General features: G+C 71.8%; 107 protein-coding genes and 1 pseudogene (1 of these 108 running past the window's edge). 69 read left to right on the forward strand and 39 right to left on the reverse strand.

The features are described 5' to 3' along the window. Positions 1 to 156 precede the first annotated feature (156 nt). The gene (gene dcm, locus ACE3QY_RS17350) at positions 157 to 1,599 is read left to right on the forward strand and encodes a DNA (cytosine-5-)-methyltransferase (protein ID WP_374457299.1); all 1,443 of its coding nucleotides are present in this window, start codon (positions 157 to 159) and stop codon (positions 1,597 to 1,599) included. Between the two features lie 19 nt (positions 1,600 to 1,618). Here dcm and ACE3QY_RS17355 read toward each other — a convergent pair whose 3' ends face one another. Continuing rightward, positions 1,619 to 2,404: an HNH endonuclease gene (locus ACE3QY_RS17355; RefSeq protein ID WP_374457300.1), complete on the reverse strand. Its 786-nt coding sequence runs from the start codon at positions 2,402 to 2,404 to the stop codon at positions 1,619 to 1,621. A gap of 198 nt (positions 2,405 to 2,602) precedes the next feature. Between ACE3QY_RS17355 and ACE3QY_RS17360 the strand changes: the two genes are divergently transcribed. Further along, positions 2,603 to 4,054: a hypothetical protein gene (locus ACE3QY_RS17360; RefSeq protein ID WP_374457301.1), complete on the forward strand. Its 1,452-nt coding sequence runs from the start codon at positions 2,603 to 2,605 to the stop codon at positions 4,052 to 4,054. On the opposite strand, the gene ACE3QY_RS17365 is transcribed toward ACE3QY_RS17360, so the two are convergent. Beyond that, positions 4,015 to 4,461, reverse strand: a complete 447-nt coding sequence (locus ACE3QY_RS17365) for a very short patch repair endonuclease (protein ID WP_374457302.1) — start codon at positions 4,459 to 4,461, stop codon at positions 4,015 to 4,017. The genes ACE3QY_RS17360 and ACE3QY_RS17365 overlap by 40 nt on opposite strands. A gap of 72 nt (positions 4,462 to 4,533) precedes the next feature. Between ACE3QY_RS17365 and ACE3QY_RS17370 the strand changes: the two genes are divergently transcribed. From ACE3QY_RS17370 to ACE3QY_RS17390, 5 genes are all read left to right on the forward strand, one after another. Continuing rightward, entirely contained in the window at positions 4,534 to 6,036 is a 1,503-nt protein-coding gene (locus ACE3QY_RS17370) for an ATP-binding protein (RefSeq protein WP_374457303.1), read from the forward strand. Beyond that, positions 6,033 to 7,910 carry a hypothetical protein gene (locus ACE3QY_RS17375; RefSeq protein ID WP_374457304.1) on the forward strand — a complete coding sequence of 626 codons (1,878 nt, stop codon included), beginning with the start codon at positions 6,033 to 6,035 and terminating at the stop codon, positions 7,908 to 7,910. The genes ACE3QY_RS17370 and ACE3QY_RS17375 overlap by 4 nt, the downstream gene beginning before the upstream one ends. Beyond that, complete coding sequence (locus ACE3QY_RS17380; RefSeq protein WP_374457305.1) at positions 7,907 to 8,821, forward strand: hypothetical protein; 915 nt, start codon at positions 7,907 to 7,909, stop codon at positions 8,819 to 8,821. Before ACE3QY_RS17375 ends, ACE3QY_RS17380 begins: the two co-directional genes overlap by 4 nt. Beyond that, positions 8,818 to 14,085 carry a DEAD/DEAH box helicase gene (locus tag ACE3QY_RS17385; RefSeq protein ID WP_374457306.1) on the forward strand — a complete coding sequence of 1,756 codons (5,268 nt, stop codon included), beginning with the start codon at positions 8,818 to 8,820 and terminating at the stop codon, positions 14,083 to 14,085. Before ACE3QY_RS17380 ends, ACE3QY_RS17385 begins: the two co-directional genes overlap by 4 nt. Positions 14,086 to 14,154: 69 nt before the next feature. After that, complete coding sequence (locus tag ACE3QY_RS17390) at positions 14,155 to 14,997, forward strand: DUF3883 domain-containing protein (protein WP_374457307.1); 843 nt, start codon at positions 14,155 to 14,157, stop codon at positions 14,995 to 14,997. Positions 14,998 to 15,426: 429 nt separating this feature from the next. Here the strand turns inward: ACE3QY_RS17390 and ACE3QY_RS17395 are convergent, their stop codons facing one another. Beyond that, complete coding sequence (locus ACE3QY_RS17395) at positions 15,427 to 16,110, reverse strand: endonuclease/exonuclease/phosphatase family protein (protein ID WP_374457308.1); 684 nt, start codon at positions 16,108 to 16,110, stop codon at positions 15,427 to 15,429. 72 nt (positions 16,111 to 16,182) lie between these two features. On the opposite strand from ACE3QY_RS17395, the gene ACE3QY_RS17400 reads away from it, so the two are divergent. Next, on the forward strand, positions 16,183 to 16,971 hold the full coding sequence (locus tag ACE3QY_RS17400; protein WP_374457309.1) for a nuclease-related domain-containing protein: 789 nt from the start codon (positions 16,183 to 16,185) through the stop codon (positions 16,969 to 16,971). 8 nt (positions 16,972 to 16,979) lie between these two features. Here ACE3QY_RS17400 and ACE3QY_RS17405 read toward each other — a convergent pair whose 3' ends face one another. Continuing rightward, positions 16,980 to 19,787, reverse strand: a complete 2,808-nt coding sequence (locus tag ACE3QY_RS17405; protein ID WP_374457310.1) for a DEAD/DEAH box helicase family protein — start codon at positions 19,785 to 19,787, stop codon at positions 16,980 to 16,982. A gap of 423 nt (positions 19,788 to 20,210) precedes the next feature. Between ACE3QY_RS17405 and ACE3QY_RS17410 the strand changes: the two genes are divergently transcribed. From ACE3QY_RS17410 to ACE3QY_RS17420, 3 genes are read left to right on the forward strand one after another with little or no spacing between them, the layout of a single operon-like run. Next, entirely contained in the window at positions 20,211 to 21,251 is a 1,041-nt protein-coding gene (locus ACE3QY_RS17410) for a hypothetical protein (protein WP_374457311.1), read from the forward strand. A gap of 17 nt (positions 21,252 to 21,268) precedes the next feature. After that, the gene (locus ACE3QY_RS17415) at positions 21,269 to 21,505 is read left to right on the forward strand and encodes a hypothetical protein (protein WP_374457312.1); all 237 of its coding nucleotides are present in this window, start codon (positions 21,269 to 21,271) and stop codon (positions 21,503 to 21,505) included. Beyond that, positions 21,502 to 21,879: a PIN domain nuclease gene (locus tag ACE3QY_RS17420; RefSeq protein WP_374457313.1), complete on the forward strand. Its 378-nt coding sequence runs from the start codon at positions 21,502 to 21,504 to the stop codon at positions 21,877 to 21,879. Before ACE3QY_RS17415 ends, ACE3QY_RS17420 begins: the two co-directional genes overlap by 4 nt. Before the next feature lie 64 nt (positions 21,880 to 21,943). Here the strand turns inward: ACE3QY_RS17420 and ACE3QY_RS17425 are convergent, their stop codons facing one another. From ACE3QY_RS17425 to ACE3QY_RS17440, 4 genes are read right to left on the reverse strand one after another with little or no spacing between them, the layout of a single operon-like run. Next, the gene (locus ACE3QY_RS17425) at positions 21,944 to 23,263 is read right to left on the reverse strand and encodes a plasmid pRiA4b ORF-3 family protein (RefSeq protein ID WP_374457314.1); all 1,320 of its coding nucleotides are present in this window, start codon (positions 23,261 to 23,263) and stop codon (positions 21,944 to 21,946) included. 51 nt (positions 23,264 to 23,314) lie between these two features. Next, the gene (locus tag ACE3QY_RS17430; protein WP_374457315.1) at positions 23,315 to 23,815 is read right to left on the reverse strand and encodes a hypothetical protein; all 501 of its coding nucleotides are present in this window, start codon (positions 23,813 to 23,815) and stop codon (positions 23,315 to 23,317) included. A gap of 39 nt (positions 23,816 to 23,854) precedes the next feature. After that, positions 23,855 to 24,397: a Uma2 family endonuclease gene (locus ACE3QY_RS17435; RefSeq protein WP_374457316.1), complete on the reverse strand. Its 543-nt coding sequence runs from the start codon at positions 24,395 to 24,397 to the stop codon at positions 23,855 to 23,857. A gap of 25 nt (positions 24,398 to 24,422) precedes the next feature. Then, entirely contained in the window at positions 24,423 to 24,890 is a 468-nt protein-coding gene (locus tag ACE3QY_RS17440) for a hypothetical protein (protein ID WP_374457317.1), read from the reverse strand. A 128-nt stretch (positions 24,891 to 25,018) separates the two neighbouring features. On the opposite strand from ACE3QY_RS17440, the gene ACE3QY_RS17445 reads away from it, so the two are divergent. Continuing rightward, positions 25,019 to 25,609 (forward strand): hypothetical protein, encoded by a 591-nt coding sequence (locus ACE3QY_RS17445; protein WP_374457318.1) that lies wholly within the window; start codon positions 25,019 to 25,021, stop codon positions 25,607 to 25,609. Between the two features lie 31 nt (positions 25,610 to 25,640). Next, complete coding sequence (locus ACE3QY_RS17450) at positions 25,641 to 26,936, forward strand: DUF2786 domain-containing protein (RefSeq protein WP_374457319.1); 1,296 nt, start codon at positions 25,641 to 25,643, stop codon at positions 26,934 to 26,936. Here ACE3QY_RS17450 and ACE3QY_RS17455 read toward each other — a convergent pair. Continuing rightward, the gene (locus ACE3QY_RS17455; protein WP_374457320.1) at positions 26,906 to 27,085 is read right to left on the reverse strand and encodes a hypothetical protein; all 180 of its coding nucleotides are present in this window, start codon (positions 27,083 to 27,085) and stop codon (positions 26,906 to 26,908) included. The two genes, ACE3QY_RS17450 and ACE3QY_RS17455, sit on opposite strands and share 31 nt — an antisense overlap. A 232-nt stretch (positions 27,086 to 27,317) precedes the next feature. On the opposite strand from ACE3QY_RS17455, the gene ACE3QY_RS17460 reads away from it, so the two are divergent. The 5 genes from ACE3QY_RS17460 to ACE3QY_RS17480 all read left to right on the forward strand — a co-directional run bounded on the left by ACE3QY_RS17460 (position 27,318) and on the right by ACE3QY_RS17480 (position 33,350). Next, a complete protein-coding gene (locus tag ACE3QY_RS17460) occupies positions 27,318 to 28,295 on the forward strand; it encodes an SPFH domain-containing protein (RefSeq protein ID WP_374457321.1) in 978 nt (325 codons plus the stop codon). 2 nt (positions 28,296 to 28,297) lie between these two features. After that, complete coding sequence (locus ACE3QY_RS17465) at positions 28,298 to 28,537, forward strand: hypothetical protein (RefSeq protein ID WP_374457322.1); 240 nt, start codon at positions 28,298 to 28,300, stop codon at positions 28,535 to 28,537. Between the two features lie 130 nt (positions 28,538 to 28,667). Beyond that, on the forward strand, positions 28,668 to 30,527 hold the full coding sequence (locus ACE3QY_RS17470; RefSeq protein WP_374457323.1) for a BTAD domain-containing putative transcriptional regulator: 1,860 nt from the start codon (positions 28,668 to 28,670) through the stop codon (positions 30,525 to 30,527). 4 nt (positions 30,528 to 30,531) lie between these two features. After that, positions 30,532 to 31,896 (forward strand): FAD-binding oxidoreductase, encoded by a 1,365-nt coding sequence (locus ACE3QY_RS17475; protein ID WP_374457324.1) that lies wholly within the window; start codon positions 30,532 to 30,534, stop codon positions 31,894 to 31,896. Positions 31,897 to 31,985: 89 nt separating this feature from the next. Continuing rightward, positions 31,986 to 33,350: an FAD-binding oxidoreductase gene (locus ACE3QY_RS17480; protein ID WP_374457325.1), complete on the forward strand. Its 1,365-nt coding sequence runs from the start codon at positions 31,986 to 31,988 to the stop codon at positions 33,348 to 33,350. A gap of 93 nt (positions 33,351 to 33,443) precedes the next feature. Here ACE3QY_RS17480 and ACE3QY_RS17485 read toward each other — a convergent pair whose 3' ends face one another. Further along, on the reverse strand, positions 33,444 to 34,073 hold the full coding sequence (locus ACE3QY_RS17485) for a nucleoside/nucleotide kinase family protein (protein WP_374457326.1): 630 nt from the start codon (positions 34,071 to 34,073) through the stop codon (positions 33,444 to 33,446). A 94-nt stretch (positions 34,074 to 34,167) separates the two neighbouring features. Between ACE3QY_RS17485 and ACE3QY_RS17490 the strand changes: the two genes are divergently transcribed. From ACE3QY_RS17490 to ACE3QY_RS17520, 7 genes are all read left to right on the forward strand, one after another. Further along, the gene (locus ACE3QY_RS17490; RefSeq protein WP_374457327.1) at positions 34,168 to 34,356 is read left to right on the forward strand and encodes a DUF1918 domain-containing protein; all 189 of its coding nucleotides are present in this window, start codon (positions 34,168 to 34,170) and stop codon (positions 34,354 to 34,356) included. A 176-nt stretch (positions 34,357 to 34,532) separates the two neighbouring features. Beyond that, positions 34,533 to 35,471: an ABC transporter ATP-binding protein gene (locus tag ACE3QY_RS17495; protein WP_374457328.1), complete on the forward strand. Its 939-nt coding sequence runs from the start codon at positions 34,533 to 34,535 to the stop codon at positions 35,469 to 35,471. 1 nt (position 35,472) lies between these two features. Then, positions 35,473 to 36,648, forward strand: a complete 1,176-nt coding sequence (locus ACE3QY_RS17500; protein ID WP_374457329.1) for an ABC transporter permease — start codon at positions 35,473 to 35,475, stop codon at positions 36,646 to 36,648. Then, positions 36,645 to 37,802, forward strand: a complete 1,158-nt coding sequence (locus tag ACE3QY_RS17505) for an ABC transporter permease (protein ID WP_374457330.1) — start codon at positions 36,645 to 36,647, stop codon at positions 37,800 to 37,802. The genes ACE3QY_RS17500 and ACE3QY_RS17505 overlap by 4 nt, the downstream gene beginning before the upstream one ends. Before the next feature lie 56 nt (positions 37,803 to 37,858). Next, positions 37,859 to 38,098: a hypothetical protein gene (locus ACE3QY_RS17510; protein ID WP_374457331.1), complete on the forward strand. Its 240-nt coding sequence runs from the start codon at positions 37,859 to 37,861 to the stop codon at positions 38,096 to 38,098. 4 nt (positions 38,099 to 38,102) lie between these two features. After that, the gene (locus ACE3QY_RS17515; protein WP_374457332.1) at positions 38,103 to 38,600 is read left to right on the forward strand and encodes a DUF664 domain-containing protein; all 498 of its coding nucleotides are present in this window, start codon (positions 38,103 to 38,105) and stop codon (positions 38,598 to 38,600) included. Positions 38,601 to 38,691: 91 nt separating this feature from the next. After that, positions 38,692 to 39,261, forward strand: coding sequence for a PepSY domain-containing protein (locus tag ACE3QY_RS17520; RefSeq protein WP_374457333.1), 570 nt, complete (start codon positions 38,692 to 38,694; stop codon positions 39,259 to 39,261). A 6-nt stretch (positions 39,262 to 39,267) separates the two neighbouring features. On the opposite strand, the gene ACE3QY_RS17525 is transcribed toward ACE3QY_RS17520, so the two are convergent. Together ACE3QY_RS17525 and ACE3QY_RS17530 are read right to left on the reverse strand one after the other, a co-directional pair. After that, positions 39,268 to 39,636: a hypothetical protein gene (locus ACE3QY_RS17525; RefSeq protein ID WP_374457334.1), complete on the reverse strand. Its 369-nt coding sequence runs from the start codon at positions 39,634 to 39,636 to the stop codon at positions 39,268 to 39,270. Positions 39,637 to 39,694: 58 nt separating this feature from the next. Further along, positions 39,695 to 41,929, reverse strand: coding sequence for a hypothetical protein (locus ACE3QY_RS17530; RefSeq protein ID WP_374457335.1), 2,235 nt, complete (start codon positions 41,927 to 41,929; stop codon positions 39,695 to 39,697). An 83-nt stretch (positions 41,930 to 42,012) separates the two neighbouring features. Here ACE3QY_RS17530 and ACE3QY_RS17535 point away from each other — a divergent pair, with 83 nt between their 5' ends. The 7 genes from ACE3QY_RS17535 to ACE3QY_RS17565 all read left to right on the forward strand — a co-directional run bounded on the left by ACE3QY_RS17535 (position 42,013) and on the right by ACE3QY_RS17565 (position 47,944). Next, positions 42,013 to 42,741 (forward strand): MOSC domain-containing protein, encoded by a 729-nt coding sequence (locus ACE3QY_RS17535; RefSeq protein WP_374457336.1) that lies wholly within the window; start codon positions 42,013 to 42,015, stop codon positions 42,739 to 42,741. Positions 42,742 to 42,753: 12 nt separating this feature from the next. Beyond that, positions 42,754 to 42,996, forward strand: coding sequence for a hypothetical protein (locus ACE3QY_RS17540; protein ID WP_374457337.1), 243 nt, complete (start codon positions 42,754 to 42,756; stop codon positions 42,994 to 42,996). A gap of 159 nt (positions 42,997 to 43,155) precedes the next feature. Next, positions 43,156 to 44,379 carry a hypothetical protein gene (locus ACE3QY_RS17545; RefSeq protein WP_374457338.1) on the forward strand — a complete coding sequence of 408 codons (1,224 nt, stop codon included), beginning with the start codon at positions 43,156 to 43,158 and terminating at the stop codon, positions 44,377 to 44,379. Between the two features lie 46 nt (positions 44,380 to 44,425). Further along, a complete protein-coding gene (locus ACE3QY_RS17550; protein WP_374457339.1) occupies positions 44,426 to 46,075 on the forward strand; it encodes an NERD domain-containing protein in 1,650 nt (549 codons plus the stop codon). A 128-nt stretch (positions 46,076 to 46,203) separates the two neighbouring features. Beyond that, positions 46,204 to 46,719: a SigE family RNA polymerase sigma factor gene (locus tag ACE3QY_RS17555; protein ID WP_374457340.1), complete on the forward strand. Its 516-nt coding sequence runs from the start codon at positions 46,204 to 46,206 to the stop codon at positions 46,717 to 46,719. Beyond that, positions 46,716 to 47,660 carry a hypothetical protein gene (locus ACE3QY_RS17560; RefSeq protein WP_374457341.1) on the forward strand — a complete coding sequence of 315 codons (945 nt, stop codon included), beginning with the start codon at positions 46,716 to 46,718 and terminating at the stop codon, positions 47,658 to 47,660. Before ACE3QY_RS17555 ends, ACE3QY_RS17560 begins: the two co-directional genes overlap by 4 nt. 62 nt (positions 47,661 to 47,722) lie before the next feature. Then, positions 47,723 to 47,944: a hypothetical protein gene (locus ACE3QY_RS17565; protein ID WP_374457342.1), complete on the forward strand. Its 222-nt coding sequence runs from the start codon at positions 47,723 to 47,725 to the stop codon at positions 47,942 to 47,944. Positions 47,945 to 47,949: 5 nt separating this feature from the next. Here the strand turns inward: ACE3QY_RS17565 and ACE3QY_RS17570 are convergent, their stop codons facing one another. After that, on the reverse strand, positions 47,950 to 48,339 hold the full coding sequence (locus ACE3QY_RS17570) for a DUF2237 family protein (protein WP_374457343.1): 390 nt from the start codon (positions 48,337 to 48,339) through the stop codon (positions 47,950 to 47,952). Between the two features lie 17 nt (positions 48,340 to 48,356). Beyond that, entirely contained in the window at positions 48,357 to 49,286 is a 930-nt protein-coding gene (locus ACE3QY_RS17575) for an acyl-ACP desaturase (RefSeq protein ID WP_374457344.1), read from the reverse strand. Positions 49,287 to 49,480: 194 nt separating this feature from the next. Between ACE3QY_RS17575 and ACE3QY_RS17580 the strand changes: the two genes are divergently transcribed. The 4 genes from ACE3QY_RS17580 (at position 49,481) to ACE3QY_RS17595 (ending at position 53,411) form a co-directional block, all read left to right on the forward strand. Beyond that, complete coding sequence (locus tag ACE3QY_RS17580; protein WP_374457345.1) at positions 49,481 to 51,082, forward strand: beta-1,3-glucanase family protein; 1,602 nt, start codon at positions 49,481 to 49,483, stop codon at positions 51,080 to 51,082. A gap of 66 nt (positions 51,083 to 51,148) precedes the next feature. Further along, on the forward strand, positions 51,149 to 52,276 hold the full coding sequence (locus tag ACE3QY_RS17585) for a serine hydrolase domain-containing protein (RefSeq protein WP_374457346.1): 1,128 nt from the start codon (positions 51,149 to 51,151) through the stop codon (positions 52,274 to 52,276). 40 nt (positions 52,277 to 52,316) lie between these two features. Further along, the gene (locus tag ACE3QY_RS17590) at positions 52,317 to 52,790 is read left to right on the forward strand and encodes a hypothetical protein (RefSeq protein WP_374457347.1); all 474 of its coding nucleotides are present in this window, start codon (positions 52,317 to 52,319) and stop codon (positions 52,788 to 52,790) included. A 51-nt stretch (positions 52,791 to 52,841) separates the two neighbouring features. Continuing rightward, positions 52,842 to 53,411, forward strand: a complete 570-nt coding sequence (locus ACE3QY_RS17595; RefSeq protein ID WP_374457348.1) for a Dps family protein — start codon at positions 52,842 to 52,844, stop codon at positions 53,409 to 53,411. A 7-nt stretch (positions 53,412 to 53,418) separates the two neighbouring features. Here the strand turns inward: ACE3QY_RS17595 and ACE3QY_RS17600 are convergent, their stop codons facing one another. Genes ACE3QY_RS17600 through ACE3QY_RS17615 form a run of 4 tightly spaced genes read right to left on the reverse strand, consistent with a single transcriptional unit; the run spans position 53,419 to position 55,644 of the window. After that, positions 53,419 to 53,739, reverse strand: coding sequence for a hypothetical protein (locus ACE3QY_RS17600; protein ID WP_374457349.1), 321 nt, complete (start codon positions 53,737 to 53,739; stop codon positions 53,419 to 53,421). Beyond that, positions 53,736 to 55,034 carry a hypothetical protein gene (locus tag ACE3QY_RS17605; RefSeq protein WP_374457350.1) on the reverse strand — a complete coding sequence of 433 codons (1,299 nt, stop codon included), beginning with the start codon at positions 55,032 to 55,034 and terminating at the stop codon, positions 53,736 to 53,738. Before ACE3QY_RS17605 ends, ACE3QY_RS17600 begins: the two co-directional genes overlap by 4 nt. Beyond that, positions 55,031 to 55,330, reverse strand: coding sequence for a WXG100 family type VII secretion target (locus ACE3QY_RS17610; protein WP_374457351.1), 300 nt, complete (start codon positions 55,328 to 55,330; stop codon positions 55,031 to 55,033). The genes ACE3QY_RS17605 and ACE3QY_RS17610 overlap by 4 nt, the downstream gene beginning before the upstream one ends. Continuing rightward, positions 55,327 to 55,644, reverse strand: a complete 318-nt coding sequence (locus ACE3QY_RS17615) for a hypothetical protein (RefSeq protein WP_374457352.1) — start codon at positions 55,642 to 55,644, stop codon at positions 55,327 to 55,329. The genes ACE3QY_RS17610 and ACE3QY_RS17615 overlap by 4 nt, the downstream gene beginning before the upstream one ends. Positions 55,645 to 55,738: 94 nt before the next feature. Here ACE3QY_RS17615 and ACE3QY_RS17620 point away from each other — a divergent pair, with 94 nt between their 5' ends. After that, on the forward strand, positions 55,739 to 56,158 hold the full coding sequence (locus ACE3QY_RS17620) for a hypothetical protein (protein WP_374457353.1): 420 nt from the start codon (positions 55,739 to 55,741) through the stop codon (positions 56,156 to 56,158). 24 nt (positions 56,159 to 56,182) lie between these two features. On the opposite strand, the gene ACE3QY_RS17625 is transcribed toward ACE3QY_RS17620, so the two are convergent. The 3 genes from ACE3QY_RS17625 to ACE3QY_RS17635 all read right to left on the reverse strand — a co-directional run bounded on the left by ACE3QY_RS17625 (position 56,183) and on the right by ACE3QY_RS17635 (position 59,031). Further along, positions 56,183 to 56,836 carry a TetR/AcrR family transcriptional regulator gene (locus ACE3QY_RS17625; protein WP_374457354.1) on the reverse strand — a complete coding sequence of 218 codons (654 nt, stop codon included), beginning with the start codon at positions 56,834 to 56,836 and terminating at the stop codon, positions 56,183 to 56,185. Between the two features lie 103 nt (positions 56,837 to 56,939). Beyond that, on the reverse strand, positions 56,940 to 57,428 hold the full coding sequence (locus tag ACE3QY_RS17630) for a TspO/MBR family protein (protein ID WP_374457355.1): 489 nt from the start codon (positions 57,426 to 57,428) through the stop codon (positions 56,940 to 56,942). 34 nt (positions 57,429 to 57,462) lie between these two features. Continuing rightward, on the reverse strand, positions 57,463 to 59,031 hold the full coding sequence (locus ACE3QY_RS17635) for an FAD-dependent oxidoreductase (protein ID WP_374457356.1): 1,569 nt from the start codon (positions 59,029 to 59,031) through the stop codon (positions 57,463 to 57,465). 67 nt (positions 59,032 to 59,098) lie between these two features. Between ACE3QY_RS17635 and ACE3QY_RS17640 the strand changes: the two genes are divergently transcribed. Genes ACE3QY_RS17640 through ACE3QY_RS17650 form a run of 3 tightly spaced genes read left to right on the forward strand, consistent with a single transcriptional unit; the run spans position 59,099 to position 61,402 of the window. Next, a complete protein-coding gene (locus tag ACE3QY_RS17640) occupies positions 59,099 to 59,659 on the forward strand; it encodes a helix-turn-helix domain-containing protein (protein WP_374457357.1) in 561 nt (186 codons plus the stop codon). 41 nt (positions 59,660 to 59,700) lie between these two features. Further along, on the forward strand, positions 59,701 to 59,913 hold the full coding sequence (locus ACE3QY_RS17645; RefSeq protein ID WP_374457358.1) for a DUF2945 domain-containing protein: 213 nt from the start codon (positions 59,701 to 59,703) through the stop codon (positions 59,911 to 59,913). A 16-nt stretch (positions 59,914 to 59,929) separates the two neighbouring features. Then, positions 59,930 to 61,402, forward strand: coding sequence for a cryptochrome/photolyase family protein (locus ACE3QY_RS17650; protein ID WP_374457359.1), 1,473 nt, complete (start codon positions 59,930 to 59,932; stop codon positions 61,400 to 61,402). A 102-nt stretch (positions 61,403 to 61,504) separates the two neighbouring features. On the opposite strand, the gene ACE3QY_RS17655 is transcribed toward ACE3QY_RS17650, so the two are convergent. Then, positions 61,505 to 62,692: an endonuclease gene (locus ACE3QY_RS17655; protein WP_374457360.1), complete on the reverse strand. Its 1,188-nt coding sequence runs from the start codon at positions 62,690 to 62,692 to the stop codon at positions 61,505 to 61,507. Between the two features lie 312 nt (positions 62,693 to 63,004). Here ACE3QY_RS17655 and ACE3QY_RS17660 point away from each other — a divergent pair, with 312 nt between their 5' ends. From ACE3QY_RS17660 to ACE3QY_RS17680, 5 genes are read left to right on the forward strand one after another with little or no spacing between them, the layout of a single operon-like run. Then, entirely contained in the window at positions 63,005 to 66,304 is a 3,300-nt protein-coding gene (locus ACE3QY_RS17660) for an ATP-binding protein (RefSeq protein ID WP_374457361.1), read from the forward strand. Continuing rightward, on the forward strand, positions 66,301 to 66,738 hold the full coding sequence (locus ACE3QY_RS17665; RefSeq protein WP_374457362.1) for a roadblock/LC7 domain-containing protein: 438 nt from the start codon (positions 66,301 to 66,303) through the stop codon (positions 66,736 to 66,738). Before ACE3QY_RS17660 ends, ACE3QY_RS17665 begins: the two co-directional genes overlap by 4 nt. A 13-nt stretch (positions 66,739 to 66,751) precedes the next feature. Next, positions 66,752 to 67,120, forward strand: coding sequence for a DUF742 domain-containing protein (locus ACE3QY_RS17670; protein WP_374457363.1), 369 nt, complete (start codon positions 66,752 to 66,754; stop codon positions 67,118 to 67,120). Continuing rightward, on the forward strand, positions 67,101 to 67,697 hold the full coding sequence (locus ACE3QY_RS17675; protein ID WP_056906137.1) for an ATP/GTP-binding protein: 597 nt from the start codon (positions 67,101 to 67,103) through the stop codon (positions 67,695 to 67,697). The genes ACE3QY_RS17670 and ACE3QY_RS17675 overlap by 20 nt, the downstream gene beginning before the upstream one ends. A gap of 3 nt (positions 67,698 to 67,700) precedes the next feature. After that, on the forward strand, positions 67,701 to 68,516 hold the full coding sequence (locus tag ACE3QY_RS17680) for an ABC transporter substrate-binding protein (protein ID WP_374457364.1): 816 nt from the start codon (positions 67,701 to 67,703) through the stop codon (positions 68,514 to 68,516). A 57-nt stretch (positions 68,517 to 68,573) separates the two neighbouring features. On the opposite strand, the gene ACE3QY_RS17685 is transcribed toward ACE3QY_RS17680, so the two are convergent. Both ACE3QY_RS17685 and ACE3QY_RS17690 read right to left on the reverse strand, forming a co-directional pair. Beyond that, on the reverse strand, positions 68,574 to 69,737 hold the full coding sequence (locus tag ACE3QY_RS17685) for a calcium:proton antiporter (RefSeq protein ID WP_374457365.1): 1,164 nt from the start codon (positions 69,735 to 69,737) through the stop codon (positions 68,574 to 68,576). Positions 69,738 to 69,773: 36 nt separating this feature from the next. Then, complete coding sequence (locus ACE3QY_RS17690; RefSeq protein WP_374457366.1) at positions 69,774 to 70,796, reverse strand: GTP pyrophosphokinase family protein; 1,023 nt, start codon at positions 70,794 to 70,796, stop codon at positions 69,774 to 69,776. A gap of 100 nt (positions 70,797 to 70,896) precedes the next feature. Between ACE3QY_RS17690 and ACE3QY_RS17695 the strand changes: the two genes are divergently transcribed. Beyond that, a complete protein-coding gene (locus ACE3QY_RS17695) occupies positions 70,897 to 71,499 on the forward strand; it encodes a hypothetical protein (RefSeq protein WP_374457367.1) in 603 nt (200 codons plus the stop codon). A 22-nt stretch (positions 71,500 to 71,521) separates the two neighbouring features. Here ACE3QY_RS17695 and ACE3QY_RS17700 read toward each other — a convergent pair whose 3' ends face one another. Beyond that, on the reverse strand, positions 71,522 to 72,937 hold the full coding sequence (locus tag ACE3QY_RS17700; protein WP_374457368.1) for a phosphodiester glycosidase family protein: 1,416 nt from the start codon (positions 72,935 to 72,937) through the stop codon (positions 71,522 to 71,524). A gap of 80 nt (positions 72,938 to 73,017) precedes the next feature. Between ACE3QY_RS17700 and ACE3QY_RS17705 the strand changes: the two genes are divergently transcribed. Continuing rightward, positions 73,018 to 74,208, forward strand: coding sequence for a site-specific DNA-methyltransferase (locus ACE3QY_RS17705; RefSeq protein ID WP_374457369.1), 1,191 nt, complete (start codon positions 73,018 to 73,020; stop codon positions 74,206 to 74,208). Positions 74,209 to 74,351: 143 nt separating this feature from the next. On the opposite strand, the gene ACE3QY_RS17710 is transcribed toward ACE3QY_RS17705, so the two are convergent. Both ACE3QY_RS17710 and ACE3QY_RS17715 read right to left on the reverse strand, forming a co-directional pair. Beyond that, positions 74,352 to 75,752: a wax ester/triacylglycerol synthase family O-acyltransferase gene (locus ACE3QY_RS17710; protein ID WP_374457370.1), complete on the reverse strand. Its 1,401-nt coding sequence runs from the start codon at positions 75,750 to 75,752 to the stop codon at positions 74,352 to 74,354. Between the two features lie 92 nt (positions 75,753 to 75,844). Beyond that, positions 75,845 to 76,978: a glutamate--cysteine ligase gene (locus ACE3QY_RS17715; protein ID WP_374457371.1), complete on the reverse strand. Its 1,134-nt coding sequence runs from the start codon at positions 76,976 to 76,978 to the stop codon at positions 75,845 to 75,847. A gap of 77 nt (positions 76,979 to 77,055) precedes the next feature. On the opposite strand from ACE3QY_RS17715, the gene ACE3QY_RS17720 reads away from it, so the two are divergent. Beyond that, entirely contained in the window at positions 77,056 to 78,492 is a 1,437-nt protein-coding gene (locus ACE3QY_RS17720; RefSeq protein WP_374457372.1) for a threonine/serine exporter ThrE family protein, read from the forward strand. Here the strand turns inward: ACE3QY_RS17720 and ACE3QY_RS17725 are convergent. The 6 genes from ACE3QY_RS17725 to ACE3QY_RS17750 form a co-directional block, all read right to left on the reverse strand. After that, a complete protein-coding gene (locus tag ACE3QY_RS17725) occupies positions 78,470 to 79,036 on the reverse strand; it encodes a DUF402 domain-containing protein (RefSeq protein ID WP_374457373.1) in 567 nt (188 codons plus the stop codon). The two genes, ACE3QY_RS17720 and ACE3QY_RS17725, sit on opposite strands and share 23 nt — an antisense overlap. Positions 79,037 to 79,156: 120 nt before the next feature. Further along, positions 79,157 to 79,987, reverse strand: coding sequence for an SDR family NAD(P)-dependent oxidoreductase (locus tag ACE3QY_RS17730; RefSeq protein WP_374457374.1), 831 nt, complete (start codon positions 79,985 to 79,987; stop codon positions 79,157 to 79,159). 21 nt (positions 79,988 to 80,008) lie between these two features. Next, positions 80,009 to 81,421 (reverse strand): sensor histidine kinase, encoded by a 1,413-nt coding sequence (locus ACE3QY_RS17735; protein WP_374457375.1) that lies wholly within the window; start codon positions 81,419 to 81,421, stop codon positions 80,009 to 80,011. Next, positions 81,418 to 82,134, reverse strand: a complete 717-nt coding sequence (locus ACE3QY_RS17740) for a response regulator transcription factor (RefSeq protein ID WP_374457376.1) — start codon at positions 82,132 to 82,134, stop codon at positions 81,418 to 81,420. The genes ACE3QY_RS17735 and ACE3QY_RS17740 overlap by 4 nt, the downstream gene beginning before the upstream one ends. A 49-nt stretch (positions 82,135 to 82,183) precedes the next feature. Then, entirely contained in the window at positions 82,184 to 83,356 is a 1,173-nt protein-coding gene (locus ACE3QY_RS17745) for an RNA polymerase sigma factor (RefSeq protein WP_374457377.1), read from the reverse strand. Positions 83,357 to 83,363: 7 nt separating this feature from the next. Beyond that, a complete protein-coding gene (locus tag ACE3QY_RS17750) occupies positions 83,364 to 83,771 on the reverse strand; it encodes a YciI family protein (protein ID WP_374457378.1) in 408 nt (135 codons plus the stop codon). Positions 83,772 to 83,936: 165 nt separating this feature from the next. Here ACE3QY_RS17750 and ACE3QY_RS17755 point away from each other — a divergent pair, with 165 nt between their 5' ends. The 8 genes from ACE3QY_RS17755 (at position 83,937) to ACE3QY_RS17790 (ending at position 93,120) form a co-directional block, all read left to right on the forward strand. After that, positions 83,937 to 84,410 (forward strand): hypothetical protein, encoded by a 474-nt coding sequence (locus ACE3QY_RS17755; RefSeq protein WP_374457379.1) that lies wholly within the window; start codon positions 83,937 to 83,939, stop codon positions 84,408 to 84,410. Positions 84,411 to 84,560: 150 nt separating this feature from the next. Further along, positions 84,561 to 88,535 (forward strand): ATP-dependent RNA helicase HrpA, encoded by a 3,975-nt coding sequence (gene hrpA / locus ACE3QY_RS17760; RefSeq protein ID WP_374457380.1) that lies wholly within the window; start codon positions 84,561 to 84,563, stop codon positions 88,533 to 88,535. Between the two features lie 81 nt (positions 88,536 to 88,616). Continuing rightward, positions 88,617 to 89,075, forward strand: a complete 459-nt coding sequence (locus tag ACE3QY_RS17765) for an NYN domain-containing protein (protein ID WP_374457381.1) — start codon at positions 88,617 to 88,619, stop codon at positions 89,073 to 89,075. A 65-nt stretch (positions 89,076 to 89,140) separates the two neighbouring features. Then, positions 89,141 to 90,130, forward strand: coding sequence for an RNA polymerase subunit sigma-70 (locus ACE3QY_RS17770; RefSeq protein WP_374457382.1), 990 nt, complete (start codon positions 89,141 to 89,143; stop codon positions 90,128 to 90,130). Continuing rightward, on the forward strand, positions 90,123 to 90,575 hold the full coding sequence (locus tag ACE3QY_RS17775; protein WP_374457383.1) for a DUF6069 family protein: 453 nt from the start codon (positions 90,123 to 90,125) through the stop codon (positions 90,573 to 90,575). Before ACE3QY_RS17770 ends, ACE3QY_RS17775 begins: the two co-directional genes overlap by 8 nt. Positions 90,576 to 90,584: 9 nt before the next feature. Then, a complete protein-coding gene (locus tag ACE3QY_RS17780) occupies positions 90,585 to 91,181 on the forward strand; it encodes a hypothetical protein (protein WP_374457384.1) in 597 nt (198 codons plus the stop codon). A gap of 145 nt (positions 91,182 to 91,326) precedes the next feature. After that, a complete protein-coding gene (locus ACE3QY_RS17785) occupies positions 91,327 to 91,701 on the forward strand; it encodes a type II toxin-antitoxin system PemK/MazF family toxin (protein WP_374457385.1) in 375 nt (124 codons plus the stop codon). 9 nt (positions 91,702 to 91,710) lie between these two features. Continuing rightward, positions 91,711 to 93,120, forward strand: coding sequence for an ABC transporter substrate-binding protein (locus ACE3QY_RS17790; protein WP_374457386.1), 1,410 nt, complete (start codon positions 91,711 to 91,713; stop codon positions 93,118 to 93,120). A 4-nt stretch (positions 93,121 to 93,124) separates the two neighbouring features. On the opposite strand, the gene ACE3QY_RS17795 is transcribed toward ACE3QY_RS17790, so the two are convergent. Together ACE3QY_RS17795 and ACE3QY_RS17800 are read right to left on the reverse strand one after the other, a co-directional pair. Continuing rightward, a complete protein-coding gene (locus ACE3QY_RS17795; RefSeq protein ID WP_374457387.1) occupies positions 93,125 to 94,396 on the reverse strand; it encodes an HRDC domain-containing protein in 1,272 nt (423 codons plus the stop codon). A 3-nt stretch (positions 94,397 to 94,399) separates the two neighbouring features. After that, positions 94,400 to 95,020 (reverse strand): DUF3000 domain-containing protein, encoded by a 621-nt coding sequence (locus ACE3QY_RS17800; RefSeq protein ID WP_374457388.1) that lies wholly within the window; start codon positions 95,018 to 95,020, stop codon positions 94,400 to 94,402. Positions 95,021 to 95,091: 71 nt separating this feature from the next. Here ACE3QY_RS17800 and hemE point away from each other — a divergent pair, with 71 nt between their 5' ends. Beyond that, positions 95,092 to 96,138, forward strand: coding sequence for a uroporphyrinogen decarboxylase (gene hemE / locus ACE3QY_RS17805; RefSeq protein ID WP_374457389.1), 1,047 nt, complete (start codon positions 95,092 to 95,094; stop codon positions 96,136 to 96,138). Here hemE and ACE3QY_RS17810 read toward each other — a convergent pair. Then, positions 96,104 to 97,099: a LysR family transcriptional regulator gene (locus ACE3QY_RS17810; protein ID WP_374457390.1), complete on the reverse strand. Its 996-nt coding sequence runs from the start codon at positions 97,097 to 97,099 to the stop codon at positions 96,104 to 96,106. The two genes, hemE and ACE3QY_RS17810, sit on opposite strands and share 35 nt — an antisense overlap. Before the next feature lie 151 nt (positions 97,100 to 97,250). Between ACE3QY_RS17810 and ACE3QY_RS17815 the strand changes: the two genes are divergently transcribed. The 7 genes and pseudogenes from ACE3QY_RS17815 to ACE3QY_RS17845 all read left to right on the forward strand — a co-directional run bounded on the left by ACE3QY_RS17815 (position 97,251) and on the right by ACE3QY_RS17845 (position 104,843). Further along, complete coding sequence (locus tag ACE3QY_RS17815; RefSeq protein WP_374457391.1) at positions 97,251 to 98,612, forward strand: acyl-CoA dehydrogenase family protein; 1,362 nt, start codon at positions 97,251 to 97,253, stop codon at positions 98,610 to 98,612. A gap of 235 nt (positions 98,613 to 98,847) precedes the next feature. Continuing rightward, positions 98,848 to 99,960 (forward strand): dimethylsulfone monooxygenase SfnG, encoded by a 1,113-nt coding sequence (sfnG, locus tag ACE3QY_RS17820; protein ID WP_374457392.1) that lies wholly within the window; start codon positions 98,848 to 98,850, stop codon positions 99,958 to 99,960. After that, on the forward strand, positions 99,957 to 101,183 hold the full coding sequence (locus ACE3QY_RS17825; protein ID WP_374457393.1) for an SfnB family sulfur acquisition oxidoreductase: 1,227 nt from the start codon (positions 99,957 to 99,959) through the stop codon (positions 101,181 to 101,183). Before sfnG ends, ACE3QY_RS17825 begins: the two co-directional genes overlap by 4 nt. Positions 101,184 to 101,259: 76 nt before the next feature. Further along, positions 101,260 to 102,402: an LLM class flavin-dependent oxidoreductase gene (locus ACE3QY_RS17830; RefSeq protein WP_374457394.1), complete on the forward strand. Its 1,143-nt coding sequence runs from the start codon at positions 101,260 to 101,262 to the stop codon at positions 102,400 to 102,402. Next, a complete protein-coding gene (locus ACE3QY_RS17835) occupies positions 102,399 to 102,905 on the forward strand; it encodes an NADPH-dependent FMN reductase (RefSeq protein ID WP_374457395.1) in 507 nt (168 codons plus the stop codon). The genes ACE3QY_RS17830 and ACE3QY_RS17835 overlap by 4 nt, the downstream gene beginning before the upstream one ends. Next, the gene (locus ACE3QY_RS17840) at positions 102,902 to 103,510 is read left to right on the forward strand and encodes a flavin reductase family protein (RefSeq protein WP_374457396.1); all 609 of its coding nucleotides are present in this window, start codon (positions 102,902 to 102,904) and stop codon (positions 103,508 to 103,510) included. The genes ACE3QY_RS17835 and ACE3QY_RS17840 overlap by 4 nt, the downstream gene beginning before the upstream one ends. Beyond that, positions 103,507 to 104,843, forward strand: a pseudogene (locus tag ACE3QY_RS17845) (MFS transporter). The gene ACE3QY_RS17840 and the pseudogene ACE3QY_RS17845 overlap by 4 nt, the downstream one beginning before the upstream one ends. Positions 104,844 to 105,055: 212 nt before the next feature. Here the strand turns inward: ACE3QY_RS17845 and ACE3QY_RS17850 are convergent. Both ACE3QY_RS17850 and ACE3QY_RS17855 read right to left on the reverse strand, forming a co-directional pair. After that, complete coding sequence (locus ACE3QY_RS17850) at positions 105,056 to 106,009, reverse strand: DUF4349 domain-containing protein (protein WP_374457397.1); 954 nt, start codon at positions 106,007 to 106,009, stop codon at positions 105,056 to 105,058. A gap of 68 nt (positions 106,010 to 106,077) precedes the next feature. Further along, complete coding sequence (locus ACE3QY_RS17855) at positions 106,078 to 106,992, reverse strand: NYN domain-containing protein (RefSeq protein ID WP_374457398.1); 915 nt, start codon at positions 106,990 to 106,992, stop codon at positions 106,078 to 106,080. Between the two features lie 23 nt (positions 106,993 to 107,015). On the opposite strand from ACE3QY_RS17855, the gene hemG reads away from it, so the two are divergent. From hemG to ACE3QY_RS17880, 5 genes are all read left to right on the forward strand, one after another. Then, on the forward strand, positions 107,016 to 108,371 hold the full coding sequence (gene hemG, locus ACE3QY_RS17860) for a protoporphyrinogen oxidase (protein WP_374457399.1): 1,356 nt from the start codon (positions 107,016 to 107,018) through the stop codon (positions 108,369 to 108,371). A 4-nt stretch (positions 108,372 to 108,375) separates the two neighbouring features. After that, positions 108,376 to 109,071, forward strand: a complete 696-nt coding sequence (hemQ, locus tag ACE3QY_RS17865; protein WP_374457400.1) for a hydrogen peroxide-dependent heme synthase — start codon at positions 108,376 to 108,378, stop codon at positions 109,069 to 109,071. 90 nt (positions 109,072 to 109,161) lie between these two features. Further along, on the forward strand, positions 109,162 to 109,650 hold the full coding sequence (locus ACE3QY_RS17870) for a cysteine dioxygenase family protein (RefSeq protein WP_374457401.1): 489 nt from the start codon (positions 109,162 to 109,164) through the stop codon (positions 109,648 to 109,650). Continuing rightward, positions 109,647 to 110,060: a rhodanese-like domain-containing protein gene (locus ACE3QY_RS17875; protein ID WP_374457402.1), complete on the forward strand. Its 414-nt coding sequence runs from the start codon at positions 109,647 to 109,649 to the stop codon at positions 110,058 to 110,060. The genes ACE3QY_RS17870 and ACE3QY_RS17875 overlap by 4 nt, the downstream gene beginning before the upstream one ends. 38 nt (positions 110,061 to 110,098) lie before the next feature. Beyond that, on the forward strand, positions 110,099 to 110,950 hold the full coding sequence (locus ACE3QY_RS17880; RefSeq protein ID WP_374457403.1) for a hypothetical protein: 852 nt from the start codon (positions 110,099 to 110,101) through the stop codon (positions 110,948 to 110,950). Positions 110,951 to 111,046: 96 nt separating this feature from the next. Here the strand turns inward: ACE3QY_RS17880 and ACE3QY_RS17885 are convergent, their stop codons facing one another. Then, positions 111,047 to 111,755, reverse strand: partial view of an FAD-binding oxidoreductase gene (locus ACE3QY_RS17885; protein ID WP_374457404.1) — the 3' portion only. The gene runs 677 nt beyond the window's last position; the window shows 709 of its 1,386 coding nt (coding positions 678-1,386); the start codon falls outside the window, past its right edge — the gene reads right to left on this strand; its stop codon occupies positions 111,047 to 111,049.

Here is a 111,755-nt window from a genome sequence, read left to right on the forward strand (position 1 = left end):
GGGGGGGGTGGGGGGGGGGGGGGGGGGGCCCCCCCCGGGGGCGGCGGGGGCGGGCCGTCGCCGGGCGGGGGCCCCCCCCCCTGGGCGCCCCCCCCTCGACCACAACACGCCGACCACCTCAGCCGCGTTGTCGTACGAGAGACCTAGGCTTCGAACATGAGCTCGACACCCACGTTCACCTTCAGCGACCTGTTCGCCGGCATCGGCGGCTTCCACGCCGCGCTGCACGCCGCCGGTGGGACCTGGGCGTTCGCGAGCGAGATCGACCCCGATGCCGCCGCGGTGTACGACCACAACTGGCTGCGGCCACTCCGCGAGTCGGGCGCGCCGCTCCCGCCCGGTGTGAAGTCGTTCGGCGTGAGCGGCGACATCGTGGCGCTTACAGATCCTGAGGTACGCGTCCCGCACGCTGACGTGCTGGCCGCCGGCTTTCCGTGCCAACCGTTCTCCAAGAGCGGCTTTCAGCGCGGGATGGACGAGACCCGGGGCACGCTTTTCTGGAACATCGCGAAGATCCTCGAGGACCCGGAGCGACGCCCGTCAGTGGTGTTGCTCGAGAACGTGCGCAACCTTGCCGGCCCGCGCCACCGAGACACGACGTTCAAGACGATCGTTCGCACGCTCCGCGAGCTTGGTTACCGGACCGCGAGCGAGCCGGCAGTCTTCTCGCCGCACCTGCTGCCACGTCGGCTGGGTGGTCGGCCTCAAGTCCGGGAGCGGGTGTTCATCCTGGCGCACTACGTCGGCGTCGAGGCCGCCCAGGATCCTGCCAACTTCGACGAACCCATCGTCTCGCCCAAGTTGCTTGACCTCGACTGGCGCAAGGACCAGTGGGACCTCGAGCGCGACCTACCTCTCCAGGCCCCTGACGAGGTGCTTAAGAAGTACGAGCTCGACGGTGCCGAGGTCAAGATGATTCAGACCTGGGACCGGATCCTGACCCTAGTGGCAGATCGTCTTGGACCGGACGAGCGGCTACCTGGCTTCCCGATCTGGGCCGATGAGTGGCGTTCCCTTGAGGCGGCCAGCGACATGATCGACGTCGCGGCGGTCAAGGGCACGCCGTTCCCGGCGTGGAAGAAGAACTTCCTGCTCAAGAACGCCGAGTTCTACGACCGGCACCGCGAGGTGCTCGACAAGTTCCGCATGGAACTGGACGCCTTCCCGGCATCTCGGCGCAAGTTCGAGTGGCAGGCGGGTCCGCACCGTCCTCTCGCCGAGACGATCATGCACTTCCGCCCGTCAGGCATCCGCGCCAAGCGCCCGGACTACGTGCCCGCTTTGGTTGCCATCACTCAGACATCGATCCTGGGCGACCGCCGCCGCCTCACGCCGCGGGAGACTGCTCGCCTCCAGGGGCTCCCCGACTCGTTTGAGTTCCTCAGGACAGTGGACGGTATCGAGGAGCCTGTCGCGCAGAAGGACGCAGCGTCCTACAAGCAGATGGGCAACGGCGTGAACGTCGGTGCTGCCTACTACGTGTTCCGCGAGTACGTCCTGACGCACCGCGAGGAGATCGAGGCGTCTGCGCCGCACGTGGTTGCCGCTGTGACCTCTAGTCCGTCAAACCCCGATGACCGGCTCAGACCAAGTGACTGACGCCAGGTCTCGATAGGCTCTACATCCCAGCAGCCCTTCGGTGGTCATCGAGCGAACCGGTGTCCGGTCGATCGCCGTGATCGGGAGGCAGGCGAAAGCGCACACCGTGGATCGCCTGCCCAGCCTCGGAACTCCGAATGCTCTCGTGTGCCAGGACGCTCCATGTCGCCGTGTCGATCGCGATCAGGCGAAGGTCGAACAAGGTGTGGAGATCCGCCCGGAGGAGGAGTCCGTTCGAGGCCGTCATGCGTCCTCCAAGGGCGTGCGACACGATGTGGGCGGCCTCGAGGGTCTCCGGTATGTCCGCTCCAGAGATGGCGCACTTCCCGGAGTAGGCAGCAAGTAGGCGGCGTCGGAACGCGGGCTGACCCATCCGAAGGCGGACCTGTTGGTACACGAGGGGCGGAGGAGGAAGAGGCCCTTCAGCCGCGTGTGTCAAAGCGTCCGCGGCCATTGAGAGCTGTTCTTGAGAGCCCAGGTAGCCCGACGCGTGGAGAGCGATCCACAAGTCTCCGAACGCCTCCTTGCGAACATTGCCTCCAGCCTGCATCCCATCGACGGCGGAGCTGTGACGCTTCTGATTCCAGGTTCCGCCCGCAGCTTCAAGAATGGCCTTCATGGCGCGAATTCGCTCACGTGGATACGTGACACCGAAGAAGTCGCACATCGCGTGGAACCAGGCAACGTCGGTCGTGTCACCGGTCGAGATCCACGGGCCGCCTCGCCCTTGCACAGCAGGCAAGCCGAGCGCGTTGGTGATGTAAACCGGCCATTCCGACTTCTTCAAGGAAGGCGTGCTGCTCATGCTTCTCCTAGGCGAGGAATGGGATGCAGGTACCGGCGTTGAGGTCGGCCACGGTACGAAGCTGCAAGCAGATCCGTGGCACCTCTTGAATACCCGTGGTCCGTCAAGGGCGAAAACCGTCCCCTTCCTGGTCCCGCGGCTGCATTCGGCCTGACCGTTTCGCACCCCGGGCGCAGCTGCCGATGCTGTAGTAGGCGCGTGCCGTTCCAGCAGAGTGACCGACAGTTCTTCATCCCGGCGGGGACCACGAATGAGGCGATCGCCCGGATCTTCGGGTTGACCGGCGCCCGCTACCAGTCCCGCGGCGAGAAGCGCGCGCTAGTCGCTCTGCGCGATGCCCTCGCACTGGACGTCGACGTGGTCCGGACCAACGTGGTGATGGCGGAGCAGATCGCGCACAAGCTGGATGTCGCGTGGGCACCCGAGCTCCACACCGTCCGTAACAAGGTCACCCTCGATGGCCTGAACGTCCTCCTTGAGGGTGCGACGGAAGCATTCCAGGCGGGCGATCTCCAGAGGCTGAACCTTCAGGTCCCCCTGAACCTGGCGGGACCAGGGTGGGGGGCCTTCCAGCCGGCCGTTTCGAAGATCGAAGCGGTCACGCGAATCGCTCGCCTCACAGGGTCACCAGAGGAATGGCTCGGGCCAGGCAGCAAGGAGCACAAGTCGGTACTCATCAACCTGGCCGATCGCTTGCTGCCCACCGCTCAGCTGGACCGGTCGAGCAAGACACGGCTCGGGCGCGACATCGCAGCCGAGCTGGGCGTCCCCTGGGCCGATACCTGCTACTCCACCGGCGAGACCATCTCGCTCGAGGGTCTCAACACGATCCTCGCCGGCGCGGAGCGCAGGCTCGGACGGCTCGGTACGTCTGCTGCCGACCTCCTCGCGACGCCAGCGGCCGAGGGCGCTGCGCTCGCGGCGGCGTTGCTCGACGGCTGGAAGGCCGAAGCTTGGGACGGACGGACGTGCGTCGAGTGGCTTGCAGCAAGTGGAGCCAGAGGGGCGAACGACAACGAGTGGCAGGGCTTCTACTTCGAGGCTCGCGGACGTGAGGTCTTGTCGGCAGCCTTCCCGCCATCCGTGCACCCACCGCGGACGCGGTACGGCAACACCGTGTTCGACTACTCGCTGAACCATGTGTGGGACCTCAAGGCGCACACGGCCAGGCAGCTCGATGGGTCAGGGGCGGTCATCAAGCGCAGCGGAGCGTCGATGCTGAACGACGAGAGCGCAGTTCGACAGTGCGTCGCTGAGCAGGGACTCGGGTTCCTCGTGATGTCAGGTGACGCGCTGATGGATGACGACGGCGCGTTCGTGACCTGGCACCGGGAGTTCAAGGCGCGGCGAGGAAAGAAGGTGGCCCCGTCGAACAGCGGGCGGTCGAGGATGAGAAAGCGAGGCTTCGTCCCACTCTCGATCGAGGCTTTCTGGATCGGCAGCACGCACGCACTCGATGCAGCTGTGGCGGGTGGGAGCCTGGCCGTACGCGCGTCTGGCCGCCAGCCTCCCGCTGAGGTTGGAGGGTCCGGAGCGAGCAGGGCTGACAAGTTCCACATGAGCTTGTCGGAAGCGCGCCTCGACCTCGCGGTGTCGCGCCACGAGTGGGTCTACAAGGAGAGGCCGAGGTCAGCGACCCTCGCTCGATAGGCCTCTTCGACTAGGTCAGCAGCTGGTGCAGCCGAGACGTGCTCCCAGATCCGAAGGACGTCCCAGCCGGCCACGGCGAGCTGTCTGTTGGTGTCGGCGTCGCGCGCTTGGTTGCGTTCGATCTTCCACCGCCACCACTCGCTGTTGGCGCGTGGCTGCACGTGGTGCTCGGGGCAGCCGTGCCAGAAGCAGCCGTCGACGTAGACCGCGAGCCGCACCCGCGTAAAGGCGATGTCGATCGTCCGGCGGTTGTTGCCAGGCACCTTGATCTGGACCCGGTAGCGCATGCCCCGTCGGTGCATCTCGCGGCGCAGGTCGAGCTCGGGCTGGGTGTCACGCCTGGCCAGAGTCGACATCTTCTGGCTGAGTGCAGCGCCCGGAGGGTAGCGGCGTGGTTCGTCGTTCACAGCACCTGTCTAGTCCGTTCTCGAGACGGATGTCGGTGGTCAATGGAACCCTGACGCCAGAAGGGGGAACAAGTGCAGCACATCGACATCTCGCCGCCGATCAACGTCTACGCGACCTTCGGCCGGCTGAACTACACGCCGTGGCACGCGATCGCTGAGTTCGTGGACAACTCGACCCAGAGCTACTTCGCGGCCCGCGAGGCCGTGGGTGTGGACACCTTCCCTGAGCTGCGTGTCCACATCCGGCACCAGGGCGGGAGTCTCACCGTCCGCGATAACGCGGCTGGCATGCGAGCCGAGGACCTGGCGCGAGCACTCCGTCTGAGCACTCCGCCAGCGGACACGTCAGGACGCAGCGAGTTCGGCATGGGGCTGAAGACGGCCGCGTGCTGGTTCGGCAAGCTCTGGACGATCTCGACGACTCAGGCCGGCGAGCGGTGGCGCCACACGGTGGTGTTCGACGTCGACGCCATCGCAGACGGTGCCAGCAACACGATCGAGATGCTCCGAGAGCCCGCTCTTGAGGAGGAGCACGGCACGGTGCTGACCATCGAGCGGCTCGCGCGACCGATCGCCGGCCGCCAGGTCGACAAGACGAAGAGGCTTCTCGCCGGCATCTACCGACACGACCTGGGCCGCGGGGACGTCGTCATCACGTGGAATGGCGAATCTCTGCGCCACGAACCACCGCAGCTCATGCAGTGGGAGGTCGACGGTGTCGTGCTCGACTGCCGGGTGCCGATCGACCTCGAGGTGGAGGACCCTCACACCGGAGAGGACCACCGCGTGACCGGCTGGGTCGGCTCGCTGGCCAAGATGAGCGAGCAGGAGGCGGGGTTCGCCCTCTTCCGGCGGGGTCGGATGATCATCGGTGGTCCGGGCCACAACTGGCGGGTCAAGGACGTCGTCGGCAGTCTCAACAGCCACAGTGGGAAGCGGTTGGTCGGGGAGCTCCACATGGACGACTTCCCGGTTAACTTCACCAAGGACGGGTTCGCTTGGGACGGCGGACTTCACGACCAGCTGATCGACGCAATGAGCCAAGCGGTGGAGGAAGTTCGCCGCTTCGCGGACAACGCCAGGGTTAGCAAGGCTCAGATCGAGCCGCAGGACTTCGTGAGAGCGGTCGACGAAGTCCAGAAGGGTCTCGATCACCCGACTTATCGCGACGCCGTCAGCGGCGCCCAGACGCACAGCCAGCACGAGGTGCTGCCGATAGATGTCGGCGACTCTGCGCCGGTCCGGCGTCGCGAGGTCCCCCAAGAGCTCAAGGTCCCCCTGGGAGAGGACTACCTGAGGGCTCGGCTGGAGCTCGTCGACGGCGGTCCGCAGCAGTCCTGGCTCAGCGTGGCCGAGGACGAGGACGACCGGTTCGCCTTCGTGGTGAGCCTCAACACGGGGAACCGCTTCGTCTCCAAGCACTTGGACGACGAGACCGAGCGGACCTTGGTCGCCAAGTTCGCCCTAGCGGTCGCGTGTGCCGAGGCGCAGGCCCGCGCCGTCTTCGGCGACGAGGTCCCGCCTGACGAGCTCAGGGAGTTCCTCAACCTGACCTTGGACCACAGCGCGACGTGAACCCGCACTACGAGCGATGGAATCGGGCGCTCAGCGACCGTTTCCTCCAAGGGCGAGGCAACGAGCCGCTCTACCTGTATGTCGACGATGCCGTCCTCCAGGAGGTCGCGGGGGAGGCTGGCGCCGACTCCGGCGAGGCGGTCGACGATTTCGTCGCGGCTGTGAAGTCGACCCTGGACGACGACCAACCCTTCGCGCCATGGGAGCGACGCAGTCGTGTGCTGTCGTCGTCGGAGACGCCCACACACCTGGCCGTCCTGTGCTTCCTCGTCCTTGTCGCGGTCGAGCGGGAGGAGACGCACTTCAGCTACTACCCGGGCCTGAACCGTGCGCTGGGTCGTCCCGCTGATGGCGGAGCTCCCCCTGGATTCCACAAGCACGTGGACCTCCTGTTCACGCGGTTCAACGAGTGGCTGGAGCGGTCTGGGCACGGCTCCCCTACCGCTGCACCGACGCCGAGCTTCCCTCATGTCTCGTGGCCCCTGTCGCAGGCCGTGGTCCGCCCCGCTGACCGTGCACTGCTCGTGCGACTCTTCGCAGCGCTGGGCCTCGAGCCGCGGCAGGGCCGATCGGCCGAGTCGCTGGCCAAGACCGTGCTCCCTCGTCTCTGGACGCAGGCGGAGAGTGGCAGCAGGACGCGACTGCTCGACCTGGCGCAGCAGCATCGTGACATCTTCGAGAGCACGGTCCTCCAACTCTACTTGTCATGGGACGGCTCGCTGCGGGCGCAGTCTGGTCCCAAGTTTTCGAACGTCCGGCTCTGCCACGAGGAGACTTCAGGCGACTGGTGGTTCCTCGGCCCTGCGGTGCCGGGGACCGATGGTCACCGGTGGACGGTCGGGTCTGCCAGCGGGATGGTCCGGGCGATCAAGGGGTTCGAGGCAACACCATCCGACCTCTGGACGCTCGTCGGCAGCGGCACTGTGGGCGCGGTCGACGACGGCCCGACGCTGCGCAGCCCAGCACGCGACGTGCGTTGGTTGAGCACCGACATGAGGGCAGGTGGCTGGGCCGAGGTCGGCCAGCGCGATCATCAGGCTGACCAGCTCGCGATAGCCGAGCGGCCGGCCGCAGGAAGCCTCAGCGCCGTTCCTGGAGTCGAGTCGCGAGGCACAGCTCCCTCGGGAGCCTCGATCTTCTTCGTCGGCCGCGGGGTCGCGGTCGACGAGCCTGACGGAAGGTCGGGCCCCCTGAGACCCTCTCTGCGCGGTGGTCTGCGACTGCGCGCGGCGACCAGCTCCTTCTTGCTGAGCGAGTACGGTGCGCCAGAGATTCTCGGATGTCCAGGGGAGCGGGCGAACGTCGGCTACATCGAGCACCGCGTGGTCGAGGGCACGGTCTCGATCGACGGTCCTTCGCTCGGTCAGGGCGACCATGAGGTGCGCTGCGACGGTGGTGCTGTTCGTTTCCGTCTGGTCGACCGCCTCCTCGCCCCCGGCACACACCCTGCGGATCCGCCTTGGTACGACGATCTGCCGCCCAGCCCGCGCATCGAGGTCCCCCACCGCGCAGGAGGACCTGTGTGGGTCGTGGGCCCGGACGGGGCGCTGCAGGAGAGGGGCGTCGCCGAAGTGCGGTGGCTCCAGGACCTGGGCCTCGACGCCACCGCGGTCGACGTGACAGGCATGGTCGGCTCGACGCAGTTCACCCCTCTCTTCGTCGTGAGCTCGCCCACGCCGAGCAGGGTATGGGTGACGCCCGTGCCGCAGCGGCTGCGGCGTCCGAACCTGGGCGCCGAGCGTCGGTCCTACGACCGCTTGCGAGCCCGAAGCCTCGTGTCACGTCTCCTGACCGATGTCGGTCCCCCGGAGATCCAAGGCGATCGCGAGTGGAAGAAGGTCCTTGCTGCCGTGATGCGGGAGGTCCATCGATGAACGCCTACGACGACTTGCTGCTCTGGGCATCGGAGGTCGGATCAGGAGACATCTCGTCCTTGCAAGGGGCGGCCGCCTGGGTTGCCCCGTCACGCACACCGCGAGACGTGATCGACGACCTCGTGGCCCTCGGCCACGTGGACGTCAGCTCCGGGCGCTGGGCCGTCACTCGCACGGCGCTGACCCGTCTGTCTAACGGGGGTGGCAACGCGGTCGTGGTCGGCGCGCGCCCCCGCTGGGTCGTCGAGGCAGTTGACGGCCTCGACACGTCCGACGACCCCGTTCTCGTCAGTCTCAGCGACCACCTGATCGAGAACCTCCTCCTCGAGCAGGAGGGGCCGTCGACCTGGTACTTCTCGCTCAGCCACGACGGGCCGTGGGATGCTCTCGACCGGATCGGCATGCGCCGCGTGGACGACTTGTCGGGCCGCCTCCTGAGCCACCTGAGGTCAGCGAACCTGGGCGACTTCAGGTCGGTCCGTCCCGGCGAGACCGTCGCCAGGTTCATCGCAAGCGCGGACGGCTCCAGCGATTCGGCTTGGGAGCCGACTCGCTTCGACCGTGAGCCCGGTGGTTACGTCTACCTCCAGAACAACCAGCGCATCCATGCGCGCCGCACGACCGACGGCTGGCTGGTGATGGACCGGCGTGCCGTTGAGTGGCTCGAGTTGGGGCCGGAGCGCCCACTGCTCTGGTCTGCTCCCCGGGAGACGTCGCTCTACGTGCACGGGGGTTGGCGCCTGCCCTCTTCTGTCGAGCGCGTCCTCGTGCTGCGCACGGGCCGCCTGAGCACCGTGTCCCACCTGCCCGGCGCCGAAGGTGGCGCCGAAGTCCGCCGCTACATCAACATCCCGCACGCGGTGGCCGAGAGTGTCGCCGCCCTGCTCGACAAGGAGCTGAAGTACGCGTGAGCCCTGATCACAGCCGTCGTACGTCCTCGCCTGGCGGTCTTCGCGAAGCCCTGGCTGAGACCTACCGCACGTACTACGACACCGCCTTCGACCTTCGAGACGCGGACCTGCGGCAGCGTCGAGCGGACCTGATGGGGGCTCGCGGTGGCATCTCGCAGGAACCCCTGGTCGAGCTGCTTCCTGAGTACGTGCCGAGCGAACGGACGCTCGCCCAGGTCTGCGAGGGAGTGGGCCTGCCCGAACTCGAGCCCTTGCTGTCGACCGGCCTTCTCGCTGGGATCGAGCATCCGTACGCCCACCAGGCTGAGGCGCTGGAGGCGCACAGGCGGGGGCGCAACGTGGTCGTGACGTCCGGCACGGGCTCAGGCAAGACCGAGTCCTTCCTCATGCCGATCCTCGCCGGGCTGGTTGAGGAGTCGCGTACGTGGCCGGCGGCTGGATCCACCCGCAAATCTACGCAGTGGTTCGAGCGTCCCGACGCGCCTTTCGAGCCGCAGCGGACCGACCTCGAGGTGAGGCGGCCAGGCATCAGGGCGCTCGTCCTCTACCCGATGAACGCCTTGGTCGACGACCAGCTCGTGCGGCTCCGGCGTGCGCTCGACACGCCCGGCGCCCGGGACTGGTTCGGCGAGCATCGCCCGGGCCACCGGTTCTGGTTCGGTCGCTACACCAGCCTGACGCCGGTGAGCGGCCCGCGCCCCAACGGCAAGGGTGGCAAGACCGCCGAGCTTCGTCGTCATCTCGACCTGTTGTCTCGTCGGCACCGCAGGTTGGAGAGCCTCGTCGCTTCCGGCGAGGTGCGGGAGCAGGACGCGTACTTCCTGCCGTCCGTCACCGGCAGCGAGATGCGCTCGAGGTGGGACATGCAGCTCGCGCCCCCTGACCTCCTGATCACCAACTACAGCATGCTGAACGTCGCGCTGATGCGGGCGGACGAAGCGCCTATGTTCGAGGCGACGCGACGATGGTTGGAGTGCGACCCGTCGAACGTTTTCACGCTCGTCGTCGACGAGCTTCACCTCTACCGCGGAACTGCCGGCTCGGAGGTCGCCTACCTCGTCCGTCGACTTCGACACCGCCTTGGCCTCGACAGGCGACCAGAGCAGTTCAGGGTCGTCTCGACCACAGCTTCGATCGACTGGGACCGCGACCGCGACCGACGGTTCGTCTCTGGCTTCTTCGACAAGCCGGCGGACGATTTCACGGCTGTGACCGGGCACAGGGTTGAGCTGCCGGACTCGATGCTCCCCGCCGCCGCTGGGCAGCTGCTGCGTGCCGGCGAGGCCCCCGCGGCCCCCTACGAGGTGCGCGCTGCCGTCGAGACCCCGTTCCGTGAGGCTGGCTGGCGACCCTTGCGGCTCTCTGCCGCAGCCGCCGCACTTTTCCCGGATTCGCACGACCCGTCCTCGGACTTCGATGCCCTGGTGGAGTGGGCCGGCGCGCAGGAGCCGGCTCCTTTCAGGATGCGTGCTCACCTGCTCTTCAAGAACGTGCTGGGCTTCTGGGTGTGCAGCTCGTCCACCTGTGCAGAGGGTTCTGGCGGACTTGGCAAGATGTTCGACCAACCGCAGTTCGTCTGTGATTGCGGTGCTCGCGTGCTCGAGCTGCTCTACTGCGAGCACTGCGGCGAGGCATTCATCGGTGGTTATGCATCGACGGGAGTCTCCGGTCCGGACGCCTATCTGGTGAGCACGTCTGCCAACCTCGAGGAGCTGCCGGACGCCCCGGAGGAGCGGCGCGCTGGCTCGTCCTACCGCCTGATCTGGCCGCGGCCAGACCGCCAGCCCCTCGACGTTGCGTGGACGCGTGGCAAGCGCCAGTACATGTATGAGTGGCTGCCGGTGCGGTACGACCCATTGACCGGGCGAGCCACCGGTCGAGGTGAGCCCACGGCGTGGATGCTGGACGTCAAAGAGAAAGGGGAGGGAACGGGCGAGCGTGTCCCTGCGTTGCCGGACAACTGCCCCGCGTGCGGTCACGACTCACGGCGGGATCGCGACCTCGACTTCGAGGACTCGGGCTGGACCAACGTCGTCGTGCGCACGATGGGCACCGGTTACGAGCGGGTCACACAGGTCCTGGTCGCATCGCTCCACCGTCAGTTGTCGACCTCCTCGGTGGTGTTCTCCGATAGCAGGCAAGACGCGGCTCGCGTCAACGCCGGTCTGGAGCTCTCGCACTACCTCGACACGGTTCGTCAGCTCGTCGTGAGCGCAGCTACTGAGCGGGACCCGTTGCCAATGGTGCTCGCTCACTTCCGTGGCGAGGACGAGTCGCAGGAGGCAGCCGCTGCCGCTGCCATGGTCCAGCGCGATGCGCGCCCAGCTGCGATGCGGATCGCCCTCGGGATGGGCCAGCCAGGTGACGACCAGGTCCTGCGCGAGGCCCTGCCCTTGACCGGCCTCGTCAGCCTGCAGCAGGTCGCCGCCCGGGTGGAGCCAGAGCTGCTGCGCCTCGGGATCAACCCCGGTGGGATCGCGGTGGATGCCCAGACCAGCCGGAAGCACGAACGGTGGACCGAGATCTGGTCGTGGGACAACGACCCGCCGAGGTCCCGCCCGGACCACGAGCTGACCCCCTCGCTCCGCGAGCTTCGGCAGGAGATCAACAGACTCCTGGTCGACCAGGTGAAGCAGGTCGCTTTCGCTGGTCAGGGACGCGATCTCGAGAGCATCGGGGTTGCACGAGCAACAATCCCGGCGCTCCCACGCGACCTGGCCGGACTGGACGAGACGGTCTTCACCGAGATCCGCGACTCGTGCGTCAGGATCCTCGGGCAGCTTCGTCGTTTCACTGATGGCGACATGCGGTCGGGAGAGGATCTTCCTCCGGCGGTCGTGCGATACGTGAGGTCAGCCGCCGCGGCCTCCGCGCCCACGATCGATGCAGACAAGGTGATCGCCATGGTGAAGGAGGCCCTCGATCTCTCCGTCACCAACGGGCACCGCGTCGACCCACGCCGCGTGAGCCTGACCCCGACAGATGGCCGCACGTGGCAGTGCGAGCGATGTCGCAGGAGGCACGCGCATCGCAGCGGCGCCACCTGCACGAGCTGCAGTGGCGACCTGGTCGAGGTCAGCGGTGACGACGAGTCAGCCGACTTCTACGCCCTGCTCTCACACGAGCCGGAGATGCGACTTCATGGAGAGGAGCTGACCGGGCAGACCGATCGCTCGGAGGCACAGCGCAGGCAGGCCGCGTTCCAGCAGGTGTTCCTCGATGAGGACCAGGTGCCGGTCGCCGACGGCATCGACGTCCTCAGCGTCACCACCACCATGGAGGCCGGCGTCGACATCGGCGCCCTCAAGGCGGTGGTGCTGGCCAACATGCCGCCGCAGAGGTTCAACTACCAGCAGCGGGTGGGCAGGGCCGGGCGACGCCGAGACCACCTGGCTGTAGCACTCACGGTCTCGCGGAGCACGCGCAGCCACGACTCCCACTACTACGCGCACCCGGAGAAGATCACGGGTGACCCGCCCCCGCCGCCCTACCTCGAGCTCGAGAGCGACGACCTCGCCCTGCGTGCGCTCAACGCGGAGGTGCTCCGGCTAGCGTTCCTGCGTGTCGCGTCCAGCCACGGCGACTTCCGAGGTGGTCGCAACGTTCACGGACCGTTCGGCCGCTGTGAGGCGCTGCCGTCCGTCGCGATGACTCTGCGGGCGTCCCTTCGTGACCTCCGGGACGTTGCTCTTGCGACCGCGCAGTCCCTGGTGGGAGTGGGAGACCGCGCGAATGCGCTCGCGGACCGGTGCCAGGACGAGCTGTTCGATCAGGTGATGACTACAGCAGGGTCGACGCTGGGACACGAGGACCTCGGTCAGCGTCTCGCCGAGCACGGGGTGATGCCGATGTTTGGCTTTCCGACGCGCGAGCGAAAGCTCCACACGTCGTCGGGTTGGAGGCGGGACGCGCGTGAACCGTTGTCGCGCGACATGGACATCGCCATCTCGGAGTTCGCACCGGGGTCGGAGCTCGTCAAGGACAAGGCGCAGCACGTCGTCGTGGGGTTGGTGGACTACGACAGCCGAGGCAACACCGTGCCCAACCCCGAGGGGCCACTGGCGCGTGCCGCGATGTGTTCGTCGTGCGCGGCCGCACACCTGGACTCCTTCGGGGACTCGTGCAGCGTTTGCGGCGCCTCGGGTGACGACTTCCGGGCGATGGATGTCGCCCAACCGCTGGGCTTCCGGACCTCCTACTGGCCAAGGGACTACAACGGCCGCCGCGGTTACCGGAGCTTTGCGACTCGTCCGCGTCTGGCGGTGACTCCCGGTCTTCAGTGGCAGTCCCTGGGCAACGTCCAGTTCGCGGGCGGCAAGGCGACGCTCGTGAGCGTCAACGACAACCGCGGCCGCGGGTTCCGGTTCGCTGACTACGGCAAGTCCGCGCCGTACTCCTTCGGGGAGGGTCTCATCAGCCTCGACCTGGTGGAAAACGTCGGCGTCGCAGCGCGCGCTGGCATGAGCAAGTTGAGGGAGCTGCAGCCCCACCGCGAGCTCACGGTGAGCTTTGGATCAATCAGGACCACGGACGTCCTTCGTCTCTCCGCGGGGGAGCTTCCTGATGGAGTGCAGGCAGACGTGGTCAAGAGTCTGGCGGCGAGATCTGCATGGGTGAGCCTGGCGTTCCTCCTTCGGAACTCTGCCGCGCGCTTGCTGGACGTGGGCGTGGACGAGCTCGTCACCGAGATCTCTCCGCGCCAGCTCGACGGCAGCGTGGTCGGCGAGGTCTTTCTGGCTGACCGGCTCGAGAACGGGGCGGGGTACGCGACGTGGCTGACGCGCCACTTGGACGAGCTGCTGGCAGCGGCCACCGCGGAAACCGAACGCCACCGAGAGCATGCTGCTTCTGGGTGCGACGGCAGCTGCTACGACTGCCTTCGCGACTACTCGAACTCCGCGTACCACCCGCTTCTGGACTGGTACCTCGCGAGTGAGGCGCTCAACCTGCTCACTGGCAAGGACCTGTCGCTCGACGCGGATCCGTGGTCCGCGGCTGTGCGGTCGTACGGGAACGCCTTCGGATGGAACACCGTGAGCGAGGTTTCGGGTGCGCGGCTTCTCATGAGCAACCGCGACGGCAAGGCGATGGTTGTCGCGCACCCGCTTCTAGCTGCAGACCCGCTAGCCACTCCGGTGCGTCAGGTGCTCGTCGGTGCCGGCGTCGACTCGGCATGTCTGACGTCAGGGTACGAGATCGCACGACGTCCGGGCCTCGTCGAGAGTCGCGCGAGGTCAGGTCGTTTGCCGACAGCCGGCGTCTGATCAATCGGTAGCCGCGACCTCTTCGACTGATCGTCCTCGTCACGCACGAACGTGCGGCAAGATTTAACCGTGAGTACGGGGGACTGGTCCGACGAAGAGGTCGAGGCAACCGTCGATGTCTACTTCCAGATGCTGACGCTCGAGCTCGCCGGTGAGCCTTACGTGAAGGCTGAGTTCCATCGCGAGGTGGCGAAGTCTGTCGATCGCTCCATGGGCGCGATCTCCAAGAAGTTCAGCAACGTCTCAGCTGCACTAGATGACCTGAATGCTCTGTGGATCCCGGGCTTCAAACCGTTGGCCAATGCGCAGCAGCGGCTGAGAGATGTCGTGCGTGACCGGTTCGAACGTGACGCCGAGCTTCGCGCATTCATGCTGCAAGCGGTAACTGACCAGGACATCGTGGTTTCAGAGATAGGCGTCGAGATCGAACCGCCGGACGTCGACTTGTCAATGGACGCACGGCGCTCTGCTCGCGCCACGCGACTGGACTATGCGGCGATCGAAGCGGCCAACCGCGCGCTGGGGAAGGCCGGTGAGGATTCAGTCGTGGCGACCGAGCGAGGTCGGCTCACCCAGGGAGGTCGGAGTGATCTGGCGGCTCGAGTCAGGCACGTCTCGGTGGAAGTCGGCGATGGCCTTGGATACGACATCCAATCCTTTGTCGGGCTCACCGAAGAGCCTGCGTACATCGAGGTCAAGACCACCAAGTATGCAAAGGAACTGCCGTTCTTTGTCTCTGCGAACGAGGTAGCGGTCTCGAACGACCTCGGTCCCAGCTACCAGCTGTGGCGCGTGTTTCGCTATGGCCGCTCAGGCGCAGGGTTCTATGCAATCAGCGGCCCGTTGGAGCGAAACGCCCAGTTGAGGCCGGCCACTTTCCTCGGGGTGCCGAGATCGGCAATCAACGATTGACGCCTCCGACAGCGATGGGCTGCGACGAGTCTCGAGTATGACTTTCCGTCACGCCGGACTCGTGCTTCCTGTGGTGAGGTAATTCGTGCACGCCATCTCGAGAGCCGCTGCACCGGCAGCTCGCTGCTCTCCACGACGTGGTGTCCGACGGCGACCTCCGGTGGTCCGAGTGGCGGCCGAGTCGGCTCGACCATCCGGTGATGTCGGGAGGCGGCTCGCGGCCCGCACGAGTGACGACGGCAAGCCACGTGCGCTCGACCACCGGTTCGCCAGCCTCGAGGACATGGAGGAGGTTCGGGTAGAGCTGTCGGCCGCGCTTGCTGAGTCTGGCAGCCACGCGCGTGCGTGGGTGTGGAAAGCCGCATCCAGCCGTGGAAGCGCACTCACTGCAAGTGGCGCGGAGATCGGCTACGAGCTCCGGTTCTCGCGCTACACGCCCAAGGCCTGAGGCGGCAGGCCAGTCCCCGCAGACAGCTCCACGACGTAGGCGTCGTGGTCGGAGAGGCGCTTGCCGTCGCGCTCAGCCGGCAGACGTGTGGCCGACGTCGACCAGCCGCGAGGGACTGCGATGTGGTCGATGCTCAGCAGACCGTCGATCCTGTGTGGCAGTTGCGTGGTCGGTACCTCGAGCCTGAGCTCCTCGAGAGCCGTCAGGATCGCGCGCCGACCGCCCTGCGAGCCGGCGTACTCCTTTCCGGTCAGGGCGTGGTTCCAGTCGCCGCCCCACACGAGGGACCTGGCGGGTCGGAGGCCAAGAAGAAGGTCGTCCACTGCGTTCGCGGTCCTTTCGGCATGGCGCTCGCCGACCCAAGGGAACAGCGAGCCGCAAGCCCTCCACGGCAGGATCGAGCTGACGTACGTGGTGGCGCCGATCCGCGCTCGGGCGCTGGCGGGATGCGGGTCGGGGCTCGACGACATGGGCAGCCGGCTGGCGATGGCGGCCCAGCGGCGACGAGGTGCCATGCGCGCCTGGGTCATGTGAAGGGCGTAGCCGGGCAGGCTGGTCCTCTCGTTGACCTCGGTCAGCAGCCAGACGTCGCAGTCGGCATCGAGCATGAGCGACCGGTGCTCGTCCGACCAGCGTCCAGCGAGGTTCCAGGTTCCGATGCGCACCGGCGCATCATGGCGGATTCGCCTGCGCGGGGCGGTGTCTTTACCTAGGGTCGTGCGCCGGGGGTGGTCGACATGACTGCGGGCGAGTCCGCGTACGACGTTGCCAGGCGGCAGCGGGAGAAGGCCGAGCGGCTGCAGAAGTCGGCTGCGCTGTGGGAGCAGGGCGCCGAGGGTGAGGTCGCGGTGGCGCGAGCACTCGAGGCGCTTCCCGAGGGCTGGGTGGCTCTTCACGACCTCGCGTGGCCGGGCCGCCAGCGCGCGAACCTCGACCACGTGGTCGTCGGCCCCGGAGGCGTCTTCATCGTCGATGCGAAGAACTGGACGGGGCGCATCGAGGTGCGCGACCAAGTGCTGCTGCAGAACGGCAGGCCGCGCGAGCAGGCAGTGACTTCGGTGGTCGAAGCGGATATTGCCCTGCAGAAGGTTCTCCCAGGGGCGATCCCGTGCCGAAGCGTCCTGTGCTTCGTCGGCGAGCAGCCCCTCACAGACACGTCCTGGAACGTGCTCATCTGCTCGACGCAGAACCTCACTGACGTGCTGACGTCGCAGCCAGCCGTGCTCGGTCCGGACGACGTACGTGCGTGCGTGGACGCCGTTCGTGCCGGCACCGCCCGTCGCTCGGAGACACCGGTTCCACAGGCAGTGAGTCGTAGGTCCAAGAAGCGCCGTCGCGCTCTGGTTGAGCTGCTGGTTGGTCTCGCCGCGGTCGCGGTCTTTCTCGGTGGGTACAAGACGGTCGCGAACTGGATGGGCGAACAGCTCTCCGACGTGGTCGTGACCAACACGCCCGACAAGCCGACGCCGACCAAGGACGGGAAGCAGAACAAGCAACGCAAGGAGCGACAGGACAAGCAGCGCTAGGTGCAGCGTCAGGACCAAGTACGCCGCATAACCGTGGTGGCGGCGAACGGGTCTTCGCCTGAGACGGCAGCGACGACACCGGCGCCTTCCGGCTTCGCGGCTGCCAGCAGCCGACCCTCGCCGACCCAGGTGCGCCAGGCGGCGAGGTAGTGGCCGGCGAGGGTGGCGTTGCGGCCGAGAACCGTGGGGACCGGATGCCAGACCTCGCCCGTCGCACGGGCCGCGCGCAGCGCAGCACGCGCGCCCCGGCGCGTACGGATCGGTCTGTCGGGCAGCGACGCGGCGGTGTAGCGGGAGACGACGTAGCGCGGGGCACCGACCGGGCCGATCGCCTCGTCGAGCGCGGTCGCGAAGACCTCGGCGTCGGCCTCGGTGCCCACGAGGCGGAAGCGGTACTCGCCGCCCGGGTGCACATCGATGGCCAGCGCGGGAGAGCCGACCGAGGTCAGCCCGGCAGCGAGGAGCCCGTCCGCAACAGCAGCAGCCACTGCCTCCAGCGGCGGCGTGCCGGAGGTGAGCGCGACCTGTGCGCGGACCCACGAAGTGAGGACCGACGTGTGGTCGCGACCCGTGACCACCGCCTGGCCGAGGGTCGCCAGCGCGCCGAGGCCGCCGGCGGCCAGGAGCGCCCAGGGCCCCGCGACAGTCGCGGCGGCGGAGGCGCCGGCCGTGCCTGCGGCCAGCGCCACCGGCGTACGCCAGCTCGTGTCCGGAAGCGGGACAGAAGTGATCAGGCCCTCCGGTCCCAACCGCCAGGTCGGCGCAGCGGGGACGACGGTCACGACCTTCTCGACCGGCACGAGGGTGGGAGACGCAGCTCGGACGCGCAGCGAGGCGAGGGTGACGTCGTCGTACGGCTCGCCGACCTGCCACGCCTCGCGGATCGCGTCGCGGTCGGCGGCGGTGACGAGCATCCGGGCGTTGAGCGCGTCGAATGAGGCGACCGGGGGAGGGGCGAAGGGGGAGAAGGAGGCGTCGATGTGCGCGACGCCGTCGACGATGTCGCCGTCGGCGTCGATGCCGTGGAAGCCCTGGTGCTTGCGCACCAGCCGCACCCAGTCGTTGTCGCCCTTGGGGTGCGCCTCGGAGACGCACACGACCGTCCAGTTGGTGGCGACCTTGTCGGGCCAGCTCGGGTCGGTCCGCAGCGCCCGTCCGCGTGTCTGGACGACGGCCGTCAGCGTGGTCGCCGTGGTGAGGTCGATGAGGGTGGAGACGCTGCGGGCGTTCCAGCCCTCGCCGAGCAGGCCGCGGGTGCCGACGAGGACCTGCGTGCGGCCGGCCTCGAGGTACGCCGTGACGTGGGCGACCCACGTCCGCGAGGTCCAGCCCGAGGAGCAGGTCGCGACCGACGAGCCGCCCTCGACGCGCAGCCGCGCCGCCAGCTCGGGATCGCGGGAGGCGACGAAGGCGACCAGGTCGTGCAGCGTCGGCTCGGCAGCGGCGACGACGGACCCCGTCACCAGCGTCGGGTGGAGGACGGCGGTGCTCGGGTCGGCCAGCAGCACCTCGAGCGCCGCGAGCGCCGAGCCCGCCTCCGCGTCCTGCACCCCGTCGAGCGTCACCGGCACGGTCGCCGACGCGCGTTCGTGGTCGCACAGCACCAGCACCCGCGCGCGCTCGCCGAGGGCGGCGTGCTCGGAGGCGATGATCTGCGCAGCGGCGCCGGGCTTGGCGTACGACCGGGCGAGCACGCGGTCGACGGTGGAGCGCCCACGACGTACGCCGCGCCGCGTCCACTGGTAGCCGACCGACGGCAGTGCCGCACGCACCGTGGCCAGGACCTCCGCGTCCGCCGGATCGTCGGACTCCGCGACGTGACGCAGGAGCCAGTCGCCGAGCAGGCGGACCCAGTCGTCGGCGGTCGGAGCGTGCCGGTGCTCCTCGCGCAGGCGGGCGCCGGCGGGCAGGGCGAGCAGGCCGGCGTGGTGCATGCGGAGCGCGGCGTCGCACAGCTCGGGCTCGCGCTCGGCGAGCGCCGCCCACGTGACGGTCGCGGGGACGGGCTCGACGAAGCGAGCGGTGAGCCAGGCGTAGAAGCCGACGGTGCCGAAGCCCGGCGTGGTGAGCAGCGTGGTGAGCTCCGTGAACCGGACCGCCTCCGTGGTGAGCCAGTCCTCCTCGGTCGGCGTCGGCGTGGTCAGCCAGACGAGCTCGTCGAACGGCGCGAGGTGTCCCTCCTTCACCACCGCCGGCACCGAGACGCGATAGCGGATCGTCCCGAAGAGACGGTCCACGAGGGCGCGCTGCTCGCCGACGAGGCTCTCGGGCGGGGTCGCGGTGAGCGCCAGGACGTGGGCGCGGTCGACGGCCTCGAGCAGCTCGGCGAGCAGCCGCCCCCACACCTCCAGCAGGTGGTGGCACTCGTCGAGCACCAGCACCAGCCGCGGCTGCGACCGGATCCGCTCGAACAGGGCGACGCCGTTGGGGTGCAGCCGGTCGACGACCGACTGCACCGAGTCGTCGTCGTCCGCGGCCTCGGAGTCGAAGACGGCGAGGGACTGGTACGTCAGGCAGGTCAGGGTGCTGGTCAGCGCCTTGTCGTCGCTCGCGTCGAGGCCCGTCGCCCGCGCCTCGGCGATCCACTGGGACTGGATGGCGGTGTTGGGGGCGAGCACGACGGCGCGGGTGTCGGGGTGCTCCCGGACCTCGGCGGCGACGGCCTCGATCCCGACGCGGGTCTTGCCTGCGCCGGGTGGCAGCACCACCCACGCGCGCGGCTGGGCGTCATCCCGCCACGCGTCCGCAAGGGCCTCGAGCGCCTCGCGCTGGTGGATGCGCAGGGGTGCTACGACGGACGCGTCCGGGTCGGGCACCGTCGCTTCCTCCTGGTCGGCTCGGGGGAGTCACCTGGCGAGCCGCCGTGCGCCGCAGGTGTGTCGGCATGGTGTCACGGCCAGGTGCGTCGATGACGTACGCGTTGCACAGCAGGGGCAGGACCGGCAGCCCCAACTGGTGGACCGGGTGCTCCGCGGGTTCTCCACAGATCGCCACAAAGGTCTGGTTGCGCAACCCAGCGGTGGCGTTGAGTGGCGTACATGCCTCGATCACGCCACCGCCGCAAGGGACGCAACCGACGGACGACCCGGGCTCCGGAGCCGGCCGCCCGGATGAGCCGTAGTCGACGAGACGACGTCCTCGAAGCCAACCTCCCATGGCTGAGGCGGATGCTGGCAGTCGACGCAGCGGAAGCCCAAGGCAACGCCACTCGCGCACTGGAACTCATCGAGGACATGCCCGTGGGCCCGGACGGGCGTCCGTGGTGGCGACCCGAGCGCGTCCGTCGCCTGCGGCAGATCGTCACCCTCGGCGACGACGCACCGGAGTGGGTGTTCCGGCGCTGGGTGGTGGCGCAAGCCGCGCAGGCGAGACTGGGTCGCCCGCGGGAGGCGCGTGACGTCGCCGTCCGCACGCGGGGCGGTGGCAGTACCCTCTGGGGCGTCGACCAGGACGACGCGATGTCGAAGGTCATCGACCACGACTGGGTCTACCGCCAGCTGGTCCTGCACGAGCACGGAGGCCTGGCCGCCTTCGTCGATGGCGCCGCAACCCCCGCGCTGCTCGGCCTCGCGGGCGACATGAGGCCTTGGATCGGCGTCCCCATGGGTGGGTTCGAGTTCATGGCTGAGACGAGCGATCGCATCGTGTGGCGCGACCTCGCGGGCACGCAGACCATCGAGACGCTCAACCTCGGAGGAGCCACCATGCTCGCGATCGGTGAGGCGGTGCTCGGGCGGTTGGTCAGTGCGAGCGACGTGCACCTGTTCGACAGCGCACCGCTGTGCGTCCCGATCGACGTGGCGCGTGACGTCGCGGCGAGCCCGTCCACGTGGGTGGACCTCCTGGGCCAGGCATGCCGCGGCGTGCACGCCGAGATGCTGTCCCTCCTGATCGCGAGGATGCACCACTTCGACCTGCTCTTCGATCTTCCTGCCACGCTCCGCCGCCATCTCATCGAGCCGCCGGATGCCGAGCTGCGATCCGACCAGGTCGGAGTCGGCGGAAACGGAGTGGAGTACGACGTCGCGCTCGTGCTCGCGGCGATGTCCGGGGAGCTGCAGCCGGACGACGTCCAGTGCACGTGCGGTGAGTGCGACGACCCTCGTCCGGTCGGGTCGCTCGTCGCGGCTGCGTTGATGGAGCCGGAGACGCTCGACGCCCTCCCACCGCTCCTCGTGACGTCTGACTCTTCGGCTCTGCGGGCCCTCGAGCAGACGCTGGTGACGCCAGCCGACGTGGTGTGCCGACGGATCCGCGAGGGGTTCGATGTCGCAGCGTGACTGGGTATGATTGCGGTATGACCGCGAAGATCGCCGTGAGCCTGCCCGACCACCTGGTGGCCGAAGCACGCGCGGCTGTCGCGGAGGGGCGGGCCACGTCCGTGTCCGCCTACGTGGCCGAGGCGATGTCGGAGAAGGCGAGGCGTCGCACCCTCGCCGAGGTCCTCGACGAGATGGACGCCGAGCTCGGCGCACCGGGACCCGAGGCTCGGGCCCAAGCCGTCCGAGTGCTCGACGCCCTCGCTCGCGGATGAGCGGGATCAGCCTCGACGCAGGTGCGTTGATCGCCATCGAGCGCGGCGACGCCGACGTACGGGCGCTGCTGCGGGAAGCGGTCGAGCGCCGACTGGAGGTGCACGTGGTGCCTGAGGTCGTGGCCCAGGTGTGGCGGGGTGGCTCACGGCAGGCTCGGCTCGCCGCGGTGCTGTCTGCGCGTGGGGTCGACACGCCCGACTACGACCTGCTCGCCGCTCGCGAGGTGGGGCGGCTGTGCGGCGCCACCGGTCGGTCGGACGTCGTCGACGCGCACGTCGTGTGGCACGCCAGGAGCCGCGGTCATCTGGTGGTGACCTCCGATCCGGACGACCTGGCTGTTCTTGATCCCACGCTTCCGCTCGTACGCGTGTGAAGGTCGGGTTTCGATACGCCGCTCGTTCCTCGCGGCTACTCGACCACCGGAGATTTCCTCGCGGCTACTCCACCACCTGGAGACGGGAGCGACGGAGCGCGGCGCGGGCGAGCTGACGGAGCTCCTCGGGCACGGATCGTCGGCTCAACGGACTGTCGTGGATGACGCGCAAGGCGTTCCAGGTGGGGCGGGCGTACTCGAGCACGTCCCATTCCAGCGGTGGCACGTTTCCTTCGCTCGCCCAGCCGGCCGACCACAGGAGATCGCTCCCCCAACGGCGGATGAGGTCCGGCGGTTGTTCGCCGGAAGCCACGGCGAGCAGTGCGATGGCTCCGGCGTGGTTCTGAACCGGCGTACGCCCGAGCGGGAGGGATGCCACGAGGTGGTGCCACATACCCTCGGGATCGCCGGTCAGCCGACGCCCGGCCGCTGTCGGCAACAGCTCGCCCTTCCGCTTGCGCAGGAGGCCGAGGTCCATCGCCGTCGAGCGCAGCAGCTTGACCGGCGGGAAGTTCTGCTCGCGGTTGCCCTTGCCCATCCAGGGTTCGTGCAGGTCGAGGTCGGTCGCCAAACGGCTGACCACGGCGGGCGGCAACCACCCGGCCGAGGTCAGCGCGAGGCCGTCACCCACGACGTCCAGCAGGTGCAACCACGGATGCATCAGTCGCCGTCGAGTGGCGGGACCAGGGATCTCCAGGTGGTCGAGCTCAGCGGCCGCGATCGTCCTCGCCAGGAGCTTGGGCTCGCGGCGACTCTGGTCGACCAGCTCGGCCAGCATGTCGGAGAACCCGCTGCCGATTGCACGCAGCGAGGCGGCCATGCCTGCACTGCCTGCCATGCTCGTCAGGGTGAGCCGGAGCAGTCCATCGGTCTCCTCGACCGAGAACGCCTCCTGGTCCCAGTCACCCGCCCATGCCAGCAGGTCGCGCTCGGCGGCCGTGCGGGGTCCGTGGGTCATGGCTTCGACGAGGCGGGCATAGCCGCCCGGGCCGCCGCAGTCCTCGGGCGGGCACGCCCGGGCTCCGGCCAGCAGACGAGCGCGCGGCAGCGAGTCGTCGTACGCCAGCACCTCCTCGAGGCGGATCGCGTGCTCCCAGCCGTCGCCGAAGTCGTAGGCGTAGTAGAACTCGTCACCGACCTCCTGCAGCACCTGGTCGACCCGGACGTCACGTTCGTTGACGCCCTCGTCGCCCTCTTCCTCGTCGAAGTCGGTGAGGATCGGGGGCACGCGGCGGTCGCGCGAGGCGAGGAAGTTGTGGAGGTGCGAGTCGGTCCAGCCCATCGCGGTCTGCAGGATCTCGTGGAGCTCGGCGAGGTCGAGGTCGCCGGCCACGTCCAGGCGCCGCCAGATCGGCGGCTCGACCTCGTCGAGTGCGATGCGCACCCGAAGCCGGTGGACGGAGGGTGGGGGTGGGGGCAGCGTGAGGGGCACGGGTCAGCGGCTCCAGCTCCGGTGGAGTGCGCGCGGGAGGCCCCACACGCCGCGGTCCGTGAAGCACGCGACGTCGTCGAGCACGCCGAGGTCCTGCCACGCGGGCGTCAGGACGAGGAACGCCGTCGACAGCACCTGCCGGGTGCCCTCACGGTCCTCGATCTCGCCCTCCACGTCGTCCAGGCCGTCGATGTCGTCCAGCACGCGCGACGCGTCGAGCGTCGAGCCGGGGCCGCGGGCGAGGGTGCCGAGGGCGAGTCCCAGCCAGTCGGCGTGCTGGAGTGCCATCACCGAGGAGAAGAGCTCGGGGTCGATGTCGGGCTCGTCGGCCGGGTCGAATGTCTCCACGAGGGCGTCGAGCCACCGCGACTCGTCGTCGCCGATGGGATCAGTCAGCCCCGGAACGCGCTCCTCGAGGTAGTCGGCCGCCGCTCGGTCGACCGCCCGCCACTCCGCGAGCAGGGCTTCGTCCTCCTCGTCGGAGAAGACCCAGTCATCGTCCATGGAGCGACTGTAGAAGACGGCGGGCGGCGTGCTGGCTGATCAGTCGACGAGGTCGCGGGGTGCGAAGGTGGTCGTGAACGGCCGCTCGGCAGGGAAGAACTCGCCGCCAGCAACCGCGGCCACCTCGACGTACGAGCCGTCGCGCAGCTCCCACGCGGTGATGGCTGGTGCGTCCGGGTCGACGACCCAGTAGGACTGACAGCCCGCCGCCTCGTAGCGGGCGCGCTTGAGGTTGAGGTCGACCAGGCGCGTGGACGGCGAGAGCACCTCGACGGCGAGGAGTGGCGCGGCGGGAAGATTGCGCTGCGTCAGGTCGCCCACGCGGCAGACGAGCACATCGGGCTGGAGGACGGTGTCGTCAGCCAGGCGTACGTCGAAGGGTGCCGCGAGCACCTCGAGACCTTCGGAAGGGGCCGCGTCCAGCAGCATCCTCACGAGCCGGACCACGGCGCGCTGGTGCCGCCACGACGGCGCCGGCGTCACGATGAGCGTGCCGTCGATGAGCTCGTAGCGGTGGCCGTCATCGGGGATGGCGGCGAGGTCGTCCGCGGTCAGCGGCCGGCTCTGAGGCAGGACGGTCACGGTCACAAGGGTGCCGCATCCGTGCTCACCCGGCCACCATCGCGGGCTCGTGCCCACCGTCGTGGGACCAGAGGGAGCACCAGCCGTGCTCGGTGACCACGATGATGTCGCGGTCGAAGGCGTCGGAGTTGTGGTTGCTGTAGCGCCATCCGTGGGCCCAGCGCTTCTCCTCGTCGCCCCAACCGTTGATCCCGGAACGGACGATCACCGTGACGAGGATGGAGGCCGAGTCGTCCGAGCGGGGCGGGATCACGAGCCTCCAGACGCGGTCGTAGAGCAGGTCCGACCGGCCGCGGTGCCCCTCGTCGATGTCGACGGGCAGAGGCGTCAGCTCCTCGACCGCGAGGAGCGACTGCTGCTGGGCGGGCTGGTGCACGAGCGCGAGATACGCCCGTCCCTCGATGAGGGGGACTGCTGCTGCGATCTCGTCGAGCAGTCGCTGGGGGTCGCGCAGCTCGTAGCGGGCGAGGACGTCGTCGATGTCTGTGGTCATGGTTCGAGCGTTGCGTGCCGCCCGGTCGGGTGCACCCAGTCATCCACAGGGATCCGCAAAGCGGCGTTCTCCACAGGCGTGCACGGTCCTCGTGGCGGGAACCGGCGTGCAGGACCTTGGCTGTCGCCATGGGATACACGACGGACTTCATCGGACACATCGACATCACCCCGAGCCTCAACGAGGCCGAGCAGGCCTACCTGTCGGCCTTCAGCCTGACGAGGCACTACGACAGGGAGGAGGGGCCCTACTACGTCTCTCCCAACCCGTACGCCGACCAGGGATCGGACGATCCTGAACGCAGCAATCGCCTTGCGCCGGGACACCCGCAGATCTGGTGCCGGTGGGTGCCTTGCTGGGACGGCTGCTGCATCACCCTCGATGGCGAGGAGAAGATCTATCAACCCACGCGCTGGCTCGACTACCTCATCCAGCACTTCCTGGCGCCCGACGCCGAGGCATCGAGGTCCGGGCTCGAGGTCTTCGAGGACTTCACCTTCGACCACCGCCTGGACGGACTCGTCGTCGGCTGCCGACGCGACAACAAGGAGCTCTTCGCGATCAGGGTCGAGGACAACGTCATCACTCAGGACGTCTTGAGGAAGGCGGACGCCCGCTACCTCGACTACCCGTCCCTGCCCTATGAGGAGGTCGTCGACCGCGACCGTCGACAGTCGCCCCGACGCAGGTCCGGCAGTCGCCGGCTGAGGACTGTGTGAGTTCCGAGCGGAAGGCACGCGAGCGGTGGGCGTGAACAACCGGAAGCGCAGGGCCGCGCGCGAGAGGAAGCGGGCTCGGGAACGTGCGAGGGCCGGGACCACGCAGGCCCGCACCGGCGATGCCTCGGACTGGGATGCCGCGCAGGCCCTCGAGCTGGTCGAGGTGAAGGTGCACGCGACCGTACGCCGACTGGGCGCGCGCAGGATCGATGATGGCGCGCTCGCGGTGTCGGCCGAGCACCTCCTGCGATCGGTCGCCCCGTTCCCGGAGCACGTGGTGCACATCGTCGTGGCCGAGCTGCTGGTCGGCGTGACCCACCACGTGAGCTCAGCGGGCTGGCCGCCGGGGGATCTGGCAGCGCTCGTCCGACGCCACCTCGGGGAGCGTCACCTGTCGACGCTCGCCGCCGCCCTGCACCAGGAGGGCCGCGATCGCCAACGACGCGACCATGCATGGATCGCGGCGGTGAACGCCGTCGGTGCGGAGCGGCCGCTGGTCGTGGACTCCGCGGACGCCCTCGCATCGGCCCTCGGCGTCGCCGCGTTGATGTCATGCGCACCCCTGCTGTCCGACTCCGTCGCGGCCGGCAGCCGGTCCGCCGGCGGGACGGAGCACCCCAAGCTCGCCCAGGTCCGCGCGCTGCTCGCCAAGGCCGAGTCCACCGACTTCGAGCATGAAGCAGAGGCGCTCTACGCGAAGGCGCAAGAACTGATCACCCGCTACGCCCTCGGACGACTGCTCGACACCGACGAGGCGTCCGTCGATGAGCGGTCACCTTGCGTACGCCGGATCTGGCTCGACGCGCCGTACGTCGCCGCGAAGGCGAGCCTCGTGGCTGCCGTGGCGTCCGCCAACCGCTGCCGGACGGCCTTCGCCCAGCGCCACGGCTTCATCGTCGTGGTGGGGGCAGTCGGCGACCTGGACGCCGTCGAGCTGCTGGTCACCTCTCTCCTGGTCCAGGCGGACGTGGCGATGGCACGTCACGGCAGTCGGAACGCGGTGGGCGGGGTGTCTCGCACGAGGTCGTTCCGGCAGTCGTTCCTCACCGCCTACGCGTCCCGCATCGGTGAGCGCTTGCGCGAGGCCAGCGACGCGACCGCCCGGACCGGCGGGCACCTGCCTGTGCTGCGCTCGCAGGAGGAGCGGGTGGCGGAGGAGTTCGACCGGCTCGTGCCGCACACCCGAGGGAGGGCGGCGAGCGTGAGCAACGGCGAGGGATGGCGTGCCGGGCGGGTTGCCGCCGATCTCGCGCAGCTCGATGTCAGACGAGGGCTCGACTCCAGCGGCAGGCTTCGTCAGGCGCCCAGCGCCTCCAGGCCGTGGTAGACGGCGAACGCCGGCCAGACGATGCCCTCGAGGATTGCGAGGACGTGCTGCCAGAAGCCGTCGGCCTGCATCCAGAAGTAGACCCAGGCGCCGAAGATGCCGAGGCCGTAGAGGGCGTTGCCGGCGTGGCCCGTGCTGCTGTTGCTCATGGTGGTGCTCCCTTCGCCTTCCACGCTAGGGCGGGAGCCGGGTGGGCGGCAGGGTCGTTCGGGCACGTCTGGTGGGAGGTTCGGCGGGCGACCGAGGGGCGTGGGTCTCGATACGCCCACTCGTTCCTCGCGGGCTACTCGACCACCTGACGGATGCGGCTACTCGACCACCTCACCAGTTTGAGGAATGTGATATCTATTTGTCATCACATTCTGGAGAGGGGTTGGGCGCATGGACGGGGACCGGGCAGTGCAGCAGGGGGAGATCGGCGAGTCGGAGGGTGGCGCGCCCGCGGGGCACCCGGTGGGGCACGAAGGCACGCGCGTGGACGTCACGGAGCGGCAGGCGTGGTCGGTCGACGGCTTCGCCGGCCTCGCGGTGTCGCTCGTGGCCCTCGGCCTCGGCAGCTGGCTGGCGGTCCTCGGCATCATCGACGCCGACGCCGGGGAGGGCGGCCTCGGGCTGATCCTCGGTGGCGTCGCCATCGTCGTACCGGCCCTGCTGCTCGCGGCGTCGCTCTCGATCGTCGCGCCGGGACAGACGCGGGTGGTGCAGTTCTTCGGGCGGTACGTCGGCACGGTCCGCAAGCCGGGGCTCCGGATGACCGTCCCGCTCACCACGCGCCGCAACGTCTCGGTCCGGGTGCACAACTTCGAGACCCACGAGCTCAAGGTCAACGACGCCGACGGCAACCCGGTCAACATCGCGGCCATCGTCGTGTGGCAGGTCGCCGACACGGCGCGCGCGACCTTCGCGGTCGAGGACTACGAGGACTTCGTCGCCGTGCAGGCCGAGTCGGCCCTGCGGCACGTGGCGATGAGCCACCCCTACGACAACGCCGCCACCGAGGTGACCCTCCGCGGCGACACCGAGGTGATCTCCGCCGAGCTCGCTGCCGAGGTCGCGGAGCGGATCGCGCTGGCCGGGCTGGAGGTCATCGAGGTGCGCATCTCGGCACTGGCGTACGCCCCCGAGATCGCCCAGGCGATGCTGCAGCGCCAGCAGGCCTCGGCCGTCGTCGCTGCCCGCGAGACGATCGTCGAGGGCGCGGTCGGCATGGTCGAGAGCGCGCTCGCCCAGCTGGAGCAGAAGGACATCGTGGAGCTCGACCCCGAGCGCAAGGCCGCGATGGTGTCCAACCTGCTCACCGTTCTCTGCTCCGAACGCGGCACCACGCCCGTCGTCAACACCGGCTCGCTCTACACCTGATCGTGGACGAGCAGGCGGGGGACTCGGCTCCCAGGCGAGGCGCAGAGCGCAAGTCCGTGCTGCTGCGCCTCGACCCTGCCGTCCACTCCGCGCTCCAGCGCTGGGCCGCCGACGACCTGCGCAGCGTCAACGCCCAGATCGAGCTGCTGCTCCGCGACGCGCTCAAGGCCGCCGGGCGTACGCCGCGCGACGCGGGGCCGGTGCCCAAGCGGGGACGGCCGCCGAAGGAGCGCGGGGACTGAGGAGCGTGGGTCTCGATACGCCCGCTCGTTCCTCGCGGGCTACTCGACCACCTGATCGTCCCCAGAATCAGGGGAGCCAGCGCCGGCTGCGCCGCCCTATCCTCGATGGAGCCAACCGCGAGGAAGTGGGGTGGAGGGGCAGCCGGTACTCAACCTGCAGGTGCTCGGCGAGCTCACGGCCACGCGGGACGGCGCGGTCGTGGACCTCGGCGGGCGCCGGCAGCGCGCCGTGCTGGCGGGGCTGGCGATGCAGCGCGACCAGGTGGTGCCGGCCGACCGGCTCGTCGACTGCGTGTGGGGCGACCACCTGCCGGCCAACGCCAACGGGGCGCTGCAGGCGTACGTCAGCCACCTGCGCAAGCGGCTCGAGCCCGACGCGACTGCCCGGCAGCGCGGCGGGGTGATCGCCCGTGCCGGGCCGGGCTACGTGCTCCGGCTGCCGCCCGACGCCGTCGATGCGTGGGCCTTCGAGGCCGCGGTCGAGTCGGCGGCGGGCCAGGCGCCGGCGGACGCCGTGTGCACGCTGGACGCCGCGCTGCGGTCGTGGCGGGGTCCGGCGTACGCCGACTACGCCGGCGAGCCGTGGGCCGAGGCGGAGATCGCGCGGCTCACCGAGCTGCGCGGGGTCGCCCGCGAGCACCTGCTCGGGACGCGCCTCGAGCTCGGGGAGGCCGAGCTCGTCATCGGCGACCTCGAGGCGCTGGTCAAGGAGGACCCGCTGCGCGAGGAGCGCTGGCGGCTGCTCACCCTCGCGCTCTACCGCGCGCACCGCCAGGCGGCGGCGCTGGCGGCGCTGCGGCGGGCCCGGGAGGTGCTCGCCGAGGAGCTCGGCGTCGACCCCGGCCCCGCGTTGCGTGCCCTCGAGGCCGAGGTGCTCGCGCAGTCCCCGAGCCTCGACGGTGTGTCCAGGAGCGCGCCGGCCGTCCCGCGACCACGTACGCCGGACGGGCTCGTCGACCGCGACCACGAGCTCGCCGTCCTGCGCGCCAAGCTCGACGACCTGGCGGAGGGGAGGGGCGGCTGCCTGCTGGTCGAGGGCCCGGCGGGCATCGGCAAGACCCGGCTGCTCGACGAGCTGCGCCGGCTCGCCGTCGGCACGGGCGTGTGGGTGCGGTCGGCGCGGAGCAGCGCCCTCGAGCAGGGCTTCGAGTGGGGCGTGGTCCGGCAGCTGTTCGGCGCGGGGGCCGACGACGCCGTGGGCCAGCCCGAGCGGTACGCCGTGTTCCGCGGCCTCGCGGAGGTGGTGACGAGGCTCGCCGACGACGCCCCCTTCGTGATCTGCGTCGACGACGCCCAGTGGTGCGACGAACCGTCGCTGGAGCTCCTGGCGTACGTCGTCCGGAGGCTCGAGGGGCTGCCGGTGCTGGTCGTGCTCGCGGCGCGCACCGGCGAGCCGCACCAGGCCGACGTGGTCGCCGAGCTCGTCGCGGACGAGACGGTCGACGTGCTCCGCCTGGCGCCGCTCAGCGAGCAGGGCACGGCCGCGCTGGTCACCGACCGGCTCGGCCGGGGTGCGGACACGTTCGTGGCCACCTGCCACCGGATGACCTCGGGCAACCCGCTCCTCCTCCGGCAGCTGCTGCGCGCGCTCGCCGACCAGGGCGTGCCGCCCGACGCCGCCCACGTCGACACCGTCCGGGCCGTGGGCTCGCGCGCGATCACATCCCTCGTCGCCCTGCGGTTGCGGCGCATGCCCCAGACCGTCACGACGGTCGCGCGCGCGGTCGCGATGCTCGGCCCGGTGGCCGACCTGGTCGGCGTCGCGCACCTCGCACAGCTCCCCGAGGAGGACGTCGCCAGCGCCCTCGACCTGCTCGCCCGCAGCGAGATCCTCCGCGACGGGCACCCGCTCGACTTCGTCAACCCGCTCGTCCGCGACGCGATCCACGCCGACGTACCCACCGGCGAGCGCGCCCTGCTCGTCGAGCGGCTCAGCCGGCTCAAGTCATCCTCAAGTCGCCCCGGCCACGCTGGGGTGCAGGGACAGTGAGGTGGTGACCGTGCTGCAGGCCGAGGCGTTGCGCGGGCTCGCCGGCGGTGCCGTGCACCTGCCCGGCGACCCCCTCTACGACGAGGCGCGGATGCCGTGGAACCTCCAGGTCGACGAGCACCCCGCCGCGGTCGCCTACCCGGCCGACCCGCAGGAGGTGGCCCGCATCGTCAGGGCGGCTGCGGAGTCCGGCCTCAGGGTCGCACCGCAGGGCACCGGGCACGGAGCCCCGCCGCTCGCGGGCCGGCTCGGCGACGCCGTGCTGCTGCGCACCTCGGCGATGACCGGGCTCCGCGTCGACGTGGCCAGTCGTACGGCGCGCGCCGAGGCCGGCGTGCTCTGGGGCGACGTCGTCACCCGCGCCGGCCGCGTCGGGCTGGCCGGGCAGCACATGTCCAGCCCCGGCGTCGGCGTCGTCGGCTCGTCGCTCGGGGGCGGGGTGAGCTGGTACTCCCGCCAGCACGGCCTGCAGTGCAGCGGGATCACGGCGGTCGAGCTGGTGCTCGCCGACGGCACCTTCGTGCGCGCCACCGACGACCAGGACCCCGAGCTGCTGTGGGCGGCGCGCGGCGGGAGCGGCGGCTTCGGCGTCGTGACCGCGCTGGAGTTCGACCTGCTGCCGGTGCGGACGGCGTACGCCGGGATGCTGGCGTGGGACTGGCAGCACGCGCAGCGCGTGCTCACCGCGTGGGCCGAGTGGACCGCGGACGCGCCCGAGTCGGTGACCAGCGTGGCCCGCATCTTCCAGGTGCCCGACGACGTCGACCTGCCGGAGCAGGTCCGCGGTCGCGGGATGGTGATGGTCGACGCGGTGGCGCTCGGCGACCCCGAGGCGGGCGCCCGCTCGCTCGCGCCACTGCGCGCGCTGGGGCCCGAGCTCGACACGTTCGCCGAGGTGCCTGCTGCCGACATCGCGCACCTGCAGCTCGACCCGCAGGAGCCCACGGCCGTCTACGCCAACAGCGTCCTGGTCCACGGCTTCCCTGCGGACGCGGTCGAGGCGCTCGTCGCCGCGGCCGGTCCGGGCTCGGGCAGCCAGCTGCTCTTCGTCGAGCTGCGCCAGCTGGGTGGCGCGCTCGCGCGGCCGTCGCGCCGCGGCGGCGCGCTCGACCACCTGCCCGCCGAGTTCCTGGTGCTCGGCGTCGGCCTCGACGTGGGCACCGGCTGGAGCGCCGTGCGCGCGGACGCGATGCGGATGCTCGACTCGCTCGCGCCCTGGGCGTCGCGGGCGTCGTACCTCTCGATGGCCTACGAGGCCGCCGCCCGGCGCGGCTTCGCGGCCGAGGCGTACGAGCGGCTGGTGCGGATTCGTCAGTCAGCGGACCCGAATTCGCTGTTTGTCGCGCCCCGGCCCACCGACAACGACTGATTCCGCAGCGTTTTCAAGTCGCGCTCAAGTCGCTCGCAAGTGCCTCGGTGCACCTTCGTCCTGTCAACGACGACATCAACGGAGGAAGCATGACCATCGCACAGACCAGCCCCGCAGCCGTACCGTTCGCGGAGCTGGACGCACTGACCATCGGCACCGTCGCCGTCCCGGGCGAGCCGAAGTACGACGCCCTCGTCTCGCCCTGGAACGTCGCCATCCCGGTCCGTCCGGCCGCAGTCCTGGCCGCCTTCGACGCGCAGGACGTCGTCGAGGCCGTGCAGTTCGCGGCCCGCCACGGCATCCGGGTGACCCCGCAGGCCACCGGCCACGGCCCGATGGCCGCCCTTACCACCGACCTGATGGTCACCACCCAGGAGCTCGACGAGGTGGTCGTCCACCCCGAGGGCTGGGCCCGCGTGGGCGCCGGCGTGAAGTGGCTGAAGGTCGTGGAGGCCGCCGCGCCGTACGGCCTGGCGCCCCTGTCGGGCTCGATCACCGACGTCGGGATCGTCGGCTACACCACGGGCGGCGGGCTCGGCCCGATGGCCCGCACCCACGGCCTGGCCAGCGACAAGGTCCGGGCCATCGAGGTCGTGACCGGCGACGGCGTGCTGCGGAGGGTCACGCCGACCGAGGCCCCCGAGCTCTTCTTCGCGCTGCGCGGCGGCAAGGGGATGCTCGGCATCGTCACCGCGATCGAGTTCGACCTGGTGCCGCAGCCGCGCTTCTACGGCGGCTCGCTGTGGTTCGACGGCACCGACGCGCCCGTGGTGATCGAGGCCTGGCGGGCCTGGTCGGCCGAGCTGCCGGAGGAGGGCACCACGTCGTTCGCCCTCTTCCAGCTCCCGGAGATGGAGGGCGTGCCGCCGATGCTCGCCGGCCGGCTGACGCTGTCGGTGCGCTTCGTGTGGACCGGCTCGGCGATCGAGGGGGAGAGGTGGTTCGCGGCGATGCGTGCCGCTGCTCCGGTCGTCCTCGACGACGTCGCCGAGAAGCCCTACCTCGCGATCGACTCGGTCCACACCGACCCGCTCGACCCGACCCCGGCGTACGAGGCCGGCCAGGTGCTCACGGACTTCCCGGCGGAGGCGGCGTCGACGTTGCTCGCCCTCACCGGGCCGGGGGTGGCGTCACCGCAGATCCTCGTGGAGGTACGCCAGCTCGGCGGGGCCTTCGCCCGGCCGGGTGAGCACCCGAGCGCCTTCGCGTCGCGCGACGCGGCGTACTCGCTGCTCGTGGTCGGCATCGCGGAGATCCCCGGCGTGGAGGACCACGCGGCTGCGATCCTCGACGCGATGGCGCCGTGGGTCGGCGGGCACCGGCTGCCGAACTTCACGTTCACGCCTGAGGACTACCTCGACGCCTACGACGAGGTGACCCTCGCGCGGCTCCGCCGGGCACGCCGGACCTACGACCCGGACGGCGTGCTGATGATCGGCGGCGTGCTCGCCTGAGGCCCCCACCGCGACTCGCGGCCCCCTGGTTGGTGGGGGCCGCGAGCTCGTGGGTTCGTGGGGGGTCTCGATACGCCGCTCGTTCCTCGCGGGCTACTCGACCACCGAGATGTGGACGTCGGCTGCGGACCGGGTGGCACGGACCAACCGCGCGTTGGGCTCGTCGACGACGTCGACCCAGGCCCGGGCGGCGTCGGGGGACTTGCCGAACTGCTCGTGGCGACGGACCAGGCGCTCACGGCGTACGTCGTCGTCGACCTCGATGAACCAGGCCTCGGTCAGGAGGGGGCGTACGCGCTCCCAGCCGTCGCCGGTGAGCAGGAGGTAGTTGCCCTCCGTGACGACGAGTCGGGCGGAGGGCGCGATCGCGATCGCGGCGGCGATCGGCTGCTCGAGGTCTCGCTCGAAACCGGGCGCGAACATCGTGCGGTCTGGCTCCTCGTGCAGGCGCCGCAGTGCGGCGACGTACCCGTCGACGTCGAACGTCTCCGGGGCGCCCTTCCGGTCGCGCAGGCCGAGGCGGTCGAGCTGGACGTCGGCGAGGTGGAAGCCGTCCATGGGCAGGTGGCCGACGGCGTCGGCGGGCAGCGCTGCCAGCAGCTGCCCGGCGAGGGTGGACTTGCCGGCGCCGGGTGCCCCGACGATGCCGATCACGACCCGTCCCGGCCCGGCCAGCAGCACCTCGGCCCGGTCCACGAGCGCGGACAGCGAGGGAGTGCGCACGCCGGGAGCGTAGCCGTCGACACTGCTCCCTTGCCGACGCCCGGGATCAGGCGCATCGTGGGAGCAGGGACCACGACGGAGGAAGGTGACGGCCATGCAGGCGCACGTCGGCGACCGGCTGGTGACCGAGAGCAACAAGGTCGACGCGCCCAGGCGCGAGGGCGACATCGTCGAGGTCCGCGGCGCGGACGGCGCACCGCCGTACGTCGTCCGCTGGGCCGACGGCCACGAGGGACTGGTCTACCCGGGCGACGACGCACACGTGGTGCCCGCGGGAGGCTGAGCCGGGGCCGCTCTCGACCCTCGTCGCTCGGGGGCTGCGGCGTGTCGCGAAAGTTGTGCGGCGTGTCGCGGGGGCCGTGCGGGGTTTGTGGCCCCTCCGCCACCGCCAAGTCGTGACTTTCGTCCCTGCCGCCTGCCCGGGCGCTCTGGAAGCGTGGAGGTGACGGGAGGGACGGCATGGACGACGTGCTGGTGGTGGACTCGCTGGTCCGGAGGTTCGGGGACCTGACGGCGGTGGACGGGGTGTCGTTCCGGATCGCGCCGGGAGAGACGTACGGCCTGCTGGGGCCCAACGGGGCCGGCAAGACGACGACGATCTCGATGGTCGCCGGCCTGATCGCCGCCGACGCCGGCACCGTCACGGTGGCCGGCCAGCCGATGACGCCGCGCACGACCGAGCCCAAGCGGCACGTCGGGCTGGTGCCCCAGGAGCTGGCGATCTACCCCGACCTCAGCGGCCGGGAGAACCTCGCGCTCTTCGGCCGGCTCCAGGGCCTGCGCGGGGAGCAGCTGAAGGCGCGGGTCGAGGAGGTGCTCGAGCTGATCGGGCTGGCGGACCGCGCCAAGGACCGCAGCAAGGAGTACTCCGGCGGCATGAAGCGCCGGCTCAACATCGGCATCGGGCTGCTCAACCGGCCGACGCTGCTGATCCTCGACGAGCCGACGGTCGGCGTCGACCCGCAGTCGCGCCACTCGATCCTCGAGTCGGTCGAGGCGCTGTCGGGCGAGGGCATGGCGGTCCTCTACACGACCCACTACATGGAGGAGGCCGAGCGGCTCTGCGACCGCATCGCGATCATCGACTCCGGCCGGCTGCAGACCGAGGGCACCCGCGACGAGCTGGTCCGGCTGATCGGCGGCACCGACACGATCAGGATCGGCGGGACCGGCGACCTCGCCGGCGCTGCCGGGGAGCTGCGCCTGATCCCGGGCGTGGAGCGCGTCGACGCCGATCGCCGCTCGGCGACGCTGACGGTCAAGGACGCACCGGCGCTCGTCGCGCAGGTCGTCGGCACGGCGACGTCGTACGGCGTCACGCTGGCCGACGTCGAGATCTCCCGGCCCGACCTCGAGTCGGTCTTCCTCCACCTGACCGGCAAGGGACTGAGGGACTGACGTGCGCCAGCTCCTCGCGCTCACCGCCTCCGACCTGCTCCAGCGGATCCGCGACAAGTCGGTGGTCATCTTCGCGCTCGTCGTGCCGATGGCGCTGATGACCGTCTTCAACCTGGTCTTCAGTGCGACCGAGGACCTCGAGATCGAGCCGGTGACCGTCGCGATCAGCGCGCCCGCCGGCGACGACCTGGCCCGGGTGCTGACGTCGGTGGTGCGCGGCCTCGACGGCACCGACGAGCTCGACGTGACCGTCCACGAGGTCGGCGAGGCGACCGGACGGCAGCAGGTCGAGGACGGTGGAGCCGCCCTCGCGCTGCTCGTGCCCGACGGCTTCGGGCGGGCCGCGCAGATGGGAGAACCGGTCACCGTCGAGGCCGTCCGCGGTGACGAGGCGGGCATCGAGGCCGACATCGTGCTGTCCGTCGTCGACGGCGTGCTGGGCCAGCTCGGCTCCGGCGCGGTCACCGCCCGGGCCGCACTGGCCGAGGGAGTGGCGCCGGACGAGCTCCAGGCCCTGGTCGAGGAGGCGACGTCGGGCGGACCGGCGTACGACCTGGTGCAGGGGCGGGCCGCCGACGAGCAGCTCGACTCGGGTGCCGCGCTGGTGGCGGGGCAGGCCGGGCTGTTCCTGCTCTTCACGGTCAGCTTCGGCGTCACCGGATTGCTCGTCGACCGTGAGTCCGGCACGCTCGCCAGGCTGCGCTCGATGCCGATCCCGGCCTGGGTGATCATCGCGTCGAAGGCGCTGGTCAGCTTCGTCCTCGGGGCGGTCGCGACGGGCGTGCTGCTGGCGCTGGGCGGCTTCCTCTTCGACGCCGACTTCGGGTCGATCCCGGCCGTCGCCGCGTTGGTGGTGTGCGCGGCGGCGGCCGGCACGTCGGTGATGTTCCTGATCGTCCGCGTCGCCCGCTCCAGCGAGCAGGCCGGCATCGCGACCTCGATCGTCGCGCTGGTGCTCGGCATCGGCGGCGGCGCGTTCTTCCCGGTCAGCGCGACCGGCCCGCTGTCGCGGGTGCTCGACCTGAACCCGGTCGCCGCGCTGCTCCGCGGGCTCGGGACGACGTCCGGTGGCGGCGGCCTCGCCGACATCGGCACACCGGTCGCGATCATGCTCGGCTTCGGCGCGGTCATGCTGCTGGTCTCGCGTCTGGTCCCGGACCGTGGGGTGCTGTCATGACGAACGCCCTCACCGTGGCAGGGGTCGAGCTCCGGCTCTTCCTGCGCGACCGGTCCAACCTGTTCTTCGTCTTCGTGTTCCCACTGCTCCTCGTGCTGATGATCGGGCTGCAGTTCGGCGAGGGCGCCCGCGCCGGCCGGGTCGCGGTGAGCGGGCCGGACTCGTCCCTGCAGTCCGCGCTGGCCCAGCGCCTCGAGTACGACGACGTCGTCGTGTCCGACCCCTCGTGGTCCGACGCGCTCGACCTGCTCGCCCGCGGCCGGCTCGACGTCGCGGTCCGCGTCGACGCCGCGGCAGCGACGGCGTACGACGACGGGGAGGCGTTGTCGCTCGAGGTGGTGCGCGGGTCGGCGAGCAACGCCCAGGTCGTCGAGCAGGACGTGCGGGTCGCCGTCGACGCCGTGCGCGCCGACCGGAGTCGCGTCCTCGCCCTCGCCGGGCGCGGGGTCGCGGACCCCGAGGCGGCGCTCGCGTCGGCCCAGCACGAGGTGGTCGCGCCCGACCTGCAGGTGCACTACGTCGACTCCCTGAGCAAGGAGTTCGCCGGGCTCGGGCAGTTCGACTTCGGCGCGTCGGGCCAGCTGCTGCTCTTCGTCTTCCTGAGCTGTCTGGCCGGGTCGGCGACCCTCATCCAGGCGCGCCGGCTGGGCGTGGTGGCGCGGATGCTGGCCGGGCCGATGACGGCGGGCGAGCTGGTCGCGGGGCAGGTGCTGGGGCGGTGGGCGATCGGGCTCTTCCAGGGCGGCTACATCATGGTCGCGACGAGCGTGCTGTTCGGCGTGCGGTGGGGCAACCTGCCGCTGTCGCTGCTGGTCCTGCTGCTCTTCAGCCTGGTCGCCTCGGGTGCGGCGATCCTGCTCGGCACCCTGCTGGGCAACGAGGGTGCGGCGAGCGGCACGGGCGTCGGGCTCGGGCTGGTGCTGGCCGCGCTCGGCGGGTCGATGCTGCCGCTCGAGCTCTTCCCCGACGCGATCCGGCGGTTCGCGGACCTCACGCCGCACGCGTGGGCGTACACCGCCTTCGCCGAGGTGCAGCGGCGTGGCGGCACGCTCGTCGACATCCTGCCCAACCTCGCGGTGCTCGCCGGGATGGCCCTCGGGGCCGCCGCTCTCGGGGCCTGGGCGCTGCGGCGGAGCCTGGCGCGGGCGATGTGAGCGCTCCACCCGGATGGGCGGTTGTCGGACGCCGGTCGCTGGTTACGTTGGAACGCATGAGCGACGACGTGGACCAGGCAGCGACCGAGGCGGCACAGCGGGTGGTCGACGAGGTGAGCTCGTGGCAGTACAGCGCGGAGGACGCCGTGATCGCCGACCAGCTCGACCGCGGGCTCGCCGAGGCGAAGGTGTCGCTGGACGACGACGAGCGCTCGCGGATCCTCGCCGAGATCGACGGCATGAAGGACGAGCACTCGAGCGCCCCGCAGGTGCGCTCGGCGACGCCGACGGAGTGACGGCATGGACGTCCGTGGACTGCTGACCGAGGGCTTCGGCCGGATCACCGAGCTCTACGACGACCTCGCCGACGGGCTCGACGACGAGACGCTGCACCACCGGCCGGGCGGCACCGGCAACCCGATCGGCTGGTTGCTGTGGCACCTGGCGCGGGTGCAGGACCACCACGTCGCCGACCTCGCCGACGCACCCCAGGTGTGGGAGAGGTTCCAGGAGCGGTTCGGGCTGCCCAACGGCACCGACGACGTCGGCTTCGGCCACACCAGCGAGCAGGTCGATGCGGTGCGGATCTCCGACCCTGCGCTGCTGGTGGACTACCACCACGAGGTGACCCTCGCGACCGCCCGCTACCTCGAGACCGTCGACGAGTCCGAGCTCGAGCGGGAGGTCGACCAGCGCTGGGACCCGCCGGTCACCGCCGGCGTACGCCTGGTGAGCATCCAGGGCGACTGCCTCCAGCACCTCGGGCAGGCGGCGTACGTCAAGGGCCTGCTGGCTTAACCGCGTCTTGAGGGTCCGGAGAGGCGGTGTTGTGCGGCCCCCGGGCACGGTGGGTGGCGTACTGACCACCACGACCTCAGGAGTCGCCACCATGATCCGCACCAGCCGCCGCACCCGTCTCGCCACCGCCGCCGCCCTCGCTCCACTGGCCCTCGGGCTGGCCGCCTGCGGTGGCGACGACGACGGCGACGCTCAGACGTCCACCGCCTCTGACACCTCGGCAGGCGGGAGCCAGTCGCTGCAGGGCGACGTCGAGACGGCTGCGCAGACCGCCCTCGGCGAGGTCGAGGGCACCGTGTTCTCCGTGGACGGCGACGCCCAGGGCTGGGAGGTCACCGTGGTCACCGACGACGGTGTCGAGAACGACCTCGACCTCTCCGCCGACGCGAGCACCGTCGAGCGCGGCCCGGTCGAGGACACCGACACCGACCAGGACGACGCGGCAGAGACCGAGCGCCTGCTCGGCGTCCCGACCGACTACGCCGCGGCGGTGGAGGCCGCCCTCGCCGAGGTCGACGGCACCGTCACCGGGCTCGACCTCTCCGAGGAGAACGGGACGGCGATCTGGGAGGTCACCCTCGGGGAGGACACCCCGGACGAGACCACCGTCGAGGTCGACGCCGAGTCCGGCGAGGTCGTGCGGACCGAGCGCGGCGACTGACGCCGGTCAGTCGCGGTCCCAGGGCGCGTCCTCGCCCATCTTCGCGTAGTACTTCGCGAGGTGGCTCTTCACCCGGGCGACGTCCTTCGACGGCAGGTCCACCCCGCCGCGGCCGCCGGCCATCACGTTGCCGGCCGCCATCACGCCGCGGGGCACCGCCTCGAGCCGACCGTCGACCACGTCGGCGACGAGCAGCTTGTAGGCGGTGAAGTTGTCCTTCTTGTCCGCGTCGTACCAGACGTGGGCGTCGCGGTACTTCTCGTTGGGCTCGTCCTCGGCACCCGCCCACGCGCGTACGCGTTTCTCGGCGGCGTCGCCGTCCCACTCCCAGTCGCGGTCGGCGAGGGGCAGGTCCTGGAAGCTGGTCACGGCCATGACCCGACGTTCCCTCCGGCGGGTGCCGGCGGGCACACCCGGACAGGCGGGTTCGTGCTCAGTAGGTGTCGGGGTTGACCTCGAGCTCGTCGCCGGAGACGTCGACCTCGACGCTGAAGTCCAGGGAGGACTCGTCGGTCTCCGCGTTCCAGTCCTCAGGCCCGAAGCCGTAGGACTCGTCGACCTCGTAGGTCGCGGTCGCGGTGCCGCCGGAGGCGTAGAGGGTCATCGGGAACGAGGTGTCGAAGTAGTCGTACTCGACCTCGGGCGACCGGGTGAGCTCCCACGAGACGTCGCGCACGTCGCCGTAGGCGTAGACCTCCTGCGGGCAGCCGTCCGGGTCGACCTCGGTGCTGGCCATGCACTCGTCGAGCCAGGCGGCGACCTCCTCGTCCACCCGCTCGACGAACGCCTCCGACGGCGCGGGCGAGGACGTCTCGGGCGACGTGAACTCGCCGAGCGGCACGGCGACCTCGCTGGCGGCGCCGTCGATCCAGTCGTTGCCGGCGTAGAGGTCGACCGAGTAGGTGCCGGGCAGGACGGCGTAGGTCGCGTAGCCCTCGTCGGGGGCGGCGACGGTCACCCCGTTGACGGCGAACTCCTCGACGTCGTCGGTGGAGATGCTCAGCGCCGACGTCAGTCCCTCGGTGACGTCCCACTCCTGGAAGATGCCGAACTTCTTGTCGCCCTTCTCGAGGGAGAGGTACGCCTCGCCGCCGACGCCGCCCTCGGCCCGGACCTCGACCATGGCGCTGTCGCCGAGGGTCGTCACCTCGCCGACCGTGTAGTCGGTGGGCCGCTCGGTGGCGGCGTCGTAGACCTCATCGGTGAGGAGGAGCGGGGAGTAGTCCTCGCCGTCCGGCAGGGACGCGGCGACCGCGTCGACGTCGCCGTCGGCGATCGCGTCGACGTAGGTCTGGGCTGCCTTCTCCGGGGTGTAGAACGTCGAGCCGATGACGCTCACGGCGATGGCGCCCGCCACGACGACGGCGAGTCCGGCACCGACGAGGATCGCGATCCGGCGCACCTTGCGCGCCTGCTCGGGCGTCATCGGCTCGGCGGTGGTCGGCTCGCCGGCCGCCCGCTCCGGGACGTCGGCACGCAGCCGCGCGACCACGGAGGCCGGGATCAGCCCGGCGACCTGGGGAGCGAGCGTGCGTGAGAGTCCCTCGGCGGCCAGGCCCCAGAGACCGAGGAGCAGGCAGGTCCACGCCGCGGGCATGATCGTGAAGGCTCCGCTGACGCCGAACGCGCCACCGCCGATGCTCACCATCGACACGACCGACACCACGACGCCGCCGACCGCGAAGGCGACAGGCAGCGGGACCCACGACGCAGGGGTCGCGAGCTCGGCACGGTCACGCGCGGCGCGCAGGTGCCACACGGTCGCCGCGAGGACGGTGGCGACGAGGGCGCCCAGGAGGAGGGCGACCGGGGTCAGCACGCCGTCACCGCTCCACGCGTAGGCGTAGAACCCGGACGTGCCGATGCCCGAGAGGTGTCCGAGGGCGTAGGTCCAGAGACCGCCGATCGGCCACCAGAGCGGGAGGGCGACAGCGGTGCGGAAGCCCTCCTGCACCCAGGCGACGACGAACAGGACCGGGAACGAGACGACCAGCCACACCCCGACGTGGCTCAGCCAGGCGATCGCCGGCGACGCCCACCGGCGCGCGAAGGCCGGCAGGCCGGCACTCCGCAGCTCGCGACCGACGAGGTCGCCGAGGAACGTGAACAGCAGCGTCCCGAGGACGAGCGACACCGAGAGGGCGTGGACGACCGTGCCGTCGGACCGCATGGCCAGGAGCCGGGTGAGCACGGCGACGACGACGGCCGCGCCGACCGCCGCGGCGCCCGAGGTCAACGCCCGGTCCGTGCGGGAGCGGGAGGGCTGCCGGACCTCGCTCGCCGCGGCCACGCGCGCGAGCGTGACGACGTACGTCGCGGTGAGCACGAGCGGGAGCGCGAGGATGGAGACGGTGAAGTCGTCGTCGCCGGCGCTGATGCGGCCGCCGAGCGCCATCGCGACCAGCTGGAAGGGCACCGCGATCCACGCAAGGACGCCTTCGGCGGCGCTCGAGACGTCGGAGACCTCCTCGGGCGCGTCACCCGAGGCGAGCGCGACGAGGGCCAGCACCCCGAGCACGACCGCGACCGCGAGCGCGACGGCGTACGCGACCAGCGGGGCGCGCCACGCGAGCGCCAGCCCCGGCGGCGTGCCGCCCGCGGGCACGGCACCCGGCTGGGTGGTGGTGGGGTCGTCTTGCGGTGCAGCACCGAGCTCCGAGTCAGTCACCCGCCGGAGTGTAGGTAGGACCGGTGACACGCGAGGTCGAATCAGGACATCCGGCCGACGGTGGCCGGTGGGAGCATGGCCACATGCCCGCACTCGCCGTCCGCACCGCGGGCTTCTCGCCGGTCAAGGGCATGCGGCACCTCGCGCTGCCGACCGTGGAGCTCGACGCGGCCGGGCCGGTCGGTGACCGGGCCTGGTGCCTGGTGGACGTCGCGGCCCAGCGGGTGCTGCGCACGGTCCAGCACCCGTCGCTCGTCAGCGTGGTCTCGCGGGTGCAGGGAGACGAGCTCTCGCTCACGCTGCCGTCCGGCGAGTCGGTGGTGGCGCCGGCCAGGCCGTCCGGCGAGACGATCGTGTGCGACTACTGGGGCCGTCCCGTCGACCTCGCCCTGACCGACGGGCCGCACTCCGCGCTGGTGTCCGACTTCCTCGGTCGCGACGTACGTCTGGCTGCCGCACCGCGCGGCGGGGTCGTCTTCGCCTCGCCGGTCACCGTCCTCGGCACCGCGTCGCTCGACCTTCTGGGCGTCGACGCCGCGCGCTTCCGCGCCACCCTGGTCGTCGAGACCGACGAGCCGTGGGTCGAGGACTCCTGGCTCGGTACGACGTTCGCGGTCGGCAGTGCCGAGGTGCGGGTCGGCGGGCCGATCCCGCGCTGCGCCGTCATCGACCACCACCCCGGGACGGGCGTGAAGGACGTCCGGCTGCTCAAGGAGCTGGTGCGGTCGCGGCCGACGAACGCCGCCGGCGAGCCGATGTTCGGGGTCTACGCCGAGGTCGTGCGACCGGGCACTGTCGGTGGTCGGTCGTAGTCTCGAGGGACCATGTACCTGCCAGACCTGCCGTTCGAGGCTCGCGTCCCCGAGCCGGTGCAGCCGCACGCCGTCGAGCGCGGCACGTGCCCGCACTGCGGGTCGAGCGACGTCGTGCACCTGGTGATCGGGATGCCGGCGTCCTCGGACGACGTCGACTCCGGTCCCGCCTGGGTGCGCTGGGTCGGGTGCGTGCACCCCGGCCACGACCGTGAGTGCCGCTCGTGCGACGCGCGGTGGAACGACCTGCCCTAGCCCGGTGCCGGGCGCCGGGCGGGCACCGATCGCTGGGCGGATCCACTGTCGGTGGGCGTCCCTAGAGTGTGGGTCGTGGGGGATCGCGGGGGCGATCCGGATGGGGGTCGACATGAGTGACGAGCTGCAGCGCCGGTGGGACGGCGAGATCGAGGCGGCGTGGACGGCGTTCCGTCGACGACTGGCCGACCGGCTGGCGGAGCTGGCCCAGGACGAGACCTGCTGGTCGAGGTGGGGGAGCAGCCGGCGGAGGGTGCCGGGCCGTACTGCCGGGTCCTCGCCGGCGACGGCGAGCTGCGGGTGGAGGCCGTCAGCAGCCTCTACCTCGCCGACGAGCTCGCGCTCGACGACGAGCAGGAGTCGGCGCTGGGGAGGCTGGGGTTCCGCCGGCCCGAGGCGGTCGTCTGGTCGGAGGGCGAGACGAACTTCTGGGCCGACGTGCCGCAGCGTGAGGCGGACCGCGCGGCGGTGATGATGGTCCGCGCCCTGCGCGAGGTCTACGCCGTGGTCCACCCGGTGTGGCTCGACGCCGAGGGCCTCGAGCCCGAGCGGGTGGGGGTCGGGACCGAGCCGGTGGAGGCCGTCGCTCCGGACGCGCCCGTCACGCCGCGGTCGGTCGAGGAGGTGCGCGAGGCCGTCGACCTGGCGGTCGCCGACCTCTACGACGCGGCGCCCGAGTGGGACGAGGACGGCGACCTGCCCCTCGTCACCGAGCACAACGTGGTCTGGGTGTCGGTCAACAACAACACCCCGCGGGTCCTGCTCCACTGCTGCCTGGTCGGCGACGTCGCCGACACCGCGGGGGCCTTGGAGGAGGTCAACCGTCGCAATCAGACGGAGTTCGGGCTGACCTTCGTCCTGCGCGAGGGCCGGATCAGCGTCACGCGCGAGGTCGGCGTCGACGTGATGACGCCGCAGGCGCTGAGGGCCGAGGCGGAGCGGCTGCTCGATCAGGTCGACCAGTGGGCCACCGAGCTCGCCGAGCGGCTGACGACGAAGCCGCAGCAGCGCGCGGCGCGGCGCGAGCGCGCGAGCCGCTTCGGCACGGCCTACGCCGTGATGGTCGAGCTCGAGCGCGCCGAGCGGGAGTCGGTCGACCCGGCCACCCTGGCGCGGGTCTTCCACCACGACACCGGCCTGCTCCTCAAGGCCATCCGGATCACCGAGCAGCGGCGACGCGAGGTGCGCGGCAAGGCGCGCCGGGCCAGGGAGGAGGGGCGGGCCCGTGACGAGCTGGTCGCCCGCAGGCGTCACGACTACCTGCGCGGCCTCACCGCCCGGATGCGCGCAGCGCTCCGGCTCGTCGTCGACGCACCGGTGCGCAAGGTCCAGCTCGACCAGCTGGCGCTGTTCGACGAGGACGAGGCCGGGACCACCCGGTGACGGCATTCGGGTCACGCCGGGCCGCGATCGATGGTGGGGTGACCGCATGGTCCGCCTGATCCCGGAGAGCCCGACCTTCACCACGCCGTCGGAGCAGGTCGTGTGGGAGCGGTTGCGCGACAGCCTCGGCGACGACGACGTGCTCGTCGCCAACCTCCGGCTCACCGACGAGCGCAAGGACCACGAGGCCGACCTCGTCGTGCTGATGCCCGACGTCGGCATCGTGGCGCTCGAGGTCAAGGGCGGCAGCGTGTGGTGGGACGACGGCTGGCGGATCGTGCGGCGCGGTCGGGAGGCGGTGATCCACCCCGTCGACCAGGCGCGCGACGTGAAGTACGCCCTCCGCTCCTACGTCGAGCGGGACCCGCGCTGGGGGAGCCGGTCGCGCGTGGCCTGGGCCCACGCCGTGGTGACCCCCTACTCCGAGTTCGGCGACGACTTCGAGGTCCCCGACCTGCCGCGCTGGGCGCTGCACGACACCCACGACCAGGAGCAGCTCGTCGGACGGCTCCGGCGCACCGCCCACCTGATGACCCACGGCCAGCGGGTGGCCACGGCGGACGACGTCGACGAGATCGTGGACATCCTCGCCGGGCGCCTGCCGACGGCGTACGACGTCCGGGCGGAGGCCGACGAGCGTGCCGACGTGGCCGACCGGCTCACCCAGGAGCAGGCCACGCTGCTGCGGGTGACGCGCCTGCTCCACCGCGTCGAGGTGCGCGGCGGCGCAGGCAGCGGCAAGACCGTGCTGGCGCTGCAGCAGGCCAAGGAGCTGACCCGTGGCGGGCACGGTCGCAAGCCGCAGCGCGTGGCGCTGCTCTGCTACTCGATCGGCCTGGCCGAGCACCTCAAGCGCGAGGTCGCCACCTGGGACCGGCGCCACCGGCCGGCCTTCGTCGGCACCTTCCACGCCTTCGGGCAGCAGTGGGGTGCCCCCGACGGCGACCGCACCGACAGCGACTTCTGGGAGGAGCAGCTGCCGGCCGGGATGGCGGCACTCGCGGCGGCGCTGCCGGAGGGCAGGAAGTACGACGCCGTGATCGTCGACGAGGCGCAGGACTTCGCCGACTCCTGGTGGACGCCGGTGCTGCGCGCGCTGAAGGACGAGGAGGACGGCGGGTTGTTCCTCTACTCCGACGAGAACCAGCGGATCTTCGCGCGCTTCGGCCGGCCGCCGGTGGCGCTCGTCCCGCTCGTGCTCGACCACAACCTCCGCAACACCCGGCAGATCCACGAGTCCTTCGGCCCGCTGGCGCCGAGCCGGATGTACTCGCGAGGCGGCGACGGACCGGCCGTCCGCTTCCTCGACGCCACCGGCCAGGACCCGATCGACGTCGCCGACGACGAGGTCGACCGGCTGCTCGACAGTGGCTGGGACCCGCGCCACGTCGCCCTCCTCACCACCGGCCACCGGCACCCGATCCAGGTCGAGCGCACCGACTTCCACGACCAGGACGGCTACTGGCGCAGCTTCTGGGACGACGACGTCTTCTACGGCCACGTGCTCGGGTGCAAGGGCCTCGAACGCCGGGCAGTGGTGCTCTGCGTCAACGAGGACGGCTCCCGCGACCGCGCCCGCGAGCGGGTCTACGTCGGCATGTCCCGCGCCACCGACGAGCTCGTCGTCGTCGGTGACCCGGCCACCGTCAGGCGGGTCACGGGTGACGACGTGGCCCGGAGGCTCGGCATCGGCTGAGCCTGCGTGGGGACGATCGGCAGCCGTCCGGTCTAGCCTCGACCTGAGGGCGATCGCCTCGGGCAACCATTCGCCGCACCCAGCCGGTCCTGCGTGTCATGGACCCGAGTGGTGAGGAGGTCGTTGCCATGGTGCAACCGACGGCGATCCGCGCCGGCGCGACGGACCGGACGGCCGAGTTCGAGGACTTCGTCTCTAGCCGGTCGCCGCGCCTGCTGACCACGGCGTACCTCCTCACCCACGACCACGGTCGCGCCGAGGACCTCCTGCAGACCTCGCTCGCCAAGCTCTGGCTGGCATGGTCGCGGGTCGACGAGCCGGACGCCTACGTGCGCAAGGTGATGGTGACGACGTACGCCTCGTGGTGGCGGCGCAAGTGGCGCGGCGAGAGGCCGAGCGACAACGTCCCCGAGGCGGGCGCGACCCAGCCGACCCGGGACCCTGACATGTGGTCCGCACTGGCGCGACTCCCGCGGGGCCAGCGGGCCGTCCTGGTCCTCCGGTTCTACGAGGACCTCACCGAGGCCGAGACCGCGCGCGTCCTGGACTGCAGCGTCGGCACCGTGAAGAGCCAGAGCGCGAAGGGGCTGGCGAAGCTGCGGATCGACGCAGCCCTGGCCGACGAGGGGAGGGGGACGCGATGAACGTCGAGCAGGAGCTCCGCCGCACCATGGCCGACCACGCGGACGACGTGCTGGGCAGCCCGACGATCGGCCGGGCCGGCCGCGCCCGCGCGCAGGCACGCGCGATGCGCCGCCGGCAGTACGCCGCGACCGCCGTCGCCGCCCTCGCCGTGACCGCCGCCGGTGTCGGCGCCGGGGCGCTGCTGCGCTCCGACCCGCCGCCCGAGCCGGCGCCCGAGCCCACTCGGGTCATCGACGTCGCCCCGAGCTTCGCCGGCCGCACCCTGATCACGTCGGGCGAGACCCACGACGGCGAGCCGCTGTTCCTGACGGTCGACGCCCCGGCCGGGTCGCAGTGGATGGTCACCTGTGCCGGCCTCGGCCCGGAGTACGTCGTCCACCGCGCCATCGACGACCAGTTCGAGGAGACCGCTCCCTGCGGGCCGCTCGAGGTGCTCGGCGAGACGATGGGCTTCCGCTGGTCCAGCAGCGCACCGGTCGGCACGGGCGTCGAGCTCGCGCTGTGGATCACCAGGGACGGCGAGGCCGTCCAGCCTGACGGCGCCATCCTCGCGGCGGCGGTCTACCAGCTGCCCCAGCCGGTGACCCGGGTCGCCGCGACGGACGTCGTGCCGGTCGAGGTGTCCTTGGGCCAGGAGTGGGCCTACCTCGACGCCGTCGAGTCCGAGCCCGGGGACCGCAGGCTGACGGCGCGCTTCCCGGCGATGGACGAGGAGGTCCTCCTCGAGCTGGTCACCGACCCGGTGGGCGAGGACGCCGAGGTGGAGCTCGTGGTCGACGGGGTGGCGTCGGCGTCGCCGCAGACCTTCCCGCTCGGCGGCACGAACCTCGGCGACAAGCTCACCCCCGGCGACCCGCACACGGTCACCCTGCGGATCATCGGCGACGTACCCCCCCAGGGCCGGCTCGCGATCGTGCGCCGCACGCTGGCGCCGGGCTGAGAAGAGGCGGATGTCGGGGAAGAGGGCGACTTCTCACCCCTGAGGGGGCATACTCGAGACAAATGCCCTCCTCGCGCGGCTCACGGCCGAAGCACCTTCCGAGCAGTCCGTTCAAGCCGGCTGCCGAGCCGGTCGTGGAGGTGTTCGAGGTCGACGACCGCGTCACCCACGACCTCCACGGCCTCGGCCGGGTCGTCCGGGTCGACAGCCACGCCGTCACCGTCGACTTCGGGTCGCAGACGGTCCGGGTCAACCACCCGTACTCCAAGATGCACCACCTGTAGGGGCGTCACTCCCACGCGCTGAGGTCCGGCGGCACGTCGACCGAGTGCGACCGCAGCACCTCGAGGGGTACGACGTCCAGCGCGCGCTCCGACGTGGCCGCCAGCACGACCGGGGCGGCCACGCCGGCGTCGTACGCCTGGAACCAGCGCGCGGCGACGACGCACCAGCGGTCACCGGGCACCAGCCCGGGGAAGGCCCACTCGGGCCGGGGCGTCGAGAGGTCGTTGCCGACCGCGCGCTGGTGGGCGAGGAACTCCTCGGTCATCACGGCGCAGACCGCGTGGAGGCCGACGTCGTGTGGGCCGACGGTGCAGGTGCCGTCGCGGTGGAAGCCGGTCACCGGGTCGGTGCCGCAGGTCTCCAGGTCGCCGCCTAGGACGTTGCGCTCGGTCATGACCTGATCATGACGGATCAGGCGCGGGCGGCCCGCTTCGCCTCGGCCTCGGCCCGGCGCTCGACGAAGCGGGTGGCCTCGGTGTCGAGGGCGGAGACCGCGGCGGCCAGCTCCTCGCGCGCCTGCTCGCCATCCTCGTCGAGGCCCTCGAGCTCCCACACCCCCCACTGCCGGAGCAGGGGAGTGACGATGTCGTCGTGGTGGATGCGCAGGTCGTAGATGCCGGCCTTCGCCATCGTCACCGCCTTGCGGGAGAAGCCGGGGATCACGCTACCGGGCATCTGGAAGCCGACGACCTCCTCGGTGATCGCGCGCATGGTCTGGCTCGGCGTCAGCTCGAGCGCCGCGGCGACGAGGTTGCGGTAGAAGATCATGTGGAGGTTCTCGTCCTTGGCGACCCGGGTGAGCAGCTTCTCCGCGATCGGCTCCTCGGTGTAGCGGCCGGTGTTGCGGTGCGAGATGCGGGTGGCGAGCTCCTGGAAGGAGACGTAGGCGCAGACGTTGAGCAGTGACTTGTCGAGCGCCTCGTAGCCGGTCTCCATCGTCTCCATCCGCGCCCGCTCGAGCTCGTCGGGGTCGACCCCGCGGGTGACGAGCAGGTAGTCGCGGATGCAGAAGGCGTGGCGACCCTCCTCCGCGGTCCAGCGGTTCACCCAGGTGCCCCACGCACTGTCGCGGCCGAACGCCCGGTCTATCTCGCGGTGGTAGCTGGGCAGGTTGTCCTCGGTGAGCAGGTTGACCTCCAGCGCCGTGCGCGCGATCGGCGAGAGCTGGGACTGCTCGACCGACCACGGCTCGCCCCCGAGGTCCTTGAAGTCGCGGCCCAGGCTCCACGGGACGTACTCGTGCGGCATCCACTCGTCGGCGAGACCGAGGTGGCGGTTGAGGTTCTCCTCGACCGTGGGCTCGAGCTCGGTGAGCAGCTGCGCGGTGTCGAGAGCGGCCATGCGATCCATCTCCTCGAGTGGACGTGTCCTCGCGCCCAAGACTGCACCCGCGACGCCGGGTTCGACCAGAGCGGACCACTGGCGGAAGTGGTCTGCAGACCACCTCCTCGGCCGCGTCGGCGCACCCTTGACAAGTAGTGGAAGCGCTCTCATAACGTGACCGCCGTCACACTCTCTCGGGAAGAAGGTCCACCATGCGCATCCCTCGCGCGCTCGTCGCCCTGGCCGCCCTCGCGGCCACGCTCTCGCTCGCCAGTCCACCCCCGGCCGCCGTCGCGATCGGCCCCGACCGGCTGCCGTTCACCATCACCAACCAGTCCCAGCGCGGCGAGGACGTCTTCCTCTACGTCGTCGGCGTCAACCTCGCCACCGGTCGCCTCGGCTACGTCAACCAGGCCGGCACCTTCACCCCGTGGCCGGCGGGCAGCAACCCGCCGAGCCCGGCGCCGGACGTCTCGATCCGGATGGGCGGCACCGGCTCGAGCACCACGCTCAACGTGCCGCGCGGCTTCTCCGGACGCATCTACATGTCCTTCGGCGAGCGGCTGCCGTTCCGGCTCACTCCTGACGGCCTGGTGCAACCCGCGCCCTGGGCGCCCGGCGACCCGAGCGAGAACATCCTCTTCGACTGGAGCGAGTTCACCTACAACGACGCCGGGCTGTGGCTCAACAGCTCGCAGGTCGACATGTTCGCCGTGCCGCACTCCGTCTCGGTGACGGGAAGCGACGGCGCGACGCGCACGACCGGCCGGCTCGTCGACGACGGCCGCAACAGGGTCATCAACGGCGTACGCAACCAGGCGGGGTGGGCGGGTCTGGTCCGCACCCGCGCCGACGGCACCGTGCTGCGCGTCCTCGCGCCCGGCAAGGCCGCGGACGCGGGCTACTTCGACCGCAACTACCTCGACCCCTACATCGCCAGCGCCTGGAGCGCCTACGCCTCGAAGACGCTGACGGTCGTGCCGTTCGGCGACCGTCCCGACGTGCGCTACTTCGGTCGTACGTCCGGCACCACGATGACCTTCACCAACGGCTCCGGCCAGCAGGTCGCGTCGTTCCAGCGACCGAGCACCGGCAACGTCTGGGGCTGCGACGGCGCCCTCGGTGCGCCCAACGACCAGGTCGTCGGACCGATCGCCCGCACGCTCTGTGCGGCGCTGCACCGCTCCACGCTCGGCCGCCTCGACACCCAGCCGAGCGGCACGGCGGCGGACTTCTACCAAGGCGCGATCACCAACCACTACTCGCGGCTGGTGCACCAGAACATGGTCGACGGCCGGGCCTACGGCTTCGCCTTCGACGACGTCCAGGCGCAGGAGTCGCTCGTGCACAGTGGCGACCCCCGCTCGGCCGGCATCACGCTGACGCCGTTCGGCCCGGGCGGCACGACCAACCCGCCGCCCCCGACGGGTACTGGCAACACCCTCGTCAGCCAGCTGAACAACAAGTGCATCGACGTCCCCAACTGGAACTTCGCCGACGGCCAGCGGCTGATCATGTGGGACTGCCACGGCGGCACCAACCAGCGCTGGGAGCGCGTCAACGGCACGCTGCGCACCCAGAACGGGATGTGCATGGACGTCGCGGGCGGCGCGACCGTCGACGGTACGCCGATCCAGATCGCGCGCTGCAGCGGCAACCCGGCACAGCAGTTCGTGCTCAGCGGGGCCGGCGACCTGGTGAACCCGCAGGCGAACAAGTGCGTGGACATCAAGGACGTCAACGCGGCCAACGGCGCCGCGCTGCAGCTCTGGACCTGCGCAGGGACCGCCAACCAGAAGTGGCGCCTGGGCTGAGGGGGCAGGGGGAGGCGGGTTCGGGGCCGCCTCCCCCTGTCGGTCGGGGTCGGTAGGTTCGACGTCATGGACCTGCGCGCCGCGCTGTCGCCGTACGTCGAGTCCGGGGAGATCCCGGGTCTCGTCGCCCTCGTCGCGCGGGGCGACGAGGTGGTCGTCGAGTGCCTCGGGCTGCAAGGCACGAGCGGCGGCGCGATGGCGCGCGACTCGATCTTCCGCGGCGCGTCGATCACCAAGCCGCTGACGGCAGCGCTCACGTTGGTGCTCGTCGAGGAGGGGCTGCTGTCGCTCGACGAGCCGGTGGCGCGCCTCCTGCCGGAGCTCGCGTCGCCACGGGTGCTGCGGACGTTGGAGAGCGACCTCGACGACACGGTGCCGGCCAGCGGGCCGATCACCGCGAGGCACCTGCTGACCTCGACGGCCGGTCACGGGTTCGCCACGTGGGAGTCGGCGGTCACGCCCCTGCTCATGGAGCAGCTCGGGCAGGCGTCGGACGACATCCACGACGTGCCGCCGCCCGACGAGTGGATGCGGCGGCTCTCCGCGATCCCGCTCATGCACCAGCCGGGGGAGGGCTGGACCTACAACGCCGCCTACGACGTGCTCGCCGTGCTGGTCGCCCGCGCGGCCGGGCAGGACTTCGCCGACGTGGCCGAGCGCCTGCTCGATCCGCTCGGCATGGTCGACAGCGGCTTCCACGTGCCGGCCGGCAGGCGCGACCGATTCACCACGCTCTACGGCGGCGACTCCCTCGAGGTGCGCGACGAGCCCGACGGGGTGTTCGCCCAGCGTCCGGCCTTCGCGTCCGGGTCCGGGGGCCTGGTCACCACCGCCGACGACTGGCTGGCCTTCGGGCGCATGCTCCTGTCCGGGGGAGGGTCGTTGCTCAGCGAGGCCTCGGTGCGGCTGATGACGTCCGACCAGATCACCGCGCAGCACCGCGAGATGGGTGGCTTCTTCCTCGACGGTCAGGGCTGGGGCTTCGGTGGGGGCGTGGACACCGAGCTGATCGACCCGTGGAACGAGCTCGGTCGCTACGGCTGGGTCGGCGGCACCGGCACCTCCGCCTACGTCCATCCCGCCAGCGGGACCGTCGCCGTCCTGCTGACCCAGGTCGAGCTGGGCGCACCCGGCATCGAGGACCTGCTGAAGGCGTTCTGGACGGCGACGGCACGTCTGTCCACAGATTCGTAGGTCTCGGTTTTCGCCCTCGGCACCCGGGCACCTCATCGGCATGCTCGAGTTCACCGGCAGTCTCCGGATCTCACCCGCGCTCAACGAGGCGGAGCGCGCGTACCTCCATGCCCTGGCCGACTCCGGCAGGACCCTGCGCGGTACGACGATCGGGCGGGGCGACAAGGACGTGCCGTTCGCCTACCTCGCGTGGGAGGTGTGCCGGGGCGGCTGCTGCCTGACCTGGGACCCGACGGCCGAACGCGCGTCGATGATGCTGCCGTCGCTGCGGTTCCTGGTCGACCACCTGTTCCGCGACGGCGCTAGGGGCGAGGGCAGCACGACGCTCGAGGGCTTCACCTTCGACCACGTCCTCGACGGCGTCGTGGCGGGCGCCGGACGGGTGGTTGAGGTCAGCGGCAACCGGGTGTCCGAGCGGAAGTTGATGCGGTCCTGCGAACACGCGAGGCCGACGCGGGGCCGCGCGCGGAAGCTCCCGCACAACGTGATCGTGCTCCGACCGCGCCGCGCGTGACGCGGCACGCAGGCGAGGCTGGCCTTACTGGAATCATTCAAGAAAAGGATGTTGAGTAACGGTGTCCGACCGAGCACACCGAGAGGAAACGTCATGACCCAGACCTCCACTCCGACGGCCATCCACACGGCCCACCCGGCGTTCCAGGCCTCCGAGCGCCTCGCCGGCCACCTCCAGCAGCTGCTGGTCGACCTCACCGACCTGCACCTGCAGGGCAAGCAGGCCCACTGGAACGTCGTCGGCAAGAACTTCCGCGACCTGCACCTCGTCCTCGACGAGGTCGTCGACGCCGCGCGTGACTTCTCCGACGACGTGGCCGAGCGGATGCGCGCCGTCTACGTCACGCCCGACGCGCGGGCGAAGTCCGTCGCGGAGCAGTCGTCCCTCGCGGCGTTCCCGGCCGACGAGGTCAACACCGGAGACTGCGTCGACCTGATCGTGGCCGCGCTCTACGGCGTCGCGGGCACCGGTCGTCGCATCCACGACGAGGTGGACGAGGAGGACCCCACGTCTGCCGACATGATCCACGCCATCCTCGAGCGCCTCGAGCAGCTCGCCTGGATGATCGACGCGGAGAACCGGGTCGCCAACAGCAGCATGCCGCGCTCCTGGAGGGAGTGACGCCGGCTCAGTCCTCGACGAGGACCAGGAGGGGCGCATCCCTGGGGGCGTCGGGGTCGAGGACGAAGTCCAGCGCGGTGCCCGGGTCGGCGCGGCGCGCCAGCTCGGGCTCCATGCCCGGCCAGGTGATCCACCCCAGCCACGCGTCGGGGTGGCGCTGCTGGAAGACCGCGTACGCCTCGTGCGCCCGGGCGACGATGAGGTCGCGCTCGTCGGGGCGGCTACCGATCTGCTGCCACCACGTGAACTGGTAGAGGCCGATGATCCCGCAGGCTTCGAACTCCTCCTCGACGTCCTCGATCAGCTGGGTCAGCCAGTCCTCGGTCACAGCGTGGGGTTTCCTTCCAGCGGCACCTTCACGGGCACTCCATTTTGAGAGACGACAACATACGGGCCGTGCGTGAGCTGGTCCGGGCGGTTGCCGGGGTAGCCGTCCATGATCCGGATCTGACGTCCTTTGAACTGCGGCAGCTCGTAGCGCAGCCCGTCGCCCGAGCGCACCGGCGCCACGTCCCAGTGCTCCAGCATCCGGCGGAGCTCGGCGGGGTCCATGCCGCGCAGGTCTTCGGGGTCGAACAGCTCGGGGTCGTCGATGGTGCGGCGGACGCGGGTGTAGCGCGGCCCCCACCAGCCGCCCGGGTTGCGCATCGTGCCGCGCTCGTCGCGCACGGCGACCTTCGCGTAGCGGTCGAGCCGCGCCCGCAGCCCCTGCAGCGAGTCGCGGGCCGACCGGAGGCGGGCGGAGCCGGACGCGACCGTGGTGCGCAGCGCGACGAGGAGGGCGTGGAAGCGGGGCGCCTGGGCACGGATCCGCGCCGCGGCCGCGGCTGCCGCCGCGGTGCCGCCGAGGCCACCGGTCAACCCAGCGGCCACCACCGAGATCGCCGCGCCCTCGACGACCATCTGCGCGACCTCGGACAGCAGGGCGCGGGTGCGGGCGTGCACCTCCTCGACCGCGGCGGCGTGGTCCTCGCACGCGCTGCCGAGGGCGAACAGCTCTGCGGCCGTGTCGGTGACCATCGACCGGACGTCGGCCAGGCAGGCGAGGCCGGTGGGGATCTCGGGCGACCGCTGGTGCTCGAGGAGGTCGCGGGCGACATCGAGGTGGTCGGCCAGGGTCGCGACCGAGGCCGCGGTGCGGGTCCAGGCGTGCGCGGCCTCGCGCAGCAGCCCGACGTCGGCTCCGGGCCAGACGAAGCCCTCGACCTGGTCGAGGATCCACCGATCGACCGCGCCGAGGGACGGCTCCTGCGCGCCGAGGCTCGTCGGCGGAGTCGTGGGCGCGACCCGGACGAAGGTGTCGGCCAGCGACGAGCCCGTGTAGGCCGCCACCCGCCCGGCGGCCGACGCCTCGGCGGCCTCGTGGTTGGCCCCGGTCGCGGAGAGCAACCGGCCGAGGCCGATGAAGGAGTGCGTCAGCCCGGCGAGCGAGGCGACGGCCTCGCGCGCCGCGACGTCGTACGACCTCGCGAAGTCGGCGCTCGAGGCGTCGTTGCCGGCCATCCCGCCGAGCCCGGCGAGCTTGCCGCACAGCGACTCGGTCAGCAGCGCTGCGGTCTGGTTGGCCGTGCGGCAGGTGTCGGCGGCCGACGCCAGCGCGCCGCACTCGACGCTGATCCTCATGGCGCGACCTGCCGCCACAGGTCGACGTTGGTCGCGACGGCGTGCGAGTAGTGCGCGTCGGCCCTCGCCGCGACGCCACGCAGCGCGGCGAGGGCTGTGACCATGCCGGCGCACTCGTCACGCCACGCGGCGTACGACGTCGCCTGCGCGTCGCTCGCGCGCCCGGACCACCCGTCCTGGAGCCGGGCCTGCGCGGCCTCGACGTCCCCGGCCAGGCTGATCAGCTCGCGCTGGCAACCGGCGAGCCCGGCGAGGGCCTGGCGGACCTCGTCGAGGTCGACCTCGTAGGTCGTCACCCCAGCCGCCCGGCCAGCGTGGCGGACGACGCCGCGCACCCGACGTCGACGGCGACTGCCTCGTCCCGGACCCGGTCGAGGGCGGCGATGCCGGCGGCGAGCCGCTCGACGACGAGGAACACGCCGCGGTCCCACTCCTCCCAGTGCAACCGGAACCGCTCGGCCGCCTCGCCGTGCCAGGTCGCCAGCACGAGCTCGACCGCCTGGCCCGCGGACCGGCGGCGCTGCTCGAGGTCGGTGAGCCGGGCCCGGAGCGCGTCGGTCGAGGCGGCGTGGTGCGCGGGGTCGAGGGCGAGGGTTCCCGAGAAGATCATGGGTCGATGCTCGGGCGCGAGGACCCGTCGGCAACACCCACCGCAGGCAATCTGTGGACAACCCATCGCGGGGAGGCCCTGTAGAAAGGGCGTCATGAGCAACCTGATCCCGGTCGCGAAGAACGCCGGCAAGCTCGCCGCGAAGTACGGCCCGCAGGCCAAGATCGCCTGGGACACCGCCGGCAAGGCCGCCGCCGAGCAGGTCAAGATCCGCCGCGCCAGAGCCGCCAACCGCCGCCGCGCGGTCGAGAAGGCGCGCACGGTCCTCGACGGCTCGGTGCTCCGCCAGCTCCACGGCGACCAGGTCGTGTGGGTCGTCTACTCCGGCGACGAGCCGATCACGGCGTACCCGCTCCCCGACATCGAGCTCGAGGAGCTCACCCGGCGGGCCCGGCTGTCGCAGCGGATGACCCCCGAGCAGTACGACGAGACCCGGGCGCGGGCACGGGCGAGCCGGGCAGCGCGCAGCCTCCGCGCGCGCGGTCGGGACGTCCGCGTCAACGAGCTGGACTGACCTGGACGGGGAGGACGCGCCCGGTCAGTGGTGGAGCAGCGTCGGCATCAGGGTGTCGACGCGGTCGCTGAACACCTCGAGCACCTCCTCGCGCGCGTCGGCCGGCCCGGCCGCCCAGGCCAGCAGCGCCTGGTGGAAGAGGCCGTCGAGCATCCCGTAGCAGGACGTGGGGTCGACGGCGGGGTCGAGGTCGGCGAGCTCGGCGTAGCGGGTCACCACCCGCCAGACCATCTGCTCGAGCTGGCCGTCGATGTCGAGGATCACGTCGCGCAGCGCCGGCTCGAACATCGACTGGTTGCGCAGGTCGTACCAGAGCTGGTGCATCGGACCCTCCTCGCGGATGGTCTCGGCCAGCTTGTCGGCGAAGGCCTCGCGCAGCCCGGAGGCGGAGGTCGCGTTGTCGACCACCTCGTCGTAGCGCGTCACGCACGTGCGCTTGTAGTAGCGCACGCAGTAGATGATGAGCTCCTCCTTGCTGGAGAAGTAGTAGTGCACGACCCCGTGGGAGAACGGCGAGCGCTGGGCGATGTCGCGCAGCGAGGTGCGTGCGTAGCCCTGCTCGCCGAGGGTCACCAGCGCCGACTCCGCGAGCTGGTCGCGGCGGCTGTCGTGCTTGCTCGGGCGCGCCACCCCAGAGGCGACGACGTCGCTCACGTAGGCGGGGCTGGGCGCGGCCATACCTCGACACTACGCTCGACCGAGGGGTGGCGTTCTTCCTTACGTCAACCTGTTGTCAACATTTCACGTATTCCCGGTCACACCGCCGGATGGCGGCGGCGGCTCAGTTGAGGACGACGATGCCCGCGTTGAGGGCGGTCGCGAAGAGCACCCACGCGAGGTACGGCACGAGCAGCCACGAGGCCGTGCGCGAGCCCCGCCACGCCCAGGTGACGAGCACCGCCACGGCCAGCGCGAGCGCCACGATCTCGACCAGCGCCACGGTGTAGAGGTCGGCCGCGAAGAACAGCGGCGTCCACGCCAGGTTGAGCACCAGCTGCCCGACCCACAGCCACAGCCGCCGGTCCCACCCGCCGTCGCGCCAGAGCAGCCAGCCGGCCACGCCGATCAGCAGGTAGAGCACCGACCACACCGGGCCGAACAGCCAGGACGGCGGTGCGTACGGCGGCAGCTCGAGCGCGCGGTAGGTCTCCTGCGACCCCGAGGCGGCAAGACCGCCCAGCCCCGCCACGGCGGTCACCGCGACCAGGAAGGGCAGCAGCGTCCACCAGGGGCGGGCCGGCGGATCGAGGTGGAGCTCCCGAGTGCTCATGCCTCCATCCTGCCGACCCGCCCCCAACGCGGGCTCACCCCTTGCGACGTGCCCGGAGGACCGCGTCCGCCACGGTGACGTCCTCCCCGGTCTGCGGGTGCCGCTGGCTGCGCGGCCGTGCCTCGACGACCTCGACCACGAAGTCCTCGCGCAGCGCCGGCACCAGCTGGTCGGCGGTGAACATGAAGCTGTCGTGCCCATGCCGCAGCCCGGTCGCCAGGTCCTCGGGGTGGTGGCCGACCACCAGCAACGTCCCGCCGGGCGCGACCGCGGCAGCGAGTCGGCGTACGACGTCGGGCATGCCGCCGTCCGGGAGGTGGAAGAAGTGGGAGGTGACGAGGTCCCACCGCTCGTCGCCGGGCTCGAAGGTGCGTACGTCGACACGGCGGGTCTCGATCCGCCCGTCGACCCCTGCCTCCGCGGCGTGCGCCTGCGTGCGGGCGAGGGCGGCGTCGGCGAAGTCGACGGCCGTCACCTCCCAGCCCCGGGCTGCCAGCCAGATGGCGTCCCCGCCCTCGCCGCAACCGATGTCGAGCGCCCGGCCGGGCGCCAGGGACGCGGCCTCGGCCTCGAGCTGCGCGTTGACCCGGCCGCTCCAGACGGCGTCGCCGGAGTAGCGCTCCTCCCAGGCGGGACGCTCGAAGAACCCGTCGCGCCGGTCCTGCGCCGCGCGCGCCGCGTCGGCGCCCGCGATCTCGGCGTTGATCCAGGCCCCGACCCGCAGGCCGTGGGCAGCGGAGGCGATCAGCACCATGGAGATGTCGGTGGCGTTGCCGGCCGCGAAGATGCCCGGAACCGTGGTGGCACCGGTGGGCTCGACCTCGATGACCGACCCGAAGGCGACGCCGTTCATCTCGAAGGGCTTCGGCTCGATGCCCATCGGCGCGAGGAAGTCCGCGCGCACGTGCGGCTTCGACGCCACCACGATCGCCTGGCGCTCGAGCACGGAACCGTCGGCGAGCCGCAGGCCCACCAGGTCGTCGCCGTCGGTGACGACCTCCTGCGGCGTGCCGTGCGCGAAGCGGACGCCGATGGCGCCGAGCTTCTCCTCCTCCTCGGCCGGGATCTCCACCCCGTCATGCACGACCACGACGACGTCGTCGGAGAGCTGGCGGAAGAGCAGCGCCTGGTGCGCGGCCATCGGCGTGGTCGCGAGGACGGCGATCGCCCGGTCGCGGACCTCCCAGCCGTGGCAGTACGGGCAGTGGAGCACGTCGTGCCCCCACCGCTCGGCCAGCCCCGGCACGTCGGGCAGCTCGTCGACGACGCCACCCGTGACCAGCACCCGCCGCGCGCGCACGCGGCGGCCGCCGGCGGTGGTCACGAGGAAGTCGTCGACCGCGCCGGAGAGGCCGGTGACCCGGTCGTCGAGCACCTCGACGCCGTACTCCATCACCTCGGCGCGGCCGATCCTGAGCAGCTCGCGCGGCGGGATGCCCTCCCGGCCGAGGTAGTTGTGGGCGTGGTCGGCGGGTGCGTTGCGGGGCTCGCCGGCGTCGACGACCAGCACCGAGCGCCGCGACCGCCCGAGGGCCATCGCACCGCTCAGGCCGGCCGCACCGCCACCGACCACCACCACGTCATAGGTCTTCATCTCGTCCATGCCACCGAGGATGCACAGCCGTGGTCACGGTTGACAAACATTCTTGCCGAAGTGGCAAACTGGGACCATGGACGACGACGGCGTGCTGCGCGCGGTGGGCCCCCGGCTCCGCCAGCTGCGGCTGGAGCGCGAGGCCACCCTGACCGACCTGGCGGAGGAGACCGGCATCTCGGTCAGCACGCTCTCGCGGCTGGAGTCGGGCCAGCGCAAGCCCACCCTCGAGCTGCTGCTGCCCCTCGCCCGTGCCCACCGGGTGGCCCTCGACGAGCTCGTCGACGCGCCCGAGACCGGCGACCCGCGCGTGCGGTCGAAGCCGGTCGTGCGGCACGGGCGCACCTTCATCTCGCTCACCCGTCGCCCGGGCGGGCTCCAGTCGTTCAAGATGATCATGCCCGTGGACGACGACCCGGGTCCGTCCCTGAAGACCCACGAGGGCTACGAGTGGCTCTACGTCCTCAGCGGCAGGGTCCGACTCGTCCTCGGCAACCGCGACCTCACCCTGTCGCCGGGGGAGGTCGCCGAGTTCGACACCCGCACCCCGCACTGGGTCGGCAACCCCGGCCCGACGCCGGCCGAGGTGCTCGCGATCTTCGGCCCGCAGGGCGAGCGGATGCACGTCCGGTCCTAGGGGTGGTCCCCGCGGTCGAGGTGCGTGGGACGGTGGACGACATGGCCATCCGCACCGGCACGACCGTGAAGTGGAAGTGGGGCTCGTCCTGGGCCGAGGGCACCGTCTCCGAGGTCCACCACGACGACGTCTCGCGCACGACCAAGGGCGAGGAGATCACCCGGCACGGCAGCGACGACGACCCGGCGTACGTCATCGAGCAGGAGGACGGCACCGTCGTGCTCAAGCTCGCCAGCGAGGTCGAGCGGGCCTGAGCCGTAGGTTGGCGCCATGACCACGCGCTGGCTGTTCGGCGACCAGCTCGGGCCGCACTTCACCGACGACCACCGCGGGCCTCTGCTGCTGGTCGAGTCCCTCGGCGTGCTGAAGCGGCGGCGCTTCCACCGCGCCAAGGCCCACCTCGTGCTCAGCGCGATGCGGCATCGTGCCGCCCAGCTCGGCGACCGGCTGACCTACGTGCAGGCGGAGACGTACGCCGAGGTGGCTGGCGAGGTCGGTGACCTCGAGGTCGTGCACCCGACGTCGCACGCCGCCCTGGGGCTGGTCGAGCGCCTCGGCGCCACGGTGCTCCCGCCCCGCGGCTTCGCGACAGCGCGCGAGGACTTCGAGCGCTGGGCCGGCGGCCGCGGGGGCAGGCGGCTGCTGATGGAGGACTTCTACCGCCGCGCCCGGCTGGCGCACGGCGTGCTGGTCGACGGTGGTGAGCCGGCCGGTGGCCGGTGGAACTTCGACCACGACAACCGCGAGCCACCGCCCAAGGGGGCTGCGACCCTCGGCGTGAGCGGCCCGTGGTGGCCGGGCGAGGACGAGATCGACGCCGAGGTCCGCGACGACCTCGACCGCTGGGAGCGCGACGGGCTCATCGAGACGATTGGGCGCGACGGGCCGCGCCGCTTCCCGGCGACGCGGCGCGAGGCGCTCGCCGCGCTCGACCACTTCGTCGAGCACCGGCTGCCGCACTTCGGCGCCCACGAGGACGCGATCCTCGAGGGCGACCCGTGGATGGCGCACAGCCTGATCAGCGCTCCGCTCAACCTCGGGCTGCTCGACCCGCTCGAGGTCGTCGAGCGTGCCGAGGCGGCGTACCGCGCTGGGGCGGCACCCGTCGCGAGCGTCGAGGGCTTCGTCCGCCAGGTCATCGGCTGGCGCGACTACGTCTGGCACCTCTACTGGCACGAGGGCGACGGCTACCGCCGGGAGAACGAGCTCCGGGCCACCGAGCGGCTGCCGCGGTGGTTCGCTGAGCTCGACGCGGGTGCCACCGACGCGCGCTGCCTCTCGCACACCCTCGACCAGGTCGCCGAGCACGGCTGGGTGCACCACATCCCACGCCTGATGGTGCTCGGCTCGTACGCCCTCCAGCGCGGCTGGGCGCCGACCCAGGTGACCGACTGGTTCCACCGGGCCTTCGTCGACGGCTACGACTGGGTGATGGTGCCCAACGTCGTCGGGATGTCGCAGCACGCCGACGGCGGCGTGATGGCGACCAAGCCCTACACGTCAGGCGGTGCCTACATCGACCGGATGTCCGACCACTGCGGCTCGTGCCGCTTCGACCCCAAGGTGCGGGTCGGTGCCGACGCGTGCCCGTTCAGCGCCGGCTACTGGTGGTTCCTCGACCGCCACCGCGAGCGCTTCGCGGGCAACCAGCGGATGGCGCGCGCCGTCGGTGGCCTGGACCGTCTCTCCGACCTCACCGAGCTGGTCGAGCAGGAGGAACGGCGCGGAAACCGGGCGCCCTGAGCCACCCGGCGGTTGAGGTGCGAGGAGCCCCGGCGACGAGCCTCGAAACCTGCAATCGGGGTTTCGAGGCTCGCTCCGCTCGCACCTCAACCAGCGATCGGATCAGTTCCAGATCGCCGCGGCCCACTCCGGGTGGTCGATGAAGGGGTTGCGGTTGCCCTGCCAGGTGGAGTGGATGCGGTCGTTGCGGCGCATCTCGAAGGCGTCGACGGGGTCGGCGCTGTTCCACGCGAGCAGCGTCTCGAGGTCGCCGATCTGCGACGAGGAGCTGCCGACGGTCGAGCTCATCTCGAGGTTGTTGAAGCCGTCGCCGCCCTCGTAGCGGATCGCCATGTAGAACAGCATCCGCGCCACGTCGCCCTTGACCGCGTCGCGCGGCTCGAATGAGTCGCCGTCGGTCCAGCAGTCCGTGCAGCCCGAGACCGCCGAGCCGCCGTTGTCGAAGTCCTTGTTGCCGCGCGTCGAGTTCACCGTGACGTCCTCGGGCCGGATGTGGTGCAGGTCGGTGCCCGGACCGGCGCTGGTGGTGAATCCTCCACGCGACTGCGCCCACACGTGCTCACGGTTCCAGTTGCCCGTGCTCCCGCCGTTGCTGCTCTTGGAGATGGAGCGGCCGGTGTAGAGCTCGATGACGTTGCCGGTGTTGTTCGGGTCCTGGTCGGTGTCCTTCAACGCGGTCCAGACTGCGTCGTACGACAGCTTCGTGTTGCCGTCGATGATGTCGTGCAGCGCGCTGCGCAGCGCCGGGCCGCTCTTGCCGATCGCGGGCGCGTAGTAGGTGCCGTCCCACGGGCCGGTGCCGCCGGTGGGTGGCGGGTCGGTGGGGGTGCCGCTCGACAGCGAGAAGGCGGAGGTGCCGGTCATGCCGGGGTGGGAGAAGTACGCCGCCAGCGCGCCCGTCACGTCGATCTGCTTGCCCATCAGCGACGGGTTCGACTTGAGGCCCCACTGCGACCGGAAGGCCGAGGGGATCTGGACGTAGAGCATGGAGGAGGTGCTCGTCTGCGAGGCCGAGTCGGCGATCGCGAGCGCGTAGTCGTTCGGGAAGCCGGAGCGTACGACGGTGCTCGTCGCGGTGGGCTGCCCGACGACGTAGCCGCGCACGGTCTGCGTGGCGCCGGTCTGCTGGCCGATCGCCTGGCTGACCGTCAGCGGCGCGGCGGCCTGCGCCGGGGCGGTGGCCAGCGGGAGCGCGACCAGCGTGAGCGAGAGGAGGGAGAGGAGGCACGTGAGGAGGAGCGACGTGGGGGCGGGCGCGAGCGGCCGGCCCTTCCCGAGATGGAGGGTCATGACGGGGGAGCCTGCCCCAACATCGGGTGCGGCGGAACCCCCGCCGCCGCCTCTTCCTCCCGGGCTCACGTCCTGGTGGTCTGGACCGGCTGGCAGCGAAGGGGTGGTGGTGCGGGTGGTACGGGTGGGACACTCCTGCGGGCTCGGCCCCGTCCCGCCCTCGTTCCTCGGGCCGGCGACCGCGCCCTCATACACCCCCCATCAACAGTTCTGCGAAAACGCCACGGAATGTCGAACGACTCTTTAGGTTGAGTCTGCTCCGGTCCACCGGGGACACGTTTCGTCGTATCGCTCACCTATCGCGAGGCACACATGACTCAGGATGCAGCCCAGTCCCGCCGGGAGGCGGGGCTCTCGGTCGCCGGTTGGCCGCTGAGCCGCAAGATCGCGCTCGCGCTGGCGATCCCGCTGCTGCTCGCCGCCACCCTCGGTGGCCTTCGGGTGCAGAACGACCTCGCTGACTCGCGCAACGCCGGCAGCAGCGCCGACCAGGTCACGATCATCCAGCCCGCCGTCGACTACCTGACCGCGTCCGAGGCCGCCATGGTGGCCGCGCAGTCCGACAGCGCCGCCAGCCAGGGCGACCTGATCGACGCGATCGACGACATCACCACCAGCGCCGAGACCCTGATCGAGGCCCGCGACGGCGCCAACCTCAACGACCTCCAGTCCGCCCACGTCAACGCGCTGCTCGACCTCAGCCAGGCGATGCGCGGCGAGGGCGCGGAGAACCTCGGTCCCGCCACGTGGATCGCCCTGGTCCGCCAGCTCGAGTCCAGCGTCTCGCAGCTGATCACCAGCGTGAACGCCGCGCAGGAGACGCCCGAGCCGCGCCTGGAGCAGCTGTCGCAGGCGATGAGCGGTCGCCTCTCCCTCGCGATGCAGCAGGGCTTCGTGGCCACCGCGCTCGCCCAGTCCAGCTCGCAGGAGCTCTTCTCGGAGATCGGCGTGGAGGCGGCCGCCATCGACCGTCTCGCCGGTTCGGTGGAGGGTGCCGAGGAGCAGACCGCCGCCCTCCGTACGGCGAACACCCGCCACGCCGGACAGATCCGCGACGACAACGCGACCACCCTCGACGGCCGCGACGCCTACGTCCCCTACGACGAGATCACCCAGACCCTCATCAGCGGTGTCACCAAGTCGCTCAACGAGGCGGCGTCCGACGCTCGCCGCAACGCGCTCGTCGGTGCGCTCCTGACGCTGCTCGCCCTCGGCGCCGCGATCTTCATCGCCTTCGCCATCGCCCGCAGCCTCCTCGACCCGATCAACCGGGTGCGCGAGGGTGCGCTCGCGGTCGCCCGCCACCGCCTGCCCGACGCGGTCGCCCGGATCCGCGCGGGCCAGGAGCCCGAGCCGATCAAGACGATCGACGTCACCACCAACGAGGAGATCGGTCAGGTCGCCCGTGCGGTCGACGACCTCCACCGCCAGGCCATCCACCTCGCCTCCGGCGAGGCCCAGCTCCGCCAGACCGTCAACGCGATGTTCGTGACGCTCTCGCGCCGCTCCAACTCGCTGGTCAACCAGCAGCTGGCCCAGATCGAGCGCCTCGAGCACGACGAAGAGGACCCCAAGCGCCTCGAGTCGCTGTTCCGCCTGGACCACCTGGCCTCGCGCATGCGCCGCACGGCTGACTCGCTGCTGATCCTGGCCGACGCCCCGAACCGCAACGCCGGCCAGTTCAGCCTCACCGTCGGCGAGGCGCTGCAGGCCGCGACCTCGGGCGTGCAGGACTACCAGCGCGTGCAGATCCTCTCCCACCTCGGCACCCGCATCGGCGACGAGGCCGCGGCCGACGTGGTCCACCTGCTCACCGAGCTGGTCGACAACGCGCTGACCTACTCCCCGCCCGCCGAGCCGGTCCGCCTGGCCGCCAAGCTCGGCGCCGACGGCGTGACGATCACGATCACCGACTCCGGCCTCGGTGTGCCGCCGGCCGAGCTCGAGCAGCTCAACCGCGACCTCCAGCACGGTGCCGAGGCCACGCCCGACACCGCTCGCCGGATGGGCCTGTTCGTGGTCTCCCGCCTGGCCGAGCGCCACGGCATCGTCGCCACGCTCGCCCGCAACCCCGGTGGCGGCATGACGGCCACGGTCGTCCTGCCCCCGGCCGTCCTGCCCGAGCTGCCGCAGACCGCGCCGGCCGCTCCGGTGGCCGCGGCTGCCCCCGCGGTCGAGGCCACCCCGGTCGTGGCGACCGAGAGCCTCGACATCGCCGCCGACGCCAAGCGCGACTCGCGCAAGCTCTCGCGGGCGGAGAAGGCCGAGGCCAAGGCTGCCGAGAAGGCTGCCCAGGCCGAGGCGAAGGCGGCCCGACGCGAGGCCAAGAAGGAGGCCGAGCTCGAGCCGCTGCCCGCCGTGACCGCGTCCGAGGCCACCACCGAGACGGAGCCCACCCCGGACCGTCCCTCGCTGGAGAGCCTGCTGCCGCGCCGCGAGCCGGGCGCCAACATGCCCCGCACGGGTGCCGACGCGTTCCTGCCGCCGGAGACCTCCGGCGCCACGGGCCCGCTCTTCGGCAAGCGCTCGGAGACCCCGGCCGCACCGGCCGAGGCGGCCGCACCCGCGTCCACCGAGCCGGTCGAGACCCCGGCAGCCGAGACCGCGGTCGAGGAGACCACCGAGGCCCCGCAGGCCCCGGTCGAGCCCCCGGCCGCCGAGAAGGTCGCGCCCGTCGTCCCGATCACCGCCCTCGCCTCCCGTCAGCGTGCGCAGGCCGAGGAGGAGGCCCGTGCCGCGGAGGTCGCACCCGAGCCCCGCCGCGACCCGCTGAGCGACCCGCTGAGCGACCCGCTGCCCGCTGACACGTTCGGTGCGTCGCGCACCGAGGAGCCGGCCGCACCCGTCGAGGAGCCGGCCGCCCAGGTCGAGCCGGAGTCCGAGGCGCCTGTCGCCGAGGCCGACCGCTCCGACGACGTCGAGGTCGACGCCGACGACCCGCTGGGCCTGGGCACGCCCGCCCGGCAGGTCGAGCCCGAGGCGCCCGTCGAGGAGCCCGTCGCCCAGCACGTCGAGGAGCCCGTGGCCGAGGAGGCCGTGGCCGAGGAGCCCGTGGCCGAGGAGCCCGTGGCCGAGCCGGTCGCCGAGCCCGCAGCCGAGGCGTTCCCGGTCGAGGACCCCGTCGTCGAGGAGCCCGTCGCAGCGGCCCCGGCCGAGCAGCCCGCCCCGGTCTCCCTCGCCGAGGCCTTCCCGGTCCAGGACCCGTTCGTCGACGAGCCGGCCGCCGAGCTGCCCAGCCTCAACGGCCTGCCCACCCGCGGAGCCGAGCCGGCGCGCGCCGGCGGTGACTCGCCGATCTTCAAGTCGATGCGCTCGGGCTGGCTCGCCAGCGCGGGCGAGGGCGAGTGGCACCAGACCGAGGTGGACCGCGGCTGGGAGATCGCCGAGCACGTGGCCGAGGAGGCGCCGGTCGCCCAGTCCACGCCCACCGGACTCCCGCGACGTGCCCCCGGAGAGCGCCTCGTTCCCGGTAGCGTTACCCCGCCCACGGCAGCCAAGACGCGTGACCCTGAGGCCATCCGTCGCCGGCTCCAGGCACACACCGCGGGAGTGTCCCGCGGCCGACGAGCAGCCCAAAGTTCCCCCCAGCACACGGAAGCAGGCCCCGCATGACGTACGAATCCTCCGCAGCCGCCCCCAGCACGCACGCTGGTGACGACCGTGACCTCGACTGGGTGATGTCGCGCTTCGTCGAGGAGGTCCCCGACGCTGCACACGCCATCCTCGTCTCCGCCGACGGCCTGCTGATGGCCTCGAGCACCAGCATCCCGGGTGAGCGCGCCGAGCAGGTAGCGGCCGTCTCCTCCGGTCTGGCCAGCCTCGCGGTCGGCGCCGCCCGCCTCTTCGAGGGCGGCTCGGTGATGCAGACCATCGTCGAGATGGAGATGGGCTTCCTGATGCTGATGAGCGTCGGTGACGGGTCGAACCTCACCGTGCTCACCACCGAGGAGGCCGACATCGGCCAGGTGGGCTACGAGATGGCCCTGCTGGTCGACCGCGTGGGACGTACCGTCGAGGCCCAGGCCCGCGTCGGTACGGGCGGCTGACCGGACCAGCGCCGTGACGCCGCCCATCGAGCCGGAGGAAGAGGCCTACCGGCCCCGCCTCATCCGGTCGTACACCATCACCGCTGGTCGCACAGCAGCTGCTGTCGACCTGCCCATGGAGGCCACGCTGCGCCTCCAGGCTGGTGCAGAGGCGCCCGTCCTCACCCCTTCTGCTGCGCAGGTTCTCGAGGTCTGTGACAGACGTTCCGTTGCCGAGGTGTCGGCACTGACCAAGATGCCGATCGGCGTGACCCGGGTGCTGCTGGGTGACCTGATCGAGCAGGGTCTCATCCGTATCCAGGCAACCATCACCGAGAAGACGTCGACAGATGAGCGTCTCGAGCTCATCGAAAGGACCCTCCGTGGACTTCGAAACTACTAAGGCACAGCGAGCGGCTGCGTCGACGAAGATCGTCATCGCCGGCGGCTTCGGTGTCGGCAAGTCGACGCTCGTCGGCGCCGTCTCCGAGATCGACCCGCTGCGCACCGAGGCACTCGTCACCAACGAGTCCGAGGGTGTCGACGACCTCGCCGCCGTGCCCACCAAGGCCACCACCACGGTCGCCATGGACTTCGGTCGCCTGACCCTGGCGGAGGACCTGGTCCTCTACCTCTTCGGCACGCCGGGCCAGCGCCGCTTCTGGTTCATGTGGGACGACCTGTGCCGCGGCGCCATCGGCGCCATCGTGCTGGTCGACGTCGCCCGCCTCGACGAGTCGTTCTCGCCGCTGGACTACTTCGAGTCCAAGGGGATCCCGTTCATCGTCGCGGTCAACGAGTTCGACGGCGTGCCGCGCTACCCCGCCGAGGAGATCGCCGCCGCGCTGGCCCTGCCCGCCGACGTGCCGATCATCAGCCTGGACGCTCGCGACCGCGAGCAGGCCAAGGGTGCCCTCGTCAAGATCACCGAATACGCCCTCATGCGACTTCGTGAGTCGCTCACCGTGAATGCGAACTGACCCATGACCCGCTCGATCCGCCGGCTCAGCCCTGCCCGCACCGCTGCGGCTGCCCTGTCCTCCGTGGCCCTGATGGCCGCGCTGAGCGCCTGTGGTGGCTCCGCCAGCGGCGAGTCGGGCGACGCCCTCAGCGACGTCGACCTCGTCTTCGACGGCGCCCTGACGGTGTGCACCGACACGCCCTACGCTCCGTTCGAGTACGAGGAGAAGGGCAAGCCGACCGGCTTCGACATCGACCTGGTGCGCGAGGTGGCCGACGCGTTGAAGGTGGACCTCGACGTGATCGACTCCTCCTTCGACGACATCACGTCGGGCGACTCGCTGAACGCCGACGTCTGCGACGTGGCGATCTCGGCGATGACCATCACCGGCGAGCGGGCGCGTGTGCTCGACTTCTCCAGCCCGTACTTCGACGCCAAGCAGGCGCTCATCACGCCGCGCGGGTCCGGCCTCGACACCATCGACGAGCTCGCGGGCCAGCGGGTCGGCGTCCAGAAGGACACCACCGGCGAGACCTACCTGAGCGACTTCGCCCCTGACTCCACCGACGTGGTCACCTTCGACGACGCCGCCGGCCTGCAGGCCGCGCTGGCGGCTGACGAGCTCGACGCCGCGATGCTCGACAACACCGTGTCGGGCCAGTTCGTCTCCGACAACCCGCGGCTCAAGCTCGCCAAGGAGTTCGACACCGGTGAGCAGTACGGCATGGCGGTGAAGAAGGACGGCAACATCCCGCTCCTCCGCGAGATCAACGGCGTCCTCGCCGACCTCCGCGAGGACGGCACCTACGACGAGATCTACGCCAAGTACTTCGGCTGATCCCACTCGCTCGCGCGGCCCGGCAGGACTCCTGCCGGGCCGCGGTGCGTCTCGGGGCTAGGGCGCGACGGTCAGGAACAGGAAGGCCGCCAGCAGCACGAGGTGGACGCCACCCTGGAGCGGCTTCGCCCGGCCGGGTACGACGGTGAGGATGGCGACCGCGGCCGTGAGGACCAGCAGCACGGTCTGGAGCTGGTTGAGGCCGAGCTCGAGCGGACCGTCGAGCCAGATGGACGCGACGGCGATCGCGGGGATGGTGAGGCCGATCGAGGCCATGGCCGAGCCGAGGGCGAGGTTGAGGCTCACCTGCACGCGGTTGCGGGCGGCGGCCCGCACCGCGGCGATGGTCTCGGGCGCGAGGACCAGCAGCGCGATCACCACGCCGACCACGGCGTGCGGGAAGCCGAGGGCCTCCACGCCGGACTCGATCGCGGGCGACTCGACCTTGGCCAGCCCGACGACGGCGACCAGCGACAGCGCGAGCAGGCCGAGGCTCGTGAGCGCCGCCCGGTCGGTCGGCGGGTCGGCATGGCCGTCCTCGTCGAGGTCGACCGGCGCGTGCTCGAAGCCGCCGCCGTGGCTCGGCGTACCGGCGCCGGCGACCGGCCCGTCCGAGACAAGGGGCGAGTGCTGCGCGGAGGTCACCGGCAGGAAGAAGTCGCGGTGCCGGATCGTCTGGGTGAAGACGAACATGCCGTAGAGCGCCAGCGAGGCGATGGCCGCGAACGCCAGCTGGGCGCCGGTGAACTCCGGGCCGGGCTGCGAGGTGGTGACCGAGGGCAGGACCAGGCAGACCACCGCCAGCGCGATGACCGTCGCCAGCGCGGAGCCGGTGCCCTCGGGGTTGAAGACCGCGAGGTGGTGCTTGAGCGCGCCGACCAGCAGCGAGATGCCGACGATGCCGTTGACGGTGATCATCGCCGCCGCGAAGACGGTGTCGCGGGCCAGGCCCGCGGTGTCCTTGTCGGTGGTCACCATGAGCGTGACGATCAGCCCGACCTCGATGATCGTCACCGCGACCGCGAGCACCAGCGAGCCGTAGGGCTCGCCGACCCGGTGCGCGACGACCTCGGCGTGGTGGACCGCGGCGAGCACGGCGGCGACCAGCAGGACCGCGAGGAGGCTCAGCACGAGAGCGCCATCGGGGTGGGCGAACCACGCAGGCACGAGCGCCACGCCTGCGAGGATCGGAGTGACAGTCGTCCAGGAAGGGCGGCTCATGGGTACGACCCTAGGGGGCGAACCTGAGGGGGCCTCTCAGTTCTCCGGCGTGGTCAGCTTCTCCAGCCGGGCGCGGAGCTTGGGCACGCGGTGGCTGTTGCCCTCGAGGGTGACGTACTGCTCGCCGAAGATGGCCAGCAGCGCGTCGTCGAGGCGGCGTACGGCACCGGCGGGGTAGCGGTAGCCCATCCGCCGGATCACCGCGTCGGCGTCGACGGAGGTGAGCAGGTCGTCGAGGTCGTCGATGGTGTCGATGCCGAGCTGGGCGAGGAGGTCGGCGATCCAGTCGTAGTGGTCGGTGTGCGACCAGCCGGCGTCGCTGTAGTGGCCGGCGAGGAAGGTGGCGAGCTCCTGCCCGACGATCTGGTCCGCGTCGACCTCGGTCTGGCTGCCGGGCGCCGCTGCCTGGATGCGCTCGCGGATCGTCGCGAACTCGCGGTCGGCCAGCTCGATCAGCCCGGCCGCGAGCGTGAAGCGCCGGTCGAGGTCGGCGGCGGCGTCCTCGGGGACGTTGCCCTTGTAGCGGATGTCGTGCTCGAACTCCGCCCACGCGTGCTGCAGCACGGTGCGGACCTGGACGCTGGCGCGGTGGGCGGCGAGGTCGTCGTGCTGGCCGTCGTCGTGGACCCGGACGAGCAGGTGGCGGCTGGCGTAGCCGAAGCGGCCCGAGCGGGCCGTCTCCTCGCCGAGGTCGCGGTCGTCGAGGAGGGTGAGCTCCTCGGCGAGCAGCTCGGCCACCGCGGCGACGTCGCTGTGGACGTAGGTGATCACCCGGACACCGATCTGGTCGGTGATCTGCTCCAGCGGGTCCGGGTAGAGCGGGTGGTCCCCCTCGGTGCGGTTGGCCTTCGCGGAGAACGACGCGACGCTCTTCGTGCGGCCGGTGACGCTGAGGTAGTCGATGCCGGCGTCGTCGAGCAGGGTGCGGATCAGCTCGACGTAGCCGGCGGTGGCGGCGGTGAGCTGCGGCTGGCGGGCGGCGTACTCGCGCACGGCCTCCCTGACCGGCTCCTGCACCGGCTCCGGCACCGGCTCCGGCACGCGCTCCTGCTGGGTCATGCCGCCAGCCTGCCAGTGCGCGGACGGCGACGGCCACCCGGACCGCCGCGAGCCGCGCCTGCCCGGGGAGCCGTCCGGGGTTGGCTATCGTCGGATCACCATGAAGACCTCACCGCGTCTCCCGGGCGCACGCACCCAGACCAGGTCCCTGGCCGCGCTCGTCACCGGGCTGGTCCTGGCCACCACGCTCACGGCCTGCAGCGGTGACGACGGTGGCGACGACACCGCCTCCGACCCGGCTGCGTCGTCGAGCACGTCGCCCGACGCGCCCACCGAGACCCCGACGGAGACCCCCACCGAGTCGCCGGAGCCCGAGAGCGGCTCCGCGTCGGGGGAGTCCCTCACCGCGACCGGCTCGGCCGGCGTGACCGAGGCGGTCGTCGTCAGCGGCACCGAGGCCGGCGGGTCGGTCTCCGAGATGGCGTTCGCGCTCGACACCGACCAGGCCAAGGCCGACTTCGCGTCCCAGTTCGACCGCGGCTTCGGCGACGTCGTCTCCCAGACCGCGACCGAGCAGGCGCAGCAGGCGCCGGACTCGACGCCGTACGCCGCCACGGTGGCCATCGGCTGCGAGGGCCCGCGCTCCGTCGCGATCGAGGCCGGCGAGGCGGGCTTCCAGGTCGTCGCGAAGATCCCGAAGACCAACAAGCAGTGCCTGGCCCCGATGACCTACGTCGTGGTGTTCGCCGCGCCCAACGCCTGAGCCACCCGCCGGGCGGCGTCCGTCAGGGCGTCGCCGCGGTGGTCGGCGGGACCGTCGGCGTCGGGGTTGTCGGCGGAGGCGTCGTCGGCGTGGGGGTCGGCGGCAGGATCGGCACCACCGGCGGCAGCTCGGCGTGGTAGACGACGCCGAAGGCGTTGGCCACGAGGCGCTCGTTGCCGTCGGAGGGCTCGTTCGCGATGCCCATCGCGCCGGTGCCGGTGCGGGTGTACATCGCCGAGGAGCCGCCGCCGTCGAAGTTGATCGCGTTCTCCGCGCCGAGGGCGGTCATCATGTCGGCGAGCTCGACCATGGTGTAGCCGCGGCTCACGGCCGAGCGCCCGTCGACGACCAGGATGAGGAGCTTGCGGCCGTCGGCGTCGATGCCGACCGCCGTGCGCGGGTGGGCGATGGTGTTGTTGATGACGGTCCGCACGCCGTTGACCAGCAGGGGCCGGTCACCGCTGATGGCGAACTTCGGGCTGCCGCCCTCGATCCGCTTCGACAGCGTGATCTTCTTGCCCTTCCTGAGGGTCTTGAGCTTGCCGGCGGCACTGCCCGTGCCGATCAGGACGCGGTCCTTCTTGCCGATCTTCTTGCCGCTGGAGAGCTTCGGCCGGTTGGAGATGACCCGGTTCTTGCGGACGATCACCTCGCGGGCGCGCTTCTTGCCCGAGGTGACCTTGTAGCCCTCGGTGCGGTGCCAGTCGGAGGTGAAGACGCCGATCTCGCCGGCCGGGATCGCGGGGTGGTTGATGCCGCTGACCTTCCACGCCTTCCGCTGGCGGATCGTGTACTGCAGGCTCAGCGGGCTCACGTGCGGGCCGGCGTCGTCGAACCACAGGGTCGAGTTCACGCCGGGGATCCAGCCGTCGCGGGAGCCGCCGAGGATGCCGCGGTCGCGGTTGATCGTCACGCCGAGCGGGGAGTCGGTCTGGCCGATGTCGAAGAAGTCGCCGTTGACCGCGGTCAGCGCGCCGTTCCAGGAGCCGAACTGGCTGACCTTCTTGCGGCTGGTGACGTAGGTGGGGGAGAGCTCCTCGAAGGTGATGTTGGGGGCGTCGAGGTTGACGGTGACCAGGTTCATCCGCACCTGCCCGACGGGCTGGCGGCCGTCCACCTGGTCCCACTCGCGCAGCGTGACGCCGGGCGCGATCTCGTAGCTCACGTCGTTCTTCACCTGGGCCTTGCCGCGCAGGTTCACCTCCGGTCCGACGACGATGCCCGGCTTGCCGTCGGAGGTCTGGTTGCGGCCGCGGTAGCCGTCCTTGGCGGCCGACGCGGTCGCCTTCTGCACGCGGTCCGCGCCCTGCGAGCCGCCGTCGTCGGCGACCGACGGACCGACGCCCAGGCCGGCGATCAGCACGCCGACGGTGGCCGTGGTGAGGAGCCGGCTGCGGGTCAGCTTGGCGGACGGGGAGTGAAAGGCGTTGGCAGGCACGCGCTCCACAGTAAAGGACGCACTGGGACTGGTGGGAATATTGGGATCAGCGGGTCGAGGCACCGCCTAGGCTGCCGGTCGTGCCCGACGAGCCCGACGCCCCCACGTGGAACACCTTCCACGCCGGCGACAACCTCGACGTGCTGCCCCGCCTCGCACCCGGCTCGGTGGACGTGGTCTACACCGACCCGCCGTACAACACCGGCAACGACTTCGCCTACGCCGACCGCTTCCGCGACGGCTCCCACGCCGATCCATACGCCCGCCGGCACGCGGCGTGGACGGCGATGATGCGGCCCCGGCTCGAGGCGGTGCGGGAGGTGCTGGCGCCGCACGGCGCCGTCTTCGTCTCCATCGACGACAACGAGGCCGCGCACCTGCGCTTGCTGATGGACCAGGTCTTCGGCGAGGCCAACTTCCTCGCCCAGGTCGTGGTCAACCTCAACCCGAAGGGCCGCCAGCTCGGACGCGGCTTCGCCACCAGCCACGAGTACGTCCTGGCGTACGCCCGCGACCTCGCGGTGTGCGCGGTCGACGCGAGCACCACCGAGTCGGTCGACGAGTCGGACTTCCCGCTCAGCACCGACGACGGGCGGCGCTTCCGCTACCTGCCGCTGCGCAACACGAACAAGAAGTTCAACCCGTTGACCGCGCCGACGCTGCACTTCCCGCTGTACGGCGACCCCGTCAGCGGGCGGGTCGCGACCGCCGAGTTCCCCGGCAGCCAGGCGCTCACCCCGGTCTTCGGCGACGGGCGGCCCGCCGTCTGGCGCTGGTCCCGGCCGCGCGTGGACGAGCGCCCCGACGACCTCGAGTGCCGGGTGATCCGGGGTCGCAGCGGCGAGCGCGCCGACATCTTCCAGCGCGACTGGCTGCACCGCGACGGCGGACGCCGCAAGAAGCTGCGGACGATCTGGCTGTCGGAGGAGATCGGGTCCACCGACACCGCGGTCGCCGAGCTCAAGGCCCTCGTCGGCCACGTCTTCGAGTCCCCCAAGCCCACCGGCCTGGTCCGCCGCATCCTCGCCACGCTCCCCGACGACGTCGTGGTCCTCGACCCGTTCGCCGGCAGCGGCACCACCGGCCACGCGGTCGCTCTCGCCAACCTCGCCGACGGCGGCACCCGCCGCTGCATCAGCATCAACTCCACCGAGCCCACCCGCGAGGGCTCCAACGCCCGTCTCGCCGGCCTCCCCACCGTCGCCGACATCACCCACGCCCGCCTCCGCGCCGTCGCCGACCAGCTGGGCGGAGGACTAGAGGTCCTGTGACCTCAACCCACGCGCTCGTCGCCCCACGTCGTCTGGACTGACGAGCGAGCAAGCGCGACGAGCGCAGCGAGACAGCTTGGGAGCGAGGAGGGAAGACGACGTTCTCCGGGGCGACGAGCACGCGCGAGCGGAGCGAGCGCCATTCAACCCGCGGCCTTCTCGAGGGCGTTCAGCTCGTCGTCGAGGTACTGGAGGAGGACCTGGAGGTGGGGGACGGTGCGGCGGCAGCCGGTGAGGCCGAAGCACATCTTGCCGTCGTAGGACGTGCAGGTGATGTTGAGCGCCATGCCGTTGATCGGGATCGACAGGGGGTAGGTGCCGACCAGCTTCGCGCCGTTCCAGTAGTGGGTGGTGCGGGGGCCGGGGACGTTGCTGACGATGAGGTTGTACGGCGGTCGCACGATGCCCTGCATCCGGAAGAGCGGTCCGAGGATCGCCGGCGCCTGGCCGAGCGCGCTCATCGCCAGGATCTGGGCGGGCGTCATGGCCGAGAGGCTCTCCTTGCCGTCCTTCATCGAGCGGTGGATGGCGTCGAGGCGGTCGGCCGGGTCGGGCAGGTGGGTGCCGAGCTGGACCATCACCGAGCCGACCGCGTTGCCGCCGTCGGCCGAGGCGAGCTGGGACTGCTTGGCGTTCAGGCCGACCGGCACCATCGAGATCAGCGTCGTCTCGGGCAGCGCGTCCATCTCCGCGAGGTAGGTGCGCATCGCGCCGCTGACCATCGCCAGCACCACGTCGTTGATCGTCGTCCCGGTGGACTTGCCGACCGCCCGCAGCCGCTCGACCGGCCAGTCCTGCGCGGCGAAGCGGCGCGAGCCGGTGATGTTCTGGTTGAGCATCGTGCGGGGGGCGTAGAGCGACAGCGCGGAGGTCTCGTTGCGCACGCTCTTGTTGAGGGTGCGGATCAGCGCGCCGGGCATCCCGGCTGCCTCCGACGCCAGCGCGAGCGCCGTACGCACCGTGGTCGCGGAGACGTCGGAGAGCGAGGCGCCGCCGTCGCTCGGCTCCGGCTCCTGGGGCTTGCGCGGGCGCTTGCCCCACGGGGCGGGCATGTTGCGCTCGTCGGGATCGGTCGACAGCACGCTTGCGAGCAGCCGCATGGCCGAGACGCCGTCGACGAGCGCGTGGTGGGTCTTGGTGTACATCGCCACCCGGCCGTCACGCAGGCCCTCGATGACGTGGGCCTCCCACAGCGGGCGCTCCCACGCCAGCCGGGTGCTGTGCAGCCGCGAGCACAGCTCGAGGAGCTCGCGGACGCGGCCGGGCTTGGGCAGCGCGCTGTGGCGGACGTGGTGCTCGATGTCGAACTGCTCGTCGGGCTGCCACACCAGCTGCCCCGCCGTACGCGCCGAGCGGTGGGGGTGCTTGAGGAAGAGCGGCGCGATCTCGTCGACGTCGCGCATCTGCTCGTACATCTCGCGGACGTAGCCACGCCCCGCGCCCTCGGGCTTCTCGAAGAGCTGGAGGCCCCCGACGTGCATCGGCATGTTGCGGTTCTCCGCGAGCAGGAACCCCGTTGCTGTCGGATCGATCGGGTTGACCACGCGCCCTCCTCGTGAGCAGTGGGCTGATCCTCCCGCCCGGTGACGACGGCCACAACCCCACCACGCCGCGACGGCGCAGCGGTCAGCGGCGGTCAGCGGCCCAGCGAGTCCCGCAGCTCCGCCACGATGGAGTCGACCACGGCCACGAGGTCGCCGTGGTGGGCGGCGGCCACCCGCCGCTGCCGGTCGCAGGAGGCACCCCGCTCGGGGATCTCGGAGACGGAGCGCAGCTCGTCCTCGCAGCCGAGCCTGCGGGCGACAGGCGTGAGCCGCTCCAGCAGGTCGTCGAGGTCGTCGGTGACCAGCCGCTCGCGGTTGCGGTCGTCGAGGATGACGATGGCGTCGAGCCCGTAGCGCGCGGCGCGCCACTTGTTCTCCTGCACCTGCCACGGCGGCATCGTCGGCAGCTGCTCACCGGCGACGAGCCGTGCGTCGAGGTCGACGACGAGGCAGTGCACGAGCGCGGTCACGGCGGCGAGCTCGCGCACGTCGGACACGCCGTCGCAGACCCGGTGCTCGAGCGTGCCGAGGTGGGGCGCAGGCCGCAGGTCCCACCGCACGTCGGCCATCGACTCGATGATCCCGGTCGTGGTCTGGTCGGCGATGCAGCGCTCGAACGCCTCCCACGTGTCGAAGGCGAACGGCAGCCCGGCGGTCGGCAGCTGCTGGAACATCAGCGCCCGGTTGGAGGCGTACCCGGTGTCGGTGCCCGCCCAGTACGGCGAGCTGGCGGAGAGGGCGAGCAGGTGCGGGTACGTCGTCAGCAGCCCCGACAGCACCGGCATCACGCGGTCGCGCTCGGGCATCCCGACGTGGACGTGGACGCCCCAGATCAGCATCTGCCGGCCCCACCACTGCGTGCGGTTGATCAGCTCCTCGTAGCGGTGGCCCTCGGTGAGCTGCTGGTGCGACCAGTCAGCGAACGGGTGCGCGCCGGCGCCCATCAGGTCGACGCCGAGCTCGTCGGCGGCCTCCATCACCACGCCGAGGGTGCCGGTGAGGTCGTCGACCGCCTCGCCGACGGTGTGGCAGATCCCGGAGACGACCTCGACGGTGTTGCGGAGCAGCTCCTTGTGCAGCCGCTCGGGCCGGTCGAGCCGCTGGGCCGCCCGGTCGGCGAGGTCGGAGGCCCGGTTGACCAGGTCACGGGTGTGCGGGTCGACGAGCGCGAGCTCCCACTCGACGCCGAGCGTGGGCTCGGGGGAGGCGTGGAAGTCGATGCGCATGACCCCAACTCTAGGGACGACCCGGGCCCCGCGGACCACCCTGCCGGGCCGACCGCCCGGGGTGCCACCATGTCCGCGTGGACGAGATCGAGCAGCCGGATCGAGCCGCCGAGGAGGTCCGGGTGGCCGAGGAGGAGGCCCAGGAGGAGGCGCAGCGGGCGCGCGAGGTCCACCTGACGATGGACCTCTGCCTGCGCATCGGCGAGATGCTCCTGTCGTCGGGCGCCGGTGCGGCCGACGTCACCGCGACGATGCGGTCGGTGGCCGACCACCTCGGGCTCCGGCAGGCCGAGATCGACGTGACGTTCACGGCGCTGTCGATGACCTACCAGCGCACCCCCGACGACGTACCGATGCTGATGCTGCGGCACGTCCGGCAGCGCGACATCGACTACGAGGACCTCACCGCCGTCGACCACCTCGTCCGCGACGTGCTGACCGACCAGGCGGACCTCTACCTCGCCCGCTCGCGGATGGCCACGATCGTCTCGCTCGGCCACGTCCTCCCGCGCTGGGCCGTCACCGTCGCCTGGGCCGTGATGGCCGCGGGCGTCGGCGTGTTCCTCGGCGGCGGGCTCGTGGTGTCGGCCGTCGCCGCCCTCGCGGCGGTGATCATCGACCGGGTGCAGCTGGTCATGGCCCGCCGCCGGCTGCCGTTCTTCTACCTCCAGGTCGCGGGCGGGGTCATCGCCACGCTGCTCGCCGCAGGCGTCGCGGCCACCCCGATCGAGGTCGACGAGTCACTGGTCGTGACGGCCAACATCATCATGCTGCTCGCCGGGATCGGCCTGATGGGCGCCGTGCAGGACGCCCTGACCGGCTTCTACCTCACCTCAGGGGCCCGCCTGATCGAGGCGATGATGGCCACCGCCGGCATCATCGCGGGCGTGGCGGTGGGCATCTCGCTCGCCGACGGGCTCGGCATGCCGCTGGGCCAGCTCGTGCCGGGCCAGCTCGGTCGCCTCGACGGGTCCTCGCCGCTCGCCGCCGCTGCGCTGCTGGCCGGTGCGGCCGTCTCGGCGGCCGCCTTCTCGGTCGCGTGCTACGCCCCGCGCCGGGCGGTGCTGCCGGTCGCGGTGATCACCGCGGTGGCGGCGCTCATCTCGCAGGCGGTCGAGCTCGGCGGCTTCGACCGCACGATGGGTGCGGCGGCCGCGGCGTTCTTCATCGGCCTGGTCGCCTACTCGGTCGCGGGCCGGGTGCACGTGCCCCCGCTCGTCGTCGCGGTCCCGGCGATCGTGCCGTTCCTGCCCGGCCTCTCGATCTACCGCGGCCTGACCTACCTCGCCAACGGCGGCTACCTCGTCTCGCAGGGCATCCTCGCGCTGATGACCGCGATCTCGGTCGCGATCGCGCTGGCCTCCGGCGTGATCCTGGGCGAGTACGTCGCCCAGCCGCTCAAGCGCGAGGCCCGCAAGCTGGAGAGCCGGCTCGCCGGACCTCGCCTGGTCGGGCCGTTCCGGGCGATGACGCGGGCCGAGCGGCGCGCGCTCAGGAAAGAGCGAGTCGACTGAGCTCGGCGAGCCAGCGCTCGTGCGTGCCGTCGTACGGCGCCTCGCCGGCGCGCACGGCCCGCTTGAGCTCGTCGCAGCTGGCCTGCGCCGCGGTGACCACGCCCTCGGGGTAGTTGAAGTCGACCCGGTGCTCCTCGAACTCGTCCTCGTCGTCGACGAAGGTCTCGCCGGGGCCGGCCATCCACTCGAGGGGGTCGGAGAGGTGCTCGTCGGACATCTTGATGACGTCGAGGTCGAGGTCCACCGCACGCAGCACGTCGCCGTCCCAGGCCGCGGGGGTCGTCACGTCGACGTAGATCGCGCACCAGATGCCGGGCGCGTGGAAGGTGGCGGCGTACCACCCTCCGGCCGGCACGAGGGTGACCGCGTCGACCTGCGAGTGGAACTCGAACCCCGGCCGGTGGTTGTGCGTCCCCTGCGGGAACCCGAGCCACTCCCCGTGCTCGTCCGCCCCGAGGTAGATCCCGTCGAACTGCCAGTGCGGGCGGTCGCCCCACTTCGTCATCTCGCAGCGGATGCGTGTTCCCGAGGGGTGCGTGCTCACGACCCCGACCTTAGGTGACCGGGCACTTCATCCCCGTCAGCACGATCGACCGGGCACTTCCTCGCGCAACACGGGGAGGAAGTGCCCGGTCGGCACCCGGGACGGGAAGGAAGTGCCCGGTCAGCGGAGGGGCATGCGTGAGGTGACCCGGGCGACGACGTCCTGGTAGCGCGAGCCGGCGAGCTTGGCGAAGTGGTGGACCACGTGGGCGTCGAGGCCGACGAGGACCCGGGCCTTCCCGGACAGCGCGCCGTCGAGGATGATCCCGGCCGCGCGGTCCGGCGACATCTTCGCGAGCTTCTTCTCGAAGAGCGCGTCGATGGCCGAGCCGTCGAGCCCGGCGGCCTTGCGGCCGTTGCGGCTGATGCCGGTGCGGATGCCGCCGGGGTGCACGCACGTGACGGTGACCGGGTGGCCGCCGACCAGCATCTCCTCGCGGATCGCCTCGGTGAGCCCGCGGACGGCGTACTTCGTGGCGTTGTACGCCGACTGGCCGGGCACCGACACGAGCCCGAAGAGCGACGAGACGTTGACCAGCGCGCCGTCACCGGAGGCGATGAGGTGGGGGAGGAACTCCTTCGAGCCGTGGACCACGCCCCAGAAGTTGATGCCGACGATCCACTCCAGGTCGTCGTAGGTCAGGTCGGCGAAGTCGCCGGTGGCGGTCACGCCGGCGTTGTTGACCACGAGGTTGACCCGCCCGAGCTCCTCGGTGACGCCGGCGGCCCAGTCGCGCACGGCGGACCGGTCGGAGACGTCGACGACGTCGTGGCGCACCTTCGCCCCGACGGCCTCCACCTGTCGTACGGTCTCGGCGAGGCCCTCGGCGTCCCAGTCGGAGAGCGCGAGAAGCGCCCCGTGCCGAGCGGCGCGGAGCGACAGCGCGCGGCCGATGCCGCTGCCGGCGCCGGTGATGACGACGACGCGGTCGGTGAGTGTGGTCAGGCTCATGGGCGCAACTGTAACTCTCGTTTACGTCCGGGGCGAGGGCTGCGGACGGGGCAGCCGGACGGTGATCGTGGTGTCGCCGGGGCTGCTCGCGAGGGCGACCGAGCCGCCGTGCGCGCCGACGATCGCCTCGACCAGCGACAGGCCGAGGCCGGCGCCGCCGCGCGTGCGCGCCGCGTCGCCCCGGGTGAACCGCTCGAACGCGCGTGGGGCCAGCTCGGCCGAGAAGCCGGGGCCGTCGTCGTGGACGGTGAAGCCCTCGGCGCTGCCGGTCACGGTCACCGTGCTGCCGGCGGGGGTGTGCTTGCGGGCGTTGGTCAGCAGGTTGCTCACCAGCTGGTGCAGGCGCGCCTCGTCGCCGGTCACCACGAGCGGCTCGTCGGGCAGCGCCAGTCGCCAGGACCGCTCACGGTCGACGACCCGGGCGTCGTCGACCGCCTCGAGCAGCAGCCGGGAGAGGTCGACGGTCCTCCGCTCCAGCGGCCGCCCGGCGTCGAGGCGGGCCAGCAGCAGCAGGTCCTCCACGAGGCCGGTCATCCGCGCCGACTCGGTCTCGACCTTGTCGAGCGCGGTGCCGCTGGTCTCGGGCCGGCGGCGGGCGAGCTCGGTGTAGCCGGCGATGGTGGCGAGCGGCGTACGCAGCTCGTGCGACGCGTCGGCCACGAACTGCCGCACCTGGAGCTCGCTGCGGTGCCGCTGGGCCAGCGAGTCCTCGACGTGGTCGAGCATCGAGTTCAGCGCCGAGCCGACCTGGCCGACCTCGGTGCGCTCGTCGGTGAGCCGCTCGGGCACGCGCTCGGCCATCTCGATCTCGCCGGAGGCCAGCGGCAGCTCGGCGACCCGGTGGGCGGTGGCCGCGACCTCGCGGAGCGGCGCGAGCTGGCGGCGTACGAGCAGCAGCCCGCCGGCCGCGGCGAGCGCGGCGCCGAGGAGGATCAGCGCGGCCTCGTAGCCGATGAGGGACTGCACGGCCTCGTCGACCTCCTCCGTCGGGAGGCCCGCCACGGCCACGCCGTTGGTGGCCTCGGTCGCCCGGACGCGGTAGTCGCCGAGCCCGGGGACGTGGACGTCGTGCACCCGGCCGTCGGCGGGGACGTCCTCGAGCGCGGTGCGGGCGCTCGTGCTGAGCGCCTGGTTGTCGTCGGCACCCACGTTGACCTTGTAGGCGAAGTCGTCGAACGAGCCGTCCGAGGCGAAGGCGGCGATCACCGTGCCCGGCCGGGTGCGTGGCCCCGGACCACGGTCGGGCCCGTCGAGCGAGTTGACGAGGAACGGCAGCTGCCGGGTCACCTCGTCGAGCTGGGCGTCGACCTGGTCGGTGAGCCGGTTGTGCATGGCGATCGTCGCCGCGACGCCGATCAGGAGCGACACGGCCACCACGAGCGCGACGGCGGTGAGGACGAGCCTCGAGGTGAGCGAGGCGAGGCGCCGCCTCATGTGGCCGGCTTCAGCACGTAGCCCGCCCCACGCATGGTGTGGATCATCGGCTCGCGGCCGGCGTCGACCTTCTTGCGGAGGTAGGAGATGTAGAGCTCGACCACGTTGGCCTGGCCGCCGAAGTCGTACTGCCAGACCCGGTCGAGGATCTGTGCCTTGCTCAGCACCCGCCGCGGGTTGCGCATCAGGAAGCGCAGCAGCTCGAACTCGGTCGCGGTGAGGCTGATCTCGGCGCCGCCGCGGTGCACCTCGTGGCTGTCCTCGTCGAGCGTCAGGTCGCCGACCACGAGCACGTTGCCGGCCTCGGCGAGGGCTGCCGTGCCACCGCGGCGGATCAGGCCCCGCAGCCGCGCGACCACCTCCTCCAGCGAGAACGGCTTGGTGACGTAGTCGTCGCCGCCGGCGGTCAGCCCGGCGATCCGGTCCTCGACGGCGTCCTTGGCGGTGAGGAACAGCACGGGTACGTCGCTGCCGTCGGCGCGCATCCGGCGCAGCACCTCGAGGCCGTCGAAGTCCGGCAGCATGATGTCGAGCACCACGGCGTCGGGGCGGAAGTCGCGGGCCGCGGCGACGGCGTCGCTGCCGGTGTGCGCCATCTGCAGGTCCCAGCCCTCGTAGCGCAGGGCCATCGCGAGGAGCTCGGCGATGTTGACCTCGTCGTCGACGACGAGGACGCGCACGGGGGAGCCGTCAGGGCGGGTGAGCTGCTGCATGGGCAGCATCCTGCCGAGGTTTGCTGTGGGTTTCCTGTGCGTCGGCTGTCTACTCGACCACCTTCCTGGGTGGACTGTTGAGACGGGCCGCCTGCTTGGTCAGGTGCGTCCGCTCGGGCTGGCTGGTGGCGAGCGCGGCGGCCTCGGCGTAGAGCCGCGCCGCGGTCGCGAGGTCGCCGTCCTTCTCGTGGAGGTACGCCGATGCGGCGCGGTGGCGCGGGAGTGCTGGATCGACCTCGGCGAGCGCGGCGAGCCCGGCACGGGCGCCGTCGGCCTCGCCGACCGCGACGGCACGGTTCAGCCGGACGACGGGGCTGCCGGTGACCTCCAGCAGCTCGTCGTACCACTGCACGACCTGCACCCAGTCGGTCTCCTCCGCGGTCCGCGCGTCGGCGTGGAGCGCGGCGATCGCCGCCTGGAGCTGGAACTCACCGCGACGATCCTGCGCGAGCGCGGCCTGGAGGACGGCCACGCCCTCCGCGACGAGCGCGGTGTCCCAGAGCCCGCGGTCCTGCTCGGCGAGTGGGACGAGGGAACCGTCGGCGCGGGTGCGCGCGGGCCGACGCGCGTGGTGCAGCAGCATCAGCGCGAGCAGGCCGTCGGTCTCCGGGTCACGCGCGAGAGCGGCGAGCTCACGGGTCAGCCGGATCGCCTCCGCGGCCAGGTCGACGTCGCCCGTGTAGCCCTCGTTGAAGACGAGGTAGAGCACGCGACGCACGGTGGTGAGGTCGCCCGGTCGGTCGAGTGACCGGGCGGCGATGGTGCGCTTGGCCCGGCTGATCCGTTGCGCCATCGTCGCCTCGGGCACGAGGTAGGCGTCGGCGACCTGGCGCGTGGTGAGCCCGCCGACCGCTCGCAGGGTGAGGGCGACCGCCGAGGTCGGGGTGAGGGCCGGATGGGCGCACAGGAAGAAGATCCGCAGCGTGTCGTCGGCGTTCTCCGCGGGTCCCCTCACGGGCTCCGCGTCGACGACCACTTCACGGCGCTGCCGCGCGGCGTCGGAGCGTACGACGTCGAGGAAGCGCCGCCACGCGACGGTGACCAGCCAGCCCTTGAGGTCGCGCGGCGCCGCTGAGCCGTCCTCGCCGAACGTGCGCCACGCGTCGACCAACGCCTCCTGGACGGCGTCCTCGGCCGCCGCGAAGTCGGCTCCGCGGCGGACGAGGACTCCGATCACCGCCGGCACGAGCGGCCGGAGGGTCGCGGCGTCCAGGACGGTCACCGGGCGTTCAGTCCTGCGTGCTGGTCGGCGAACCGTAGAACGGGCGCACCTCGAGCCACTCGTGGATCGGCCTGCCGTCCTTGCCGGGCGCCATCGACAGCTCGGTGGCGAGCTCGACCGCGCGGTCCCAGCCGTCGACGTCGATGACGTACCAGCCGGCGATGAGGTCCTTCGTCTCCGCGAACGGGCCGTCGGTGACCGGGGAGGTGCCGGCGTCGTCCGCCCGCACCCAGGCGCCGTCGGGGGCGAGCGCCTGGGCGTCGACGTACTCCCCGCTGGCCTCCATCCGCTTGCCGAAGTCGTCCATGAACTTCATGTGGGCGTCGATCTCGTCGGGCGTCCACTGGTCCATCGGCACGTCGTTCACGGCGGTGGGAGCGCCGCGGTAGTGCTTGAGGAGCAGGTACTTGGGCATCTCGTTCTCCTTGTCAGGTGCGGCCCATTCTGGCCGCGTCCACCCCGGGGACGGAGCCAGCAGCGGCTCCTCGACATCGGGCCGGCGATCTCCGTCGGATTTCTCGGACCCGATCTCACGGCTCGCTCACAGGTCCCGCACAGGTCACGGGCGCACGCTCCTGCCATGAGCGAGAACGAGAAGCCCGGCGACGAGACCCAGCCGGTACGCCCGCAGGACCCGTCCGACGGCCCCGCAGCTCCCTCGACCCCCGCTCCCGCCGCCCCGGCTCCCGAGGCCGGGGCTCCGGGCGCGGCCGCTCCGGTCGCCGCGGCACCCCCCGCCGCGGCGGCCGGACCCGGGTGGGGCCGGTTCCGCAGGTGGCGCAGCCAGCAGCGCGGCGACCGCACGTTCAGCCTCGGCGCCCTGATCGCCTCCGCCCTGGCCGGCATCATCGTCGGCGGCGTCGGGACCGCGGTCTTCCACGCGGCGACCGACGACCACGACCGCGGCGGCTGGGTGGAGCGCCGCGGGCCGATGGGACGCGACGGCTTCGACGACGACGACCGGGGCCCGATGTTCGGCGGCCCCCGCGGCGTACCGGGTCAGCTGCAGCCCACCACCCCGCCCGAGGACGAGGACAGCGGCTCCAGCTCCTGAGCGTCCCGCCCGATGGATTTCCACGCACCTGGGTGGAAGTTCATCGGGGGCTGAGCGTGGGCGGGCGATCCGGGCGATGGACTTCCACGCGCTCGGGTGGAAGTTCATCGGGTGCGGCAGGTGCTAATCCGGTTGCCGCGGTGGGCGAGAATGGCGCCCGTTGTGAAGATCTCCTACCCGCCCGAGCTCCCGGTCTCCGCGCGCCGCGACGACATCGCCGCGGCGATCCGTGACCACCAGGTCGTGATCGTGGCCGGCGAGACCGGCTCGGGCAAGACCACCCAGCTGCCGAAGATCTGCCTCGAGCTCGGGCGTGGCCAGGGCTCGGCCGGTGGCGGCAAGCTGATCGGCCACACCCAGCCGCGCCGTATCGCCGCCCGGTCCGTGGCCGAGCGCATCGCCGAGGAGCTCGGCACCGAGCTCGGTGACGTCGTCGGCTACCAGGTCCGCTTCACCGACCGCACGTCGAAGGCCAGCCGGGTCAAGCTGATGACCGACGGCATCCTGCTCGCCGAGCTCCAGCGCGACCGCGACCTGCGCAGGTACGACACGATCATCATCGACGAGGCCCACGAGCGCAGCCTCAACATCGACTTCCTGCTGGGCTACCTCAAGCGCCTCCTGCCGCGCCGCCCCGACCTCAAGGTGGTCATCACCAGCGCCACGATCGACGTCGACCGCTTCGCCGCGCACTTCGACGCGCCAGTGGTCGAGGTGTCGGGACGTACGTACCCCGTCGAGGTCCGCTACCGCCCCCTGCTCGCCCTTCGAGACGGCTCGTCCCTCGCCTCCTCAGGAACCGAAGAAGCAGAGCGGGACGACGAGGGGGAGCTGGTGATGCGCGACCAGACCGAGGCCATCCTCGACGCGGTGAAGGAGCTCTCCACCGAGGGACCCGGCGACGTGCTGGTCTTCCTGCCCGGCGAGCGGGAGATCCGCGACACCGCCGACGCCTTCGACAGCCTCAGGTCAGACCGGCTCGAGATCGTCCCGCTCTACTCCCGCCTCAGCGCCGCCGACCAGCACAAGGTCTTCTCCAGCCACCCGTCCACGGTGCGCCGCGTCGTGCTGGCCACCAACGTCGCCGAGACCTCGCTGACGGTCCCCGGCATCGCGTACGTCGTCGACACGGGCGTGGCGCGGATCAGCCGCTACTCGGTGCGGACCAAGGTGCAGCGGCTGCCGATCGAACCGATCAGCCAGGCCTCGGCCAACCAGCGCTCCGGCCGCTGCGGCCGCGTCTCCGAGGGCATCGCGATCCGGCTCTACTCCGAAGAGGACTTCGAGGCGCGCCCGGAGTTCACCGACCCCGAGATCCTGCGCACCAACCTCGCCAGCGTGATCCTCCAGATGGCCTCGCTCCGCCTCGGCGACATCGCCCGCTTCCCCTTCGTCGAGCCGCCCGACCGCCGCAACGTCAAGGCCGGCACCGACCTCCTCGAGGAGCTCGGCGCGCTCACCACCGACGACTCCGCGCAACGTCATACGGAGGGGGCAGACGCTCGCCCCGACCGTATGACGTCCCGGAGGGGCGGCCGGCAGGCCGACCAGCGGGCGAAGGGACCGCGGCTGACGAACCTCGGTCGCCGCCTCGCCCGGCTGCCGATCGACCCGCGGCTGGGCCGGATGATCCTCGAGGCCGAGCGGCTGGGCTGCCTGCGCGACGTGCTGATCATCGCCGCGGCGCTCTCCATCCAGGACCCGCGCGAGCGACCGGAGGAGCAGCGGGCGCAGGCCGACCAGCAGCACGCGCGCTTCAAGCACGAGTCCAGCGACTTCCTCACCTGGCTCAACCTGTGGCGCCACGTCAAGCAGCAGCAGAAGGAGCTGTCGTCGAGCGCCTTCCGCCGGATGTGCAAGCGCGAGCACCTCAACTACATGCGCATCCGGGAGTGGCAGGACTACGAGTCCCAGCTGCGCCAGGTGTGCAAGGAGCTGAAGCTGGGTCTCGGCAAGGGCGGGGGTTTCGAGGCTCGCTCCGCTCGCACCTCAACCACCGATGCCGGAGAGGGCGGGGCGGCGTACGACGAGGACGGCATCCACCAGGCGCTGCTGTCCGGGCTGCTGAGCCACATCGGCGCCCTCGAGGAGAGGGAGAAGGGCAAGCCGGGGGAGCGGCGGCCGATGCGGGAGTACCTCGGCGCCCGCAACGCCCGCTTCGCGATCTTCCCCGGCAGCGTGCTCAAGGGCAGCAACCCCGGCTTCCTGATGAGCGCGGAGCTGGTCGAGACCTCGCGGCTGTGGGCCCGCCAGAACGCCGCGATCAAGCCGGAGTGGGCCGAGCGCCTCGGCGCCCACCTGGTCAAGCGCACCTACTCCGAGCCGCACTGGTCGCGGAAGCGGGCCGCGGTGATGGCGCGCGAGCGCGTCACGCTGTACGGCGTCCCGCTGGTCGCCGACCGCCTCGTTCAGTACGGCAAGGTCGACCCGCCGCTCGCCCGCGAGCTGTTCATCCGGCACGCGCTGGTGCAGCGCGAGTGGGACTCCCGGCACCGGTTCCTGGGCGAGAACGCCCGGCTCCTCGAGGAGGCCGAGGAGCTCGAGCACCGCGCCCGCCGCCGCGACATCGTCGTGGACGAGGAGACCCTCTTCGAGTTCTACGACCAGCGGGTCGGTGCCGACGTGGTCAGTGGCCCGCACTTCGACCAGTGGTGGAAGCGCGCGCGCCAGAAGCGGCCGGACCTGCTCACCTTCGACCCGGCGATGCTCACCCACGACACCGCCGGCGAGGTGCGCGAGCGCGATTTCCCCACCGAGTGGCACGACTCCGACGAGGCCGGGCTGACCTTCCCGATCAGCTACCACTTCGAGCCCGGCTCGGCCGACGACGGGCTCACCATCGACGTGCCGGTCGCGACCCTCAACCGGATCGAGGCCGACGACTTCTCCTGGCTCGTGCCCGGACTGCGCGAGGAGCTGGTGACCGAGCTGATCCGCTCGCTGCCCAAGAACCTCCGCGTCGCGATGGTGCCGGCGCCCAACACCGCCCGCGAGTTCCTAGCCGCCACGCCACCGGGCGCGGAGCCGCTGCTCGACGCGCTCGAACGCTTCGCCCGCAGCACCCGCAGCCTGGTCATCGACCGGGAGGCGTGGGACTGGTCCAAGGTGCCGGCGCACCTGCAGCCGACCTACCGCGTGCTGACCGAGGAGGGCGCCGAGGCCGGTCGCGGCAAGGACCTCGACGCGCTCAAGGAGCCGCTGCGGCCGACCTTCGAGCAGGCGATGGCCGACGTCGCCGCCGACTCCGGCGTCACCGCGACCGGGCAGACCGCATGGACCTTCGGCACGATCGACGAGTCGTTCGTGCAGCGCCGCGCCGGCCACGAGGTGCGCGGCTTCCCCGCGCTCGTCGACGAGGGCGCGTCCGTCGGGCTGCAGGTGCTGGCGACCGCGGAGGAGGCGGCCGCCCACCACCGCCTCGGCGTGCGCCGGCTCGTGCTGCTCGCGCTCGGCCCGGGCCGCTCGGTCGACGACGTGCTCGCCGACGCGGGTCTCGACCAACGGGCCAAGCTGGCCCTCGTCGGGTCGCCGTACCCCTCCGTCGGCGACCTCGTCGAGGACGTCCGCGCGGCGATCGTGGGCGAGGTGGTCGACGCGCGCCCCGCCGTGCGCGACGAGGGGGCGTACGACGTCGTGGTGGCCGCAGCCCGCGAGGCGGTGGCCGCGGGGACGAGTGCCGCGGTGCACGACGTGATGCGCGTGCTGGAGGCGTGGCGCACCACCGACAAGGCGATCTCCGGGCGCGCCGACCTGATGACCCTCCCGGCGCTGACCGACATGCGCGCCCAGGTGGCGCGGCTGATGGCGCCCGGCTTCATCGGCGAGGCGGGCGTCTCGCGGCTGCGCGACCTGTCCCGCTACCTCCTCGCCGTGGCCCACCGCCGCGAGCGCCTCGACGGGCAGGTGGCCCGTGACCGCCAGCTGATGGACCAGCTGTCCGGCCTGCAGGAGGCGTGGCTGCACGCCGTCGCCGCGCTCCCCGAGGGCCAGCCGCTGCCGCAGCACCTGCGTGACTCCCGATGGCTGCTCGAGGAGTACCGGGTCTCGCTGTTCGCCCAGCAGCTCGGCACCCGGGAGAAGGTCAGCGACCAGCGCATCCGGAAGGTGATGGGCGCCGCGCGCTAGCGACGCGACGTACCCACAAATTGGGAGCCGCCGGCGCGTCGGCGGCCCTAGGCTACGCACCGGGACAGGGGGTGGGGAGCGGTGCGGCTGGGAGTCCTGATCCATGCCGAGACGGTGGCGCCGGAGGCGTGGCCGCCGCTGTCCCGCGTGCTCGGCGACCTCGGCGAGGTCGCCGTCGTGCGTGCGTACGCCGACTGGTCCGCCGCCGCGGTCGCCCATTGGTTCCCGGTGCTGCGCCGCCACCGGATCCAGCTGCGCCACCAGTTCCGCACCCGCAGCACCCAGGACCCGGCGCTGGTGGCCCTGGCCATGGACGCCCCGGAGTTCGCGGTCGACTGCGCCGCCGACGGTGTCGTGCTCGTCGGCGACGTCGCCTCCTCGATGCCGGTGCTGCTCCGGCTGCGCGAGCAGGGGCTCGCGGTGGTGGTCGCCGGTCCGCCGTCGACGCCGCTCGACATCCGCGACGCGTGCAGCGACTTCGTCGACCTCGCCACCCTGCCCGACGGCCCCGACCCCCGGACCGGGCGGCACCGCGCCTGAGTGATGAGTTCTCGCGCCCGCGGCCGTCATACGTGTGTCAGGACCACGAGACGGAAGGATGGGCGATGAGCGCACAGCTGGAGGAGCGAGACGTGACGGACCTGGAGGGGGTCGACGAGCCGGCGTTCTGGTCGCTGGCCGACCGGCACCGCCGCGAGCTGCACGTGCACTGCTACCGGATGCTCGGCTCCTTCGAGGACGCCGAGGACGCCGTGCAGGAGACGTTCCTGCGCGCCTGGCGGCGGCGGGAGACCTATCAGGGCCGCTCGACCTTCCGGGCCTGGCTGTACCGGATCGCCACGAACGCCTGCCTCGACCTGCTCGCCAAGCGGCGCCCGGAGCCGGCGACCGGCGGTGAGGTGCTGTGGCTCCAGCCCTACCCCGACCGGCTGCTCGACGAGCTGCCGGCAGCCGGAGGTGAGGAGCCCGAGGCGCTCGCCGTGGCCCGCGAGACGATCGAGCTGGCGTACGTCGTCGCGGTGCAGCACCTCGCGCCGCGCGCCCGGGCCGCGCTGATCCTGCGCGACGTGCTCGGCTGGCCCGCGAAGGACGTGGCCGAGCTCCTCGGCGATTCGGTGAACTCGGTCAACAGCGCGCTCCAGCGGGCCCGCGCCGGGATGCGCGAGCACCTGCCCGCCGAGCGGCAGGAGTGGACGGGCGGCGAGGACGACGCCGACAACCGCGACCTCGTACGACGCTTCACCGAGGCCAGCGTGGCCACCGACATCGACACGATCGCCACCTTGCTCCGCGACGACGTGCGGTTCGCGATGCCGCCCTCGCAGGGCCTCGTGGTGGGACGGGAGGCGGTGCTGGCGAGCTGGACCGCCGACGGCTATCCGCAGATGTCCGGCTTCCGCCCGGTCGCCACGTCGGTGAACCGTCAGCCGGCGGTCGCCTACTACCTCTGGCGCGAGGACGAGGCGGCGTACCTCCCGCTGACGATCGACGTGCTCCGCATCAGCGGCGGCCAGGTCACCGAGGTGACCATCTTCGACGCCGACCAGTTCCCGCGGCTCTGGCTGCCCGAGCGGCTGGAGGCCGGCGATGAGTGACACCGCGATCGAGACGCGCAGCCGGACGCGGCAGCGCCCGGGCCGGCTGGTGGGGACCGGGCTGCTCGGCACGGTCGCCGCGATGGCGGCCACCGCGACGGGCGCGGCCCTCGCCCGTGCCGCCGGGGTGGGCTTCGAGGTGCCGGACGACGGGGAGTCGATCCCCGTGTCGGGGGTGGCCTTCGTGACCGGCGTCTTCTCCCTGGTCGGCGTCGGCCTCGCGCTCGCCCTCCTGCGCTGGAGCACCCGTCCGGCGGACCGGTTCGTGCGGACCGCGGTGGGGCTCACCGCGGCCTCGCTGGTCCCGCCCTTCGTGGTCGGCGCCAGCCCCGGCACCAGCCTCGCCCTAGTCGTGCTGCACCTGCTCGCGGCCGCGGTGATGATCCCGACGCTGGCCCGCGGGCTCCGCCCCGGTTCCGCCCCGACGGCTGGTGGGCCCGCCTAGTCTGGGGCGATGACCGGTCGCACCCACCACCGTCCGATGACACCCGGTGACGGCTTCTTCGCCGAGATCGCCGGGGGCGCCGACCCGGCGAAGGTGCGGGAGGCGGGTGACCTGGCCGCGACGGTCCTGGTCCGCGGCGCGCGGGAGTCCGACGACCCCGCGGTCGCGGAGCGGGTCGTGCACCTCGCCGAGAGCGAGGGCCTCGAGACCCTCGCCGAGGTCTGGTCCGGCGCCCCGGCCGACACGCTCGCCGGGAGCCTCTGGCGGCTGTTCGTCCTCCGCGCCTGGGTGCACGCCGACCCCGAGCGGGTCGCGGAGGAGTACGACGCCGGCCAGCGCCGCGCGGACGTCGCCCGGGTCGTCGCCGGTGTCGCCGACCCGCCCGGCCCCGACGAGCTGCGCCGGATGGTCGACGAGGTGCTGCGCGGCATCACCCGCGGCGACTTCGCCGTCACGCTCTTCCGGGCGGCCGCCTTCGCACGCGTCGTCGCCGCCGGTCGCGCCACCCTCGGCGCGGCGAGCCACGACGACATCGCCCGGATGCTCCAGCTGTCGGAGCAGCTGGAGGCCGCCGGACATGGGGAAATCGCCAACACACTGGCCTAGAGGATTAAAATGGTCCTCGAGTGCGTCGGGCTGTGGCAGCCCCGGGTCCCAAAATTAGCCGCTACGAGCGGCCACGCGCCGTGAGGCGCTCCCGGTCCGGCGCACTCACACACGTCCCGCCCTGCCGTTCCTCTACTCTCGCGCCATGGCGACCTACGAGCCCGAGATCGACGGCGAGCCGGACCCGGGCGAGGTGGTCTGGGCGTGGGTGCCCTACGAGGACGACCCGACGCAGGGCAAGGACCGACCGGTGCTGGTCCTCGACGTCGAGGGTGACGGCTGGACCGGGCTGATGCTCAGCAGCCAGGACCACGACCGCGACGCGGAGGACGAGGCGCGCTTCGGCCGCCACTGGATGGACGTCGGCACCGGCGGCTGGGACCCGCAGGGGCGACCCAGCGAGGTCCGGCTGGACCGCCCGATCCACCTCGACCCCGACGGCGTACGACGCGAGGGCGCCGCGCTGGACCGCGCGGTCTTCGAGCAGGTGGTCGCAGCGGTGCGTGGACTCGGTCGCTAGGGTTTCGTCGTGCTGCTGCGACGTCTCTCCCTGGTCGGCTGCGCCCTGACGGTGGCGCTGGGCACGGCCGCGTGCACCGACGACGCCGAGCCGGAGTCGCAGCCCTCGAAGCCGCCGACCACGTCGAAGCAGCCGGTGAAGCCGCGCGAGGTCACCTTCGGTGCCTACGGCAGCGAGGAGGAGGTCGCCGCCTTCCAGAGCGTCGTCGACTCCTTCAACGCCGCCTCCAGCACCCGCAAGGTCACCCTGAAGTCGTGGCCCGACCACGAGTCGGCGCTCGAGGACGTCCTCGCCGGCAACGCACCCGACGCCTTCCTGACCTCGCGCATCGACCTCGGCCAGCTGGTCGCCGCCGACGCGCTCCAGCCGGTCAGCCTGCTGCTCGACGAGCGCGGCGTGGACTTCGGAGACCGCTTCTCCCGCGACGCGGTCGACGCCTTCGCGATGGACGACGAGCTGCAGTGCATGGCGTACTCGGTCTCCCCGATGGTCATCTACTACAACACCCAGATGGTCGACTTCGACAAGATGGAGCGGCGCGAGTACGACGTGCCCACCGCCGACGACGAGGGCAACCGCGACCGCTGGACGCTGGCGGAGTTCGGGGCGGCGGCGCAGTTCGCCTCGCGCCGCGGCAACGACAAGCGCGGCGTCTGGATCGACCCGACCCTGCAGGGCCTCGCGCCGTTCATCTACTCCGGCGACGGCGAGGTGTTCGACGACGACCGCGAGCCCACGTCGCTGAGCTTCTCCGACGACAACACCCGCGAGGCGCTCAGCGAGACGCTCGCGATCCTGCGCGACCCCACGCTCACGCCGACCAACGCCCAGCTGGCGCGGGCGACGCCGGTGCAGCTGTTCAAGCGCGGCGAGCTCGCGATGATCGCCGGCTTCCGCAACCTCGTCCCCGAGCTCCGCGACGCCGAGGGCCTGGACTTCGACGTGCTGCCGATGCCGATCATCGACACCCGCGCGACCGTCGGTGACATCAGCGGCCTGTGCCTCTCCAGCGACTCCCAGGTGCAGGGTGACGCCGCCGACTTCATCGCCTACGCCGTCTCGGACGCCGCGATCGCCACCGTCGCCTCGACCGGCTACATCGTTCCGGCCAACACCGAGGTCGCCGCGTCGGAGGACTTCCTGGCCCCGACCCTCGAGCCCGAGCACTCCGGCATCTTCAACGCGAGCATCCGCTACATGGAGGTGCCGCCGTTCATCGACCGGCGCGACGAGCTGACCGAGGCGGTCACGCCGCTGCTCGAGCGGCTCGTCACCGCGCCCGGCGTGCTCGACCTCGAGCTCATCACCGAGCAGATCGACCAGGCCTCGCAGGCCGTCCTGTCGCCCGAGGAGACCGAGTCGCCCTCGGAGTCGCCCTCGGAGTCGCCGAGCGAGCCGACCGAGTCGCCCTCGGAGTAGCGGCCTACTCCTGCTCGGCGCCCAGGATCGCGCCCACCAGCGCGCCGGTGACGACCTCGGCCTGCCAGGGCCGGGCGCCGTACGCCGCCAGCTGGCCGCGCACCGCCTCGGCCAGCGCCGCGGGCTCGCGGGTCGCCGGCGGGGCCCACATCAGGCGGCGGAGGAAGTCGGGCGTGAGCAGGTTCTCCACCGGGAGGTGGTGGGCCTCGGCCAGGTTGAGCATCGCCTCACGGGCCGCCTTGAAGCGGCGGTCGGCGACCGGGTCGCGGTCGGCCCACGTGCGGGGGTGCGGCGGCCCGTCGCCGCGGGGCGCGCGGGTCGGCAGCTCGTCCTCGGACATGGCGCGGACCCGCTGCAGCGCCTCGACCCAGCTGGCGGCGTAGCGGCTGGCGCCGCGGCCGTGGAAACCCTGGGTGGACAGCAGCGCGCGGCGGTCGGTCGGCATCGCGGTGGCGGCGACGACGATGGCGGAGTCGGGGAGGATCCGGCCGGGGGTGACGTCGCGCTCGGCGGCGATCTCGTCGCGCGCCTCCCACAGCGCCCGGGCGGCGCCGAGGGCCCGGCGGCCGCGCAGCCGGTGCACGCCCGACGTACGACGCCACGCCTCGTGGCGCACCGCGGGCTCGAAGCCGAGCAGGTGCTCGAACTCCTGGCGGGCCCACTCGGCCTTGCCGGCCTCCTCGAGCTCGCCGATCATGTGCTCGCGCAGCTCGAGGAGGACCTCCACGTCGAGCGCGGCGTACTCCAGCCAGGGCGTGGGCAGCGGCCGCGTCGACCAGTCGGCGGCGGAGTGCTCCTTGCGCATCCGCTGGCCGAGGATCGTCTCGACGAGCGTCGCGAGCCCGACGCGGGGGTAGCCCAGCAGCCGGCCGGCGAGCTCGGTGTCGAACAGGCCGGTCGGCGTCAGCCCGACCTCGCGCAGGCAGGGGAGGTCCTGGGTGGCGGCGTGGAGGATCCACTCCGCGCCCTCGAGCGCCTCCTGCAGCGGGGCGAGCGACGACATCGGGATCGGGTCGATCAGCCAGGTGCCGGCGCCCTCGCGGCGCAGCTGGATGAGGTAGGCGCGGTTGGAGTAGCGGTAGCCCGACGCCCGCTCCGCGTCGATCGCGACGGGTCCGGTGGCGGCGGTGAGCGCGGCGCACGCCTCGGCCAGGCCGGCGTCGGTGTCGACGACCTCGGGCAGGCCGTCGCGCAGCTCGAGCAGGGGTGCCGGGGGAGCCTCGGCGACCTCCTCGTGCGGGGGAGTCTCGGGTTCGACGTCTGCGGGGTCGGCCATCGCTCAGGTGCCGCGCTGTCCGCGCCGGCTCGGGATGGCGGTGACGCCCTCGGGCACCGGCGGCAGGCCCACCGCCGTGCACAACAGCTCGCCCCACGCCTCGACGTGCGGGGTCATGTCGAGCGCGCCGTCCTCGTCGACGGCGGGCGTCCAGGAGGCGCGGATCTCGACCTGCGCCGTGCCGGGCTCCTCGGCCATCCCGCCGAAGCTCTCGGTGGTGACGCAGGTGACGGTGCCGGACGCGGCGTGGAAGGCCGCCCCGTGCGCCTCGAGCGCCTCGGTCAGCCACGACCACCCGACCGCGGCGAGCATCGGGTCGGCGCCCAGCTCGGGGTCGATCTCGGCACGGGCGTAGGCGACGCACCGGAAGGTGCCGTCCCAGGCGTCGTTGCCGGCCGGGTCGTGCAGCAGGATCAGCCGCCCGGTGCCGAGGTCCTCGTCGTCGACGGTGACGTCGGCGCTGAGCGCGGACGACCAGGGCGCGATGCGCTGCGGGGCGGGCATCTCCTCGCAGAAGACCTCCGGGCGCAGCGAAGCCCGGCGCATCGACTCCACAGCTGCGCGGAACTCCGCAGGCCCAGCCCCGGCAGCACTGCCCGGGTGGGTCTCGTGACGGGCCACCATTGCTCCAGAGTAGGCCAGCCCTCCGCGCCGCCGATGTGCCGCCACGCCGCCTGACCTGCGAAGATTCGGGCGTGACCGCCACTGCTCAGACGCCCCACCCCGGTCTCGCCGACAGCCCGTTCCTGGCCGCCGCCCGCGGCGAGCGGCCGTCCCGCACGCCGGTCTGGTACATGCGGCAGGCGGGCCGCTCGCTCCCGGAGTACCTGAAGGTGCGCGAGGGCATCGGCATGCTCGAGTCCTGCATGGACGCCGACCTGGTCACCGAGATCACCCTGCAGCCGGTCCGCCGCTACGGCGTCGACGCGGCGATCTTCTTCTCCGACATCGTGCTGCCGCTGAAGGCCGTCGGCGTCGACCTGGACATCAAGCCGGGCGTCGGCCCGGTCGTGGCCGCACCCGTGCGCACGCTCGCCGACGTCGAGGCGATCCCCGACCTGACGCCCGAGCACGTGCCCTACATCTCGCAGGCGGTGCGCCAGCTGGTCGCCGAGCTCGGCGCCACCCCGCTCATCGGCTTCGCCGGCGCCCCCTTCACCGTCGCGTCGTACCTCGTCGAGGGCGGGCCGTCGAAGGAGCACGCCCGGACCAAGGCGATGATGTTCGGGGCGCCCGACGTGTGGGACGCGCTGATGCGCAAGATCGCCGGCATCGCGGCGACGTACCTCCGGATCCAGGTCGAGGCCGGCGCCTCCGCGGTCCAGCTCTTCGACTCCTGGGCGGGTGCGCTCACCCCCGCCGACTACCAGGCCTCGGTCATGCCGCACTCGTCACGGGTTCTGGCGGCGGCGGGCGAGCTCGGCGTGCCGCGCATCCACTTCGGTGTCGGCACCAGCAACCTCCTCGGCATGATGGGCGAGGCGGGCGCCGACGTGGTCGGCGTCGACTGGCGTACGCCGCTGGAGCAGGCGATCCCGCTGGTCGGGGACCGCGCCGTGCAGGGCAACCTCGACCCGACGCTCGTCTTCGCGCCCACCGAGGTGATGACCGCGCGCGCCGCCGAGGTCATCGAGGCGGGCCGCGCGGCCAAGGGCCACATCTTCAACCTCGGCCACGGGGTGATCCCCTCGACCGACCCCGGTCAGCTCACTGCGCTGACAGAGTTCGTGCACGGCTGCTGATCGGCGTCACCGCCGCCACCTCCGGAGCCGGGTCCGAACCCGTGGGCGGCAGCTCGAGCGAGGCGAGGTAGGCCCGCGCCTGCCGGACGAGCGCGGTCTGCAGGTCGCGCAGCGGCTCGGCGACCCGCTCGACACGACGCCGCAGCATCAGCAGCGTCACCGTCGTCTGGTCGGTCTGGATCGGTCGGGTGGTGAGCACCCCGGCGCGCACGAGCGCGTCGTGGGTGATCGAGAAGTCCGGCAGGATCGAGATGCCCAGGCCGGCGGCGACCATCGACTTGCCGAGATCGGCGCCGTCCGTGGCGTACGTCGTCCCCGGCAGCGAGCCGGCGAAGACGCGGTGCGCGTAGCGGTGCATCACGAAGCCGGGCCGCATCAGCACGTGCGGCTCGGCGCGGAGGTCGTCGACGGTGACCCGCTCCTTGGCGGCGAGCGGGTGGTCGGCACGCAGGCACGCGACCGGTGTGCCCTCGATGAGCTTGTCCGCGACCAGCGACGGCGGCACCTCGTCACCGGGCAGCACGTTGACCAGCCCGAGGTCGAGCGAGCCCTCGGCGAGGCCCTGCTGGATGTCGGCCTGGCGGCCGTTGACCACCTCGACGCCGCCGGAGCCGTGCCGGGCGTGCAGGTCGCGCAGCGCCGGCGCCAGCAGGCTCGAGGACGCGGTGTTGACCGTGCCGATGCGCAGGTCCCGGCGGCGTACGGACTGCTGGCCCGCGGCCTGTCGCAGCCGGTCGACCGCCTCGAGGACCTCGGTCATGAACTGCTGCAGGTCCAGGCCCTGCCGGCTGATCCGCGACCCCGTGCGGCGACGGTCCAGCAGCGTGGTGCCGAGCTCCTTCTCCAGCTTGGTCACCGCCTCGCTGAGCGCGGGCTGGGAGATGTGCATGGCCTCGCTCGCCCGCCGCAGTGACCCGTGCTCGGTCACCGCCGCGAGGTACTCCAGTTGTTCGATCCGCACCTGTGGCTCCTGCTCTTCGCGCTGTCGCTGGGTGTTCCGGTGGCCGACCTCGCGGGGTGCCCGGCAAAACCTGCTGCCGCGGATTCCCGGTTCCCGAGGTCGATTACCTAAAGTCTACTAAGTAACTATACAAATCGGGAGGATTGAACCCATGACCACCCTGCGTGTCCGGCCCACCCTCGGCCGCGACGACCGCGCCGCCGGCTCCGTCGACACCCATGACGGCGCCACGCGCCAGGCCCTCGGCGACCTGCTCGCCCAGTGGGCACCCGTCCTCGAGGCCATCGGCGAGGGCGCGCTGCAGCGCGAGCTCGACGGCGTCCTGCCGACGGAGGCGGTCGCCCGCCTGAAGGCCGAGGGGTTCGGCGCGCTGCGCGTCCCGACGGCCTTCGGCGGCGGCGGCCTGGACCTCGTCGAGCTGGCTCACCTCTGGATCGAGCTGGCGGCGGTCGACGCCAACCTGCCGCAGGCCTTCCGCGGCCACTTCGCCCTCGTCGAGGACCGGCTGTGGCACCACGCCCGCACCAGCGACCAGCGCGTGTGGTTCGACCGCTTCGTCGCCGGCGAGATGGTCGGCAACGCGTGGTCCGAGGTCGGGTCGAGCATCGACCTGCCGCGCACGGTCCTGCGTCCGCGCGCCGACGGCTCCTACCGGCTCGACGGCACGAAGTACTACACGACCGGCAGCATCTTCGCCGAGTGGGCCGACGTGCACGCGCGGGTCGCGACGCCGGGGCACCCCGACGAGGTCGAGGAGGACACCGCGATCGCCATCGTCGACCTGCGCGACCCGGGAGTGGTCGTCACCGACGACTGGAACGGCTTCGGCCAGAAGGGCACCGGCAGCGGCACGTCGACCTTCGACAACGTCGGTGTCCCGGCCGACCACGTGCTGCCGTTCGAGGAGCGCTTCCCGTTCCAGACCGCGTTCTACCAGCTCAACCTGCTGGCCACGCTCACCGGCATCGGCCGGGCGGCGCTGGCCGACGTGGTCGAGGCCGTGCAGAACCGCACGCGCAACTTCTCCCACGCCAACGCCCCGCGCGTGCGCGACGACGCCCAGGTCCTGGCGCGCGTCGGTGAGATCGCCGCGGCGGTGTACGCCGCCGAGGCGGCGACGCTGCGGGTCGCCGCCAGCGTCCAGGCCGTGGCCGACGCGGCGCTGGGGACCGCGGAGGAGGTCGCCGCGCTCGTCGAGGCCAGCGAGATCGAGTCCTCCACCGCGCAGGTGGTCGTCTCCGAGCTGGTCCTGCGCGCCACGTCGGACATCTTCGACGCGCTCGGCGCCTCGGCGACCGCACGGCCCCAGGCGCTCGACCGCCACTGGCGCAACGCCCGCACCGTCGCCTCGCACAACCCGCGGATCCTCAAGGCGCGGGTCGTCGGCGCCCATGCCGTCAACGGCACGCCGCCGCCGTACGCCTGGTCGATCGGCGGCACCCGCCGGCGCCAGGACTGGGCCGACGGCCGACCCGCGCCCCGCGACCTGGGCGACCCGGGCTCCACCAGCTGACCGGTTACGCACCGGCTCCGGAGGGGGTGGAAGGTCCGGCCTGTCCCGCGACTGTCCCGTGGTGGTGACAGGCATTGCGTGGCAGGTCCGACCTTTCACCCCCTCGACATCGCCGGGCGACGGGGTGGTCGGGATCGGGCCGGACCGCTGCTACCTTTGTCTACAAGATCAATAGAGATTAGAGATTGATCGTCCCCGTTCGACCGACGTCCGACTCCGTCCCCGAGGAGAGCAGATGAGCACCACCCCCACCCGCAGCGAGCCGCTGAAGTTCGCCTACTGGGTGCCCAACGTGTCCGGCGGCCTGGTGATCTCCGACATCGAGCAGCGCACCGGTTGGGACTACGACTACAACAAGCGCCTGGCCCGGACGGCCGAGGACAACGGCTTCGAGTACGCCCTGACGCAGGTCCGCTACACCGCGTCGTACGGCGCTGCCTACCAGCACGAGGCGACCAGCTTCAGCCTCGCGCTGCTCCTGGCCACCGAGCGGCTCAAGGTCATCTCCGCGGTCCACCCCTACATGTGGCACCCGGGCGTGCTCGCGAAGTTCATCGCGACCGCCGACCACCTCAGCAACGGCCGCGCCGCGATCAACGTCGTCTCCGGCTGGTTCAAGGACGAGGCCACCACCATGGGCGTGCGCTGGCTCGAGCACGGCGAGCGCTACCGGATGGCCGAGGAGTTCATCTCCTACGTGCGCGAGATCTGGACCGAGGACAGCGCGCAGTTCCGCGGCGACTTCTTCCAGCTGAAGGACTTCGACATGTTGCCGAAGCCGCTCGACCTGCCCGGTCGCCCGCTGCCCGAGATCTTCCAGGGCGGCAACTCCTCCGTCGCGCAGGAGATGGCCGGGCGGGTGAGCGACTGGTACTTCGCCAACGGCAACACGCCCGACGGCATCGAGCTGCAGATCGAGGGCGTCACCCGCAGCGCCCGCGCCGCCGGACGTACGGTCCGCTTCGGCGTGAACGGCTTCATGGTCGCCCGTGACAGCGAGGCCGAGGCGCACGCGACCCTCGAGGAGATCATCGCCAAGGCCAACCCCGAGGCCGTCGAGGGCTTCGGCAACGCGGTGAAGCAGGCCGGCCAGTCGACCGGTGACAGGAAGGGGATGTGGCAGGACAGCGACTTCGCCGACCTCGTCCAGTACAACGACGGCTTCCGCACCGGCCTGGTCGGCACGCCCGAGCAGGTCGCCCACCGGATGCTCGAGTTCAAGCGGCGCGGCGTCGACCTCTTCCTCCTCGGCTTCCTGCACTTCCAGGAGGAGGTCGAGTACTTCGGCCGGCACGTGCTGCCGATCGTGCGTGAGCTCGAGGCCGCCGAGCAGGAGCAAGTCGCATGACGCTCGCTCCACTCCGCGAGGCAAAGGCCGTCCCGATCCTCTCCGCCGGCGAGGCCATCGCCGTCGCCACGGAGATCGCCGCCGACCTCGCCGCCACCTCCCCCGAGCGCGACCGCGACCGGGTCCTGCCCGAGGGCGAGCTCGACCGGCTCTCCGCCTCCGGCCTGCTGGCGATCACCGTCCCGGGCGAGCACGGGGGAGCGGACCTGCCGACCGAGGTGCTGGTCGAGGTCTTCCGGATCCTCGCCGCCGGCGACCCCAGCGTCGCGCAGGTGCCGCACAGCCACTTCGTCTACGTCAACGCGATGCGCCACCAGGGCACGCCCGAGCAGCAGCGCTTCTTCTTCGGCGAGGTGCTGGCCGGCAAGCGCTTCGGCAACGCGCAGTCCGAGGTCGGCACCCGCCACGTCCGCGACATCCGCACGTCGCTGACGCCGGCCGGACAGGGCCGCTGGATCCTCAGCGGCACCAAGGGCTACAGCACCGGTGCGCTCTTCGCGCACTGGATCCCGGTCCTGGCCCACAGGGACACCCTGGCCGCGCCGGGCGCCGGCCCGCTCCACGTGGCCTGGGTCGAGCGGTCGGCCGAGGGCGTGACGGTGACCGACGACTGGAACGGCATGGGCCAGCGCACCACCGCCAGCGGCACCGTCGAGCTGGACGACGTGGTCGTCGACGACGCCCGCATCACGCCGTACCACCTGACCTTCGAGGGTCCCCAGACCTACGGCGCATTCGCCCAGGTGCTGCACGCCGCGCTCGACGTCGGCATCGCCCGCGCCGCCCTGCGGGACGCGGCCGACTTCGTCCGCACGAAGTCGCGCCCCTACCCGGACGCCGGTGTCGAGCGGGCGGCCGACGACCCGCTGGTCGTGCAGGCGCTCGGCGAGATGGAGGTCGGCGTACGCGCTGCGGAGGCGCTGCTGCGCGAGGCCGGCCGGGCCGTCGACCTCGCGGACGACGGCCTCACCGCCGGCACCGCCGCGATGGCCAGCCTGGCGGTCGCCGCGGTCCGGGCGCACTCCGCCACGGTCGCCGTCGACGTCTCCAGCCGTCTCTTCGAGGTCGCCGGCACCCGCTCGGCGCTCGACTCGCTCAACCTCCACCGGCACTGGCGCAACGCCCGCACCCACACCCTCCACGACCCGGCCGCCTGGAAGGTCCAGCACCTCGGCCGCTACGTGGTCGACGGCACCCCGCCGCCCAACCACGGTCAGCTCTGACCCCTTGGTGGTTGCGAGGCGAGGAGCGCAGCGACGAGCTTCGAAACCACCTGAGGTCACACTCGAAAGGACTGTAATGAAGTTCCACTGGTTCCTGCCCACCAACGGCGGCGACGGACGCCACGTCGTCAGCGGCGGCCACGGCGTCGTGCACGGCGCGGCCGGCCGACCGGCGAGCGTGCCCTACCTCGGCCAGATCGCCCGCAGCGCCGAGCAGCTCGGCTTCGAGGCCGCGCTGACCCCGACTGGTGCTTGGTGCGAGGACGCCTGGCTGACCACCGCGATGCTGGCCCCGCTCTCGGAGCGGCTGAAGTTCCTCGTCGCGTTCCGCCCCGGGATGACCTCGCCGACGCTGGCCGCCCAGATGGCCGCCACCTTCCAGAACCTCAGCGGCGGACGCCTGCTCCTCAACGTCGTGACCGGCGGCGAGTCGCACGAGCAGCGCGCCTACGGCGACTTCCTCGACAAGGAGGAGCGCTACGAGCGCTGCGGCGAGTTCCTCTCGATCGTGCGCCGGCTCTGGACCGGCGAGGAGGTCACCTTCGCCGGCCGGCACCTGCGGGTGGAGAACGCCCGCCTCCATCAGCTGCCCGACCCGGTCCCCGAGATCTACTTCGGCGGCTCCTCGCCGGCCGCCGGACGGGTCGCGGCCGAGCACGCCGACGTCTACCTGACGTGGGGCGAGCCGCCGGCCGCGGTCGCGAAGAAGGTGGAGTGGATCCGCGAGCTCGCCGAGCAGGAGGGTCGGGCGCTGAAGTACGGCCTCCGCGTCCACACCATCTCCCGCGACACCTCCGAGGAGGCGTGGGCCGAGGCCGACCGCCTGCTCGCCGGCATCTCCGACGAGGACATCGCCCGGGTCCAGGAGGGCCTCAAGCGCTCCGAGTCGGTGGGCCAGCAGAACATGCTGTCGCTCAACAACGGCAGCCGCGACGGGCTCGAGATCCACCCGAACCTCTGGGCCGGCGTCGGCCTGGTGCGTGGCGGCGCGGGCACCGCGCTCGTCGGCAGCCACGAGGAGGTGGCCGACCTCATCGAGGAGTACGCCGCCGTCGGCATCGAGGAGCTCGTCCTCTCCGCCTACCCGCACCTCGAGGGCGCCTACCACTTCGGCGAGGGCGTGCTGCCCGTGCTCGAGAAGCGCGGCCTGTGGACCCACCCGGCCCCGGTCACCGCGCAGGCGTCCGTGCCCTTCGGCGCCCAGAAGGCCGCTTCGTGAGCGCCCGCGTCGCCGTCGTCGTCGGCAACCCCAAGCCCGTCTCGCGCACCTACGAGGCCGCGCTGACCCTGGCCGACCGGCTCGGGGGAGCCGACCTCGTGGTCGACCTCGCCGACCACGCCGGCGAGCTCTTCGACTGGTCGTCGCCGACGGTCGCCGACCTGGTCGAGCAGGTCTCGGCCAGCCTCGTGGTGATCGTCGCCAGCCCGACCTACAAGGCCACCTACACCGGCCTGCTCAAGGCGTTCCTCGACCGGTTCCCGCACCAGGGCCTCGGCGGCGTCACCGCCGTGCCGCTCATGCTCGGCGCCTCCAGCGCGCACTCGCTCGCGCCCGAGCACAGGCTGCGCCAGGTGCTCGTCGAGCTCGGCGCGTCGGTGCCGACGCGCGGCCTCTACGTCCTCGACCGCGAGCACGAGCAGCCCGAGCCGTACGACACGTGGTTCGCCGCCGCAGCGCCGTTCCTGCCCGCCCTCCCCTCCGCACAGGTGGTGACCGCATGACCAGCCAGACCTCCATGCCCTCCGACGCGATCCCCGCACTCGACCAGCGCACGCTCCGCGACGCCTTCGGCGCCTTCCCCTCCGGGGTCGTCGCCGTGGCCGCGTCGGTGAAGGGCCAGCTGACCGGCATCGCCGCCTCGTCGTTCACCTCGGTGAGCATCGAGCCGCCGCTGGTGTCGTTCTCCATCTCCACCAGCAGCTCCACCTGGCCGCTGCTCCGCGAGGCCGAGCGGCTGGGCATCAGCGTGCTCGCCGACCACCACGACGTGGTCTGCCGCCAGCTCGCCGGCCCCCGCGAGGAGCGCTTCGCCGGACTGCCCTTCAAGGTGACCGGCAACGGCGCCGTGCTGCTCGACGAGGCCGTCGCGACCTACGACTGCTCGATCCGCGAGGAGATCACGGCCGGCGACCACGTCATCGTGCTGCTCGAGGTCCACGAGGTCGGGGGAGGCGACGGCGAGCACCCGCTCGTCTTCCACCGCTCCGCCTTCGCCAAGCTGCACCGCGACGACCTCGACCCCGCCCGCCTCGACGGCCGGATCAACGGCGCCGAGGTCGACCGTGGCGCACCCGAGTCCCACGCCTCCGAGGAGGACGCGGCATGAGCACCCATGCCGGCCAGGCCGCCCCCACTCCTCGTCGCGTCGCGCTCGCCTCGGCGGTCGGCGCCACGATCGAGTGGTACGACTTCTTCCTCTACGGCACCGCCGCCGCGGTCGTCTTCGACAAGCTCTACTTCAACGGCCTCGACGGCCCGGCCGCCCAGTTCGCGGCCTTCGCCACCTTCGCCGTCGGCTTCTTCGCCCGTCCCGTCGGAGGGCTGGTCTTCGGCCACTTCGGGGACCGGATCGGCCGCAAGCAGATGCTGCTGCTGACGCTCGTGATCATGGGGATCGGCACGGCGCTGATCGGCCTGCTGCCGACGTACGACCAGATCGGGGTGCTCGCACCGATCGCCCTCGTGGTGCTCCGCGTGCTGCAGGGCATCGGCGTCGGCGGGGAGTACGGCGGGGCGTCCTGCTGGCCGTGGAGTACGCCCCGGCCGAGCGTCGCGGCTTCTTCGGCAGCTTCGCGCACATCGGCGTACCGGGTGGGCTCGTGCTGGCCGCCGGTGCGTTCTCGCTCGCCGGGCTGCTGCCGGAGGAGGCGTTCCTCGCGTGGGGCTGGCGGGCCTGCTTCCTGGTCAGCATCGTGCTGCTCGGCATCGGCGCCTACATCCGCCTGTCGGTGATGGAGACGCCGGAGTTCGCCAAGGTGCAGGAGCGCAAGGAGATCTCGCGGCTCCCGCTGCGCGACCTGCTCGCCGGGCAGCCGCGCCCGCTGCTGCTGGGCATGGGCACGCGCTTCATCGAGGGCTTCACCTTCAACCTGTTCTCGGTCTACCTGCTGGCCTACGTCGCCACCAACCTCGAGCTGCCGCGTGCGTGGGCGCTCGACGCGATCCTGGTCGGCGCGGCCATCGGGGTCGTGCTGGTGCCGATCGCCGGCGCGCTGTCGGACAAGGTCGGCCGCAAGCCGGTCTATCGCGTCGGCGCGTGGATCGGGCTGCTGTTCGCCTTCCCGGCGGCCTTCCTGGTGCAGACCGAGAACCGCTGGGCGATCTCGCTCGTCTTCGTCGTCGGCCTCGGGCTGATCTACGGCACGGTCTACGGGCCGCTCGCGGCCTTCTGGTCCGAGCAGTTCGACACCCGCTACCGCTACACCGCTCTCAGCACGCTCTACCAGGTCTCCGGCATCCTGGCTTCCGGCCTGACGCCGCTGATCGCGGCCTGGCTGGTCACCCGCGGCGGCGGGACCCTCTGGTGGGTCGCCGGCTACAACGTCCTGGTCGCCGCCATCTCGCTCGTCTCGGCGCGCTTCCTGCCCGAGACGGTCGGCCGGTCCCTCGATGACGCCGCGCACCCGGACGTCCGTCAGCGGGAGGCCGTCCCCGCCTGAGGGTGGCGGCACATTGCATCCTGGAGCCCGGTGCGGGTGCGATCTGCCGCCACCTTCGGAGGTCGTCGGGCTGGGGGTGGCGGCACATCGCATCCTGGAGCCCGGTGCGGGTGCGATCTGCCGCCACCTTCGGAGGTCGTCGGCTGGGGGTGGCGGCACATCGCATCCTGGAGCCCGGTGCGGGTGCGATCTGCCGCCACCCCGGGCCGGGATCAGGCCTCGGGTGCAGCCGGCTGCGGGGTGGCCCGGCGGCGGCGGAGGAGCAGCCAGACCGGCAGTGCGAGGACCAGCAGCACGACGGCGAAGGGCAGCAGGGCGCCCACGATCGTGGCGACGGCGAGGGCGGTGCCGGCCAGGGCGTCGAGCCCGCCCTCGAGCCCGGAGAGGAAGCCGGCCGGCTCGTCGTCCTTCTTGTCGGCCTTCGGCTCGTGCTTCGCGGTGATGTCGACGGTGATCGTCGAGAGCGAGGTCTGGTCCTTCAGCCAGGTCTGCTGCGACTTCAGCGAGTCGAGCTCGGCCTGCCGGTTGGTCAGCTGTGACTCGATCCAGATGATGTCCTTGAGGGTCTTCGCCTCGGCGAGCAGCAGCTCGACCCGCTTGAGGCTGGCCTCCTGCGCCCGCACCCGGACGCCGGTGTCGATCACCTGCGTGGTCACGTCCTCCGAGCCGCGGTTGGACGAGCGGAGCACGGCGACGTCCTCCAGCGCCTGCATGGCCGCGTCGAACTTCGAGCTCGGCACCCGCACCACCAGCCGGGCGTACGACGTCTCGCCGTCGTCGTCGGTCTCGGTGTTCTCCTCGGTGACCTCGCCGCCCTGCGCGTCGACGATCCGCTGCACGTCCTGACGGGCGCCGGCGACGTCCTTGCTCGTCAGCGAGACCGTGCCCGAGGAGATGATCGCCCGCTCGGTCGCCGTCCCGGACGTGCTGCCCGTGGCGGCGGCCTCGTCGCCGGACTGCCCGCCGAACTCGCGGCTCGTGGCGCTGTCCTCGGCGGAACCGCCACCCGCGTCGGAGCCGGAGCCGTCGGACACGCCCGGCTCCGAGAGCGCCATGTCGGCACCGCTGTCGTCGCTGCCGGACGAGCAGGCGGCCAGCACGGCCGTCATGGTGATCACGGTGAGGAAGCCGGCGGCGCGGGCGCGGGTGGTCCGGAGAGTGGTCATGGCTCTCCGACGCCCGTCGTCGCGGCGGCGGTTCCGGCCGGCACGCACCCGTGACCGAACCGTGATCGTCAGCCCTGCGTCGTCGTCCTGGCCGTGGTCCGCGAGACCGTCCGCTTCACGACCGGCTTGGTGCCGGGCGCGCTCGCCGAGGCCTCCTTCGACGACCCCTTCTTTGCCGCGGCCTTCTTCGCAGGTGACTTCTTCGCGGCCGCCTTCTCGGCCGGCTGCTTGTCCTTCTGCTGCCTGGGCGCCGACCCCTTCAGCCGGACCCGCAGCGCGTTGCCCGAGCCCGAGGTCTCGAGGTAGGGCTGCGCGGTGACGAGGGTGCTCAGCCGGGCGCCGGGCCCGGCGAAGTTGCGGGCGTCGAAGGACGGGTGCGTGCGGATCAGCTGGTTGCCGAGCGCCGGGAGGCTGGCCCAGCCCTCGTCGTCCGAGACCGCGTTGACCGCCCGCGTCAGCGCGCTCTGGAGGTTGATCGTCACCGACGGTGCCTCGTCGGCATCCGCGTCGTCGGCGTCGTCGTCGGCGTCGTCGTGGGTCTCCGCGACGACGGCGAGGTCGATGAACTTGTCGCAGGCGTTGCGCAGCGACTCCGGCGCCTTGTTCTCGCCGAGCACGTAGACGGCCTTGCCCGACTCGCGCAGCCGGTGGGCGAGGCTGGTGAAGTCGCTGTCGCTCGTGACCAGCGCGAACGCCTCCACGTTGCCGTCGTACAACAGGTCCATCGCGTCGATCACGAGCGCGAGGTCGGTGGAGTTCTTGCCGCTGGTGTAGGCGTTCTGGTGCATGGCGCGCAGGCCGAGGCTGTTGAGGATGCGCGCCCAGCGGCTCAGGTGCGGGTTCGTCCAGTCGCCGTAGACGCGCCTGATGGTGGGGTTGCCGTACTTCGCGACCTCGCTCAGCACCTCGTTGGCGTACGCCGCCCTCGTGTTGTCGGCATCGATCATCACCGCGATCCGGTCGGCACCCCCGCTGGTCTCCATGCCTGCCACCCTAGGGTGACCCTGTGGTGCGGGACAGGGACGTGGTGGTCGTCGGTGGTGGTGTCGCAGGCCTCGTGGCCGCCCGGGACCTGGCGGCGACCGGGCGCGACGTGCTGCTGCTGGAGGGCTCGCCCGAGATCGGCGGCAAGCTCCGCAGCCACGAGGTCGCCGGGCTGACCGTCGACGTCGGCGCGGAGGCGATGCTCGCCCGCCGGCCCGAGGGGGTCGGGCTGGCCGCCGAGATCGGCGCCGAGGTGGTGCACCCGACCACGGCCACGTCCGGCGTCTGGTCCCGCGGAGCGCTGCGGGCGATGCCGCGGTCACTGATGGGCGTGCCGTTCGACGTCGACCAGCTCGCCGCCAGCGGTGTGCTCAGCCCCGAGGGGCTGGCCCGCGCGCGGGCCGAGCACGACACCGAGGTCGACGACGACGTGTCCGTCGGCGACCTGGTGGCCGCCCGCCTCGGCGACGAGATCGTCGACCGGCTGGTGGAGCCCCTGCTCGGCGGGGTGTACGCCGGCCACGCCCGTCGCATCTCCGCCGCGGCCGCGGTGCCCCAGCTGCTCGCGATGGCGCGCCGGGGGAGCCTGCTGGAGCAGGCCGCCGCCGTGCCGACGTCCACGACCCCCGTCTTCGCCGCCCTGCCCGGAGGCATGGGCCGCTTCCCCGGCCTCATCGCCGACGGCGGCGGCTTCGAGGTGCGGACCTCGGCGACCGTCCGCGCCCTGCGGCGTACGCCGTCGGGCTGGGCCGTCACGGTCGGTCCGACCACCCACCCCGAGACCATCGAGGCCGGTGCTGTCGTGCTGGCCACGCAGGCCGCGCCCACTGCCCGGCTGCTGGGCGAGGTCGCACCGCGCGCCGCCGACGAGCTGGCCGGCGTCGAGACCGCCAGCGTCGCGGTCGTGACGTTCGCGTTCCGCGCGCAGGACGTGCCGGACGCGTTGCTCGAGCGGTCGGGCTTCCTCGTCCCGCCCGTCGAGCAGCGCACCATCAAGGCCTCGACGTTCTCCTTCGCCAAGTGGGGCTGGGTGCGCGACCTCGACCCCGACGTCGTCGTGCTGCGCACCTCCCTGGGCCGGCACCGCGAGGAGTCGACGCTGCAGGCGGACGACGAGGGGCTGGTGCGGGTCTCGCTCGCCGACCTCGCCGCGATGGCCGGCATCACCGCGCGCCCGCTCGACACGCACGTCCAGCGCTGGGGCGGGGCGCTGCCGCAGTACGCCGTCGGCCACGTCGACCGGGTGGCCCGCATCCGCGCGGGGGTCGACGAGCTGCCCGGTCTCGCGGTGTGCGGAGCGGCGTACGACGGGGTCGGCATCCCGGCGGTCATCGGGTCGGCCCGCCGCGCTGTGGCCTCGGTCACCCGGGCAGAATGAGGGCATGAGCAAGGCTGCGCGCACCAAGGAACTCAACGACACGATCCGCTACACGATGTGGTCGGTCTTCAGGCTCCGCGACGTCCTCGGCGACGCCGACCGCAGTGCGGAGGCCACCGACGTCGAGGCCCTCTTCGAGGTGCTGGCCGAGCAGGACGTCATCGTCCGCGGGCTCTACGACGTCAGCGGCCTGCGCGCCGACGCCGACCTCATGGTCTGGTGGCACGCGTCGGACTCCCAGCAGCTCCAGGCGGCGTACAACGCCTTCCGCCGCACCGCCTTCGGCTCCCGCCTCGAGCCGGTCTGGTCGCAGATGGCGCTGCACCGCCCGGCCGAGTTCAACAAGTCGCACATCCCGGCCTTCCTCGCCGACGAGGAGCCGCGCGCGCACGTGTGCGTCTACCCGTTCGTGCGGTCCTACGAGTGGTACCTCCTCGAGGACTCCGAGCGCCGCCGGATGCTCGCCGAGCACGGCCAGCAGGCCCGCGGCTACGCCGACGTGCGGGCCAACACCGTCGCCTCGTTCGCCCTCGGCGACTACGAGTGGATGCTCGCGTTCGAGGCCGACGACCTGCACCGCATCGTCGACCTGATGCGTGAGCTGCGCGCCTCCGACGCGCGCCGGCACGTGCGCGAGGAGGTGCCGTTCTACACCGGCGCCCGCGTCACCCCGGGGGAGCTGCTCGCCCGCCTGCCCTGAGGCCGACACGCGTCTCCTGGGATGGGCGGATCCTCTCGATGGGACAATGTAGAGTAAGTTACTCAACATTGTTCTACTGAGGAGATCGCCATGACTGCCACCTTCCCCACCGCCCACTCCGGCACCCGCGCCCATACGTCCTTCGACGCCCGCGACGCCATCGCCGCCCGGCTGCTCGACGACGACCTGCTCGCCTCGGTCGACCTGACCCTCCCCGAGCGCACGTGGGTGCGGCTCGACGCCCGCACCGAGTCCGGCGCCGAGCTGTGGCTGATCACCTGGCCGGTCGGCAGCAGCACCGGCTGGCACGACCACGGGTCGGCCAGCGGCGCCTTCACCGTGCTGCGCGGCACCCTCACGGAGTACACCTTCGCCGGCGTCGCCACTGCGCGCACGCTCGCCACCGGCCAGCTGCGCCAGTTCGAGGGCAACCACATCCACGACGTGGTCAACCACGGCAGCGGCACCGCGGTGTCGCTCCACGCCTATGCCCCGTCCCTCGCGGCGATGACCCGCTACGAGCTGGTGCGCGGCCGGCTCCAGGTCACCGGCGTCGAGCAGCGCGGGGAGCTGTGGTGACCGCCGTGACGCAGGGCCGGTACGCCGGGATCGACGCCATGCTCGACGACGCCCGCTCCCGCCTCGACCGGGTCGACGCCGAGACCGCCTACCGCGAGGCGCTCGGTGGAGCGCTCCTCGTCGACATCCGCCCCGCCGCACAGCGCGAGGCGGAGGGCGAGGTCCACCCCGCCGTCGGGCCGCTGGTGATCGAGCGCAACGTGCTCGAGTGGCGGCTCGACCCGCGCTCGGACGCGCGCCTGCCCGAGGCGGCGTACGACGCGCGGGTCCTGGTGCTGTGCCAGGAGGGCTACACCTCCAGCCTGGCCGCCGACTCGCTGCGCAGCCTCGGGCTGGACGCCACCGACGTGGTCGGCGGGTTCAAGGCGTGGCGCGAGGCGTTCCTGCCGGTGGCGTGCCGCGACGCCTGACCCCGGAACCGGCACCGGACCGGTAACGTCCCAGAGGCATGAGGACACCTCCGCTGACGCTCGCCCTCGCCGCCACCGCGCTGTCGCTCGCCGCCTGCTCGACCGAGGGCGAGATGCGCGCCGTCGACCCTGCCGGGGGAGGGGAGCGGTCCTCGGCCACGGCCGCGCCCGGCGAGGTGCCCTCGCCCGTCCCCGACGGCGAGGTGCGCACCAGCGGACTGGTCACGGTGCTCGACCGCGGCACCGGTCCCGAGCTGTGCCTCGGTGCGGTCGCCGAGTCGTACCCGCCCCAGTGCGGCGGACCGAAGCTCGAGGGCTTCGAGTGGGGCGACGTCGGCGCCGAGAAGGCCGCCGGCGTGACATGGGGGAGCTACGCCGTCACCGGCACGTTCGACGGCACGACGTTCACGGCCACCGACGCGATCCCCGCCGCCCTGTACGACCCGATGGCCGAGCCCGAGGCCGGCGGGCTGGAGCCCGCCTGCGACGACCCGACCACCGCCGACGCCGACAAGGCGACCCCGGAGGACCTGGACGCCACCCTCGCCGCCGCCTCCGCCCTTCCGATGTACGCCACCTCGTGGCTGAGCGGCGACACCATCAACGTCGCCGTCACCGGGGACCCCGAGGCCGCCGAGTCGACGCTGCGCGAGACCTGGGGCGGGCCGCTGTGCGTGACCACCGTCGAGAAGACCGACGCCGACCTCAACGCGATCAACCAGGAGCTCCAGGCGGCGCTCGGCGAGCAGCTGCTCACCAGCGGGTCGACGGCCCCCGACTCCCTCGATGCCCAGGTGGTGTTCGACGACGGGTCGATCCAGGACTGGGCCGACGCGACATACGGCGAGGGACTCGTCCGGGTCACCTCGGCCCTGGTCCCCGTCTCATGACCACGCGGCACGACCCGAGGTAGTTAGGGACGAACTGGTAGGGAAATCCGCTGGATCACCTACCAGAACGTCCCTCACTACCTCGGGACAGCAGCGTCAGATGACGTGGCCGGCGCGCATCCGGCCGCCGGGGTCGACCTGCGCCCGGAGGGCGCGGAGCCGGTCCCAGTCGGCGTCGGAGTAGCAGCGGCGGGCGCTGTCCCCGTGCTCGGCGAAGGTGGGCAGCTCGCGGGCGGCCGACCACGGCTCCAGCGCAGCCACGACGCGGGCGGCATCGGCCTTGACCCCCGCGACCGCCTCCGGCACCGGCGCGATGCCGACGAGGAAGGCCGCGAACGCAGCGTCGGTCGCGCCGATGGCTCCTCCGTCGGGCGTCCGCCGGGAGAGCGCACCGCTGAGCTGGCGGAGCTCCGCGGCCAGGAGCGACGTGCTCGTGCCCGGGCCGACCTGGGCGAGGAAGGCCTCGATCGCCTCCTCCGGCAGGTCGGCCAGCAGCGTGTGGTCCGCCGCCGACGGAGCGGCACCCTCGGGGTCCATGTGGATCCGGGTCACGGCGGTGACGGGCACGCGCGCGAAGGTGTCCATCTCCGGGCCGAGCGCCCGCAGCGGCGCGAGGAGCTCCTCGGCCACCGCGTCGTCGGCCAGCAACGCGCCGTCGACGACGACCAGCTGGCGGCCGCTGAGGAACGGCGGCAGCTCGGGCAGCGGCGGGAAGCTCATGACCCGCAACGACGTGGTCACCTCGTCTGGCGCGGTGGCCGTCCAGCGCGCCCACGTGCGCAGCACCTCGGGCGCCGCCTCGCGG

It is taken from the genome of Nocardioides sp., from assembly GCF_041913365.1.
Lineage (GTDB): Bacteria > Actinomycetota > Actinomycetes > Propionibacteriales > Nocardioidaceae > Nocardioides.

Excerpts from the sequence above, each read along its gene's own strand:
- ACE3QY_RS17795 (WP_374457387.1), bottom strand. The coding sequence starts at position 94,396 with ATGGCCGACCCCGCAGACGTCGAACCCGAGACTCCCCCGCACGAGGAG.
- sfnG (WP_374457392.1), top strand. The coding sequence starts at position 98,848 with ATGAGCACCACCCCCACCCGCAGCGAGCCGCTGAAGTTCGCCTACTGG.
- ACE3QY_RS17480 (WP_374457325.1), top strand. The coding sequence starts at position 31,986 with ATGACCATCGCACAGACCAGCCCCGCAGCCGTACCGTTCGCGGAGCTG.
- ACE3QY_RS17650 (WP_374457359.1), top strand. The coding sequence starts at position 59,930 with ATGACCACGCGCTGGCTGTTCGGCGACCAGCTCGGGCCGCACTTCACC.
- ACE3QY_RS17550 (WP_374457339.1), top strand. The coding sequence starts at position 44,426 with ATGGTCCGCCTGATCCCGGAGAGCCCGACCTTCACCACGCCGTCGGAG.
- ACE3QY_RS17635 (WP_374457356.1), bottom strand. The coding sequence starts at position 59,031 with ATGGACGAGATGAAGACCTATGACGTGGTGGTGGTCGGTGGCGGTGCG.
- ACE3QY_RS17355 (WP_374457300.1), bottom strand. The coding sequence starts at position 2,404 with ATGAGCAGCACGCCTTCCTTGAAGAAGTCGGAATGGCCGGTTTACATC.
- ACE3QY_RS17440 (WP_374457317.1), bottom strand. The coding sequence starts at position 24,890 with ATGACCACAGACATCGACGACGTCCTCGCCCGCTACGAGCTGCGCGAC.
- ACE3QY_RS17640 (WP_374457357.1), top strand. The coding sequence starts at position 59,099 with ATGGACGACGACGGCGTGCTGCGCGCGGTGGGCCCCCGGCTCCGCCAG.
- ACE3QY_RS17490 (WP_374457327.1), top strand. The coding sequence starts at position 34,168 with ATGCAGGCGCACGTCGGCGACCGGCTGGTGACCGAGAGCAACAAGGTC.
- ACE3QY_RS17510 (WP_374457331.1), top strand. The coding sequence starts at position 37,859 with ATGAGCGACGACGTGGACCAGGCAGCGACCGAGGCGGCACAGCGGGTG.
- ACE3QY_RS17415 (WP_374457312.1), top strand. The coding sequence starts at position 21,269 with ATGACCGCGAAGATCGCCGTGAGCCTGCCCGACCACCTGGTGGCCGAA.
- ACE3QY_RS17775 (WP_374457383.1), top strand. The coding sequence starts at position 90,123 with ATGAGTGACACCGCGATCGAGACGCGCAGCCGGACGCGGCAGCGCCCG.
- ACE3QY_RS17630 (WP_374457355.1), bottom strand. The coding sequence starts at position 57,428 with ATGAGCACTCGGGAGCTCCACCTCGATCCGCCGGCCCGCCCCTGGTGG.
- ACE3QY_RS17665 (WP_374457362.1), top strand. The coding sequence starts at position 66,301 with ATGACGTACGAATCCTCCGCAGCCGCCCCCAGCACGCACGCTGGTGAC.
- ACE3QY_RS17445 (WP_374457318.1), top strand. The coding sequence starts at position 25,019 with ATGGGATACACGACGGACTTCATCGGACACATCGACATCACCCCGAGC.
- ACE3QY_RS17695 (WP_374457367.1), top strand. The coding sequence starts at position 70,897 with ATGAAGACCTCACCGCGTCTCCCGGGCGCACGCACCCAGACCAGGTCC.
- ACE3QY_RS17525 (WP_374457334.1), bottom strand. The coding sequence starts at position 39,636 with ATGGCCGTGACCAGCTTCCAGGACCTGCCCCTCGCCGACCGCGACTGG.
- ACE3QY_RS17850 (WP_374457397.1), bottom strand. The coding sequence starts at position 106,009 with ATGACCACTCTCCGGACCACCCGCGCCCGCGCCGCCGGCTTCCTCACC.
- ACE3QY_RS17750 (WP_374457378.1), bottom strand. The coding sequence starts at position 83,771 with ATGCCCAAGTACCTGCTCCTCAAGCACTACCGCGGCGCTCCCACCGCC.
- ACE3QY_RS17685 (WP_374457365.1), bottom strand. The coding sequence starts at position 69,737 with ATGAGCCGCCCTTCCTGGACGACTGTCACTCCGATCCTCGCAGGCGTG.
- ACE3QY_RS17555 (WP_374457340.1), top strand. The coding sequence starts at position 46,204 with ATGGTGCAACCGACGGCGATCCGCGCCGGCGCGACGGACCGGACGGCC.
- ACE3QY_RS17680 (WP_374457364.1), top strand. The coding sequence starts at position 67,701 with ATGACCCGCTCGATCCGCCGGCTCAGCCCTGCCCGCACCGCTGCGGCT.
- ACE3QY_RS17535 (WP_374457336.1), top strand. The coding sequence starts at position 42,013 with ATGCCCGCACTCGCCGTCCGCACCGCGGGCTTCTCGCCGGTCAAGGGC.
- ACE3QY_RS17780 (WP_374457384.1), top strand. The coding sequence starts at position 90,585 with ATGACCGGTCGCACCCACCACCGTCCGATGACACCCGGTGACGGCTTC.
- ACE3QY_RS17455 (WP_374457320.1), bottom strand. The coding sequence starts at position 27,085 with ATGAGCAACAGCAGCACGGGCCACGCCGGCAACGCCCTCTACGGCCTC.
- ACE3QY_RS17825 (WP_374457393.1), top strand. The coding sequence starts at position 99,957 with ATGACGCTCGCTCCACTCCGCGAGGCAAAGGCCGTCCCGATCCTCTCC.
- ACE3QY_RS17755 (WP_374457379.1), top strand. The coding sequence starts at position 83,937 with ATGAGCGAGAACGAGAAGCCCGGCGACGAGACCCAGCCGGTACGCCCG.
- ACE3QY_RS17830 (WP_374457394.1), top strand. The coding sequence starts at position 101,260 with ATGAAGTTCCACTGGTTCCTGCCCACCAACGGCGGCGACGGACGCCAC.
- ACE3QY_RS17460 (WP_374457321.1), top strand. The coding sequence starts at position 27,318 with ATGGACGGGGACCGGGCAGTGCAGCAGGGGGAGATCGGCGAGTCGGAG.
- ACE3QY_RS17585 (WP_374457346.1), top strand. The coding sequence starts at position 51,149 with ATGGACCTGCGCGCCGCGCTGTCGCCGTACGTCGAGTCCGGGGAGATC.
- ACE3QY_RS17520 (WP_374457333.1), top strand. The coding sequence starts at position 38,692 with ATGATCCGCACCAGCCGCCGCACCCGTCTCGCCACCGCCGCCGCCCTC.
- ACE3QY_RS17625 (WP_374457354.1), bottom strand. The coding sequence starts at position 56,836 with ATGGCCGCGCCCAGCCCCGCCTACGTGAGCGACGTCGTCGCCTCTGGG.
- ACE3QY_RS17505 (WP_374457330.1), top strand. The coding sequence starts at position 36,645 with ATGACGAACGCCCTCACCGTGGCAGGGGTCGAGCTCCGGCTCTTCCTG.
- ACE3QY_RS17400 (WP_374457309.1), top strand. The coding sequence starts at position 16,183 with ATGACTGCGGGCGAGTCCGCGTACGACGTTGCCAGGCGGCAGCGGGAG.
- hrpA (WP_374457380.1), top strand. The coding sequence starts at position 84,561 with ATGGCGCCCGTTGTGAAGATCTCCTACCCGCCCGAGCTCCCGGTCTCC.
- ACE3QY_RS17645 (WP_374457358.1), top strand. The coding sequence starts at position 59,701 with ATGGCCATCCGCACCGGCACGACCGTGAAGTGGAAGTGGGGCTCGTCC.
- ACE3QY_RS17605 (WP_374457350.1), bottom strand. The coding sequence starts at position 55,034 with ATGAGGATCAGCGTCGAGTGCGGCGCGCTGGCGTCGGCCGCCGACACC.
- ACE3QY_RS17575 (WP_374457344.1), bottom strand. The coding sequence starts at position 49,286 with ATGGCCGCTCTCGACACCGCGCAGCTGCTCACCGAGCTCGAGCCCACG.
- ACE3QY_RS17660 (WP_374457361.1), top strand. The coding sequence starts at position 63,005 with ATGACTCAGGATGCAGCCCAGTCCCGCCGGGAGGCGGGGCTCTCGGTC.
- ACE3QY_RS17495 (WP_374457328.1), top strand. The coding sequence starts at position 34,533 with ATGGACGACGTGCTGGTGGTGGACTCGCTGGTCCGGAGGTTCGGGGAC.
- ACE3QY_RS17420 (WP_374457313.1), top strand. The coding sequence starts at position 21,502 with ATGAGCGGGATCAGCCTCGACGCAGGTGCGTTGATCGCCATCGAGCGC.
- ACE3QY_RS17690 (WP_374457366.1), bottom strand. The coding sequence starts at position 70,796 with ATGACCCAGCAGGAGCGCGTGCCGGAGCCGGTGCCGGAGCCGGTGCAG.
- ACE3QY_RS17620 (WP_374457353.1), top strand. The coding sequence starts at position 55,739 with ATGAGCAACCTGATCCCGGTCGCGAAGAACGCCGGCAAGCTCGCCGCG.
- ACE3QY_RS17870 (WP_374457401.1), top strand. The coding sequence starts at position 109,162 with ATGACTGCCACCTTCCCCACCGCCCACTCCGGCACCCGCGCCCATACG.
- ACE3QY_RS17770 (WP_374457382.1), top strand. The coding sequence starts at position 89,141 with ATGAGCGCACAGCTGGAGGAGCGAGACGTGACGGACCTGGAGGGGGTC.
- ACE3QY_RS17565 (WP_374457342.1), top strand. The coding sequence starts at position 47,723 with ATGCCCTCCTCGCGCGGCTCACGGCCGAAGCACCTTCCGAGCAGTCCG.
- ACE3QY_RS17580 (WP_374457345.1), top strand. The coding sequence starts at position 49,481 with ATGCGCATCCCTCGCGCGCTCGTCGCCCTGGCCGCCCTCGCGGCCACG.
- dcm (WP_374457299.1), top strand. The coding sequence starts at position 157 with ATGAGCTCGACACCCACGTTCACCTTCAGCGACCTGTTCGCCGGCATC.
- ACE3QY_RS17380 (WP_374457305.1), top strand. The coding sequence starts at position 7,907 with ATGAACGCCTACGACGACTTGCTGCTCTGGGCATCGGAGGTCGGATCA.
- ACE3QY_RS17615 (WP_374457352.1), bottom strand. The coding sequence starts at position 55,644 with ATGATCTTCTCGGGAACCCTCGCCCTCGACCCCGCGCACCACGCCGCC.
- ACE3QY_RS17855 (WP_374457398.1), bottom strand. The coding sequence starts at position 106,992 with ATGGAGACCAGCGGGGGTGCCGACCGGATCGCGGTGATGATCGATGCC.
- ACE3QY_RS17715 (WP_374457371.1), bottom strand. The coding sequence starts at position 76,978 with ATGCGCATCGACTTCCACGCCTCCCCCGAGCCCACGCTCGGCGTCGAG.
- ACE3QY_RS17430 (WP_374457315.1), bottom strand. The coding sequence starts at position 23,815 with ATGGACGATGACTGGGTCTTCTCCGACGAGGAGGACGAAGCCCTGCTC.
- ACE3QY_RS17590 (WP_374457347.1), top strand. The coding sequence starts at position 52,317 with ATGCTCGAGTTCACCGGCAGTCTCCGGATCTCACCCGCGCTCAACGAG.
- ACE3QY_RS17540 (WP_374457337.1), top strand. The coding sequence starts at position 42,754 with ATGTACCTGCCAGACCTGCCGTTCGAGGCTCGCGTCCCCGAGCCGGTG.
- ACE3QY_RS17880 (WP_374457403.1), top strand. The coding sequence starts at position 110,099 with ATGAGGACACCTCCGCTGACGCTCGCCCTCGCCGCCACCGCGCTGTCG.
- ACE3QY_RS17655 (WP_374457360.1), bottom strand. The coding sequence starts at position 62,692 with ATGACCCTCCATCTCGGGAAGGGCCGGCCGCTCGCGCCCGCCCCCACG.
- ACE3QY_RS17730 (WP_374457374.1), bottom strand. The coding sequence starts at position 79,987 with ATGAGCCTGACCACACTCACCGACCGCGTCGTCGTCATCACCGGCGCC.
- ACE3QY_RS17840 (WP_374457396.1), top strand. The coding sequence starts at position 102,902 with ATGACCAGCCAGACCTCCATGCCCTCCGACGCGATCCCCGCACTCGAC.
- ACE3QY_RS17785 (WP_374457385.1), top strand. The coding sequence starts at position 91,327 with ATGGCGACCTACGAGCCCGAGATCGACGGCGAGCCGGACCCGGGCGAG.
- ACE3QY_RS17515 (WP_374457332.1), top strand. The coding sequence starts at position 38,103 with ATGGACGTCCGTGGACTGCTGACCGAGGGCTTCGGCCGGATCACCGAG.
- ACE3QY_RS17800 (WP_374457388.1), bottom strand. The coding sequence starts at position 95,020 with ATGGTGGCCCGTCACGAGACCCACCCGGGCAGTGCTGCCGGGGCTGGG.
- ACE3QY_RS17560 (WP_374457341.1), top strand. The coding sequence starts at position 46,716 with ATGAACGTCGAGCAGGAGCTCCGCCGCACCATGGCCGACCACGCGGAC.
- ACE3QY_RS17740 (WP_374457376.1), bottom strand. The coding sequence starts at position 82,134 with ATGCAGCAGCTCACCCGCCCTGACGGCTCCCCCGTGCGCGTCCTCGTC.
- ACE3QY_RS17815 (WP_374457391.1), top strand. The coding sequence starts at position 97,251 with ATGACCACCCTGCGTGTCCGGCCCACCCTCGGCCGCGACGACCGCGCC.
- ACE3QY_RS17735 (WP_374457375.1), bottom strand. The coding sequence starts at position 81,421 with ATGAGGCGGCGCCTCGCCTCGCTCACCTCGAGGCTCGTCCTCACCGCC.
- ACE3QY_RS17570 (WP_374457343.1), bottom strand. The coding sequence starts at position 48,339 with ATGACCGAGCGCAACGTCCTAGGCGGCGACCTGGAGACCTGCGGCACC.
- hemQ (WP_374457400.1), top strand. The coding sequence starts at position 108,376 with ATGAGCAAGGCTGCGCGCACCAAGGAACTCAACGACACGATCCGCTAC.